Annotated in this window: 104 protein-coding genes and 2 pseudogenes (2 of these 106 running past the window's edge); 43 read left to right on the forward strand and 63 right to left on the reverse strand. The window is 66.1% G+C overall.

Features of this window, described 5'->3' with window-relative positions; all coding sequences use genetic code 11:
* Positions 1-801 carry the beginning of a helix-turn-helix domain-containing protein gene (locus FQV39_RS06505; protein ID WP_149129549.1) on the reverse strand. 1011 nt of this gene lie to the left of the window's left edge, so only the first 801 of its 1812 coding nucleotides appear in the window; the start codon lies at positions 799-801; its stop codon lies beyond the left edge, outside the window.
* A 146-nt stretch (positions 802-947) separates the two neighbouring features.
* On the opposite strand from FQV39_RS06505, the gene FQV39_RS06510 reads away from it, so the two are divergent.
* Complete coding sequence (locus FQV39_RS06510) at positions 948-1538, forward strand: amino acid synthesis family protein (protein ID WP_149129550.1); 591 nt, start codon at positions 948-950, stop codon at positions 1536-1538.
* Positions 1539-1632: 94 nt separating this feature from the next.
* On the opposite strand, the gene FQV39_RS06515 is transcribed toward FQV39_RS06510, so the two are convergent.
* On the reverse strand, positions 1633-3036 hold the full coding sequence (locus FQV39_RS06515) for an aminotransferase (RefSeq protein ID WP_472840627.1): 1404 nt from the start codon (positions 3034-3036) through the stop codon (positions 1633-1635).
* An 18-nt stretch (positions 3037-3054) separates the two neighbouring features.
* Positions 3055-4533 carry an NAD-dependent succinate-semialdehyde dehydrogenase gene (locus FQV39_RS06520; RefSeq protein WP_149129552.1) on the reverse strand — a complete coding sequence of 493 codons (1479 nt, stop codon included), beginning with the start codon at positions 4531-4533 and terminating at the stop codon, positions 3055-3057.
* Between the two features lie 126 nt (positions 4534-4659).
* Here FQV39_RS06520 and FQV39_RS06525 point away from each other — a divergent pair, with 126 nt between their 5' ends.
* From FQV39_RS06525 to FQV39_RS06535, 3 genes are all read left to right on the forward strand, one after another.
* Entirely contained in the window at positions 4660-5127 is a 468-nt protein-coding gene (locus FQV39_RS06525) for an Lrp/AsnC family transcriptional regulator (RefSeq protein ID WP_149129553.1), read from the forward strand.
* A 138-nt stretch (positions 5128-5265) separates the two neighbouring features.
* On the forward strand, positions 5266-6297 hold the full coding sequence (gene proX, locus FQV39_RS06530) for a glycine betaine/L-proline ABC transporter substrate-binding protein ProX (RefSeq protein WP_210251179.1): 1032 nt from the start codon (positions 5266-5268) through the stop codon (positions 6295-6297).
* 78 nt (positions 6298-6375) lie between these two features.
* The gene (locus FQV39_RS06535) at positions 6376-7596 is read left to right on the forward strand and encodes a M20 metallopeptidase family protein (protein WP_149129555.1); all 1221 of its coding nucleotides are present in this window, start codon (positions 6376-6378) and stop codon (positions 7594-7596) included.
* A 60-nt stretch (positions 7597-7656) separates the two neighbouring features.
* Here the strand turns inward: FQV39_RS06535 and FQV39_RS06540 are convergent, their stop codons facing one another.
* The 7 genes from FQV39_RS06540 to FQV39_RS06570 form a co-directional block, all read right to left on the reverse strand.
* Positions 7657-8982, reverse strand: a complete 1326-nt coding sequence (locus FQV39_RS06540; RefSeq protein ID WP_149129556.1) for an NAD(P)/FAD-dependent oxidoreductase — start codon at positions 8980-8982, stop codon at positions 7657-7659.
* A complete protein-coding gene (locus FQV39_RS06545; protein ID WP_149129557.1) occupies positions 8975-9739 on the reverse strand; it encodes an amino acid ABC transporter ATP-binding protein in 765 nt (254 codons plus the stop codon). The genes FQV39_RS06540 and FQV39_RS06545 overlap by 8 nt, the downstream gene beginning before the upstream one ends.
* The gene (gene argH / locus FQV39_RS06550; RefSeq protein ID WP_149129558.1) at positions 9736-11235 is read right to left on the reverse strand and encodes an argininosuccinate lyase; all 1500 of its coding nucleotides are present in this window, start codon (positions 11233-11235) and stop codon (positions 9736-9738) included. Before argH (FQV39_RS06550) ends, FQV39_RS06545 begins: the two co-directional genes overlap by 4 nt.
* A gap of 27 nt (positions 11236-11262) precedes the next feature.
* Positions 11263-11979 (reverse strand): amino acid ABC transporter permease, encoded by a 717-nt coding sequence (locus FQV39_RS06555; protein WP_149129559.1) that lies wholly within the window; start codon positions 11977-11979, stop codon positions 11263-11265.
* A gap of 10 nt (positions 11980-11989) precedes the next feature.
* Complete coding sequence (locus FQV39_RS06560; protein ID WP_149129560.1) at positions 11990-12652, reverse strand: amino acid ABC transporter permease; 663 nt, start codon at positions 12650-12652, stop codon at positions 11990-11992.
* Positions 12653-12721: 69 nt separating this feature from the next.
* Positions 12722-13558 (reverse strand): transporter substrate-binding domain-containing protein, encoded by an 837-nt coding sequence (locus FQV39_RS06565; RefSeq protein WP_210251180.1) that lies wholly within the window; start codon positions 13556-13558, stop codon positions 12722-12724.
* Positions 13555-14766 (reverse strand): pyridoxal-phosphate dependent enzyme, encoded by a 1212-nt coding sequence (locus FQV39_RS06570; protein ID WP_210251181.1) that lies wholly within the window; start codon positions 14764-14766, stop codon positions 13555-13557. The genes FQV39_RS06565 and FQV39_RS06570 overlap by 4 nt, the downstream gene beginning before the upstream one ends.
* Between FQV39_RS06570 and FQV39_RS06575 the strand changes: the two genes are divergently transcribed.
* Both FQV39_RS06575 and FQV39_RS06580 read left to right on the forward strand, forming a co-directional pair.
* Positions 14726-15784, forward strand: coding sequence for a LysR substrate-binding domain-containing protein (locus FQV39_RS06575; RefSeq protein ID WP_210251182.1), 1059 nt, complete (start codon positions 14726-14728; stop codon positions 15782-15784). The two genes, FQV39_RS06570 and FQV39_RS06575, sit on opposite strands and share 41 nt — an antisense overlap.
* A 300-nt stretch (positions 15785-16084) precedes the next feature.
* The gene (locus tag FQV39_RS06580; RefSeq protein WP_149129562.1) at positions 16085-16882 is read left to right on the forward strand and encodes an SDR family NAD(P)-dependent oxidoreductase; all 798 of its coding nucleotides are present in this window, start codon (positions 16085-16087) and stop codon (positions 16880-16882) included.
* Positions 16883-17096: 214 nt separating this feature from the next.
* On the opposite strand, the gene FQV39_RS06585 is transcribed toward FQV39_RS06580, so the two are convergent.
* Entirely contained in the window at positions 17097-18440 is a 1344-nt protein-coding gene (locus FQV39_RS06585) for an aminotransferase-like domain-containing protein (RefSeq protein ID WP_149129563.1), read from the reverse strand.
* A 175-nt stretch (positions 18441-18615) separates the two neighbouring features.
* Between FQV39_RS06585 and FQV39_RS06590 the strand changes: the two genes are divergently transcribed.
* The 3 genes from FQV39_RS06590 to FQV39_RS06600 all read left to right on the forward strand — a co-directional run bounded on the left by FQV39_RS06590 (position 18616) and on the right by FQV39_RS06600 (position 20282).
* Positions 18616-18855, forward strand: a complete 240-nt coding sequence (locus FQV39_RS06590; protein ID WP_149129564.1) for a DUF1127 domain-containing protein — start codon at positions 18616-18618, stop codon at positions 18853-18855.
* A 72-nt stretch (positions 18856-18927) separates the two neighbouring features.
* Positions 18928-19686, forward strand: coding sequence for a sulfite exporter TauE/SafE family protein (locus tag FQV39_RS06595; RefSeq protein WP_149129565.1), 759 nt, complete (start codon positions 18928-18930; stop codon positions 19684-19686).
* A gap of 146 nt (positions 19687-19832) precedes the next feature.
* Positions 19833-20282, forward strand: a complete 450-nt coding sequence (locus tag FQV39_RS06600) for a MaoC family dehydratase (RefSeq protein ID WP_149133701.1) — start codon at positions 19833-19835, stop codon at positions 20280-20282.
* A 44-nt stretch (positions 20283-20326) separates the two neighbouring features.
* On the opposite strand, the gene FQV39_RS06605 is transcribed toward FQV39_RS06600, so the two are convergent.
* The 5 genes from FQV39_RS06605 to FQV39_RS06625 form a co-directional block, all read right to left on the reverse strand.
* Positions 20327-21943, reverse strand: coding sequence for a DHA2 family efflux MFS transporter permease subunit (locus tag FQV39_RS06605; protein WP_149129566.1), 1617 nt, complete (start codon positions 21941-21943; stop codon positions 20327-20329).
* Positions 21944-21990: 47 nt separating this feature from the next.
* Positions 21991-23196: an HlyD family secretion protein gene (locus FQV39_RS06610; protein WP_149129567.1), complete on the reverse strand. Its 1206-nt coding sequence runs from the start codon at positions 23194-23196 to the stop codon at positions 21991-21993.
* Positions 23197-23319: 123 nt separating this feature from the next.
* The gene (locus FQV39_RS06615; RefSeq protein WP_149129568.1) at positions 23320-23742 is read right to left on the reverse strand and encodes an organic hydroperoxide resistance protein; all 423 of its coding nucleotides are present in this window, start codon (positions 23740-23742) and stop codon (positions 23320-23322) included.
* A 151-nt stretch (positions 23743-23893) separates the two neighbouring features.
* Positions 23894-24826: a LysR family transcriptional regulator gene (locus tag FQV39_RS06620; protein WP_149129569.1), complete on the reverse strand. Its 933-nt coding sequence runs from the start codon at positions 24824-24826 to the stop codon at positions 23894-23896.
* A gap of 104 nt (positions 24827-24930) precedes the next feature.
* Positions 24931-25197: a hypothetical protein gene (locus FQV39_RS06625; RefSeq protein ID WP_149129570.1), complete on the reverse strand. Its 267-nt coding sequence runs from the start codon at positions 25195-25197 to the stop codon at positions 24931-24933.
* Between FQV39_RS06625 and FQV39_RS06630 the strand changes: the two genes are divergently transcribed.
* The gene (locus tag FQV39_RS06630) at positions 25196-25576 is read left to right on the forward strand and encodes a methylglyoxal synthase (RefSeq protein ID WP_149129571.1); all 381 of its coding nucleotides are present in this window, start codon (positions 25196-25198) and stop codon (positions 25574-25576) included. The genes FQV39_RS06625 and FQV39_RS06630 overlap by 2 nt on opposite strands.
* A 95-nt stretch (positions 25577-25671) precedes the next feature.
* On the opposite strand, the gene sorB is transcribed toward FQV39_RS06630, so the two are convergent.
* The 6 genes and pseudogenes from sorB to FQV39_RS06660 all read right to left on the reverse strand — a co-directional run bounded on the left by sorB (position 25672) and on the right by FQV39_RS06660 (position 30981).
* Positions 25672-25998, reverse strand: a complete 327-nt coding sequence (sorB, locus tag FQV39_RS06635; protein ID WP_149129572.1) for a SorB family sulfite dehydrogenase c-type cytochrome subunit — start codon at positions 25996-25998, stop codon at positions 25672-25674.
* Between the two features lie 11 nt (positions 25999-26009).
* A pseudogene (gene sorA, locus FQV39_RS06640) lies at positions 26010-27226 on the reverse strand (SorA family sulfite dehydrogenase catalytic subunit).
* An 83-nt stretch (positions 27227-27309) separates the two neighbouring features.
* Entirely contained in the window at positions 27310-28110 is an 801-nt protein-coding gene (locus tag FQV39_RS06645) for an anti-sigma factor (RefSeq protein ID WP_149129573.1), read from the reverse strand.
* Positions 28100-28618: an RNA polymerase sigma factor gene (locus FQV39_RS06650; protein WP_149129574.1), complete on the reverse strand. Its 519-nt coding sequence runs from the start codon at positions 28616-28618 to the stop codon at positions 28100-28102. Before FQV39_RS06650 ends, FQV39_RS06645 begins: the two co-directional genes overlap by 11 nt.
* Positions 28619-28738: 120 nt before the next feature.
* Positions 28739-29809: a YeiH family protein gene (locus tag FQV39_RS06655; RefSeq protein WP_149129575.1), complete on the reverse strand. Its 1071-nt coding sequence runs from the start codon at positions 29807-29809 to the stop codon at positions 28739-28741.
* Between the two features lie 269 nt (positions 29810-30078).
* Entirely contained in the window at positions 30079-30981 is a 903-nt protein-coding gene (locus tag FQV39_RS06660; RefSeq protein ID WP_149129576.1) for a GNAT family N-acetyltransferase, read from the reverse strand.
* A 455-nt stretch (positions 30982-31436) separates the two neighbouring features.
* Between FQV39_RS06660 and FQV39_RS06665 the strand changes: the two genes are divergently transcribed.
* The 5 genes from FQV39_RS06665 to FQV39_RS06685 all read left to right on the forward strand — a co-directional run bounded on the left by FQV39_RS06665 (position 31437) and on the right by FQV39_RS06685 (position 37340).
* Positions 31437-33386: a PrkA family serine protein kinase gene (locus FQV39_RS06665; RefSeq protein WP_149129577.1), complete on the forward strand. Its 1950-nt coding sequence runs from the start codon at positions 31437-31439 to the stop codon at positions 33384-33386.
* Positions 33387-33405: 19 nt separating this feature from the next.
* Entirely contained in the window at positions 33406-34713 is a 1308-nt protein-coding gene (locus tag FQV39_RS06670; protein ID WP_149129578.1) for a YeaH/YhbH family protein, read from the forward strand.
* A gap of 11 nt (positions 34714-34724) precedes the next feature.
* Entirely contained in the window at positions 34725-36275 is a 1551-nt protein-coding gene (locus tag FQV39_RS06675) for a SpoVR family protein (protein WP_149133702.1), read from the forward strand.
* Between the two features lie 478 nt (positions 36276-36753).
* On the forward strand, positions 36754-37140 hold the full coding sequence (locus tag FQV39_RS06680; protein WP_149129579.1) for a hypothetical protein: 387 nt from the start codon (positions 36754-36756) through the stop codon (positions 37138-37140).
* A gap of 11 nt (positions 37141-37151) precedes the next feature.
* Positions 37152-37340, forward strand: a complete 189-nt coding sequence (locus tag FQV39_RS06685; protein WP_149133703.1) for a DUF3008 family protein — start codon at positions 37152-37154, stop codon at positions 37338-37340.
* Positions 37341-37564: 224 nt separating this feature from the next.
* Here the strand turns inward: FQV39_RS06685 and FQV39_RS06690 are convergent, their stop codons facing one another.
* The 11 genes from FQV39_RS06690 to FQV39_RS06740 form a co-directional block, all read right to left on the reverse strand.
* Positions 37565-37888 carry a hypothetical protein gene (locus tag FQV39_RS06690; protein WP_149129580.1) on the reverse strand — a complete coding sequence of 108 codons (324 nt, stop codon included), beginning with the start codon at positions 37886-37888 and terminating at the stop codon, positions 37565-37567.
* Positions 37889-38001: 113 nt separating this feature from the next.
* Positions 38002-38484, reverse strand: coding sequence for an HD domain-containing protein (locus FQV39_RS06695; protein ID WP_248313270.1), 483 nt, complete (start codon positions 38482-38484; stop codon positions 38002-38004).
* A gap of 122 nt (positions 38485-38606) precedes the next feature.
* A complete protein-coding gene (locus FQV39_RS06700) occupies positions 38607-39647 on the reverse strand; it encodes an ABC transporter ATP-binding protein (RefSeq protein WP_149129581.1) in 1041 nt (346 codons plus the stop codon).
* On the reverse strand, positions 39644-41224 hold the full coding sequence (locus FQV39_RS06705; RefSeq protein WP_149129582.1) for an ABC transporter permease: 1581 nt from the start codon (positions 41222-41224) through the stop codon (positions 39644-39646). Before FQV39_RS06705 ends, FQV39_RS06700 begins: the two co-directional genes overlap by 4 nt.
* Before the next feature lie 55 nt (positions 41225-41279).
* Positions 41280-42287 (reverse strand): iron ABC transporter substrate-binding protein, encoded by a 1008-nt coding sequence (locus FQV39_RS06710; RefSeq protein ID WP_149129583.1) that lies wholly within the window; start codon positions 42285-42287, stop codon positions 41280-41282.
* A gap of 279 nt (positions 42288-42566) precedes the next feature.
* Complete coding sequence (locus tag FQV39_RS06715; protein WP_149129584.1) at positions 42567-43595, reverse strand: SIS domain-containing protein; 1029 nt, start codon at positions 43593-43595, stop codon at positions 42567-42569.
* Positions 43588-44544, reverse strand: a complete 957-nt coding sequence (locus FQV39_RS06720) for a carbohydrate kinase family protein (RefSeq protein ID WP_149129585.1) — start codon at positions 44542-44544, stop codon at positions 43588-43590. Before FQV39_RS06720 ends, FQV39_RS06715 begins: the two co-directional genes overlap by 8 nt.
* Positions 44544-45611, reverse strand: coding sequence for an ABC transporter ATP-binding protein (locus FQV39_RS06725; protein WP_149129586.1), 1068 nt, complete (start codon positions 45609-45611; stop codon positions 44544-44546). Before FQV39_RS06725 ends, FQV39_RS06720 begins: the two co-directional genes overlap by 1 nt.
* Entirely contained in the window at positions 45611-47128 is a 1518-nt protein-coding gene (gene argH / locus FQV39_RS06730) for an argininosuccinate lyase (protein WP_149129587.1), read from the reverse strand. The genes FQV39_RS06725 and argH (FQV39_RS06730) overlap by 1 nt, the downstream gene beginning before the upstream one ends.
* 6 nt (positions 47129-47134) lie before the next feature.
* Entirely contained in the window at positions 47135-47977 is an 843-nt protein-coding gene (locus FQV39_RS06735) for a carbohydrate ABC transporter permease (protein WP_149129588.1), read from the reverse strand.
* Complete coding sequence (locus tag FQV39_RS06740) at positions 47977-48909, reverse strand: carbohydrate ABC transporter permease (RefSeq protein WP_149129589.1); 933 nt, start codon at positions 48907-48909, stop codon at positions 47977-47979. Before FQV39_RS06740 ends, FQV39_RS06735 begins: the two co-directional genes overlap by 1 nt.
* Positions 48910-48939: 30 nt before the next feature.
* Between FQV39_RS06740 and FQV39_RS34095 the strand changes: the two genes are divergently transcribed.
* Positions 48940-49065: a hypothetical protein gene (locus FQV39_RS34095; protein ID WP_282570258.1), complete on the forward strand. Its 126-nt coding sequence runs from the start codon at positions 48940-48942 to the stop codon at positions 49063-49065.
* Positions 49066-49177: 112 nt separating this feature from the next.
* On the opposite strand, the gene FQV39_RS06745 is transcribed toward FQV39_RS34095, so the two are convergent.
* Positions 49178-50407, reverse strand: a complete 1230-nt coding sequence (locus FQV39_RS06745; protein WP_248313271.1) for an extracellular solute-binding protein — start codon at positions 50405-50407, stop codon at positions 49178-49180.
* Between the two features lie 193 nt (positions 50408-50600).
* On the opposite strand from FQV39_RS06745, the gene FQV39_RS06750 reads away from it, so the two are divergent.
* From FQV39_RS06750 to FQV39_RS06760, 3 genes are all read left to right on the forward strand, one after another.
* A complete protein-coding gene (locus tag FQV39_RS06750) occupies positions 50601-51860 on the forward strand; it encodes an ROK family transcriptional regulator (RefSeq protein WP_149129591.1) in 1260 nt (419 codons plus the stop codon).
* A 221-nt stretch (positions 51861-52081) separates the two neighbouring features.
* Positions 52082-54511 (forward strand): fimbria/pilus outer membrane usher protein, encoded by a 2430-nt coding sequence (locus FQV39_RS06755; RefSeq protein WP_187640188.1) that lies wholly within the window; start codon positions 52082-52084, stop codon positions 54509-54511.
* Between the two features lie 44 nt (positions 54512-54555).
* Positions 54556-55479, forward strand: coding sequence for a Csu type fimbrial protein (locus FQV39_RS06760; protein ID WP_187640189.1), 924 nt, complete (start codon positions 54556-54558; stop codon positions 55477-55479).
* A gap of 18 nt (positions 55480-55497) precedes the next feature.
* Here FQV39_RS06760 and FQV39_RS06765 read toward each other — a convergent pair whose 3' ends face one another.
* Positions 55498-56184: a DUF2161 domain-containing phosphodiesterase gene (locus tag FQV39_RS06765; protein WP_149133705.1), complete on the reverse strand. Its 687-nt coding sequence runs from the start codon at positions 56182-56184 to the stop codon at positions 55498-55500.
* A 253-nt stretch (positions 56185-56437) separates the two neighbouring features.
* Here FQV39_RS06765 and FQV39_RS06770 point away from each other — a divergent pair, with 253 nt between their 5' ends.
* From FQV39_RS06770 to FQV39_RS06785, 4 genes are all read left to right on the forward strand, one after another.
* Positions 56438-57379 (forward strand): ABC transporter permease, encoded by a 942-nt coding sequence (locus FQV39_RS06770; RefSeq protein ID WP_149129594.1) that lies wholly within the window; start codon positions 56438-56440, stop codon positions 57377-57379.
* Positions 57379-58260, forward strand: coding sequence for an ABC transporter permease (locus FQV39_RS06775; RefSeq protein ID WP_149129595.1), 882 nt, complete (start codon positions 57379-57381; stop codon positions 58258-58260). The genes FQV39_RS06770 and FQV39_RS06775 overlap by 1 nt, the downstream gene beginning before the upstream one ends.
* Before the next feature lie 2 nt (positions 58261-58262).
* The gene (locus FQV39_RS06780; protein ID WP_149129596.1) at positions 58263-59027 is read left to right on the forward strand and encodes a glycerophosphodiester phosphodiesterase; all 765 of its coding nucleotides are present in this window, start codon (positions 58263-58265) and stop codon (positions 59025-59027) included.
* A 68-nt stretch (positions 59028-59095) separates the two neighbouring features.
* A complete protein-coding gene (locus tag FQV39_RS06785) occupies positions 59096-60658 on the forward strand; it encodes an ABC transporter substrate-binding protein (protein ID WP_149129597.1) in 1563 nt (520 codons plus the stop codon).
* A 72-nt stretch (positions 60659-60730) separates the two neighbouring features.
* Here FQV39_RS06785 and FQV39_RS06790 read toward each other — a convergent pair whose 3' ends face one another.
* From FQV39_RS06790 to FQV39_RS06840, 11 genes are all read right to left on the reverse strand, one after another.
* Complete coding sequence (locus FQV39_RS06790; RefSeq protein WP_149129598.1) at positions 60731-62197, reverse strand: alkaline phosphatase family protein; 1467 nt, start codon at positions 62195-62197, stop codon at positions 60731-60733.
* Positions 62198-62227: 30 nt separating this feature from the next.
* Positions 62228-63211 (reverse strand): ABC transporter ATP-binding protein, encoded by a 984-nt coding sequence (locus tag FQV39_RS06795; RefSeq protein WP_149129599.1) that lies wholly within the window; start codon positions 63209-63211, stop codon positions 62228-62230.
* A complete protein-coding gene (locus FQV39_RS06800) occupies positions 63208-64176 on the reverse strand; it encodes an ABC transporter ATP-binding protein (RefSeq protein WP_248313509.1) in 969 nt (322 codons plus the stop codon). Before FQV39_RS06800 ends, FQV39_RS06795 begins: the two co-directional genes overlap by 4 nt.
* Before the next feature lie 228 nt (positions 64177-64404).
* The gene (locus FQV39_RS06805; RefSeq protein WP_149129601.1) at positions 64405-64950 is read right to left on the reverse strand and encodes a carboxymuconolactone decarboxylase family protein; all 546 of its coding nucleotides are present in this window, start codon (positions 64948-64950) and stop codon (positions 64405-64407) included.
* 17 nt (positions 64951-64967) lie between these two features.
* A complete protein-coding gene (locus tag FQV39_RS06810; RefSeq protein ID WP_149129602.1) occupies positions 64968-65831 on the reverse strand; it encodes a carbon-nitrogen hydrolase family protein in 864 nt (287 codons plus the stop codon).
* Positions 65828-67495 (reverse strand): ABC transporter ATP-binding protein, encoded by a 1668-nt coding sequence (locus tag FQV39_RS06815; protein WP_149133706.1) that lies wholly within the window; start codon positions 67493-67495, stop codon positions 65828-65830. The genes FQV39_RS06810 and FQV39_RS06815 overlap by 4 nt, the downstream gene beginning before the upstream one ends.
* 5 nt (positions 67496-67500) lie before the next feature.
* Complete coding sequence (locus tag FQV39_RS06820) at positions 67501-68373, reverse strand: ABC transporter permease (protein ID WP_149129603.1); 873 nt, start codon at positions 68371-68373, stop codon at positions 67501-67503.
* On the reverse strand, positions 68370-69314 hold the full coding sequence (locus tag FQV39_RS06825; protein WP_149129604.1) for an ABC transporter permease: 945 nt from the start codon (positions 69312-69314) through the stop codon (positions 68370-68372). The genes FQV39_RS06820 and FQV39_RS06825 overlap by 4 nt, the downstream gene beginning before the upstream one ends.
* 98 nt (positions 69315-69412) lie before the next feature.
* Positions 69413-70993 carry an ABC transporter substrate-binding protein gene (locus FQV39_RS06830; RefSeq protein WP_149129605.1) on the reverse strand — a complete coding sequence of 527 codons (1581 nt, stop codon included), beginning with the start codon at positions 70991-70993 and terminating at the stop codon, positions 69413-69415.
* A 39-nt stretch (positions 70994-71032) separates the two neighbouring features.
* Positions 71033-72502, reverse strand: a complete 1470-nt coding sequence (locus FQV39_RS06835) for a M81 family metallopeptidase (protein ID WP_149129606.1) — start codon at positions 72500-72502, stop codon at positions 71033-71035.
* Between the two features lie 8 nt (positions 72503-72510).
* Positions 72511-73836: an aspartate aminotransferase family protein gene (locus FQV39_RS06840; protein ID WP_149129607.1), complete on the reverse strand. Its 1326-nt coding sequence runs from the start codon at positions 73834-73836 to the stop codon at positions 72511-72513.
* A 240-nt stretch (positions 73837-74076) separates the two neighbouring features.
* On the opposite strand from FQV39_RS06840, the gene FQV39_RS06845 reads away from it, so the two are divergent.
* Positions 74077-74967, forward strand: a complete 891-nt coding sequence (locus FQV39_RS06845) for a MurR/RpiR family transcriptional regulator (protein ID WP_149129608.1) — start codon at positions 74077-74079, stop codon at positions 74965-74967.
* A gap of 92 nt (positions 74968-75059) precedes the next feature.
* Here FQV39_RS06845 and FQV39_RS06850 read toward each other — a convergent pair.
* The 5 genes and pseudogenes from FQV39_RS06850 to FQV39_RS06870 all read right to left on the reverse strand — a co-directional run bounded on the left by FQV39_RS06850 (position 75060) and on the right by FQV39_RS06870 (position 78571).
* Positions 75060-75435 (reverse strand): annotated as a pseudogene (locus tag FQV39_RS06850) (YkvA family protein).
* A gap of 86 nt (positions 75436-75521) precedes the next feature.
* Positions 75522-77093 (reverse strand): hypothetical protein, encoded by a 1572-nt coding sequence (locus FQV39_RS06855; RefSeq protein ID WP_149129609.1) that lies wholly within the window; start codon positions 77091-77093, stop codon positions 75522-75524.
* A 191-nt stretch (positions 77094-77284) separates the two neighbouring features.
* Positions 77285-77701 (reverse strand): GFA family protein, encoded by a 417-nt coding sequence (locus FQV39_RS06860; protein WP_149129610.1) that lies wholly within the window; start codon positions 77699-77701, stop codon positions 77285-77287.
* Between the two features lie 85 nt (positions 77702-77786).
* A complete protein-coding gene (locus tag FQV39_RS06865) occupies positions 77787-78245 on the reverse strand; it encodes an SRPBCC family protein (RefSeq protein ID WP_149129611.1) in 459 nt (152 codons plus the stop codon).
* Positions 78242-78571, reverse strand: a complete 330-nt coding sequence (locus FQV39_RS06870; protein WP_149129612.1) for an ArsR/SmtB family transcription factor — start codon at positions 78569-78571, stop codon at positions 78242-78244. The genes FQV39_RS06865 and FQV39_RS06870 overlap by 4 nt, the downstream gene beginning before the upstream one ends.
* 331 nt (positions 78572-78902) lie before the next feature.
* Between FQV39_RS06870 and FQV39_RS06875 the strand changes: the two genes are divergently transcribed.
* The 14 genes from FQV39_RS06875 to FQV39_RS06935 all read left to right on the forward strand — a co-directional run bounded on the left by FQV39_RS06875 (position 78903) and on the right by FQV39_RS06935 (position 90571).
* Entirely contained in the window at positions 78903-79355 is a 453-nt protein-coding gene (locus tag FQV39_RS06875) for a c-type cytochrome (protein ID WP_149129613.1), read from the forward strand.
* Positions 79356-79377: 22 nt separating this feature from the next.
* Positions 79378-80742 (forward strand): cbb3-type cytochrome c oxidase subunit I, encoded by a 1365-nt coding sequence (locus FQV39_RS06880; protein ID WP_149129614.1) that lies wholly within the window; start codon positions 79378-79380, stop codon positions 80740-80742.
* Positions 80743-80806: 64 nt separating this feature from the next.
* A complete protein-coding gene (locus tag FQV39_RS06885; protein WP_149129615.1) occupies positions 80807-81631 on the forward strand; it encodes a CbbQ/NirQ/NorQ/GpvN family protein in 825 nt (274 codons plus the stop codon).
* 10 nt (positions 81632-81641) lie between these two features.
* The gene (locus FQV39_RS06890; protein ID WP_149129616.1) at positions 81642-83534 is read left to right on the forward strand and encodes a nitric oxide reductase activation protein NorD; all 1893 of its coding nucleotides are present in this window, start codon (positions 81642-81644) and stop codon (positions 83532-83534) included.
* A 361-nt stretch (positions 83535-83895) separates the two neighbouring features.
* The gene (locus FQV39_RS33055; protein ID WP_187640190.1) at positions 83896-84051 is read left to right on the forward strand and encodes a hypothetical protein; all 156 of its coding nucleotides are present in this window, start codon (positions 83896-83898) and stop codon (positions 84049-84051) included.
* Positions 84052-84156: 105 nt separating this feature from the next.
* Positions 84157-84474 carry a DUF2249 domain-containing protein gene (locus FQV39_RS06895; RefSeq protein WP_149129617.1) on the forward strand — a complete coding sequence of 106 codons (318 nt, stop codon included), beginning with the start codon at positions 84157-84159 and terminating at the stop codon, positions 84472-84474.
* Between the two features lie 26 nt (positions 84475-84500).
* Positions 84501-85898, forward strand: a complete 1398-nt coding sequence (locus FQV39_RS06900; RefSeq protein WP_149129618.1) for a hypothetical protein — start codon at positions 84501-84503, stop codon at positions 85896-85898.
* Positions 85861-86400: a DUF2249 domain-containing protein gene (locus FQV39_RS06905; RefSeq protein WP_149129619.1), complete on the forward strand. Its 540-nt coding sequence runs from the start codon at positions 85861-85863 to the stop codon at positions 86398-86400. Before FQV39_RS06900 ends, FQV39_RS06905 begins: the two co-directional genes overlap by 38 nt.
* Positions 86400-86684 (forward strand): metal-sulfur cluster assembly factor, encoded by a 285-nt coding sequence (locus FQV39_RS06910; RefSeq protein WP_149129620.1) that lies wholly within the window; start codon positions 86400-86402, stop codon positions 86682-86684. The genes FQV39_RS06905 and FQV39_RS06910 overlap by 1 nt, the downstream gene beginning before the upstream one ends.
* Before the next feature lie 113 nt (positions 86685-86797).
* Positions 86798-87925 (forward strand): copper-containing nitrite reductase, encoded by a 1128-nt coding sequence (gene nirK, locus FQV39_RS06915; RefSeq protein WP_149129621.1) that lies wholly within the window; start codon positions 86798-86800, stop codon positions 87923-87925.
* 139 nt (positions 87926-88064) lie between these two features.
* Positions 88065-88961 carry an SUMF1/EgtB/PvdO family nonheme iron enzyme gene (locus FQV39_RS06920; protein WP_149129622.1) on the forward strand — a complete coding sequence of 299 codons (897 nt, stop codon included), beginning with the start codon at positions 88065-88067 and terminating at the stop codon, positions 88959-88961.
* Positions 88958-89506, forward strand: coding sequence for a cytochrome c oxidase subunit 3 family protein (locus FQV39_RS06925; protein WP_248313273.1), 549 nt, complete (start codon positions 88958-88960; stop codon positions 89504-89506). Before FQV39_RS06920 ends, FQV39_RS06925 begins: the two co-directional genes overlap by 4 nt.
* A gap of 1 nt (position 89507) precedes the next feature.
* On the forward strand, positions 89508-89777 hold the full coding sequence (locus FQV39_RS06930; RefSeq protein ID WP_149129623.1) for a cytochrome C oxidase subunit IV family protein: 270 nt from the start codon (positions 89508-89510) through the stop codon (positions 89775-89777).
* A 101-nt stretch (positions 89778-89878) separates the two neighbouring features.
* Complete coding sequence (locus tag FQV39_RS06935) at positions 89879-90571, forward strand: Crp/Fnr family transcriptional regulator (protein ID WP_248313274.1); 693 nt, start codon at positions 89879-89881, stop codon at positions 90569-90571.
* A 41-nt stretch (positions 90572-90612) separates the two neighbouring features.
* On the opposite strand, the gene FQV39_RS06940 is transcribed toward FQV39_RS06935, so the two are convergent.
* The 6 genes from FQV39_RS06940 to ubiT form a co-directional block, all read right to left on the reverse strand.
* The gene (locus FQV39_RS06940; RefSeq protein ID WP_149129624.1) at positions 90613-91818 is read right to left on the reverse strand and encodes an NnrS family protein; all 1206 of its coding nucleotides are present in this window, start codon (positions 91816-91818) and stop codon (positions 90613-90615) included.
* Positions 91819-92090: 272 nt separating this feature from the next.
* Positions 92091-92543 carry a pseudoazurin gene (locus FQV39_RS06945; RefSeq protein ID WP_149129625.1) on the reverse strand — a complete coding sequence of 151 codons (453 nt, stop codon included), beginning with the start codon at positions 92541-92543 and terminating at the stop codon, positions 92091-92093.
* 130 nt (positions 92544-92673) lie between these two features.
* Positions 92674-93045, reverse strand: a complete 372-nt coding sequence (locus FQV39_RS06950; RefSeq protein ID WP_248313275.1) for a hypothetical protein — start codon at positions 93043-93045, stop codon at positions 92674-92676.
* Between the two features lie 43 nt (positions 93046-93088).
* Positions 93089-93985 (reverse strand): ubiquinone anaerobic biosynthesis protein UbiV, encoded by an 897-nt coding sequence (gene ubiV, locus FQV39_RS06955; protein WP_149129626.1) that lies wholly within the window; start codon positions 93983-93985, stop codon positions 93089-93091.
* A 24-nt stretch (positions 93986-94009) separates the two neighbouring features.
* A complete protein-coding gene (gene ubiU, locus FQV39_RS06960) occupies positions 94010-94987 on the reverse strand; it encodes a ubiquinone anaerobic biosynthesis protein UbiU (RefSeq protein WP_149129627.1) in 978 nt (325 codons plus the stop codon).
* The gene (gene ubiT, locus FQV39_RS06965) at positions 94978-95514 is read right to left on the reverse strand and encodes a ubiquinone anaerobic biosynthesis accessory factor UbiT (protein ID WP_149129628.1); all 537 of its coding nucleotides are present in this window, start codon (positions 95512-95514) and stop codon (positions 94978-94980) included. Before ubiT ends, ubiU begins: the two co-directional genes overlap by 10 nt.
* Before the next feature lie 124 nt (positions 95515-95638).
* Between ubiT and FQV39_RS06970 the strand changes: the two genes are divergently transcribed.
* Together FQV39_RS06970 and FQV39_RS06975 are read left to right on the forward strand one after the other, a co-directional pair.
* A complete protein-coding gene (locus tag FQV39_RS06970) occupies positions 95639-97159 on the forward strand; it encodes a UbiD family decarboxylase (RefSeq protein ID WP_149129629.1) in 1521 nt (506 codons plus the stop codon).
* Complete coding sequence (locus tag FQV39_RS06975; protein ID WP_149129630.1) at positions 97156-97743, forward strand: UbiX family flavin prenyltransferase; 588 nt, start codon at positions 97156-97158, stop codon at positions 97741-97743. The genes FQV39_RS06970 and FQV39_RS06975 overlap by 4 nt, the downstream gene beginning before the upstream one ends.
* Before the next feature lie 161 nt (positions 97744-97904).
* Here the strand turns inward: FQV39_RS06975 and hemN are convergent, their stop codons facing one another.
* Both hemN and FQV39_RS06985 read right to left on the reverse strand, forming a co-directional pair.
* Positions 97905-99248: an oxygen-independent coproporphyrinogen III oxidase gene (hemN, locus tag FQV39_RS06980; RefSeq protein ID WP_149129631.1), complete on the reverse strand. Its 1344-nt coding sequence runs from the start codon at positions 99246-99248 to the stop codon at positions 97905-97907.
* A 145-nt stretch (positions 99249-99393) separates the two neighbouring features.
* The gene (locus tag FQV39_RS06985) at positions 99394-100323 is read right to left on the reverse strand and encodes a LysR family transcriptional regulator ArgP (RefSeq protein ID WP_149129632.1); all 930 of its coding nucleotides are present in this window, start codon (positions 100321-100323) and stop codon (positions 99394-99396) included.
* Positions 100324-100391: 68 nt separating this feature from the next.
* Between FQV39_RS06985 and FQV39_RS06990 the strand changes: the two genes are divergently transcribed.
* On the forward strand, positions 100392-101018 hold the full coding sequence (locus tag FQV39_RS06990) for a LysE/ArgO family amino acid transporter (protein WP_149129633.1): 627 nt from the start codon (positions 100392-100394) through the stop codon (positions 101016-101018).
* A 107-nt stretch (positions 101019-101125) separates the two neighbouring features.
* Positions 101126-102043 carry a dihydrodipicolinate synthase family protein gene (locus FQV39_RS06995; RefSeq protein ID WP_149129634.1) on the forward strand — a complete coding sequence of 306 codons (918 nt, stop codon included), beginning with the start codon at positions 101126-101128 and terminating at the stop codon, positions 102041-102043.
* Positions 102044-102168: 125 nt separating this feature from the next.
* Here the strand turns inward: FQV39_RS06995 and FQV39_RS07000 are convergent, their stop codons facing one another.
* Positions 102169-107409, reverse strand: coding sequence for an autotransporter domain-containing protein (locus FQV39_RS07000; protein ID WP_187640191.1), 5241 nt, complete (start codon positions 107407-107409; stop codon positions 102169-102171).
* Between the two features lie 329 nt (positions 107410-107738).
* On the opposite strand from FQV39_RS07000, the gene FQV39_RS07005 reads away from it, so the two are divergent.
* Positions 107739-108548: a helix-turn-helix transcriptional regulator gene (locus FQV39_RS07005; protein WP_149129636.1), complete on the forward strand. Its 810-nt coding sequence runs from the start codon at positions 107739-107741 to the stop codon at positions 108546-108548.
* A 90-nt stretch (positions 108549-108638) separates the two neighbouring features.
* Here the strand turns inward: FQV39_RS07005 and FQV39_RS07010 are convergent, their stop codons facing one another.
* The 3 genes in view from FQV39_RS07010 to FQV39_RS07020 are tightly spaced (at most 10 nt apart) and all read right to left on the reverse strand, a layout consistent with a single transcriptional unit that may run on beyond the window.
* Positions 108639-109721: a hypothetical protein gene (locus FQV39_RS07010; RefSeq protein ID WP_149129637.1), complete on the reverse strand. Its 1083-nt coding sequence runs from the start codon at positions 109719-109721 to the stop codon at positions 108639-108641.
* A gap of 1 nt (position 109722) precedes the next feature.
* Positions 109723-111258 carry a class I adenylate-forming enzyme family protein gene (locus FQV39_RS07015; protein ID WP_149129638.1) on the reverse strand — a complete coding sequence of 512 codons (1536 nt, stop codon included), beginning with the start codon at positions 111256-111258 and terminating at the stop codon, positions 109723-109725.
* Positions 111259-111268: 10 nt separating this feature from the next.
* On the reverse strand, positions 111269-112507 hold the 3' portion of the coding sequence (locus tag FQV39_RS07020) for an ABC transporter permease subunit (protein ID WP_149129639.1). The gene runs 525 nt beyond the window's last position; 1239 of the gene's 1764 nt are visible here — the last part of the coding sequence; the start codon falls outside the window, past its right edge; the stop codon is at positions 111269-111271.

Below are 112507 nucleotides of genomic sequence, written 5' to 3' on the forward strand. Positions count from 1 at the left end.
CTCGACCCGACCGATCGCCACGGCATCCCGTGCGGCGGCGGTGATCTGGGCGCCGATCGCGCCGTCGAGCGCCCGCTGCCAGGCCGCATCGTCGAAGCGTAGCGGTGCCGGCGAGCGGCTGGCCGCGAGTGCATTGCCGGCGAAATCCACGACAAGGATCGCATCCGGCAGCAGCCCGGCGAGCATCGTGGAGAGCGCCGCGGTCGAACCGCCCGACAGGACCTGCTGCAGCAGCATGGTCTGGGTCTGCAATGCGCTCTGCAGCTGCTCCGCAGCCTGGCGCTGCGCACGCAGACGATGTTCGCGCTCGACGGCGATGCCGCCGAGATGGACGATCATGCCCATGAAGGCGAGATCGTCGGCCGATACGTCCTGAATGTCGCGGGAGACAACGTTCAGCACCATTGCCCGCCCCTGCTCATCGGAGCAGCTCATCGGCAGCACCAATACCGTGCGGTAGTCGCGTTCGAACGCTTCCCGGCGATAACCAGGAAATTCCTCCGAGACGCGCGCGTCCCGGATGTAGACGGGTTCATTGCGCTGGAGAGCGATCAGGGCCGGGCTGGTGGCCAGCTCCCAGCGGTTTTCCAGGCGCCGGCGCAGCAGGGTCGGATCGTGCCGGACGACGACGTGAGCCTCGCCATGGGGCGCATCGATCGCCATGATCGAGCCCAGCGTCCAGCCGCCATGTTCGCAGGCCGCGCGGATGAGATCGCGGAGCACCGTGTCGAGGTCGCCGCCGGAGTTGATCCGGCTTGCAACGTCGCGCAACGAACGCATCTGCGAAGCTTGGTCCGCCATGGGTTCCTCCCCGTCGACCGCGCCCGATCTTACGCCGCACCGCAGGTCAATCCATGAATTTCTTCCCGCGATCCGATGGAAGACGATGCACGAACGGCGTCGCTACGCTTGTTCGCCCAATCACGATCGCAACAGGTGGACACGCCATGGATTACGGCCTTCGCAAGATCTCGACCTTCGTCGAGGAAACCTTCATCGAGGGCGGCAAGGCCGCCGACAAGCCGGTGCGCTTCGTCGTGGTAGCCGCCGTGCTGCGCAATCCCTGGGCGGGCCAGGGCTTCGTCGAGAACCTGCGCCCGGAGATCCTGCGCATCGCGCCCGAGCTCGGGAAGGAGCTGACGAAGCGCCTCGTCGCCGTGATGCCGGCCGAGCAGGTCGAGGCCTATGGAAAGGCAGCCGCCGTCGGCAGCAATGGCGAGATCGAGCACGCCTCCGCACTGATCCACACACTGCGCTTCGGCAACATGTTCCGTGATGCGGTGAAGGGCACGGCCTATCTCAGCTTCACCAACACCCGCAACGCGCCAGGCGCCCTGCTCTCGCTGCCGATGATCCACAAAACCGAGACCGGCAAGCGTTCCCACTTCCTCACCGCCCAGTTCCTGATCCCGGATGCGCCGGCGGCCGACGAGGTGCTGGTCGCGATCGGCGCCGCCGATAACAGCCGCGCCCATCCCCGGCTCGCCGACCGCTTCCAGGACATGGAAGAGATGAAGCGGGAGCTGGCGGACGCCTGAACCAATAGGCCAAGGCAATCTGTCAGCCTTACGGGGCCCGCCTATCCGACGGGCCCTCTTCTTTTGCCTGCCCTGTGAGGACCGAGTCGTCATCTCAGGAGAGCGCGACCTTCTCGCGAGCAAGCTCGTCCATGACCTGCCGCACGGCCTTCTCGGCGATGGCGACGATCTCGTCGATCTCGTCGCGGCTTGTCACCAGCGGCGGTGCGAAGCCGAGGATCTCGCCATGCGGCATGGCGCGCGCGATCAAGCCGCGGTCGCGCGCCGCCTTGGAGATGCGGGCGCCGACCTTGAGAGCGGGATCGAAGCGGGTCTTGGCGTCGCGATTGGCAACGAATTCGAGCGCGCCCAGCATGCCGACGCCACGCACTTCGCCGACGATCGGGAGCTGAGCGAAGGTTGTTTTCAGTCGCTCCTGGAAATAGCCGCCGACATCGCGCGCCCTGCCCGCCAGATCTTCCTTCTCGACGATGTCGAGCACGGCATTCGCCGCGGCGGCGCCGATCGGGTGGCCGGAGTAGGTGTAACCGTGCGAGAAGGCTCCGACGCGATCCGCGCCCTCCTCCATCACCTTGTAGACCTTCTCGCCGACGATCGCGGCCGAAAGCGGAAAATAGGCGGAAGTCAGGCCCTTGGCGACGGTGATCAAATCGGGCTCGATGCCGTAGAGGTGAGAGCCGAAGGGCGTGCCGACGCGTCCGAATCCGGTCACGACCTCGTCGGCGATCAACAGCACGTCGTATTTGCGTAAGATCGCCTGGATCGCCGGCCAGTAGCCCTGCGGCGGCGGGGTGATGCCGCCTGTGCCAAGCACCGGCTCGCCGATGAAGGCGCCGACCGTTTCCGGGCCCTCGCGCAGGATCAACTCCTCCAGCTCGGAGGCGAGGCGCCGCGAGAATTCGGCCTCGGTCTCGCCGGCCTGCGCACCCCAGTAATGATGCGGCGCACCGGTATGGAGGATGCCGGAGAACGGCAGGTCCATATGGTCGTGATAGAAGCTCATCCCGGTCATCGAGCCCGAGACGACGCTGCAGCCATGGTAGCCGCGCAGGCGCGAGATGATCTTCTTCTTCCGCGGCTGGCCGCGCAGGTTGTTGTAATACCAGACGAGCTTGGCCTGGGTCTCGTTCGCGTCCGAGCCGGACATGCCGTAGAAGACCTTGCTCATCTTGCCCGGCGCCATCCTCACAAGGCGGTCGGAGAGGATGGCCAGCTCGTCGGTCGTATGGGCGGCATAGGAGTGGTAATAGGCCAGCCGATAGGCCTGCCGCGAGATCGCCTCGGCGACCTCGGTGCGGCCATAGCCGATATTGACGCAATAGAGGCCGGCGAAGCCGTCGATATAGCTGCGGCCGGTCGCGTCCTGAATGCGGATGCCCTTGCCGGTCTCGACGATGGTGGGCTCGCCGAGCTTGCCGGTGGCGAAGTCCTTGAGCTGGGTGAAGGGATGCAGGGTGCTGGCGCGATCCAGCGCGCCGATCATCTCAAGATTGAGCATAATTCATTATCTCCTTGATTATACAGCAAGATTTCCGAAGCAGACATATTTCGCTTCGAGATATTCGCTGAGGCCGTGGCGCGAGCCTTCCCGGCCGAGGCCGGACTGCTTCCAGCCGCCGAAGGGAATGGGCGCGCCGGTGAATTTCGGCGTGTTGACCGCGACCATGCCGTATTCGAGCGCATCGGTGAGGCGCATCGCCCGGCGCAGATCCTCGGTGTACAGGTAGGCGGCGAGCCCCATCTCGGTCGCGTTGGCGCGGGCGACGACCTCCTCCTCCATGTCGAAGGGCAGGATCGCGGCGACAGGACCGAAGGTCTCCTCGCGGGCGATCAACATGTCGTCGGTGACATCGGCCAGCACGGCCGGCTGGACGAAATTGCCGCCGAGCGGGCTGTCCTGCCCGCCAGCGACCAGCCGGGCGCCGGCCGCCACCGCCTGGGCGATCTGCTGGCGGCACTTCACGGCGACGGAGGGGCGCGTCATCGGGCCGATATCGACGCCCTCCTCCAGCCCATGGCCGACCTTGAGGCGCGCTGTCGCTTCGGCATAAGCCGCGACGAAGCGCTCATAGACGCCGCGCTGGACATAGATGCGGTTGGCGGCGAGGCAGTCCTGCCCCGAGGTCGCGAATTTGGCTGCGATGCCGCCGATGACGGCCTGTTCCAGCGGCGCATCGTCGAAAACGATGAAGGGCGCATGGCCGCCGAGTTCGAGCGAAGCACGCTTCACCGTCTGGGCCGCCTGGCCGAGCAGGAGGCGGCCGATCTCGGTCGAGCCGGTGAAGGAGAAGGCGCGGATCTCCGTATGCGTCAACAGGCGATGCGCCGTCGGCGCGGCCGCGCCGGTCAGTACCTGGAAGACACCCTTCGGAAAACCGACTTCCTCCGCGAGCTTCGCCAGAGCGAGCGCCGAGAGCGGCGTTTCCGGGGCAGGCTTCACCACCATGGCGCAGCCGGCAGCGAGCGCCGCCCCGGCCTTGCGGGTGATCATCGCGCTCGGGAAGTTCCACGGCGTCACAGCGGCTGCAACGCCGATCGGCTGCATCTGCACCGAGAGTCGGCTGCCGGGCAGATGGCTGGGAATGGTCTCGCCATAGCTGCGCTCGCCCTCGGCCGCGAACCAGTCGAGGAAGGCGGCGGCATAGGCGATCTCGCCCTTCGCTTCAGCAAGCGGCTTGCCCTGCTCGGCGGTCATGATGACGGCGAGGTCGTCGGCATTGCGCCGCATCGCCGTCGCCCAGCCGCGCAGCAGGCAGCCGCGCTCGGCCGGCAGCGTCTGGCGCCACAGCTTCTGCGCGACGACCGCGGCCGCGACGGCCTCGTCAACGGCCTCCAGCGGCAGCGAGGCCACGCTCGCGATGGTTTCCTGCGTCGCGGGATCGACCACCGCGATCCGCTCGGCGACATCGCGCCAGCCTCCATTCACGAAAGCCCTGGTCTCCAGCAGATCGCCACGCTTCAGCTCTTTCAGCGCTTTCGCGGATAAACCCCGCATCCCATCCTCCGCCTCGATGATTGAGTGGCGGAGAGGCTAGTGCAGAGAATGCGGCCTATGCCGATGAAGCACGCGTGTTCGCGATGATTTTCGGCTTGGATGGGGCCAGGAACGCAGGTTTTCAGCATGATTGAACTCGACAGCCTGGATCGCAGACTTCTGGACGCGGTGCAGCAGAACAACCGCTTGACCACGGCCGAGCTCGGCGAGCGCGTCGGCCTTTCTGCCACAGCCTGCCAGCGCCGCCTCAAGCGCCTGCGTGACGCCGGCGTGATCGAGGCCGATGTCGCCATCGTCTCGCCGCGCGCCGTCGGTCGTCCGCTCTCGATGCTGGTGCTGGTGACGCTGGAGCGCGAACGGGCCGACATCGTCGATCGCTTCAAGGCCTCCATCCGGGCGACGAGGGAGGTCATGATCGGCTTCTACGTCACCGGCGATGCCGATTTCGTGCTCCACGTCACCGCTCGGGACATGGAGGATTATGAGCGCTTTACCCGCCGGTTCTTCTACGAAAATCCCGACATCAAGGGCTTCAAGACCCTGGTGGTGATGGACCGCGTGAAGGCGAGCTTCGCCCTCCCGATCGATCCGTGACGCGACGGGGCCTCCATCGCCGGCCGAGCATGCGCCGTTTCGATGGAAAGCACATCCCCGCTCTCCAACCCACGGCAGGAAGTGGCGATGGCGTCGGCCCGCTAGCCTTCCTTGGGGAATCGAAATTCGAGGAGATTGATGATGGCTGCCTTCTGGACGCGTAGAGCCGGGCTGATCCTGGCACTGGCTGGGCTGTGGGCGGGCTGCGCGTCCGCCGAGGCCCTTCCCGGAGCGGGCAAGACCGTGCGTATCGCCATCGGCGACACGTTGGGCGCCGGACGGATGCAGGACCACATCATCGAGACCGCATTCCAGAAGCTGGGCTACAAGCCGGTCGAGACACAGATCAACCCGACCCTGTTCTTCCAGGCCTCGGCACTCGGCGATCTCGATATGATCTCGGGCGTCAACTTTCCGCAGCGCGAGCCGCAATTCAAGGCCGTCGAAAAGCAGCTGGCCACGATCGGCGACGGGACAATCGTCGAAGGCGGCGTCAACGGCTACCTGATCGACAAGAAGACGGCGGATGCCCTCGGCATCACCCAGCTCGACCAGCTCAAGGACGCCCAGATCGCCGCCAAGCTCTCGGCCGAGGGCAAGGTCAACCTGATCAACTGCGATCCCGGCTGGTCCTGCGGCGACGTCGTCGAATACCAGCTCGACAAGTTCGGCCTGAAGAGCACCATCAAGTCGGTGCGCGGCAAATACGAGGCCCTGATGGCCGAGGCGATCGCGCGGGTCATGCGTGGCGAGCCGACGCTCTACTATGCCTGGAGCCCGTCCTGGGTGATGGACAAGCTCGTGCCGGGCAAGGATGTCGTCTGGCTGCCAACGCCTTTCGACGCCGTGCCGCCGAACATCAAGGTTTCGGCGAGCGCCCTGGTGCCGGGCGTCAAGGGCTGTGCCGGCGGGCAGGATCCGTGTCGGATGGCGCTCGGCCAATGGAACTACATGCCGATCGCGAACCGCGACTTCCTGGCCAAGAACCCGGCGATCCAGCGCTTCCTCGCGCTTTCGCGCTACCCGCGCGACACCTGGGCGAAATGGGAAGGCGCCATTGCCCTCGACAGCTCTCCGCGCGCCATCAAGGCCGCGGCCGAAGCCTGGATCAAGGAGAACCAGTCGACCTTCGACGGCTGGATCAACGAGTCGCTGGCAGCCGCACGCTGACCAGCCGCGCGATCACGACAGCCGGCTGACCGGCCCCTTCGCGCCTTCCGCACAGCTTCACTCCGATCGGATTCCATCATGGACATTGCCCACGACCGCAACGATATCGGCCCCGTCATCGATGCCATCGTGCGCGAGATCGCGCCGAGCCTCGTCGAAATCCGCCGTGACATCCATGCCCATCCGGAAATCGGCTTCGAGGTCGAGCGCACCGCCGGCGTAGTCGCCGCCGAGCTGACGCGGCTGGGCATCGCCTGCAAGACCGGCGTCGGACGCACCGGCGTCGTCGCCGATATCCAGGGCAGCGCCCCCGGGCCACGGCTCGTGATCCGCGCCGATATGGACGCGCTGCCGATGCAGGAGACCACCGGCCTGCCCTATGCCAGCACCATCCCGGGCCGGATGCACGCCTGCGGCCACGACCTGCACACCGCGACCCTGATCGGCGTCGGAGCCGTGCTCAGTCAGCTCTCCGGCAAGCTGAGCGGTTCGATCCGGCTCGTTTTCCAGCCCGCCGAGGAGACGATCGACAGCGGCGCCGCCGCCATGATCGCCGACGGCGCGCTGGAGGGTGTCGACATGGCGCTCGGCTTCCATAACGAGCCGAGCGTCCCGGCCGGCAAGATCGCCTATATCCGCGGCGCGAGCTTCGCCTCGGCCGACAGCTTCCAGATCGTGGTCGAAGGTCGCTCCGGCCATGCCGCCCAGCCGCATGAGGCGGTCGATCCGATCGTGGCGGCCGGCCATCTCCTGACCCAGTTACAGACGATCGTCTCGCGCGAACTCAATCCGATCCGTAGCGCCGTCGTGACTGTGGGACGCATCGAAGGCGGGGACGCCTACAACATCATCCCGAACCGCTGCACCATGGCAGGTACGGTTCGCACACGCTCCCCAGAGGCGCGCGATGCCATCGAGGCGGCCATGAAGCGCATCTGCGCCGGCGTCTCACTCGTCCACCGCGTCGATTGCAAGGTCGACTACCGCCGTAACCTGCCACCCGTGATGAGCGCGGACGGCCTGCTCGATCTCACCGTCGAGGCCGTCAGGCAGCAGGGCGGCGACGTCATCGAGGTCGAGGGCGGTTTTGGCGCGGAGGATTTCGCCTTCTTCTCCGAGCGTGTGCCCTCTTCCCATATCCGCATCGGCTCCGGCCAGCCAGGCCGAGAGGACCGCGTTCACAACTCGAACTATCAGCCCGACGAGGGCAGCATCGCCGCTGGCGTTCGAGCCCTGAGCCGCACCGCTTTTGAACTGCTCGGAAATCCACGAGCATCCGAACGCCATCGGCCGCAATAGCGCGGCCGATCCCGCAGCTGGCCCGGAGTCCATCGCGACCTTGGTCGTCATCTCTGTCCTTCACAAGCGTGCCAGACGACGGTCGATCGCGTCCTGGAGATGATACCAGCCGCTCACGATCGGCAGGAACCAGGGGCGTCCGTCGTAAAGCGGGACCGGGATCTCGGGAAATGCCGGATCGTCGAAGGCGCTCCTGCGATTCTGCTGACCGAGCAGCTTCAGCGCGGATTGGTGGCCGAGATAGGTCATCAGCGCCACGCCGTTGCCGTTGCAGCCCACAGCGAAGTCGATGCCGTCGCGCTTGCCCATATGCGCGATCTTGTCGGCCGTCATCCCGACCTTGCCACTCCAGCAATGCGTGACCTTGTAACCGGCGAGTTGCGGCCAGACCTTCAGCATCATCGCGTGGAGCTTCGGAGCTGCCTCGCGCTCCGGGATGGAGAACATGCCGGGCCGGCTGCCGAAGAGGATGCGCGTGCCATCCGGCGACGGGCGCGAATAGATCAGCTCGCGCTTGGAATCCGTGATCATGCGGCGGCCGGGATTGATCTCGGCCATCAGCTCCGGCGGGAGCGGTTCGGTCGCGATCTGATAGCTCAGGACGCCGACGATACGGTTGTGCAGGAAGCCGCTTGCCTTGTCGCTGTAGCCGTTGGTGCCGAAGAAGACATGCCGCGCGCGGATGACGCCGCGGCCGGTTTCGACGTCGTGGAAGCCGTCCGGGCGATTCTTCACCTTCAGGACGGGCGCGTGCGAGCGCAGCGTCGCACCATTCGCGGCGGCGAGGCGACGCAGCGCCCGATGATATTTGCCAGGGTGAAGGCCGCCATAGTCGTCGATGACGATGCCGCCGTGATAGAAATCGGTCTTGGTGACCTCGTGCTGGCGCGATTTCGGGATCTCGTGAACGGTTACGCCGGTGTGCTTCGCCAGCAGCTCGCCCTGGCGGCATAGCCGGTCGTAGTGACGCGGCACATGCGCCCCGAAATAGCGGCCGAAGATGCCGAGATCGGCATCAAGGCCGTGCTGACGGATCAATGCCTTGAGGTGGTCGTAAGAAGACAGTGAGTCTTCCAGCAGGCGTTCCATCCGCGCGGCGTCGACGCCCTTGATCGCGCCGCCGATCACCAGCTTCTGACCGCTCGACACCATGCCACCCGAGCGCGTCGAGGCGCCGGCGCCCAATTCCGCGGCGTCGACGACGGTGACGTCGACGCCATTGCGAGCGAGCTCGGCCGCCGCTGAAAGCCCGCAATAACCGGAGCCGACGACGAGCACGTCGGTGGTTTCCGGCAGAGGCTCACGCGCAGTCTCAGGAGGGGCGGCGTCCCACCAATAGGGGTTCGTCGTGAAATCGGGCGCCAGAACGCCGGCCGGCTCAACCATGTGCGGCCTCTCCGAAAGATCTGATGGAGGACAGGAAGCCGCGGGTCCGCTCGTGCTGCGGGGCCCCGAACAGCCTTTCCGGCGCGCCCTCCTCCACGATGCGGCCCTCGGCCATGAAAACGATGCGATCGGCAACCTCGCGGGCGAAGCCCATTTCGTGCGTGACGACGACCATGGTCGTCCCCTCGCGCGCCAAATCCTTCATCACGTCGAGGACACTGCCAATGGTCTCGGGATCGAGAGCCGAGGTCGGCTCGTCGAAGAGAATCGCCTTCGGCCGCATGGCAAGCGCGCGCACGATGGCGACCCGCTGCTGCTGGCCGCCGGACAGTGCGGCAGGATAATCGTCGGCCTTGTGCGCGAGGCCGACACGCGCCAACAGGGCGCGTGCTTCCTCCTCCGCCTTGGCTCGCGGCACACCGCGGCGGCGCTCGGGCGTCAACGTCATGTTGCGCAGCACCGTCAGGTGCGGGAATAGCGAATAGTCTTGGAAGACCATGCCCACCTCGGTCCGCATGCGCTGCCAGGCGGCCTCGTGGTGGATGTCGACGGGCCGCCCGGCAACCTTGAGGGTGCCTTCGTCCGGGCGGACGAGACCGTTGATGCAGCGGATCAGCGTGCTCTTGCCCGAGCCGCTCGGGCCGATCAGCACCACCACGGAGCCGACCTCCACATCGAGATCGACGCCATGCAGGGCACGGTGTGCGCCGAAGCTCTTGCCGATCCCGCGCAGGCTGATCAGTGGCGAAGCGCTCATGCTGCGAGCTCCCGCATGTCGCGCTTCAGGACCTCGCGCGCGGCCTGCAGGCGACCGCGCTTCGCTGCCAGCGTTGCCCGGCGGGTTTCGAGACGGGCCTGCGCACTCTCGACGGCGCGCGCCACCGCCTCCGGGGCCGGCCCGCCCGGCAGATTGCGGCCGGCGGCACCGACCGCCGGGTTCAGGCAGCGGCGAACCGCTTCGGCCGACAGCTTCAACGGACGACCGAGCTGTTCGAGGGCCGCCGCATCGACCATCTCCGTCGTGATGCCGTCGGCCGCAAGCCCGGTATCCATCGCCGCGCGCACGACGCCGCCCACGACGTGGTGGGCCTCGCGGAAGGATAGGTCGGCCTCCCGCACCATCAGATCGGCCAGATCGGTGGCAGAGGCGAAATCCTCAGTGACGCGACGCTTCATGAGCGGGGCGTTCGGCCGGGCGGTCGCGATGACGAGGTCGAAGAGCGCCAGGCAGCGCAAGACCTCTTCGCCGGCCTCCCAGACGCCGCGCATGGCCTCGCGATTGCCGTCGATGGTGTTGGTGAAATGGGTGCCCTTCACCGCCGTGGCGGAAGCGACGTAGAGGCCGACAAGATGGCCGGCCTTGCCCTTGAGGTGCTCGAGCACCACCGGGTTCTTCTTCTGCGGCATGATGCTGGAGGTCCCGGTGACACGGTCAGGGAATTCGATCGTCTGGAATTCGTGCGAGACCATGACGTGATAGTCCTGCGCGACGCGGCTCCAGCCGAGGGCGATCTGCGAGAGGCCCGAGAGTATCTCCAGGCCGAAATCGCGCGTCGCCACCGCGTCGAGCGTGTTCTCCACCAGTCCCTCGAAGCCGAGCGAACGGGCGACCGCGTCGCGGTCGATGGCGAAGGTCGTACCGGCAAGCGCACCCGCACCGAGCGGGCTGATATTGGTGCGCGACCAGGCATCGGCCAGGCGACCGTGGTCGCGCTCCAGCGACTGGGCGACACCGGCGAGATAGAAGCCGTATGTGACCGGTTGGGCCGGCTGCAGATGCGTGTAGCCCGGCATCACCACGTCGCGGAAGCGGAAGGCCCCATCGAGAGCATGTTCCTCGACCGACAGCAGCGCCTGGCTGGCGTCGAGCAGCAGGTCGCGGGCGCGTAGCCGATCGAGCGCCGCGGTGAGATCGTTGCGGCTGCGGGCGATGTGCATGCGCCCGCCCGCCTCGGTGCCGATCAGCTTGATGAGGTGGGCCTCGTAGTTGAAGTACGAATCCTCGCGCTCGGGATCGAGCTCGACGACCTCCGGCCCCTCCTGCTCCATCTGCAGCAGGCCGGCTGCGAGTGCCTTGGCGGCCTGGGGCGAGATGAGACCGCGGCGCGCCAGCATCAGCACATGCGCCTGGTTGAGATCGCTCATATGGCTGAAGACGGTGCGGAAATCCCGCGCGAGGCGCGGCGCGTAGATGTGCTCGCAGACCTCCTCGGCGACCTTTTCGGTCAGGCGGCGGCTGACTTTCGATTCCATGGCGATGTCCTTCGCGACGATGCGAGATCAGGGAAGCTGAGGGGCGGGCTCGGGCGCGGGAGCGGCTCCGGGCGCAGGCTGGCGGTGGTCGCGCTTCAGGCGCTTTTCGAGCCAGCGGCCGAACCAGGTCAGGGCCGAGCAGATAACGAAATAGGTGAGAAGCACCGCGGCGTAGACGATGAAGGCGGGGTTCCAGCCTTCCATCATCGTGGTGCGTTCGACGATGATCTGTCCGACCTTGAAGAACTCGTTGACGCCGACCAGCGCGCCCAGCGACGTCGCCTGCACGAGGAGCGTCAGCAGGCCGACGAAGGGCGGCAGGATGGCGCGCAGGGCCTGCGGCCCGGTGATGAAGACGTAGACCTCCCAGGTCTTCAGCCCGAGCGCGGCCGCGCTCTGCCACTGGTGCCTGGGCACCGCGTTGAAGCCGCCGCGGACGATCTCGACGCCGTTGGCGCTGCCCCAGAGCGAGAGGCCGACCGTCACGGCCGCAAACGGCGAGAGTTCGAGCCCGAAAAGCGGAGCGACGAAAAAGACGAAGAAGATGTTCACGACGAGCGGGATGTCGCGGAAGAGTTCGACATAGACCTTCACCGCGACGCGCAGCCAGTCGAAGCGCAAGGTGGCCAGCGTGCCAAGCACGAAGGAGATGATCGTCGCGAAGAACAGTGTCGCCAGCGCCAGCCCCAGCGTCATCGCCAGGCCCTGCATGATGAAGGGAAGATTGCGGACCAGGAGTTCCATCGCGCCCTCCTCAGTGACGGAACGGCGCGTTGAGCCGGTATTCGAGGCGGCTCGCGAGGAAGGACAGAACAAGGACCAGCGCGAGATAGATCACGCAGATCGCGGCGAACATTTCGATGGTGCGGAAATCCATCGAGATCCGGTCGATGGCGACATAGGTGAGCTCCGCGAGGCCGATCGCCTGCAGATAAGAGGAGTTTTTCAGGAGCGAGATCGAGGTATTGAGCATCGATGGCAAGCCGACGCGGATCGCCATCGGGGCGGCCACCAGTCGAAAGAAGCGCCAGGGCGACAGACCGAGCGAAAAGGCGGCCTCCCGCAGCCCCTTGCCGACGGTCTCAAGCCCGCCTCGAATGTTCTCGATCTGATAGGCACCGGCCCATATCGTCAGGCACAGCACGCCGGACCAGAACAGAGAGAGCCGCAAACCCAACCCCGGCAGCCCATAGAAGATGAAGAAGAGCTGGGCGAGCAGCGGCGTGTTGCGGATGAACTCGACATAGCCCGCGACGAGCTTGCCGAGCACGGGGATCTGCAGCACACGCGCCGCGGCGCCGAGCAGGCCGAGGACGATGGAAAGCACGATCGACAGTGCGCTGACCTGCACGGTCATCCAGAGGCCGCGCATCAGCGCAGGCCACTGCCCCTCGATATAGGCCACGTCGAACTCCATGGCGCGCTCCTCCCGCTAACAGGCTGTCGGGCTGCCGGGAGCGCGACGACTCCCGGCGCTTGCGTTCGCTCAACGCGCGTTAGGCTTCGGCTTGGTGAAGGCGTCGACGTAGAAGGGGCGGATCTCGGCCGGGATCCACTTGTCGACCCACTTGTCGTAGAGGCCTTCGGCCTTCATGCGGTCGAGCGCGGCATCGACATAGGCGAGCCATCCGGCCTCGTTCTTGCGCACGCCGACGGCGGCGTCGGAGACCGCGAAGGGCTCGCCGACGAGGCGCAGGCTCGGATCCTTCGCGGCAATGACGACGAGCGTGGCGGCATCGTGGGTATAAGCGTCGCCCCGGCCCTGCTTCAGCGCCTGCAGAGCGTCGGAGGCGGTGTTGAGCCGCAGGTTGTCGACCTTCGCCATGTTGTCCTCGAACCACTTCGCCTGGGTCGAGCCCTTGAGCATGATCACGGTCTTGCCGGCGACGTCGTCGAGCTTCTTGATCGGGCTGTCCTTGGCGACGAGCATGTCCGAGCCGCCCCAGCGATAGGGCTTTGAGAAATCGATCACCCGCGCGCGCTCGGGAGTGATCCCGAGTGTCGCAATCAGGATGTCGACCTTCTTGCCCGTCAATTGAGGAATGCGGTTTTCGGCGGTGACGCAGGTCAGCTCGATCTTGTCGGGCGAACCGAAGGCCCAGGCGGCGATCTGGATCGCCATGTCGGTTTCGACGCCGGCGAACTTGCCGGTCTCGTCCTTGTATCCGTAGGGCGGCTGATCGCAGCGGACGCCGGCCTTCAGCACGCCGGCGGATTTGATGGCCTCCGGCAGCGGTGGCAGGCTCTGAGCGTGCGCTGCGATACCGTAAAAGGTGGCTACAACAGCCGAGAGCGCCGCAAGACGCGAAGCGAGCATGGTCATCCGTTTTCCCTCTGTTGGACCGATGGATCGGTTCTCGATGGCAAGCTGTCGGTCTGCGCCGACCTTGTGCGTACCGCTTGTGCGGCATCCTTGTTCCCGGGCGCTGCGGCCAGGTCCGTTTCTCCGGGGTTGCGCATCCCCGAGCCGGTAAGCACGAGCACCGCGTGGCGCTCGGCGAGGTTGCGCTGGCGAGCCAGATCGGCGAGCGCCGCCAAGGCAGAGGCCGCCGACAATTCGGCATGCAGCCCGCAGGCCGCCAGTCGCCGTTGCGCGGCGCGGGCCGCTTCGTCGCAGACGGGAACGGCCCGTCCGGCGCTGGCGCGCAGAGCTTCGACGGCCTGCCATGTCACCGTGCTGCCAGCGATCGAGGCCTGAACGGTCTGGCCTTCGAAGGTCTCACGGTAGTCGGCGCCGGCGAGCACCCGTGCGAGGCGCGGGAACGGCTCGGCCGCGACCAGCACCGGCAGGCCGTTGCCAAGTTCCTCGAACCCGAGCCGCATGCCGGAAAGCAGATCCCCACGCGAGCATGGCACGACCACGAGGTCGGGCGGGTCCGGCTCCGCCAGCTCGGCAGCCAGCGTCTTGTAGCCCTCGATACCGAACGGATTGGTGCCGATGGCGGGGACCCGGTAGTTCGTCGCGGCGAAGGCGCCTTCGCCGACGCGCTGCGACAGGTATGTCCACCGCCCCATGCTGTCGGAGAAGCTTTTAAGCGTCGCGCCATGCGACGCGATCGCCTTGCGGTAGGACTGCGGCAACGCATCGGTGACCGCGATCTCTGCCGCAAGGCCGGCCCGCCGCGCATAAGCGGCAATGGAGAGACCGCCATTGCCGCTCGATGCGGCCACGACGGTCTCGACTCCGCGCTCCAGCGCTCGCGCCAGCAGCTGCGCGCTCATCCGGTCCTTGTGCGAGCCCGTCGGATTGCACCATTCGAGCTTGGCCGACAGGCGGCCAAGCCCCAGTTCGGCAGCAAGGCCCGGCAATTCGATCAGCTGCGTTCCGCCCTCTCCCAGCGACAGGGCGCCGGGATAAGGCAGCGCGATACCGCTCCCGCCCGCCGCATAGGTCAGCCGCAGATTGGCAGCGTGCCCGCCGGCAGCGCAGCGTGGGCAGCCCGCTTCATATTCGCAGACGGGCCAAACCGCGTCGCAGCGCAGGCAGCTCATGCCGGAGAGCCGGGTCGTCGCTGCGATGATGGGGCGCACTGACATAGCCAAAAGTATTGTCAGCGCTGCCCATCTGGTCAAATCTCAGTTTTTCGATCTGCTATTCACCAGTGATATGAGGCGCCGGATGAATCTGAGACAGGTGGATGCCTTCCGGACGATCATGCTGCGCGGTTCGATGACGGCCGCCGCGCAGGAGCTTCACACGTCGCAGCCCAGCATCAGCCGGCTGATCGCGGAGCTCGAAGCCGAGATCGATTTGAAGCTGTTCGATCGCAAAGCCGGACGATTGCGTCCGACGCAGGAAGGGCTGGCCTTCTATCGAGAGGTCGAGCGCAGCTTCACCGGGCTCGAAAATCTCTCTTATGCGGCACGTGACATCCGCGCTTTCGGCACCGGGCGGCTTCGCATCGCGGCGATGCCAGTGATGGCGCTCGGCTTCATTCCGCGCTGCATTCGCCGGTTCAAGGAGCAATTTCCCAAGGCGATCGTCTCGCTGCAGATGGGCAATGACGGCACTGTGACGCGCTGGATGTCGTCATCCTATTGCGACATCGGCTTCATCGCGAACGTGATCGACATTCCGCTTGTCGAACATCGGCCGCTCTATGCGATCCCGGGCGTCTGTGCTCTTCCGCCCGGCCATCGGCTCGCCGAGCAAGATGTCGTCACGGCAAAAGACCTGGACGGCGAGCCCTTCATCTCGCTGTCGCTGGAGGACGGCGCACGCATCCGCGTCGATCGGGTCTTCGAAGATGCTGGCGTACGCCGCCAACTCACGGTGGAAACCCCGTTCAGTGCGGCGATCTGCGCGCTCGTCGAGCAGGGCATCGGTGTCGGCATCGTGAATCCGATCGCCGCCGACGACTACCGTCGCAGTGGCATTTCGTTCCGGCCGTTCGAACCGCAAGTCATGTTCCACGGCCACGCGATGTTCCCAAGTCACCACCGGGAAGATCCGCTCGTCGATGGTTTCCTTGCCATCGTTCGCGACGACCTCGCCGTATACAATGCGAAGGCATTGCACGGCTCGATCCCGGCATCGAAATCAAGCTGATTGCGCTGCCGGCCCTGCGCCATTTGCGGACATTGGGCAATGACCCGACAGCCGACATTCGCCACGGGTGATCTCCAGCCGGGCGCATCCTGGGATGTTACGCCGCATCGCGGTCGACCTCCCTTATGGAGAGCCGGCTCCGTGACACAGGACTGTTCGCCTCGTCGCCTGCCTCTGCTTTTGAGAGGCAGGCTTTCATTCTCGATGGCTGCCGCGCGAAAGCCAGCACCACTAGCTTCCTCGCCGTCGCCAGGTGTCGCAGCAGCGTGACGTCTCGCAGACCGATGAGGAGTTACGAGGATGTCTGACATCATGGGAACGGCCGTCGTTACCGGTGCATCGGGCGGCATCGGAGCGGTCTATGCCGACCGTCTCGCCAAGCGGGGATATGACCTCGTCCTGGTCGCGCGCAGCTCTGACAAGCTTGCCTCCGTCGCCGAACGGATCAGCGCGAGGACCGGTCGGCAGGTCGACGTCATGCCCGCCGATCTCGCAGATCCGTCAGACCTCGCGCGTGTCGAGGCCTTCCTGAGGGAAACCCCGGACGTCACCTTGCTCGTCAACAATGCGGGCCTCGGCGGCGTGTTGACGCTGCTCGACTCCGACGTCGACGAGATGACCTCGCTGATCTCGCTCAACGTCACCGCGCTGACCCGCCTGACCTATGCCATCGTCCCCCAATTCGTCGCCCGTGGCGCCGGGACGATCATCAACATCGCCTCGATCGTTGCCATCAACCCGGAAACCCTGAATGGCGTCTACGGTGGCAGCAAGGCCTTCGTCCTCGCCTTCAGCCAGAGCCTGCGGCATGAACTCGCGGGCACCGGCGTCACCGTACAAGTCGTGCTTCCGGGCGCGACCGCGACCGACTTCTGGGCGATCGCCGGCCGCCCGGTCGAGCATTTGCCTGGCGCGATCGTCATGAGCAGCGAGGATCTCGTCGATGCCGCGCTCGTCGGGCTCGACCAGGGCGAATTCGCCACCATCCCTCCCCTCCAGGACGGCGGGCTCTTCGACGCCTACGAATCCGCCAGGCAGGCGATGATCGGCAAGCTCTCGACGGCCAATCCGGCGCCTCGCTACCGGGTTGCGGCCTGAACCTTCCGGTCGAATGAGCAGCAACCGAACCCGTTGCAGCGGCCCGGACCGCCGCGTGACAAGCCGGAGCTCGACGATGGCATTATTGGACGAGGTGATCGAAGCGCATGGCAGCCTCGCCGCGCGCAGGGCGTGCGAGCGGGGCGAGGCGACGGTCGTCGGCCCGGCACGGGTTCCGGTACGAGGCGCGTGACGTGACGGCACGACACTGAATTCATTCCGTCCCGTAGAAATCATCCTCCCCGGCGTTCAGCATCGCCGCCAGGGTCTGCAGAGCACCATCGAGCTGATCCATGGCGGGGGCCGCCAGCGCCAGCCTGACGGCGTTCGGCGCATGGCCGGGGGTCACGGCGAAAGTGGTCGAGGGCGTCAACGCGATGTCGCGCCTGGCTGCTGCGACGACGAAGCTCTGCGAGCGCCAGTGCGGCGGCAGCGTCAGCCACAGATGGTAGCATTTTTCGTTGGCCTGGATCTCGAAACCCGAGAGGCGATCGGCGGCCAGTTTCTGACGCGCGCGGGCGTCGAGGCGCTTCAGCCTCGTCAGTTCGGCAACGGTACCATCGCTCATCATCCGTTGCGCGGCAGCGAACGCAAAGCCCGACGCGGTCCAGCCTCCCGAGCGCACCGCGGCCATCACGCTTTCGCGCAAACGCAGAGGCGGGATGACAAAGCCCAGCGTCAGGCCGGGCGCGGCCTTCTTCGACAGGCTGTCGAGAACGATGCAGGAGTCCGGCGCGAGCGCCGCAAGCGGCGGCTCGTCATCGAGAAAGCCGTAGACATGGTCCTCGATGACCGTGAGGTCGAGCTTTTCGACGACGCGCAGCAGATCGGCCCGGCGCGCCGCGGTCATCGTCATGCCCAGCGGATTCTGGACCGCGGGCTGGATGTAGATGGCTGAGAGATGGGCCTCGCGATGCGCCTTCTCCACAGCGTCTGGCCGGACGCCGCCATCGTCCATCGCCAGCGGCACCAGCGAAATGCCGAGCCGGGCAGCGGCGCCTTTGATGAAGGGGTAGGTCAAGGCCTCGACGCCGCAGCGCCCTCCCGTCGGCACGGTCGCGGCGAGCGCAGCGGCAATGGCCTGGCGTCCGTTGCCGGTGAAGACGAGATGCCCGGGTACAGGGGACCATGCACCCTGCGACAGGTAGGTGGCTGCAATGCTCCGCGCAGCAGAGGTTCCGCCGCTGGTCCCCTGCTTCAGCGCGGCAGCCAGCTCAGCCGGTTGGTCGAGGCCAGCCAGGCTTTTCGCGATGAGCGCGGTCTGCTCGGAAAGGAGCGGGTAATTGAACTCGAGGTCGATCCGGATGCCGCGCGGCTCGCCCGGCGCCGCCATGCCGCGTCGGGCCTCGCCCGAGATGAAGGTTCCCCTGCCGACCTCGCCGACGACCAGCCCGCGGCGCAGCAGCTCGGCGTAAACGCGGCTTGCCGTCGAGACGGCGATGTTGCGCTCATAGGCAAAGCTGCGCTGCGGAGGCAGGCGATCCCCCGGCTTGAGCGTGCCGCCTGCGATCTCCGCGGCGATCGCGTCGGCGAGCCTCAGGTAGTCGGACTTCGACATTATTGCACCGAGTACAATGTTTCGATTGCTCTGATCATAGCATCGGATCATTCTGCCCGCATCAACCGATTGCACCGGAAGCGGCGTGAATTTCGTCGGTCAATGCGCAGGGCAGCCCGGTCTGGGCGCCCGCGCTCGCGGCGTCGCTTTGCCCGGAGGAACCAGGAGATCGGACATGACTGCGCTCCTTTCAACGATCGCCCGCCCCGTGCTCAGCAAGACACCCGGCGCCTCCTTTCGGCTGCTCGGCGCCTGCCGTGACGGGGTTGCGCGCTATTTCGTCCGCCGCGACGCCATCGCGAGACTTCGCGAGTTCGACGACTCCGAGCTGCGGGATATCGGCCTCACACGAAGCCAGATCGAGCCGGCGGTCCGCGGCCTCGGCACCCCCCTCCCGGACTGGCCGAGGCGGTGACGATGATCTCTTCCTCGACCCGGGGAACGGCTGCGCAGTCTCGCCAATGCTCGCCTGATGCGGAGGGCTAGCATGGAACTGACGGTTGCCACGATCCTGGTCGCCTTTGCGGGCGTGTTCCTGATCAGCTTCATGAGGGGTGCGTTTGGCGGCGGCTTCGCCATCGTCGGCATTCCGCTGCTATCGACCGTGATGGATCCGGTCGCTGCCGGCGGATTGCTCGCGCCGCTCTTCATTGCAATGGACCTCTACGCCTTGCGCTACTGGAAGCCTTCGACCTGGTCGAGGCCGGATCTCAGGCTGCTCGTTCCCGGGCTCGTGATCGGCATCGGGTTCGGCTACATGCTGTTCCGCGTCCTCGACCACCGGGCCATTGCGATCATGATGGCCGCAATCACGCTGGTCTTCGTCGGCCTTTGGCTCGTGCGGGGCGCAGAGGTGACGGTTCGCCCGCGCTCCGCGCCGAAGGCGATCGCGGCCGGCCTCACTTCCGGAGTCACCACCATGGTGGCGCATTCGGGCGGGCCGCCGCTTGCGATGTATCTGCTGCCACTCGGCCTCAGCAAGGAGATCTATGCGGGAACGACAAGCCTGTTCTTCACCGTCGGCAACGCGACCAAGCTGGTACCGTGGCTGCTTCTGGTGCAGCCGGCGGCGGACACCTGGGCCTTGATGGCGATCTGCCTGCTCGCCATTCCGGCTGGCATCTGGCTGGGCTGGCGGCTACACGGCGCATTGGACCAGCGCCAGGTCTATCGCGCCTGCTACGGCTTGCTGGTCGTCACAGCGCTGAAGCTGCTGTGGGACGGTATTTCCGGATTTTTGGGGTGAGCGCGGGCGATGCTCGCTGCCAGGGTGTTGGCTCGTGAGGCATGCCGTGCAGGAGATTGCCGAGTATATTGGCGCAAGCCGCCTGCAACCCGGCAAGGCTTCGAGCGAGGCGGCCTGAACACGACACCGAAAGCGCGGGGCGGGACATGACGCAGTTGTATCTGGACGATCTCCAGCCCGGGCAAACCTTCGTCAGCGGTTCGCACGCACTCGACGAGGAGCAGATCAAAGCATTCGCGAGAGCATTCGACCCCCAGGTTTTCCATCTCGACGGAGAGGCGGCGGAAAGGACGCTGTTCGGCGGCCTCGCTGCCAGCGGCTGGCATACCGCTGCGATCACCATGCGGTTGAACGTGGAGTCGGGCCTGCCGCTCGCGAATGGCATCATCGGGGCCGGAGGCGAGATCAGCTGGCCGGCTCCAACGCGGCCGGGCGACATTCTCCACGTCGAAAGCGAGGTGATGGATGTCGCCCCATCGCGCTCGCGCCCTGAGCGCGGCATCGCCACCATCGTCAGCAAGACGCTCAACCAGCGTGGCGAGGTTCTTCAGATCCTGACCGCCAAGCTGGTCGTCTATCGCCGGCCTGCGGCCTGAACAGCCGAACGCGCCGGTCAGCCATAGCGGTTGCGAGCCCATCCTCAATGGGCTCCCCCACCCCCACCGCCGAGATCGACCTTCCGTGTGAAGAGCAGCGCGACGGCAGCGAGCGCCAGCACCGTGCCAATCACGGCAAAGGTGTCGCTGAAGCCCAGAATGAGCGCCTGGCGATGGACGGTCGCTCCGATCGCGGCGATCGCCTTCTGCTTGGCGACCGCAATGTCGCTCACGCCATGGGCCATGAAGTACTGCGTCAGATGGTCGATCCGGTCGCGCACTTCCTCCCGGTAGACCGTCACCGACTGGCCGATGATGTTCGAGTGGAACTGCTCGCGCTTCGTCAGCACCGTTCCGAGCACGGCCGTGCCGACCGCGCCGCCGAGATTACGCAGCATGTTCGAAAGGCCAGACGCCGCGGCCGCCTCGCTCGGTGCGATGCCGGCGGTGGTGATGACGGTGATCGGCGTCAGCACGAGCGCCTGGCCGATTGCGCGCACGATGTTGGGGACGAAGAACTGATCGCCGGCGCTGTCGAGCGACAGGGTGATGTTCAGGAAACAGCTCGCGGCAAAGATGCTGATGCCGACGAAGCCGACATAGCGCGCATCGAACCGCTTCATCAGCAGCGGGACCAGCGGAATGATGAGCAATTGCGGCAGGCCGGTCCAGGCGAGCACGAGTCCGATCTGCTCGGCGTTGTAGCGCTGCACCTGGCCGAGATACTGCGGCAGGATGTAGACGGTGCCGAAGAGCGCGACGCCGACCAGCACATTGACCAGAACACCGACGCCGAAGTTGCGCTGCTTGAGAAGGCGCAGCTGGACCAGCGGCTTCGCCACGGTGAGTTCGATGGCGACGAAGGCGGTCAGGAACAACGCTGCCGTGATCGCGAGCTTGACGATGAAAGGCGACTGGAACCAGTCGTCCTTGTTGCCTTCCTCGAGCACGGTCTGCAGCGCCGAGAGGCCGATCGCCATGGTCACGATCCCGGCCCAGTCGCCCTCCCGGAGCAGCGAAAGCTGCATGGGCTTCTTCTCGAGCGTGAAGTAGAGCGCGATGGCCATGACGATGCTGGGCGGCGTGTTGACGAAGAAGATCGTCTGCCAGCCGTAATTCTCGGTCAGGTAGCCACCGATGGTCGGGCCGATCGCCGGCGCGAAAGTGACCGACAGCGCGAACAGCGCCAGTCCGAAAGGCTGCTGAGCCTTGGGCAGCTTGGTCAGCACCATGGTGAACGCCATCGGGATCAGGACGCCGCCGGCAAAGCCCTGCAGGCCGCGCAGTGCGATCATCGAGCCCAGATCATGGGCGAAGGCGCACAGGGTGGAGAAGAGTGGGAACAGGATGGCGTTCGCCAGCATGTAGCGCCGGAACGAGAAGACGCGGCTCAGATAGTCGGTGAGCGGGATCACCACGATCTCGCCAATGAGATAGGAGGTCGAGATCCAGGCGCCGTTGTCGACACCGGTTCCGATACCGCCCTCGATGTCGAGCAGCGAGGCGTTGGTGATCTGGATGTTGAGGATCGCCATGAAGGCGCCGACCATGCCGGCGCTCACCGCGATCCAGGCAGTCGTGCTTGCCTTCTGGGACAAAGGCGCCGCTGGCGCGATGGCGCCGGGAAAGTCGGGCGAAATCGTTGACGCCGTGTTGGACATTGTTCCCTCCTGCCATGCCTTGGCCGGTCAGGCGGGCCTTGCGGCCCTCAGTTGATGCGTCCGGATAGCTGCGCGACCGCGGTCACCGCGGGCTTGGTATCGATGGTCGGGTAAACCGACATGCCGGGACGAAGCACGACCGAAAGCGGGCTGCCGTGGTCGAGCACGATCTTCACGGGAATGCGCTGCACCACCTTCGTGAAATTGCCGGTGGCGTTGTCGGGCGGCAGCAGCGCGAACTCCTGGCCGCTGGCCGGCGAGAGGCTGTCGACATGGCCCTGGAAGACCCGGCCGGGGAAGGTGTCCACTTCGATCGTCACCTTCTGCCCGGCATGGACTCCGGTGAGCTGCGTCTCCTTGTAGTTGGCGACGATATAGGCGGCCTCCGTCGGCACGACGGCCATCAGCTGCGTACCCGCCTGGACGTACTGACCGACGCGCAATGTGCGGTTGCCGACCACGCCGCCGACCGGCGCGACGAGCGCGGTGTAGGAGAGATTCAGCTCGGCCTGATCCTGTACGGCCTTGGCGCTGTCCAGCGCCGCCTGCGCCTGGGCGAGCTCGGCCTTGATCACGTCGAGCTGCCTGACCGCACTGGCGAGCGCTGCCGTGTCGCGCGTCACCGCAGCGCGGGCGACGCCGATGCGGGAGGCGGCGAGCTGCGCGTTCTGAACGCTGCCGTATCCGGTCTTCGCCAATCGGGCATAGCGGTCGTTGTTCTGCTCGGCGAAGGTCTCGTCGGCCTTGTCGGCTTCAAGGGTCGCCTTCGCCGCATCGATCGCCGAGAGCTGGGCGGCGAGTGAGGCCTGCTTGTTCGCGATATTGGCCTTGGCGGCCTCGACCTGGGCCTTGGCCTGCTCGAGGCTGACCTTGAAGTCGCGGTCGTCGATGCGGGCCAGGACCTGCCCTGCCCTCACCGCCTCGTTGTCACGCACGAGCACGGTGGCGATATAGCCGGAGATCTTCGGAGCGATCGTCGTGCTGTCAGCCTTCACATAGGCGTTGTCCGTCGAAACCTCGAAGCGTCCCGTCGTCCAATAGCGCCAGCCGAAATCAGCTGCCCCCGCCAGGGCGGCGATGGCGACGGTAGCGAAGAGCAGCGGCCGCAGCCGGCGCTTGCGAACAGGCTCGGATGTGCCGATCGGAGCGGACGGGACCGGCAGAACCGGCTCCTGCGGCATTTTCATGCCGGGCACAGCTTCCGCGGCCGGAAGCGCCTTCTCCATCGTGAAGACTGTCTGGTGCTGGCTCATTTGTCCGTCTCTTTCAGATTGCCGCAGGGATTTGAACGGAGACGCGGGCTGTGCTGACGAACCCGTCCGCGTCCCCGGCTCGGCGTGCGCGGGGGCGATCCACGCCGAGGCGTCCGGATTGGATTAGGCGGGAACAGCGAGCGCGACGCTGGCGGCGATCCCGTTGCGGGTCATCTTCGAATAGGGACAGGTCGCATGCGCGCGATCGACCAGCTGCTGCGCGAGATCGTCGGCGACGCCCGGGATGCTGACGTTGAGGCGGGCGGTCAGGAAATAGCCTTCCGCGTCGTCGAGCGAGAGGTTGACCTCGGCATCGACCGCGGTCTCAGGCGGAAGCCTGATGCCCAATTCCCTGGCTGCGTGCCCAAGCGCGCCCTCAAAGCAGGCGGACCAGCCTGCCGCGAAGAGCTGCTCGGGATTGGTGCCCGGGCGGTTCGAGCCGGGCACCGACAGCTTGACGTCGAGCTGGCCGTCCGAGCTCTTCGCCCAGCCCTCGCGGCCTCCAACGGTATGGACATTGGCGGTGAAGAGCGTCTTGGCAGTCATGTGAAGTCTCCTGTTTCCGTATTCGGGATGCCCGATACCTAGGGGAGACTTCAGCCGGTCAGCAGACAGCGAAAGCGATAAGCAGCCTCTCAAGTGCTGAGATGGAACACCACAAGCGCCGCTTCTAGCGGCGGGCCCGCTGAGCGGACTTCTATTCGCCGGGCTGATCTCCCGCCGGCCTGGATGCGGCGAAATCCTTCAAGGCGCGCTTCAGCCGTGGCGCCATCCAATCGATGAACACGCGCACTTTCAGCGGCAACAGCCCCTGACGCGCATAGATCAGGTGGACTGGGAACGACTGGCTCTCATATGCGTCGAGCATCGCGACCAGGGCGCCCGATTGCAGTTCTCTCGCGACTTGGTAACGGGGAGCGCGGATGATCCCAACCCCACGTAAGGCCGCGGTGACGGTCGCCGTGGCTGTGTTCGCACGGATCCGGATGTTCGGCTTTCCTTCCAGCCTGCGGCCTTCGTGCTGGTAGATCCAGCCTGGCTCGGTGATCTGGCCGAAAACCACGCCATCGTGGCTGACGAGGTCGTCCGGGCTCGACGGGTATCCCTTGCGCGCCAGATATTCCGGGCTGGCGCAGGTCACGAAGCCGAATTCGCCGACCTTGACCGCATGAAGCGAACTGTCGGCAAGCTCGCCCAGCCGGATGCCGACGTCCACATGCTCATCGACGAGGCTCATGATGCGGTCAAGGCAAAACACGTTCAGCGTGATCTCGGGATGTTCGCACAGGAAGTCGCATGCGAGCGGCAGCACATGGTCGTGACCGAACGCAATCGGCATGGTGATCGTCAGCACGCCTCTCGGCGTTTCGTATTCACCGGATGCCCGCAGCTCGGCATCCTCGATTTGCGCCATGATCTGGCGGGCCGCGTCGACATAATCGCGGCCTGCATCGGTGAGCTGGATGTTGCGGCTCGTCCGGACGAGAAGACGAGTGCCGAGATGGCGCTCCAGCTCCGCGACTTTCCGGCTGACGCTCGGCAGTGGCGCGTTCAGCTTGCGGCTGCCCGCCGACAAGCTGCCGGCATCGACGACCGCCAACAAAACCTGCATCGCATCGAACCGGTCCATGCGGTCCTGCCCCCCTTGCGTCAGCGGTCGTCGCTCTGCTCTGCGATGCCGGCCGGCGGAGCATTTGGACGTGGCCTGGCCCGATTGAACGGTCCGGTTTCAGCCTAACGCATGGTCGGCTTCGGAGCCATGTTCGACGGGCGCAGATCAACGCCGGCAACTGAAACGATGCCGAAGGCGGGCGGCTGGCGCTCGCGCTCAAATCGGGCAACTCGGCTCATCACTCTCGCGTACCAAACGCTGTTTACGCGGCCGAAGAGCTCGAAGAGACTGCAAAGCTCCTGATCCTCCTCTCCGGTCGCTGCGACAAGCTTCTTGGTGAGACCGAAGTCGAGGAACTCAAGCGCGCTTTTTCGGGGGCTGAGCGTCATGTCTCTCACGATCGGTATGGTGGCCCATGACAGCAAGAAGCCGGATCTCGCTGCCTGGGCGGTGCAGCACGCCGACTTGATCGCGCGCCATACCATCGTCGCTACAGCGACGACGGGAGGCGTGCTGAAATCCTCGCTTCCTGATCTCAATATCCGCCTGGTCAAAAGCGGTCCGCTCGGCGGCGATCAGCAAGTCGGCGCGATGATTGCGCAAGGCGAGCTGGACGTCCTCCTGTTCTTTCCCGATCCCCTCGCCGCCCAACCTCACGACGTCGACGTCAAGGCACTGCTGAGGCTCGTCCTAGTGTACGATATCCCAGCTGCGTTCAGCCCCAGCACTGCGAGCGCCCTCGCACGATCTGGCCTTTTCGATCGGTAAACACGCCGCAATGCGGCGCCGAGCACACCGCATCTCAGAAGAGAATGCGTGATCGGAAACTGGCGCCCGACAACAAGGCGCCAGTTCCAGGCCTGTCAGTAGGTCTGACCAAGGTACTCCGCGATGGCCTTGGCGTCCTTCTCGTCGATCGGGGCCTTGTAGACCTTGATCATCTTCTGGACCTCGGCCTCCCAGAAGGCATGCCCCTTCTTGCTCGGCTGGTAGTTGATGTAGTCGATCGAGTGGCAGGCCGTGCAATTGATCTTGGCGGCCTCGAAGCCCGGCTCGGAGCCCGGCTTGAGCGTGGCCGTCTCGTCCGGCAGCTTGTAGGTCTTCGGCGCGGCGAGCGCGGTTCCGCCGAGGGCGAACGCCAGGGCGAATGCGGCACTGAGCGCGCCGGGGCGGCGAGTGGTGATCGTCATGATGTTCTGCCTCACGCTGCCGTGACGCGCGTCATCTCGACGACGTTGCGCAGGTAGCCGGACGGATTCCAGAGCGGCTGCATCGGCTGGGTCTGGCCCTTGCCATTGGTGGCCTTGACCATAGCTTCTGCTCGCCGGCGGCGACGGGAACGTTCGCCTTCCATTCGCGGAAGGAGTACTTGCCGAGATCCTGGCCGAGGTTGGCCTTGACCCAGGACTGGCCGCCATCGCCGGAAACCTGGACTTCGGCAATGCCGGAGCCCCCGTCGAAGGCGATGCCGCGCAGCGCCAGTTGGCCCGCCTTGACCTTCGCCCCGTCCAGCACATTGGTGATGAACGAGCGAACGGTGAAGCGGTTGATCGGGATCGTCGCCACCGGCACCTTTCCGGGCTCGACGCAGGCGCAGTCATTGTCGGGGATCCGGTAGGCCGTCTTCATCCAGAAGCTGTCGAGCTCCTTGTCGAGCACGGTGATCTCGTTGAGGTGCTTGACCCAATAGGTGCCGTAGTAGCCCGGCACGACCAGGCGCAGCGGATAGCCGTTGAGCCAAGGCAGATCCGTCCCGTTCATGGCATAGGCGAGCATGACTTCGCCATCGCGGGCATGGTCGAGTGCGAGCGCCTTGGTGAAGTCGGGCGTATCGGGCGCAACCGGGCCGTCGAGGCCCCCGAAGGCCACCTGCACGGCTCCCGGCTGGACACCCGCCCGCTCAAGCACGGCCTTGAGCGAGACACCGCGCCAGCGCGCATTGCCCATGGCGCCGTTGCCGAGCTGTCCGCCAGCGACCCGCGGCTCGACGAAGCCGCGGCTATTGCCGGAGCATTGGTTGACGGCCACGACTTCGACCGCGGGGAAGCTGCTCTTCAGCTCGCGCAGCGACAGCGAGAGCGGCTTCGATACCTTGCCCTTCACCTCGAGCCGGAAGGTTTCCGGGTCGATCTCCAGAGGAATGTCGGCGAGATGATAGCGCACGAAGAAGGCGTCGTTCGGCGTGATGATGCCCTCGTTGAACACTGAGAACGGCGTCTCGAGCTGCGGTGGGCGGGCTGTCTGCTGGATCAGCGGGCGCTTGCCCGGCACTTTGACGAGTTCGCGCTCGCCGTTCTCGAAGGGCAATTTGACGGTTTCGGCGGCCAGGGCGGAAAGTCGCGCCCCCCCGATCGCGACGGCTCCCAGCCCCAATGCGGCACTGCCGGCAGATGTGAGCATCTGTCGTCTGTTCAACATGGCGTTTCTCCCGAGGACACATTCCTCAGGAGATTGAGACGCATGAGAGCGTCGATTTATTCCATGTCGAGGAAAGACGATGGTCAGGCGCCGCAGGGCTGCCCGATATTCGGCACGTCCCTGAGAGCTGCGACCTGCTCGTCGGTCGGCGCCTGCTTTTGATGGGTCAGCTTGGCGATGACATCAGCGAGACGGTCGAGCCGCTCCGGATCCATGCCTCTGCTCAGCAGCGCATAGTCGGCTTCTGTCGTGCTCCAGGCGCGTATGCGCAACCCGTCGCGATCGCTTTTTGCCGGCGGCTCGCCCGAGCCTCTTGAGCGCGGAGCCATCCAGAGCCCGAGCCGGCAGCCATGTGGACCGCGATAGCCGGCAAGCATGCCTCCCTCGCGCGACGTCGGATCGAGCGACAGGTAAGTGAGCTCCAGCGCGGAGGCGCGCAGATCGGGAAGACGCCCGCTTCGTGCGGCGGCGAGATCGACCTGGATGCGCTGCTCCGGCACCTCCGCCTGGCGTCCGTCGATCCAGTGGCGATGAGCCGCGACCGCCGCGGCGAGCCCTCCGTCGGGCGCCGTCGCCGGGCCCGAGAGGCGCAGGGCGAGGAAACCGATGCAGGCGGCGAGCGACAAAGCGGCGGCGATAGGCAGAGCCACCCTCCTGCGACGCCGGCGTGGCAGTACGAATGCCGGGATCTCCGTCTCGGAAGGCAGGCGGCGCGTGACGGCGCGCAGCCGCGACAGCGTCGCGACGCGTTCGGCCAGCCGGGGATCACGAGCGACCGCTGCCGCGACATCGGCCGCTTCGCCTGGCGAAAGTTCGTCGTCGATATATGCGCTCAGCTTGTCCCAGGAGACGTCGCCTTCCCGGTCGGGATTATCATCGTGCATGTCGGCGCCTCGCCTGAAGCGGGCGCAGGTTCTCGCGCTCGATGACTGCCAGCAATGCCTGCCTCGCCCGGCTCAACCGGCTCATGATCGTCCCTTGCGGCACGCCTAGGATAGACGCGACCTCGCCATAGCTGAAGCCCGCCAGATCGACCAGTTCGATGATCTCGCGGTGGTCTGGCGGGATCTGCCTCAATGCCTGCCGAACGGTGATTTCCGCAATGATGCTGTCATCGTAGCGATGGTCGAAGCCAGGGCCCTCCTCCACAACTCGGTTTTCAGGCTCGTCATGGATGTGGCGGTTGCGGCGATAATTGTCGATCCAGGCGTTGCGCACGATCTTGAACAACCACGCGCGAACGGCTTCAGGGCGAGGCCGAGCACCCGCGCTCCCGAGGGCCTTGAGAGCGCAGGACTGGACCAGGTCCGCAGCGGCGTCGGGATTGTCGGTCAAGCGGAGCGCATAGGAAAAAAGGCTCTTCCAATTGCTGCGCAACGCATCTTCGATCATCGCTCGCAGGGCAACACCTCTCGAACCGAAGGCAAATCGCTCGGTTAGCAACGTCTCTCTTCAGAGTCCGATACGTCCGGTTTCCGAGCGCAGCGGCCTCTGAATTGGGGTCGAACAGATTCAGGCGATGCCCAACAGACGTATAAGGCTGACGCTGACTGCGGCAAGCGCGAGCAGAGAAAGGGAAACTGCCGCTGTTACGCTCCGACCAGCCTTGGCAACCGCGCGGATGTCGACGCCAAGACCCAGCGCGGCCATCGAGATGATCGTCAGGATGGTCGCGGCTCGGGCGATAGGCGCAAGCGCGCCCTCCGGGATACCACCGTGCGAACGCAGCGCCGCCATCGCAAGAAAGCCGATGATGAACCACGGAACAAGCTTGTGCACGGCCAATCGACCACGGGGCCGATGCTCTTCAGCGAGATTGTCCGCTTTCGCCCGCGCCCGGCTGCTGAGAATCGAAAGGATGAGAACGACGGGCCCGAGCATCAGCACACGTACGAGCTTGACGAGCGTGCCGATCTGGACGCTGGCGGCGGCCACCGGCGCCGTTGCCGCCAGAACCTGCGGGACCGCATAAACGGTGAGGCCCGCCAGCACGCCGTATTGGATATCCGACAGCTGCAGCAGCGGAACCAGCAGTGGAAGACCCAGCACCACCAGGACGCCCAGCACGGCGGTGAACGCGATGGACGCCGCCACGTCGTGGCCGCTGGCGCCTATGACGGGCGCCACTGCTGCAATGGCCGAGTTGCCACAGATCGAATTGCCGCAAGCGACCAAGACGGCCATGCGCTTGGGCAAGCCCAGCAAGCGTCCGATCAGAAAGCTGACGGCAAGCGCTACTGCAACGACTGCCGCGATACCGACGATCAAGCTTGGTCCAGCGGCGATGAGCGTGGCGGCGTTCAGCGATGCTCCGAGGAGTACGATCGCTATTTCCAGAACCGTCTTGGCCGAGAACGCGATGCCCGGTAGCCAGAACCGCGATGGCGTCCAGAAGGTTCGTACCGCAGTTCCAAGCAAGATTGCCAAGACAAGGGCTTCCAGCCAGGCACGGCCGGCAAAATGCGCCTCCAGCGCCTCAAGGCCGTAGGCTGCACCACTGACAAGCGCGCAAAGCCCAAGGCCAGGCAGGAGTTGCCCGGCTCGCTGAACAGGCGAACGGAAGAGTGCAGAAACGTCATTCATGGATGGGGCGCCGGGGGTCGGAAAACTCTTTCTTCTTCGCACCATCTTTGAGAAAAATCATCCAATCCAACGCATTGAATCGAACGTTCTCATCTATTTTGTCGAACGCTGGCCTCGGCCTCGGGGAGCGGCCCTGAACAATCACCGGTCTTCCTCGTTTCAGCCCGGTCTCCGGCAGGCTACCCGCGATGAAGCAATGGCATCGTCCGAGGCGGGCGCAAAAGGCAGCGAGATCGCTGCTTCGGGTCTGACCACCGGCAGATGACCGATCACATGAAGCCTGGATTTCGCGGCAGATACTGCGTCCAGTCGCCATAGCCGGGCGATGCCATCAAGAGCATTGGAAAGCTGATCCGCATGCCTTGATTGACCGCAAGGCTCAAGGCGCTGTCGCATGTGCCCGGCAGAAACGCCGAAACCTTCTCAACGGAGCGATCTGCCGCCAACCTCAACGCAGTCGCAAAGGCATCGCGAAGACTGTCAGGTCGCCTGACTGCGAGGGGGCCGATGTGCCCGTTGGAGCTGATGTAGCTGTAGCCGATGCTGCCGCTGCCGGCGTAGAGCAGAACCCCTGTAATCGCCGGGTCGCTGAGCAAGTAGCGGTGATGCTTTTCCCGCGAGACGCCTATGGCGCAGGTATCGATCTCGGCAAGTTTTTCCATGGTCGTCGTGCTGCCGTCGATCGCGATAGCTCGCAATGGCGGCTCCGGCAGCGCCTGCGTCACCCGTTCGCGTGCGGCGTTGAACAAGTAGATCGGCATCTTGGGAAAGAGGCCGTGCCGCATGTAAAGGCCCTGCGAGACACGGTTGAAGGTGAACGTAATCAGCGCCTTGTGAATTGCTCCTGATTTCCGGGCGTGCTCCATGGTTCGTTCCATTAGTTCGTTTCCGATACCCTGGCCCTGTCGGGCGGTATCGACGAACAGCTGGGCGAGGAACCAGACATCCCCGCAAACCCAACTCCAGGCAAAGCCGAGTATCTCCCCTCTGTCCTCAGCGACCCATAGGCCGTCAGGGTCGTCCTGGAGCGAGAACAGCTGAAAGCTGGGAGGGCTTGCCATCGCCATCGGGCCGAAGCCATGCCGAACGGTGAGATCGTTGATGCTAGCAACCACCAAAGCGTCGGCCGCGGCCAGATCATCCGCCCGAGCTGGTCTACAAACAAGCGACATTGTGTCACTCCGGCACAGGTTTCGGGACGGGGTGCGGGCAGCCGTCCCAATCATACCGGTTCTCACGATCGCAGTCTCGGACACTGCGGATTCCGCTTTCGGCTCCCCGGGGCGGTCAATTGAGGGCCCGATTTGAGTTGAATACATGGTCGTTTACGCCCATGCTTATTGTTGGCTCTGCGGCGGCAGGATAGCGGCCGGTGTCCAATCGCCGTCGCAAGGGCAATGACCGCGCTCACCGCCAAGATGGCACGCGTGATGCATGTATCGTCAAGGCGCGGGACAGCTGCTTGTAAACAGTGAGAGGTCGGCCGCGTGAACGCATGACTGCCACGACGGCGTCTGTGTCGTCGTCTTAGAGGGCGGCCATGCATTGGACAGGAACTTGCGAGACCATCATCGGTTGAACGTTGAGGGTCGTCGTCGAGGAGACCACCAATCGGTGGAAGGCTGCCATGATCGAGCGAGACAGCGATGTTTTCCGCTTATTCTCTGAGGACTACCGAAGCTATTCGCAGGAGGAGATGAGCCTGCAGGAATACCTGCTGGCTTGTCGCGAGGATAAGTCGATGTATGCCTCCGCGGCCGAGCGGATGGTCGATGCGATCGGGAAGCCGACATTGCTCGACACCAGCAAGGACGAGCGGCTCGGCCGGATTTTCGCCAACAGGACCATCAAGATCTACCCCTCCTTCGCCGATTTCTACGGCATGGAAGATACGATCGAGCGGATCGCCGGCTATTTTCGCTATGCTTCACAAGGGTTGGAGGAGCGCAAGCAGATCCTCTACCTGCTCGGGCCGGTCGGCGGCGGCAAGTCCTCGCTGGCGGAGCAGCTCAAGAAGCTCATGGAGGAGCGACCGTTCTACACGCTCAAGGTGGGCGGCAAGATCAGCCCTGTCTTTGAATCGCCGCTGGGGCTGTTCCATCCGGAGCGCATGGGCGGTCTCTTCGAGGACAAGTACGGCATCGCGCGGCGGCGGTTGAACGGCCTGATCTCGCCCTGGGCGGCAAAGCGGCTGGACGAATTGTCCGGCGACATTTCCAAGTTCAGCGTCGTCAAGCTGATGCCGTCGCGGCTGCGCCAGATCGCTATCGCCAAGACCGAGCCGGGCGACGAGAACAACCAGGATGTTTCGACGCTCGTCGGCAAGGTCGACATCCGCCAGCTCGAGAATTTCAGCCAGTCGGACCCGGACGCCTATTCCTACAGCGGCGGGCTGAACCGGACGACGCAAGGCCTGCTCGAATTCGTCGAGATGTTCAAGGCGCCGATCAAGGTGCTGCATCCCCTGCTGACCGCGACCCAGGAGGGCAGCTACAACGGCACCGAGAACTTCGGTGCCTTCCCCTATCAGGGCATCGTGCTGGCCCACTCCAACGAGTCCGAATGGCTGCAATTCAAGAACAACAAGAACAACGAGGCGTTCCTTGACCGCATTCTGGTGGTCAAGGTGCCCTATTGCCTGCGCGTCACCGAAGAACGGGAAATCTACGAAAAGCTGCTGCGCGAGAGCGAGCTGGCCGGCAGTCCCTGCGCACCCGAAGTGCTCGACATCCTCAGCCGCTTCACGGTCTCGACCCGGCTGGCCGAGTTCGAGAACTCGCCGCTTTACACCAAGATGCGCGTCTATGACGGCGAGAACCTCAAGGAGCTGGAGCCGAGGGCCAAGGCCATCCAGGAGTATCGCGACGCTGCCGGCGTCGATGAGGGCATGACCGGCGTCAGCACGCGCTTTGCCTTCAAGATCCTCTCACAGACCTTCAACTACGACACCGAGGAACTCGCCGCCGACCCCGTGCACCTGATGTATATCCTGGAAGGGGCGATCAAGCGCGAGCAGTTCCCCAAGGAGACGGAAGCGGCCTATCTCGACTTCATCAAGTCGGAGCTTGCCGCGCGCTATGCCGAATTCATCGGACACGAGATCCAGAAGGCCTATCTGGAGTCCTATGGCGAATACGGTCAGAACCTGTTCGACCGCTATATCGCCTACGCCGATGCGTGGGTGGAGGATCAGGACTACAAGGATCCCGATACCGGCCAGATCCTCAACCGGCAGGTTCTGGACAACGAGCTGTCCCAGATCGAGAAGCCGGCGGGCATCGCCAACCCCAAGGACTTCCGTAACGAGGTCGTGAAGTTCACGCTGCGCGCACGCGCCCGGAACAGCGGCCGCAACCCGTCCTGGACCAGCTATGAAAAGCTCCGCGAGGTCATCGAGAAGCGGATGTTCGGGCAGGTCGAGGATCTGCTTCCCGTCATCAGTTTCGGCTCGAAGCAGGACAGCGTGACCGAGAAGCGGCATCATGGATTCGTCGAGCGTATGGTCGAGCGTGGTTATACCGAGCGCCAGGTCCGGCGCCTGGTGGATTGGTACATGCGCGTGAACAAGGCGGGTTGACGTCGGCCCGAGGGTGCCCATGCCCATCTTCATCGACCGTCGATTGAACCCGAAGGACAAAAGCCTGGGCAATCGCCAGCGCTTCCTGCGCCGCGTGCGCAAGGAGCTGAAGCGAAATATCCAGGACCAGATCCGAGCCGGCAAGATCGCCGATGTGGACGGCGAACATGTCGTCTCGATGCCGGCGAGCGAGACGAGCGAGCCGAGCTTCCGCGATGCGAAGGATAGCGGTCGTCGCCAATATGTCCTGCCCGGGAACAAGCATTTTTCTCCGGGTGACCGGATGCCGAAGCCGGGTCAGGGTGGCGGGGCGGGATCGTCGCCGGGCTCGCAGCCATCCGAGGATGATTTTCGCTTCGAGCTGTCGCGCGAAGAGGTGCTCGACCTGTTCTTCGAGGACCTCGAACTTCCCGACATGGTCAAGCTCAACCTCAAGGAAATTCTCGCCTTCAAGCCGCGGCGGGCCGGCTTTTCGGTAAGCGGGTCGCCCACCAACATCAGCGTCGCGCGCACCATGCGGAACAGCCACGGCCGCCGCATCGCGCTCCGGCGGCCCAAGCGCGAGGAGCTCGAGGTCATCCTCCGGGAGCTGGCCAGCCTCGAAGCCAACCGAGCTGATCCAGAGATCTGTCGGCGCATCGCCGCCCTGCGCGCGGAACTCGACCGGCTGGAACGCCGGCGCAAGGTCATCGCCTTCGTCGACCCGGTCGATATCCGCTTCAACCGCTTCGACCCCCAGCCTCAGCCTAACGCGAACGCGGTCATGTTCTGCCTTATGGACGTCTCGGGCTCCATGGGCGAACGCGAGAAAGACCTCGCCAAACGCTTCTTCGTCCTGCTGCATCTTTTCCTGAAGCGGCGCTACGACCGCACCGACATCGTCTTCATCCGCCATACCCACGAGGCTCAGGAGGTGGACGAGGAAACCTTCTTCTACAGCACGCAGAGCGGCGGCACTGTCGTCTCGACTGCGCTGAAGGAAATGCAACGCATCATCAAAAAGCGCTATCCCAGCCGGGAATGGAACATCTACGCCGCCCAGGCTTCGGACGGCGACAATCTCGCCACCGACTCCGAGCATTGCCTGTCGCTGATGGATGCCGAGATCATGCGCCTGTGCCAGTATTTCGCCTATGTCGAGATTATCGACGAGCGCGAAAGCGAGATCTTCGGCTCCACTGACAACGGGACATCGCTCTGGCGCGCCTATCAGGCCGTCAAGGACAGGTGGTCGAACTTCGACATGAGCCGCATCGCCAAGGCGGCCGACATCTATCCGGTCTTCCGTCAGCTCTTCACCAAACAATCGGCACTGCAGCGCGACTGAAAGGAGCGCCGATGCCCAGGCACGCGCCCAGACCCGACTTGCTGTTTTCCGGTTCGGACTGGAACTTCCGGACGCTGTCGCGTGCTTACGACGTTATCGAGAGGGTTGCGAAGGATGAGCTCCATCTCGATGTCTATCCGGTCCAGATGGAAGTCATCTCCTCCGAGCAGATGCTCGACGCCTATTCGTCCATCGGCATGCCGCTGATGTATCGCCACTGGTCCTTCGGCAAGCATTTCATTCATCAGGAGCTGCTCTATCGCAAGGGCGGGCGCGGGCTCGCCTATGAACTCGTGATCAATTCCAACCCTTGCATCGTCTACCTCATGGAAGAGAACACCATGGCCCTGCAGGCCCTGGTGACGGCGCATGCGGCGCTGGGCCACAATCACTTTTTCAAGAACAACTACCTGTTCCAGCAATGGACGGATGCCGGCGCCATCCTGGGCTATATGGATTTCGCCAAGGGCTTCATCGCCCGCTGCGAGGAAAGGCACGGCTTGGCGGCGGTGGAAGCCGTTCTCGATGCCGCCCATGCCCTGATGGACCAAGGCGTGTTCCGATATCGCCGCCCTCCGAAGCTCTCTTCGGCCAAGCAGCGCGAAGGACTTCGCGAGCGGCTGGAGTACGAAGAGCGCTCCTACAACGATCTGTGGCGCACCATCCCGCGCTCGACGGATGGCAGCAAGCCCGACGAGACGGAGGATACGGTCGCAGAGCGGAAGAAGGCGCTCAATCTCCCTGAGGAGAACCTGCTCTATTTCCTTGAAAAAAATAGCTTAATCCTTGAGCCCTGGCAGCGCGAGATCCTCAGAATCGTCCGGGTCATCGCGCAGTATTTCTATCCCCAGCGGCAGACGCAGGTGATGAACGAAGGCTGCGCGACCTTCGTGCACTACACGGTCATGAACGCACTGTTCGACCAAGGCCGGATCAGCGAAGGCGCCATGCTGGAAATCCTGCGCAACCACTCGAATGTCGTCTTCCAGCCGGCCTTCGACGATCCCCGCTTTTCCGGCATCAATCCTTATGCGTTGGGCCTGGACATGATGCAGGATATCCAGCGTATCGCGACCGAGCCCACGGCGGAGGATCGTGACTGGTTTCCCGAGATCGCGGGAAAGGGCGACTGGCGCACGATTCTGCTCGACGCCTGGGCCAATCACCGCGACGAGTCCTTCATCCGCCAGTATCTCAGTCCGGCTCTGATCCGAAAATGGCGGATGTTCGTGCTGTCCGACACGGCGGACGATCGCTTCTACACTGTGGCCTCAATCCATAACGAACGCGGCTACGAGCACATCCGCGCCGCGTTGGCCCAGAGATACGATATCGGCGCAAGCTATTCGGACATCCAGGTCGTGGATGTGGACCTGCTCGGCCAGAGGCATCTGCGTCTGCAGCACAGGGTCAACAACGGCATCGTGCTGGAAAACACCAGCTGCGATGCGACCCTGCGCCGTATCCATGAGCTTTGGGGTTACGAGGTCAGCCTGGAAGGCGTCGACGCGCAGACGGGAGCCACGCTCTACGAACGGTCCAGCAGTCAGCTTACTAAATAGCTGATCTGTCCAGGTCTAGAGTCTGCCGATTTTACACGGAACCGCGAGTCATCCCGGCCGGAGCGAAGCGGAGAGCCGGGATCCATGCCTGAACCTTGATCGGAAACGCTTCGGCATGGATCCCGGGTCAAGCCCGGGATGACGTCGTGGTTCCATGTAAACCCAGCACGCTCTAGGACGCCGAAGAAGCGCGACAAGCCCAAAGAGACGCGGCTCGATGCATCTTCGCGGAGACTCTTCACCAAAACCGCGGGAACGAGCCGTACCGCGCAGCCGGATCAGCGGGACAGGTCTGATATCGTCGTTCATTGATCAGAATGAGCGCGAGGGCGCCGCAATACCCCCAGGTCGCAACGAAAGCACCGCACCGGCCGCAGACGACTTCGACCTCCGGCTTGAGAATGCTCGGAAGCGAGACATGAGGAGAGCCACATGTCTCGCAGCGAAACGCGTTCTGATCCATGCCGAACCTCCCGGCTTGCTGGATATTCGTCGCGGCAAGCCGCGTTCCAGTTCATCGTCGCCGCGTGATGCTCCGAAGCGCGGCTTGCCGGGCAACCGCCTTCGAACGAGGCCGATATCATCGCCCCTCACCGGGCGGCACCGGCTTCAGGTTGCCGGAACCGACGTCAGCAAGGCTGGTCTGCGCGATCAGGTCAGACAAGCGATGGTCCTGTTCCGGGACGGGCAGAACAATGTCGCCAGCATCAATGAACGGATCGACCGGATCGAGGCGGCTTCAATGCCGCCTGACGGAATGAAGCGCCGCCGCAGGGTGGTCCGTGTGACGGCCTGCTTGGTCGAAACATCGCTGCGGACAGGGAACCTGGGTCCGTCGCCGGGGTTCACTCGTTCATCCAAGTGAAGGAGGACGACATGCCTGCAAAATCAGCCTCTCAGCAGAAAGCCGCCGGCGCTGCGCTGGCCGCCAAGCGCGGCGATATGAAGAAGAGCGAACTCAAGGGCGCTTCGAAATCGATGGAAAAGTCGATGAGCGAAAGTGAGCTCGAAAAGATGGCTTCCACCAAGCGCAAGGGGAAGCCCGAGCACAAGGCGAAGCACTGAGAGCCTCTCTCGAAACGCTACTCCAGCGGCCATCTGGCTCGCCGAAGCGGCTTTCGAGACAGACTCTGAGAGCGGATGATTATCCGCTCCTTCAGCCGAGATCGCGGCTCAGCCGCTCTTCAGCTTGCCAAGATTATCCGGCAGTCCCGCGATTGGGAGGGCATCCGGTCTGGGCAAGCTATCGGCTTGTTCAGGTCCGGGACAGTTCTCGCCCTTATGCGCCATCACCAGCGATCGTAGTAGTCGCGGCGATAGCCATGGGCTGGCGCCCAGGGCGGCGGGCCACCGTAGCGGCGTCCGTAGCCGTACCCCTCGCCGTACCCGTACCCACCACGATAGCCATGACGGCGCTCAGAGTAGCGCTGGCGCTCCATGTTCTCCTGAATGATCATCAGGCGTTCACGCTTGGCCTCGCTCATCGTGAATTCGACCGCCTGCTTGTCGAGGCGCTGAGCAACGTCTCGGGGCAGCGCCTCGCCGGCGTGAACTGACGTCAACGAAGCGGCGACACCGAAGCCGACGAGGGCTGTGATTGCAAACCGACGCATGGGAATCTCCCTTTTTTGCTCTAGCCAGTAGAGCAGTCAGTTATGGAACGCGGCCTGAACAGGATTGTTCGCGAGCGTTCATCTTCCCGCTTCGGCTCTATCCGTTGGGCGGATCATCTGGCATCCAGGATATCCAACGCGCCTTCGTACTTGGCCAGGAGTTTCTTTCGCTCATCATCCGGCAGCTTCGCCAAACGGGTCCTGTCGAGATTGTCCTTCAGATCGGCGATTTTGACCGGCCGTGCCATCTCGTTCGCCCCCGCCCGTTTCACAAAGGCCCGATAGTCCTCGTCATCGGGCCTTGTCAGCGCCAGCACCGCTTCCACGATCGGATCGGAGAAGCCTTCCCGCCGCAGATCATCCGCAGTGATGTCGCTGTCCTCAAGAACATCGTGAAGGACCGCCACGATCGCGCGCTTCTCATCGCCTGAGCGGATGAAACCCAAGGCGACTCTCAGCGGATGCGTAATGTAAGGCGCCCCTGCCTTGTCCCGCTGACCGGAATGAGCCTCCGCAGCAATCTCGATAGCGCGTTCAAGGCTGCTCATCGCTCTTTGCTCCCTGACGCCGGGCTGATGCGTGGCCTCAGCCTTCATGCTTGCCCCCCCAAGAGGGAGAACACGATCGGCCGGCCTGCGTTCCCGCGGGAAAGGATGGCTGATGGCGGCAAGCGTTCAGGGGCGCGATATACTATGGCCTAGGTTCGCGCTCGGCCCCATCAGGAGCCGGGCAGCAGGAACGGCGCACCCTTCACCGAAACGAAAACGGTCTGTCCGATCTGCGGCCGCTCCATGCTCGAAACCTGTGCGGTGAAACGGATTTCCCCGCCGCCCTGGTTCGTCCGCAATGTCACACTGCATTGTGCGCCCCGGAAAGCGACGTTCTCGATGAAGGCTTCAAGGCCCGGACCCGCCGGCGATAGCTGGAACTGCTCCGGCCTGAGCATGATGGTGCCCGCCCCGTGGCGGCCGCCCGTCTCGGCTTCGAACGCGCCGAGCCCGCAGGAGACGCCCCCCTTTTCGATCTTGGCCTCGAACAGGACGGCGCTCCCGAGGAACAGGGCTGTTTCGACATCCGCCGGCTGCCAGTAAAGCTCGGCCGGTCGCCCTGATTGCGCCAGCCGGCCTTCACGCATCACCGCGAGCTGATCGGCGAAGGACAGCGCCTCGCCCTGATCATGGGTGACCAGGATGGTCGTGATGCCGGCTCGGGCGAGCACACGCGCCACAGCCTGCCGGACAGTCTCCCGCAGCCCCGTATCGAGCGCGGAAAACGGCTCGTCGAGCAGCATCAGGGCCGGCTTCCGGGCGAGCGCGCGGGCAAGCGCGACACGCTGCTGCTGCCCTCCGGAGAGTTCGTGCGGCCTGCGGGTCAGCATCGCGGCATCGAGCTCGACGAGCTCCGTCAGCTCGCGCAATCGGGCCGCTCGATCCGGCTCGCTTCGCGGGATGCCGAAACCGAGATTGCCGGCGACGTCGAGATGCGGGAACAGCGCTCCGTCCTGGGCGACATAGCCGATCCGGCGCCGATGCGCTGGGGCGATCGCCGGCCCGTCGGCGAGCACCTGCCCGTCGAGCGTCACCGTTCCCGCATCGGGGGCTTCGAAGCCGGCGATGACACGCAGCAGCGTCGTCTTTCCCGAGCCGGACGGCCCGACAATGGCGACGCGGCTACCTGTCTCAACGGAAAGGGATACGCGATCCAGCGCTGCCGTCGCGCCATAGCGCTTCGAGACATTCGAGATGACGAGCTTGGTCATGCGCCGAGGGATTTGCGTGCCTGAGCGTGCAGCAGCGCGGTCATCGGCAGCGAGAGAAGAATCATCAGCACCGCATAGGGTGCGGCTTTCGCATAGTCGAGCTCGCTGGTAAGAGTCCAGAACTCCGTGGCCAGCGTTCGGGTGCCGTTGGGAGCGAGCAGCAGGGTCGCCGTCAGCTCGGTTGCCACGCCCATCGCGACCAGCGCCATCGCGGCGGCGACGCCGGGCGCGGCGAGCGGCAGCGTCACCGAAAGAAGTGCCCGAGCCGGGTTGCGGCCGAGCGCCGCCGCGGCCCGCTCCAGCTCGACCGGGACCTGCGCGATGCCAGCACGCAGCCCGACCAGCGCGCGCGGCAGGAACATCAGGACATAGGCGAAGACCACGGTCGCGACCGTCTGGTAGAGCGGCAAGGCGATGCGCACTGTCACGGTGACGAGGGCCAGCGCCACCACCACACCCGGCAGCGCGCCGAGATAACTGTGGCAGCTTTCCAGGAAGCGGGTCACCCGGCCGGGCGCACGCACCGACAACCAGGCCATCGGCAACGCGGCCGCCGCTGCAGCAAAGGCACCGGCAGCGGCATAGCCCAGTGTCTCGGCCAGGGACGCGGCCAGCGCGCCCTGCCGCCAGACCTCCTCTCCCGCGGCCATGAGCCAGTGGGTGAGTGTCAGCGCGGGTACGCCGAGGCTCAGAGCGGCGAAGGCGAGTGGCAATGCCAGAGCCGGCAGTCGCCAGGCACCGAGCCGCTGGCGCGGCGCCGGGCGCGGCGCGCCGGAGCCGAGCCGGGCATAGCGCGCGCCGCCGCGCAGCAGCCATTCGAGCCCGATGAGCCCGCAGCAGCTCAGCACCAGCACGCCTGCGAGCATGTTCGCCGCCGGACCGTTATAGCTCGACTGGAACTGGTCGATGATCGCGGTGGTGAAGGTGTCGAAGCGGATCATGGCATAGAGCCCGTATTCGGCGAGCAGATGCAGCCCGACGAGAAGGCTGCCGCCACAGATCGCAAGCCGCAGCTGCGGCAGAACCACCCGCAGAAGCACGCGTGGCGGAGACTGCCCGAGCGAGGCGGCGACATGTTCCAGCTCAGGGTCGAGCCGGCGTATCTGCGCGGCGACGGGCAGATAGAGGAATGGGAGATAGGCGAGGACCGAAACCAGCACCGCCGCCGGCAGCCCGTGGAAGCGCGGCAGGAGGCTGACCCAGGCATAGGACTGGACGAAGGCCGGCACTGCGAGCGGCGCAACCGCAAGCCAGGACAAGAACTTGGCGCCGGGCATGTCGCTGCGCTCGGTGAGCCAGGCCAGCGCAACCGCCAGCAGGATCGCGGGCGGCAGCGTGCAGAGTTCGAGCAGTAGCGTGTTGACGAGCAATTCGCCGACGCGCGGCCGCCAGATCAGCGAGAAGGCCGTCTGCCAACCGGTCTCGATCGCAATCCAGACAATGAATCCCAGTGGCAGCAGGGCGCAGAGGGAGACGCCTCCGGCGAGCAGCAGCATTGCCCGTCCGGTAAGATTGCGTTGCCGCCTGAGCGGCAAGACCGGCAAAGCCGGCGTATCGAGGGAAAGAGAAACGGTCATGGAAGAATGCGCGTGCGGCGGCATCTCGCACGCGCAGTCAATCGACGCAACCGGCTCAGAGCAGGCCCGCGGCGGTCATCAGCTCGGTGACCTTCTTGCTGTCGAGTTGGGAGGGCTCGACCTTCGGTGCATCAAGCTTGGCGATCGGCTCCAGCCTGGGGTTCGAAGCCTCTCCGTTGCCGATGGCGTATTCGAAGGAGTCGCCCTCGCGCAGGACGGCCTGCCCCTGCTTGCCGCTCATCCATTTCACGAAGGCTTCCGCCTCCTTCTTATGCTTGCTGGATTCGAGCACGCCCGCACCGGAGGTGCTGAGGAAGGCGCCGGGATCCTGGCCGCGGAAATAGTGCATCCCGACATTGCTGCTGTTCTCAGCCGTCTTCGCCTGATCGCCGAAGTAGTAATAGTGGTAGATCACCGCGCCCTCGACCTCGCCGGCATTGACCGCCTTCATGGCGACGCTGTTGCCGCGGTAGGCGCTGGAGTTCTCCTTCATTGCCTTGAGCCAGTCGCCCGTGACCTTCTCGCCCTTGAGGACGAGGAGCGCGCCGACGATCGCCTGGAAATCGGCGCCCGATGGCGAGGCCGCCCAACGCCCCTTCCACTTGGCGTCGGCGAGGTCGAGCATCGACTTCGGCAGATCGGCCTCCTTCAGCTTGCGCTTGTCGTAGGCGAAGACAGTGCTGCGCGCGGCGACGCCCGTCCAGCGCCCGCTCGCGGGGCGAAACTGGGCCGGCACCTGTTCGAGGACATCCTTGGGCAGCGTCTCGAACAGCCCGGCCTTCTCGACCAGCACCATGGCCGGCGAGTTCTCGGTGACGAAGACGTCGGCTGGCGAGGAGGCGCCTTCCTGGACGATCTGGTTGGCGAGTTCGGTATCCGAGCCCTTGCGGATCGTCACCTTGATGCCGGTCTCCTTGGTGAAGCCGTCGGCCCAGGCCTGGGTCAGGCTGGCGTGCTGGGCGTTGTAGACCGTGATCCCGTCCTGAGCCCGAACCGCGTTCGCCGCGGCGAGTGTGACGGCGAGAACGCCGATCCGAAGAGCACGGGACGGATATGACGCCATGGTGACCTTCTCCTGCCAACGCAGTTCGTGAGCTGGGCCGGCGTTAGATTCCCAAGCGTCAAAGCTGTCAATTATTATCGTCTAGTTTATAATCTTTCGAAACAATACAACCTACCGACAGGCACTACTTCCGGGCCTTGCTTCACCGCCCTGCCCCTCGACGTGATCTTCAACGAGCTGGCTGAGCCTGGCGGAGTGCCTTGATCCCGGCACATTCAGCATTGTGATTGTCGCGGACACCCTGCTTGGCCGAGCCGGATGCGCGACGATAACGCCTGCTCACACGGTCCGCGTCACCTTGGCCAGATGGGGCGGCCGATCGGGATCGAGGCCTCGGCTTTCCGCCAGAGCAGCGACCGCGCCGTAAAACGCACGGGCTTGCGCCAACGGTAGCAGCGGGGCTGGCAGCGCAGGCGGCAGAGGCAGGTTCCTGCCGTCGACCTCCCCGCTCGCGCCGGCATAGCGCAGATCGGCGCCGAGCTGCGTCAGGGCGGATGCGGCAGCAGCGACGCTCGTGCTGCCCTCGTCGCCGGGGTCCAGCGCCAGCGCCGGGAAGCCCGGCTCAACCAGAGCCAGCGGACCGTGCCGCACCTCGGCGGCACTGAAGGCCTCAGCGTGGATCCGGCAGGTTTCCTTGAACTTGAGCGCGATCTCCTGTGCGATGCCGAAGCTCAGGCCACGGCCGATCACATAGAGACTGCGCGCCTCGCGCCAGGCCGAGAGAGCCGGCCGCCAGTCGCAGCGGCCGGCGGCGTCGAGCGCCTCTGGCGCCTGCGTCAACGCGGTCGACAGGGCATCGTCCTGAGTCCATTCGGCGGCGAGATGCAGGAAAGCGAGACAGGTGGCGAGAAAACTCTTGGTCGCGGCGACGCTGTGCTCCGGCCCGGCCCGCAGCGGCACGAGCACGTCGACCATCTCGGCGAGCGGCGAAGCCTCGTCATTGACGAAGCCGACCACGAGCGCGTCGGCGCGCTTGGCCGCCTCGGTCAGGCGCAGAGCATCGGGGCTGCGACCCGATTGCGAGACGGCGATGAACAGGGCACGGGAGAGATCGAGCTCTCCGCCATAGACCGAGGCGAGGCTCGGCCCGAGCGAGGCGACCGGCAAACCGAGCGCAAGCTCGATCAGATATTTGCCATAGGTTGCGGCATGGTCCGAGGAGCCGCGCGCGCAGGTTGCGACGAAGGCCGGCCGCTTGATGCGCAGGCGCTCGGCCAGATCGGTCATGATGGCCGCGTTCTCCGTCCGCTGGCGGAGCGCGACCGCAGCGGCCTCCGCCGCCTCCCGGGTGAGCAGAGCTTCAACCATGGCGGCGCACCGGCGTTTCGAGCAGCTGGTCCGCGAGGTGGGCGACCTGCCGAGGGTCGAGCTTGCTTCCTGTACCACCGACGCTCTGGACCGAAAGCGTGCCGCAGGCGATGCCCTCGGCGAGCGTGCGCTCGGGCGTGTGCCCAGCGAGCCAAGCCGCCAGGAAGCCAGCATTGAAGGCGTCCCCTGCGCCGGTGGTGTCGATCACCTTCCGGCAAGGCGCAGCCGGCAGCGTGATCTGGTCGCCGCCGCAATAGAGCCGCGCGCCAGCGCCGCCATCCTTGATCGCCACCACCGCGAAATGCTCGGCGAGGCGCCGCCCCGCGAGGTCGAGATCGTCGCAGCCGGCGATCACGCAGGCTTCGGCGGCGTTCGGCAGGAAGATATCGACGCCGCTGCAGCGCGCGATGAGATCATGCGAGCGGATCAGCGCGTCATCCCAGCTCGGGTCGAGCGAGACCGTGAGGCCGCGGCGGCGGGCCTCACTCACCAGATCAGGAATCTCGGCCAGCGTCGCGAACTCAGCGATGTGGAGATGGCAGGCGCGGGCATCGCCGAGCGCAGCCGCCAATGTCGCCGGGCGGGCCGGACCGGCGCGACGCGAGAGAAAGGCGCGCTCCCCGTCCTGAACCATCGCGACGGTGAGCTGCGGACCGGCATCGGCAGCGCTTTCGAGAAAGGCGAGGTCGATGCCGCTGCCTTCGAGCGCAGGCCGCAGCGCTTGCGAGATCGGGTCCTCGCCCAGGCGCGCGAGCAGGCCAGAGGGCCGGCCCAGCCCGATCAGATGCGCAGCGGTAATGAAGCCGCCGCCACCGGGAACGACCGCGACCTCCTCGGCGAAACGCTCCTCGCCGAGCCGTGGCATGGCCGCCAGTCCCCGAAAGACGAGATCGCAATAAAGCCGGCCGATGCTCAGCACCAGACCGCCCGGTTGTGGGCGTTCGACCATCACAGGGCCCGCTCGCTCTTGGCATCGAACAGGCGCAGCGCCGATGCCGGAGCGACGAGCTTGACCGCTGCACCGATGGCAGGCGGCTTCTTGGCCGGCGCCGAGGCAAGCAGCAGCCCGCCTTCGGCCTCGACATGCACGAAGGTTTCCGGTCCGAGCGGCTCGACCACGGCAACCGTGCCGGCGAGGACGAGGTCTGCGCCCTCGCCCGGCTCCAGCACCCGCAATTCCTGCGGGCGGACGCCGACGAGGAGCTCGGCCGGAAGCGGACCGGACCAGGCAACCGGCACCTCGCCGAGCTGGAGGGTGCTCCGACCAGCTTCGGAGGTCGCTTTCGCGGGCACGATGTTCATCGTCGGCGAGCCGATAAAGCGGGCGGTGAAGACATCCGCCGGCTTCTCATAGAGCTCCATTGGCGCGCCGACCTGCAGGATGCGCCCGTCGCGCATCACCACGATCCGGTCGGCCAGCGTCATCGCCTCGACCTGATCGTGAGTGACGAAGACGATAGTGGTGCCGAGCCGCTGGTGCAGCCGCTTGATCTCGAGCCGCATCTGCCCGCGCAGCTGCGCATCGAGGTTGGAGAGCGGCTCATCGAACAGGAAGACGGCCGGATCGCGCACCATGGCACGCCCGATGGCAACGCGCTGGCGCTGGCCGCCGGATAGCGCCGAGGGCCGGCGCTCCAACAACGCCGTCAGGCCGAGCACCTCGGCGACCTCCTCGACGCGCTTGCGCTTCTGCGCCTTGTCGAGCCCGGAGGTGTAGAGGCCGAAGGCAATGTTCTCGGCCACGCTCATATGCGGGTAGATCGCGTAGTTCTGGAACACCATGGCGATGTTCCGCTGCTTGGGCTCCAGCTGGTTGACGACGCGCCCGCCGATCGAAATCGAGCCGCCGTCGATCTCCTCAAGGCCCGCGATCATACGCAGCGTCGTGGACTTGCCGCAGCCGGAGGGGCCGACGAAGACGACAAACTCACCATCCTGGATATCGAGGTCGATGCCGTGCACGACCTGCGTCGGGCCATAGCGCTTGACCAGTTTCTCGATCGCAATCCCGGCCATCAGACGGCTCCTGCCAAGGCGGCGAATGCGCCGTTCAACTCTTGCCGCGCAGACTCCTCGCGCTGCGCCGTCGCGGCAGCCGCGTCGTCGGCTGCAGCAAGCTCGGTGCGATAGCCCGCAAGCGCCGCGCCCAGCGCCTTCGGACCCGGCCCGCCGAAGCGCTCGCGCAGGGCGACGAAATTCTCCGGCGAGACGGCGACTACGAAATCCTCCTGGCTCAGGGCGGGCTCGCGGCCGGCGGCATGGCGGAAGGCAGCGACGAAAGCCTCGTAGCCATCACGCTGCAGGTCACCATCTCTGGCGACGACGGCGCGCGCGACCGCCGAGGCGATCTCGTGCGCGACGCGGAACGGCAGGCCCTCGCGGCGCACCAGCGTGTCGGCAAGCTCGGTGATGGTGATGCAGGACCGGCGGATGGTCTCGGCGACACGGCGGCTGTCCACTGCAAGCGTCGGCAGCAGCGCGGCGAGCAGGTCGAGCACGCGCCCACCCGTCTCAAAGGCCTGATAGCCCGCTTCCTGGGTCTCGCCCTCGCTGTCGTTCATGTCAGTGAAAGGCGTGTTGTGGACGATGTCGCGCGCCATGCGGGCGCGGCTCATCGTCTGCGAGGAGAGATGGCGCAGATGTTCGATCGGCACCGGATTGCGCTTCTGCGGCATGATCGAAGAGATCTGCACGAAGGCATTGGGAACATAGATCTGTCCGACCTCGAAGGCGGTCCAGAACTGCAGGTCCTGGATCACGCGGCCGAGATGGAGGAAGACGAGCTCGATCGCGCTGAAGACGCTGGTGACGTAGTCGACCGCAGCGATGCAGCCATAGGAGTTCTGCAGCGGCGCCTTGAAGCCGAGCAGATGCGCGACGCGGTGACGGTCGAGCGGGAAGCCGGATGTGGTGATCGCGGCGGCACCCATCGGGCAGAGATCGAGGAGCTCGCGCGCCTGCATCAGACGCTGGTGATCGCGCAGCATCACCTCGATGGCGGCGGCGAGATAATGGCCTAGCGTCGAGGGCTGGGCTGGCTGGCCGTGGGTATAGGCGACGATCAGCGTCGCCCGCTCGCGCTCGGCCAGCGTCAGCGCGGCCGCAATGACGGCGCGCAGGCGCGCGGCGAGCCGGTCGAGCCGCGGCTTCAGCGCCAGCTTGAACAAGGTGTGGTCGATGTCGTTGCGGGACCGACCGGTGTGCAGCCGGCCGTCATCCTCCGGTTTCAGGCGCTTGCGCAGCTCGGCTTCGACCAGGAAGAAATAATCCTCGACCTCGCCGGTGTAGCTCAGGGTCGCGGGAGCGATTTCCTGCTCGATCGCGGCGAGCGCGCGGGCGATCTCCGCAGCCGTAATATGCGGCAGGATGCCGGTCTCGGCCAGCATCACGAGATGGGCCCGGTCGATGGCGCGGAAGCCCTCGACGTGATGGGTCTTCGCTCCGTCGAAGAGCGGGCGCAGCACCGTCTCCTTGTAGACCGGATCGGGAAAGACGGATGTGTCGCGCAGGCGCGGGTCGGTGTTGTCAGTCATCGGACCTTATCCCTTCAGCCCGGCGAGCACGACACCACGGACGATGTAGCGCTGCAGCACCAGGAAGACGGTGAGCGTCGGCAGGGTGGCGAGCGCCGCCCCCGTCATGATCAGCTCCCATTGCACCTGCGCCTCCACGGCGAAGCTCGTGAGGCCGACAGGGAGCGTGTAGAGTTCCTTGCTCGTCGTCACGATCAGCGGCCAGATGAAGGCCGTCCAGTTGCCCAGGAAGGTGAAGATCGCGAGGGCCGAGAGCGCCGGCGTCACCAGCGGCATGGCGATGCGCCAGAAGATCGCGAATTCGTTGAGGCCGTCGACGCGCGCCGCCTCGAGGAAATCGTTCGGCACCGTCTCGAAGAACTGCTTCATCAGGAAGGTACCGAAGGCGGTCATGAGCCCTGGGAACATGATGCCCCAATAGCTGTCGAGCCAACCGAAGTTCTTGGCCATGACGTACCAGGGGATGACCAGCATCTCGGTCGGGATCATCAGCGTCGAGAGGATGGCGATGAAAACGAGATAGCGGCCGCGGAACTGGAATTTCGCCAGCGTGTAGCCGACCAGGCTGTCGAAAAAGACGTTGGAGAGCGTCACGACGGCCGCGATGCCGAAGGAATTCGCGAACCAGCGCAGGAAGCGGCCGTCCGACAGCACCGTGACATAGTTTTCCAACGTCGGATGCGCCGGGAAGAAGGCGAGATCGTAGATCTCGGAGGAATCCTTCAGCGAGGTCGCGAACATGAAGGCGAGCGGCGTCACCATCAGGAGGCCGCCGCCGAAGAGCAGCAGCCAGGCAAGGATGCGGCCGGGTCCGGTGCGACCGGAGAGCGGCGAGGCGATGGCGCTCATCAGCGATCCCTCAGCAAGCGTAGCTGCAGCAGCGAGACGCAGAGCAGGACGAGAAAGAGCACGACGGTCTGGGCCGCGGCATAGCCCATTTCGAAGGAGGAGAAGGCGGTCTGGTAGATCATCAGTACGAGCGGCTTGGTCGCGTTCAGCGGCCCGCCGGGATCGCTGCTCGTCTGGCTCGTCATGTTGTAGACCTGATCGAAGATCCGCAGGAACCCGATCGAAGAGAAGACGACGAGGAAGATGATCGTCGGCTTGAGAAGCGGCAGGGTGATCCGCCTGAGGATGGCGAGATCAGGGAGCCCGTCGATGCGTGCCGCCTCGTAATAGGTGGTCGGGATGGCGCGTAAGCCCGCGAGGAAGATCACGACCTGGAAGCCCAGCCCCGCCCAGATCGCCGGCGCGAGCACGGCCGGCAGCGCCTGCGTCGTCGAGCGCAGGAAGGGCTGCTGGGGGATGCCGAGCCCGGCGAGCAGGTTGTTGAACAGGCCGATCGGCACCGGCTGGTAGAACCAGCGCCAGACCCAGGCCATCGCCGCCGCCGTGGTGAGGAAGGGCAGGAAGTAGAGCGCCCGGATGAAGCCGTGCATGAAGCGGACGCGGTCGAGATGATAGGCGATCACGAAGGACAGGATCAGGCTCAGCGGCGTACCGATGACGAGGTAGAGGAAGGTGTTGGCGAACACCTTCCAGAATACTGGATCGGTCAGCAGGCGCTCGAAATTGGCGAGACCGACGAAGGCCGGCGGCGTCATCAGGTTCCACCTCGTGGTCGAGATCACGAAGGCCTCGACCGTCGGATAGAAGCGGATCAGCCCGTAGAACAGGATCGGCACGGCGAGGAAGGCCCAGGCCCAGACGACCTGCTTCTGCCGCAGGCTGAGGCCCTGCCAGAGGCGGCCCTGCGCATCGTTATGTCGCGTGAGACTCATTGCAGCTCGAAATGGCTTTGCGCTTACGACTTGTTCGTCACTCCGGGGCGCCGCGAAGCGGCGAGCCTGGAACCCATGAACACGACGCTGTTCCAGCTCGTCATGCTCGCCCTTGCGGCGAGCATCCACGTCTTGAACGCCACCCTGCCCGAATGAAGACGTGGATGGTCGGGACAAGCCCGACCATGACGGAAAGGGCGGTGTTCATGGGTTCCGGGCTCGCGCCTGCGGCGCGCCCCGGAATGACGCTGCGGCTCCAGCGGAACGCTCACTTCTTGTAGAAGCGGTCGAGGATCGCCTGCTCGGCCTTGGCCGCCTCGGCGAGCGCCGCCTTGGGCTCCTGGTTCTGGAGCAGCACGCGGTTGGCCATGTCGAGGATGACCTGGCGCTGCGGCATCTCGTCGACGAACACCGTCGCCTGCGAATAGTTCAGCGCCTTCAGGAACGGGCCGTAAACCGGATGGCCGAGATTCTTCTCGGTCTCGGCCGCGGCCTTGCGCGCCGGCAGCTCGCCGACCGTCTCCAGCCAAAGCTGCATCGATTCCGGCGAGGTGACGAAGGCCATGAACTTTTTCGCCGCCTCGAGCTTCTCGCCCGTCGGCTTGGTGGTGATGGCGTTAACCCAGTAGCTGGCGAAGTTCGACTTCGTCCCGTCCGGTCCGGCCGGCAGCTCGGCGACGCCCCACTCGAAGTTCTTGATGCCGCCGAACGCGCCCAGGCGGAACGAGCCGTCGATCGTCATCGCCGCACGACCGGCGCGGAAGGCGGCTTGGCCCTCGTCCATGAAGCCGGCGAGCCCAACCTTGTGGACGCGCTGGAGATCGGCATACCAGGCCAGCGACTTGGCGCCCGCCTCGCTGTCATAGGTCACCTTGCGGCTGTCGGCGCTGTAGGGCGCACCGCCCATCTGGCGCAGCAGCACCTCGCGCCACCAGTGATAGTCCTGGCCGGGCATGTCGAGCGTGATGCCCGCCTGCAGCATGTTGCCGGCACCGTCGCGCTTCGTGGTCTTCTTGGCGACGTCGAGGAACTCGTCGAGCGTCTTCGGCGGCTTGGCCGGATCGAGCCCCGCCTCCTGGAAAATCTTCTTGTTGTAGAACAGCGCCAGCGAGCGCACCGCCGTCGGCAGGCCGTAATATTCGCCGTCGCGCTTCATCGCCGAGACGATCGGGTAGAATTCCTTCTCGATCATCTCCGGCGGGAAGGCATCGCGCGGCAGCGGCCGGATGACCTTGCCGGCGATGAAGTTGTCGACCCAGCCATAGAAGAGCTGGACCACGTCCGGCCCCTGCCCGGCGGGCGCCGCCGCGACGATCTTGGTCTGGTAGTCGGCATAGGGGAAGGTCGTGTGCTTGACCTTGATATTCGGGTTTGCGGCCTCGAAGCGCTTGATCAGCTCGTTCATCGCCTTGACGCGAGCGTCGAACACATACTGCCAGTATTCGATCTCGACCGCCTGGGCGCGGGCGCCGGCAATGGCGCCGACAGATATCAACATGCCCAGGAACAATCCGCGAAAGCCGCGCATGACCTCTCCCCTCTGGTTGCGACGCCCGTTTCATCCGCTCCCGGCAGGCTGGGCTGTCTGGCGCCATGCTTTTCCCGGCACAGGATCGCTGTCAACAAATTAATTCACTTGAATTGAATTAATAGCCGTCGCAGCTTGTCCCAACGAAGAAGCCCGGTTTCCGATGCCGCACCGCAAGCCTCCCGCAGCGCACAGCGCCGCCCTCGGCGCCAACCCCGAAAGGGCGCGCCACCACAACCGCCGCGTTGTGCTCGAGACCTTCCGTCAGCATGGCCGGCTCGGCCGCTCGGACATCGCCCACCTGACCCGGCTGACCGCCCAGACCGTCTCGAACATCGTCGCCGAATTGCTGGACGAGGGATATCTGATCGAGCTCGGCCGCCGGCGCACGGCGCGTGGCCAGCCGCCGGTCGAGTTCGCCCTCAACGCCGATGGCGGCCTGACAGCGGGCATGGAGATCGCAGCGGACCACATCACCACGGTGCTGGTCGACCTGACCGGGGAAGTGAGGGCACAGCGTGTCGCCCCCCTCCCCGACCTCGCCGTGGAAGCGGTTCAGGCGCTGGCTGCGGGGGAGCTGGCGCGGGCACGAGCGGCGCAAGGGCTTCCGGAGCGCCTGCTCGGCTGCGGCGTGGTGATGCCGGGTCCGTTCGATTTCGAGGGCACGCTTACTGTCGGCTCGACGGCGCTGCCGGGCTGGACCGGCCATGATGTCACCGCGCTGATGAGCGCCGCGCTCGGCACCTCTGTGACGATCGAAAACGACGCCACGGCCGCCGCGGTCGGAGAGCATCTCTACGGGATCGGCCGCAATCTGCGGCATTTCTGCCTGGTCTATTTCGGCCTCGGCCTCGGGCTCGGGCTGATGTTCGATGGCGCGCCCTATCGCGGCGCCTTCGGCAACGCCGGCGAGATCGGCCATATTCCAGTGGTGCCGCACGGCGAGACCTGCATCTGCGGCCGCCAGGGCTGCCTCGAACGCTATGTCTCGCCGTCGGCGCTGCGGGACGTACTGCGCCGCGCCGGCATCGACCAGATCGATGCCGACGGCATCGCACGCCTCCACGCCGAGGGACATCCGGTCGTGACGGGCTGGATCACCCAGGCAGGGGCATTGCTCGCCCCCGTGCTCGGCTTGCTGGAGAACCTGTTCGACCCGGAGACCATCGTGCTCGGCGGCGCACTACCGGACAGCATCATCGACGCGCTGATCGCAGCTGCTGGGCCGTTGCCGCTCTCGGTAGCGCGGCGCGGTGATCGCTCGGTTCCGCGTGTCCAGCGCGGCGCCACGGGCCAATTCACCGCGGCGCTCGGCGCAGCAGCGCTGCCGCTCCTGGACGCGACAGCGCCGCGGCTGGTGCGCAATCCCACAACGGCCGACGAAAACCAGCCCTCGGCGGCCGACGGCGCCGCCCCTTTTTGAGCCCTCCCCCCGGCAACGGGTGTTCTCCACGGGCAGACCGCTCCGGTCCAAGTCCTGCCTTCCGCGGGGCATACGAAGCTTTCGCGCGCGCTCGATGCAGTGGGTGCTGCCTTCGCAGCTTTCGTCGAAATCGGAGGCTCGCCTCACCATCTCGGGGATGACAGAAGCTGGGCCGTTCAATGCGACGCTCCCGGTGGCCTCCGGGCGGTAGGGTCACCATCGTGGCTGCGCTGGTTCTGGGATCGGCGTGCTGGATCTCGTCCCTCGCCAGAGGAGAGGATGTCTCGAGCCGCGATCTGCGTCTGGATGTTCTTCTCGATGGGCAATCCATTGGCCTGATCGGGGCCTTCCGCCAGAACACGAGGGGGGAGATCTCGGCTCGCCGCGACGAGTTGGAGGAGCTGGGTATCAAGGTTCCGGAAGCCGTCACCAGGGACAGGGACGTCGCCCTGCTTGCCATCCCCGGCGTGACATTCCGATATGACGAGGCGGCACAGCGGATCGATATCAGGCTGCCGCCGGACGGCCGCCTTCCGAAAATCTACGACGCGCAACCTGCAAGCGGCACGCCGCTGCCGAAGCCGGATCGCAGCGCGACCGGCGCGGTGCTCAATTACACGCTGTTCGGAAACTCGGAAGACAGGCAGTTCCGCAGCTTCTGGCGCTATCCGACGCTCTCCGCGACTCTCGACGGCCGCGTCTTCAGCCCGATCGGCGTCTTCTCGCAAACCGGGATCCTGAGCGACCAGACCCTCGTCGGCGGGTCGACGGAAGCGCTTCGCCTTGAGACGAGCTGGACCTATTCCGATCCCGACACGCTGCTGACCTATCGCGCGGGCGACATGATTTCGAGCGGATTGGCCTGGACACGCCCCATTCGACTGGGAGGGGCTCAGTTCCAGCGCAATTTCGGCCTGCGGCCAGACCTGATCACCCTGCCGCTGCCCAGCGTGACGGGCTCCGCGGCCGTCCCCTCGACCGTCGATGTCTTCGTCAATGGCACGAAGGCCATCTCGCAGGACGTCGGCAGCGGACCCTTCCGCATCACCAACATTCCCATCCTCACCGGAAACGGCAACGCCAGCGTTGTGGTGCGCGATGCGTCGGGCCGGCAGAGCGAGTCGAGCTTGCCCTTCGTGGTTTCGAGCAATCTCCTCAGGCCCGGGCTGTTCGACTTCTCGGCGGAGGTCGGCGTGCCGCGGCTGCAGTATGGCCTGCGTTCCAGCATCTATGGCGACGAGATCGCCGGATCGACGAGCGCGCGCTACGGCATCACGGACAGCTTTACAGCCATTGCGCATGCGGAAGCTACGCACGGGCTCGGCATGGGCAGCCTCGGCGGCGTTTTCGGGCTCGGGCAATACGGCGTGCTCACGGCCGCCGGTTCCGGGAGCTGGAATGACGGCCGGACTGGCGGCCAATCCTACCTTTCCTTCGAGACCCAGCTCTGGGGCCTGTCCTTCTTGGCCGCATCGCAGCGAAGCTTCGGAGCCTACAGGGATCTGGCTTCGGCAACCGGCGTTCCGCTTGCGAACCTGAGCAGTGGCATCTCGGCCTATGTCGCCACGCCCGGGTCATCAGCGCTATACGGCGACAAATGGGATCGACTGCTGCTGCCGCCGCGCGCGCTCGACAGGGTTTCGATCGCCATGCCGGTGCCCGCGCTCGGGGGAGCGATCAGTGTCGGCTTCGCGCATGTGAAGCCGGTTGTCGGACCAGCCAATCGCATCATCAACGCGAGCTATACCCGGCCTCTGTTCGGAGGCGGCTCCTTCTACGCGACATTCTTCACCGATCTGGCTGATCAGAAATCAGCCGGGGTTTTCGCAGGCCTGTCCTTTCCGTTCGGGACTGCCATCACGACCTCGACCGGCGCCAGCCGCTCGGGCTCGGCCTGGTCGCTGGCGGCGGACATCAACAAGCCGCTGCAACAGGAAGCCGGAAGCTTTGGCTGGCGGATACGCGACGTTGAAGGGCCTGCCGATCAGAAGCGGCGCTCGGCATCGTTCGCCTACCGCGGAAGCAGCGGCCAGATCGAGGCCGGCGTCGCGCAAAGCGATAGCGCCGCCGCCGCCACGGTCCAGCTGGATGGATCGGTCGCGATCGCAGGAGGTGGCATCTTCATCGGCAACCGGATCGACGACGCATTCGCCGTGGCAAAGGTGGGGGTGCCCGACGTGGACGTGCTCTTCGAAAATCGTGTCGTCGCCCGCACCGATGCTTCCGGCAGCGCGCTCATTCCGACGCTCCGCTCCTATCAGGCCAACAAGATCTCGATCGATGCCCGAGGCCTCCCTGTCGATGCATTGGCGGAAACAACCGTGGAAGTGCGTGCTCCTGCGGATCGGGCCGGCGTGGTCGTCGATTTTGGCGTGAGGTCAGCCAGCAGCGCTGCCATCGTCATTCTCCAGGATGCAGCCGGGCGACCGCTCAAGGTCGGTTCGACGGGCGCGCTCCAGCCAGGTCTGAGGGGCACGGGCGCCGCCGCTCCCGAATTCACGATCGGATATGACGGCCGAGCCTTCATCGAGAATTTGGCCGCGGACAACGAGATTGTCGTGCAGTCCGAGACGGGTGGATGCCGCGCCCGGTTTCCCTTCACTCCGCGTGAAAACACGCAGGTCACGATTGGGCCGGTGCGATGCCAATAGCTTCCCGGATTCGCTCACTCTGCATTGCGGCTGCGATTATCGCATTGGCGGGGCTGCTTCTGGCCAAACCTGCCGCGGCGCAGTCCTGCTCCTTGAGCATGACCCCCCTGGCCTTCGGCAACATCGATGTCACCGCCAATGCCGTGGTGAACGGAACCGGGACCGCGACGGTTTCATGCACAGGGCTGGCGCTCTCGACGGTTGGCGTCTGCATCGATCTCGGAGCCGGGAGCGGCGGCGGCACGAACGCGGCCAACCGCATCATGGCGAACGGCAGCAACCAGCTGCGCTATGGCCTCTTTTCCGATGCGGCAGCCAGCGTCCCTTGGGGATCCGGGACCTGGCCCGGAGGGTCTGCCTCGCCGGTGGGCTTCAACATCGTCCTTTCACTCGGCGGCACCGGCAGCCACAGCCAGACGATCTATGGGCGCGTCTACAACGGCCAGGCCACCGCGGCGCCGGTGGCCTATAGCAGCAGCTTTTCCGGAGCAGATGCACGGATCCGCTACGGCCTCCTCTCTTACCTGCTCGGGTGCGATTTGCTCACGATCTCCCAGACAACAAGCTTCACGGTCACGGCAAACGTCCCCGCAACGTGCAGGATCACGACGAGTGATCTCAATTTCGGATCGATTGGTCTGCTTGCTGCGCCGCATGATGCGCTTACCACGCTCGCGCCCACCTGTACGAACGGCACCGCTTATCAGATCGGTCTGGATGGCGGGCTTTCGGGCGCCAGCGACCCGACACTGCGCCGCATGACGAAGGGAAGCGAGACCGTCACTTATGGGCTCTATCGAAATACGACGCGCACACAGCCTTTCGGGAACACCTTGGGCAGCGACACGCTCGCGGATGTGGGCAACGGCTTGCCTCAGACGACCTATGTCTATGGGCGGGTGCCGGCCCAGGCGACACCGTCGCCCGGTCTCTACAGCGATACCATCCTGGCGACGCTGACCTACTGAGCAGCCACTTCGTGGTCCCTATGCGGACGCCACACCGCCATCCGAGCGCGTCGGAGGCTCGGGTCGCCATGCGGCCAGCGCGCTGTGACCTGTTTCGGTCAGCGCATAGACGCCGCGCTCGGAGCGTTCAAACCAGCCATAGACATTCCGGCGCAGGATCTTCTGGGCATCGGGAAAGGACGGCTTGAGATCGCGCGGCCGCTGCGGCGCTGATGCCATCGCAGCAGCGCAGGCAAGCGCCTGCTGGCGATAGGCCGTCATGATGGGCTTGCGCGTGCCGCCGCCGGGAACGGGGTCGCCCTGACGCCGCTTGTGCTCCTCCACCAGTCTCGAGCGGCGGCGCGGATCCTTCCGCGGCACCGGCGCAGTCGGCGACACGAGGATATCGACGCGCCCCGATTTGGAAACGCCCAGCAATCCAAAACCGAGGCGTCGGCAGAGATTGCGATATCGCGGATCGCTTTCGCGGCCCTTGCCCTTGGCGGAGAGCTGAGCCGCCAACCAGATCTCATCACCGAGGCTCATCCGATCCACGCCCTGCAGGATGAGCTCGAGATTGAATGTCAGCTTCAGTTCGCCGATCACCACCACGGCCGGATCATCGTCGCGCAGTCCGACGAGATCACAGTGCCCGATTTCTCCTTTTACGGCGTAGCCCAAGCCCTCGAGGAAGCGCTTGACGGGTTCATAAAGAGACGTTTCCACACAGACCTCCGGGCAGCCGACAACCAAGCATGCCTGACAGTCGTTTCGGAGAGGCAAACGCCGCCGAGAGTACGATAGTCGCGCCAATCGTTGCCCCCAACATGCTCTGGAAACGGACATGCGAGGCCTTTGCGTGAGCCAGCTTTCGGTCAACGTATCCTTCTCCGGACAGCGGCCTGGATCGAGCTTCGTCATCAACCTGTCGTGAAGCCGTTTGCAGAAGCACGGTTCTCCAACCCTGCTTCCGGATCAGATGCTCCGCTTTCTCCTTCTCCGCCTGTTACGCACCCTCCTGACCGTGACGATCTGCGTGTCGGCCGTGTTCGTCGCGCTGCGTCTGGCGGGCGATCCCGCCGACATCATGCTGTCGATCGATACGCCCCCGGACGTCCGCGCGTACTATCGCGAGCTGTGGGGCCTCGACCGGCCACTACTCGAGCAGTATCTGCGCTATATCGCCAGCGCCGTCCGGGGCGATTTCGGCTTGTCCTTCGCCGATGACCGGCCGGCCTTCGCGGCCGTGATGGAAGCCCTGCCGAAGACCTTCCTCCTCGGCTCCTCGGCCCTGATGCTGGCGCTCGTCATTGGCCTGCCGCTGGGCGTGCTCGCCGCGCTCCGGCACAACCGCGCCGCCGACCGGCTGGCCATGGCGGTTGCGGTGTTCGGCTATGCGATCCCCGTCTTCTTCCTCGGCATTCTCCTGATCCTGCTCTTCGCGCTGAAGCTGCGCGTGCTGCCCTCGGCCGGCTCGGAAAGCCTCTGGCATCTCATCCTGCCGGTCGTGACGCTCGGCCTGCCTCTCGCCGGCCGTCTAGCCCGCTTCGCCCGCACCGCGACGCTGGAGGTGCTGGGCAAGCCCTATATCCGGGCCGCGCGCGGACGGGGCGTGATGCCGCTTGCCGTGATCATCCGGCATGCCCTGCCCAATGCGGCCGTGCCGCTCCTGATGTTCATCGGCATCGAGATCGGTCACATCCTCGCCGGCAGCGCCGTCGTCGAGACCATCTTCGCCTGGCCCGGCGTCGGCCGGCTGCTGGTCGACTCTGTCTCGATGCGGGATCTCGCCGTCGTCCAGGCCGTGATCTTCACGGTGACGGTGATCATGGTCGGCGCCAACCTTCTCGTCGACATCGTGCACATCCTGATCGATCCACGGCTCGGCGGCTTCTCTCGCGCCATGGGCAAGCCGGCCTGATGACAGCTCTCGATATTCCCGCCGCTCCGGCCCCTGCCATCCGCGCCCGCAAGAATGCGATGTCGCCGGTGGTGAAACTCTCCGCCGGTTTCCTGCTGGCCATCGTGCTCGTGGCGCTGCTGGCCGACTGGTTGGCGCCCCTGCCCTATACAGCCCAGAACCTCGCCGCGCGGCTGAAGCCGCCCATGACCGAAGCCGACGGCACGATGTACTGGCTCGGCACCGATCAGCTCGGCCGCGACATCCTGAGCCGCATGGTCTTCGCCGTCCGCAGTTCGATCCTGATCGCGGTGATGGGCACGCTGATCGGCGCGGTCGTCGGCACCTTTCTCGGTTTCGTGGCGGCGCGCCTGCGCGGCTTCGTCGACCAGGCCATCATGATGCTGGTCGATGCGCAGGCAGCGATCCCGGCGCTGTTTCTCGCGCTGACGATGCTCGCCTTCTTCGGCAACAACATCGTCCTCTTCATCATCCTCGTCAGCATCGACGGCTGGGACCGCTATACGCGGCTGGCGCGCGGGCTCGTCGTTTCCGAGCAGGAGAGCGACTACATCAACGCCATCGAGGCCCTGGGCGCAGGGCCTTCGCGGGTCATCCTGCGCCATCTCCTGCCCAACATCGCCGCGGCGCTGGTGGTCCAGGCGACACTGAACTTCCCCGGCACGATCCTGCTCGAAACCTCCCTCTCCTTCCTCGGGCTCGGCGTGCAGCCGCCCGGCACCTCACTCGGGCTGATGCTGGGCGAAGGGCGCCGCTATCTGCTGAACGCCTGGTGGATCGCGGTCTTTCCGGGGCTCGCGATTTTCCTGACGACGCTCTCGATGAGCCTGTTCGGCGACTGGCTGCGCGACCGCTTCGACCCGACGAGCGAACGGCACTAACCATGGCGATCGCAAATCTTGGCACGCCCCGTCCGCTCGCGATCGCGCATCGCGGCGGCGCCCTGCTCGCGCCGGAGAACACGGCTGAAGCCTTCCGCGCTGCAGCGGCGGCGGGTGCGGAGATGGTCGAGACCGATCTGCGCCTGACCGCCGACGGCCACCTCGTCTGCCTGCACGATGCCGATCTGACGCGGATCGCGGGAGATAGCCGCCGGGTCGCGGACACCGACCTGGCTACCCTGCGCGCGATCCTGCCGGGCTTGCTGACGCTCGATGAGGCGATCACGGCATCGGCTCCGCTCGGCCTGCTGCTCGACGTCAAGCTGCTGGATCCGGCGATCCTGCTGCCTATCCTGGCCGTCCTCACCGGGAATGAGGTACTCCAGCGCTGTGTGCTGGGGTTGCGCGACATCGCTCTGCTGTCTGTGGCACGCGCGCTGTCGCCGGATGTCGCGCTCCTCGCCCTTGCCACCGATCCCGATACGATATCGGAAGCCAGGGATGCCGGAGCCGCCTGGTTCCGGCTTTGGCAGGCCGATGCGACCGAGGAGCGGATGGCGGCAATCCGCAAAACCGGCATGCGATCGGTGATCATGGTGGGTCAGCCGCGTTCGGTCGCCCTGCCGGGCTACCCGCCCTTCCCTGTCGGACGCATCGATGCCGACGGCATCCGCCGGGTCATGGTGCTGCGTCCCGACGCGGTCATGCTCGACGATCCGCGCCCGCTCATCGCCATGCGCGCTGTCACGGGCCTGTCGCCAAGCTGAGTCAAGGCAGCCGGACCGCCGCGCCGCTCCGCTCCAGTGCGCCGCAACAGCTCGACACGAGAAGGCTCATGATGACGATCTCCCGCCGCCGTTTCCTTGAAGGTGCGGCCGCCGCCCCGGTACTGCTCAGCGCGCCGCTGGCATTGGCGGCCGGTGATACCCGGCCGAACTTCACCGTCGCCGTCGCCGACCTGCCGGCGACGCTCGAACCGGCGCGCGAGCTCTCCAATGTTGGCACCCGCGTTACCTATTCGATCTTCGACACGCTGATCCGACGCGACTTTCTCGGCGCGGCCGATGGTGGCGGCTCGGAGCTGAAACCGCATCTCGCGACGAAGTGGGAGCGCGTTTCTCCGCAGGAGCTCATCGTCACGCTGCGCCAGGGCGTGAAGTTCCACAACGGCGACGAGCTGACTTCCGAAGACGTGGCCTATACCTTCCGCGAAGGCCGCCTCTGGGGCGACAAGGCGCAGATCCCCGGCGGCAAGCCCTATTTCGGCATCCTCGCCAGCGTCGAGCCGATCGACCGCTACAGTGTCCGCTTCAAGACCAGGGTCGCGGATGTGCTGCTGGAGCAGCGCCTCGCCTCCTGGTGCGCCTGGATCGTCAACAAGCGCGCCTATGAGGCCATGGGCTTCGAGGCCTATTCGCGCAAGCCTGTCGCGACCGGGCCCTATCGCGTCGTTTCGCATTCCGCAGCGGATGCGACCGTTCTCGAAGCCTTCGACGATTACTTCATGGGTAAGCCCACGGCGAAGCGCGTCAGCTTCAAGCGCGTGCCGGAGCTCGCGGCGCGCGTCGCCGGCCTCGTCGCGGGCGACTACGACCTCATCACCAATGTCCCGCCCGATCAGATGAGCGTCGTCGGTGGCTACAAGGACATCGACGTGCGCTCGGTCGTGCTGGCCAACGTCCATGTCCTCGCCTTCAACGATCAGGACAAGGTCCTCGCCGACAAGCGCGTCCGGCAGGCGCTCTGCTACGCCATCGACCGCCAGAAGCTGGTCGACTCGCTCTGGCAGGGCACGGCCCAGGTTCCGGCAAGCCACAACTTCCCGGAATACGGCCAGATGTTCGTCGAAGGCCGCAAGCTGCCTTACGATCCGACGAAGGCGAAGGCTCTGCTGAAGGAAGCCGGCTACAAGGGCGAGCCGGTCGTCTACCGCACGCAAGCCAACTACTACACCAATGCGCTGGAGGCGGCGCAGATCCTGATCGAGCAGTGGAAGGCCGTCGGCATCAACGCCTCGCTGCAGGTCGTCGAGAACTCCGCGCAGCTGCGCGCCCCCGGCGTGCAGATCTTCAACTGGTCGAACTCGACCCGCCTGCCCGATCCGCTCGGCTCGATCTGGGTGGCTTGGGGACCGGCCGGCGAGGTCCAGATCTCGAAGTTCTGGACCTCGGCGCAGACCTTCAACAAGGCCGGCACGGCGCTGGAGGCGGAGGTCGATCCGGCCAAGCGCAAGGCGCTGTTCACCGAGATGCTCGACGTCTGGGAGGACGAGGCCCCGGCCACGATCCTGTACCAGCCGAGCGAGGCCTACGCGATCAAGAAGTCGATCGGCTGGCGGCCGACGACCTTCTATTTCATGGATCTGCGCCCGGACAATCTCAGCTTCGCCAAGGCCTGACAGGCCAGCTCAAGCCGGAAATGCAAAGGGCGACCAACCGGCCGCCCTTTCTTGTTCGACGGGGGCTGGATGTTACTGCCCGCCGCCGAGGATGAAACGGCGGCCGTCCTGCTCGACGACATCGACATGCTGGGCGAAGGCGCCTGCTCCCGCCGAATGCCGCACGACACGCGCCTCCTCCCGCGCCGGCTGCGCAAGGTTGCGGCCGACCATACTGGTAGCCGGTGCGAGCCCAAGCAGCCCGAGCACCGTCGGGCCGATGTCGATGATGCCGGCTGGCTCTTGCGACACCGCGCCGGCTTCGCTGCCGCCGAGGATCAGCACGGTGTTCAGCTCATGCGGGTTGATGCCGCCATGCATGCCGCCGCCGAGCGGCACATCGCCGGGCGTCATCGCCCCAAGACCCGGCAGCCCATACTGATCCTGGTCGAGGCTCGATTTCAGGATGAACATCAGCTCGGGCTGGCGCTCGGCATGGCCTGTGCCCATCAGGGCAAGCGAGAGCGTACCGGCCACCTCGCCTTCGACGCCATTGCGGTCACGCGAGAAGACGTGGCCGATCGCGGGCTGCTGCATCAGCCAGTCCGCGATGCGCGCGACCTCGGCGGGGTCGCCCTCGCGCAGGCGGATCTCGCCGCTCATGCCGCCGGTCGCGACCAGCGTCGCACCGTCGATCACCTTCGCGGCGCTGAGGTCAAAGCCCGCCTTCTGCGCCGTCTCGAAGAGCGGCTCCACCGAGCCCGTCGAGATCTGGCCGTGGTCGGACGCAGCGATCACCGTGATGCGTTCCGAATCCAGCTGCGCCTCGACCCAGTCGAGAATGGTCCCGAAGGCCTTGTCCGCCTCGCGCAGGCCGGCCATCGCGTCCGGCGATCCCAGCCCCCGATAGTGGAAGGTGGTGTCAGGTTCGTTGAACCAGATCAGCGCGACATCCGGCTGGAGCTCCGGCAGCACGAGATCGGTCATCACGCGGCCGCCATAGGCGACCTCCTGCAGCCGCGGCAGCTCGCGCTCCGGCAGCGGGCCGAGCCGCTCGATCGCCTGCTCGACCGCCTCCGGCGTCTGCGTCGCGCCGGCGCCGTGCATGGAGAAGGTCCAGTGCCCGTTGGCACGGGCGCGCGGATTGATGAAATGCGCCGAGCCGGCCGAGCCGGTATGGACGACCGCAAGCCGCTTGCCCGCACGGGCCAGTACGTCGCCGAAGGTATCGGCGGCGAGCAGGCGCCCGTCGTGATGCGCCTCCGCACGGCGGATCAGCGCGGCGTCGCTGGTGTCGAACATGCGGTCGGCGATGGCCGCGCGATGATAGAAGGCGTTGCCGACGATGCCGTGCACGATCGGCGGCGCGCCCGCTGCGATCGAACTGGTCGCGACGCGGGTGACCGATGGGAAGACGCTGCGCGCCTGGCGGAACCATGTCCCGCGCGCGGCCAGCCGCATGATGTTGGGCGTCAGCTCGGGCGTGACGAGGTCCGGCCGCAGGCCGTCAAAGACGGCGATGACGACGCGGTCGGCGGTCGGCTGGTCGGGGCGGCTCATCTCGTCTCCGGCTTAGGCAAAGGCAATCGATCAGGCAGCGGCCGCCGCCGGCGCGGCGGAGACCAGATGGCAGGCGGCCAGGCGGCCATCGGCCACGGCCTTGAGCGCCGGCACCTCCTCCCGGCAGCGGGCCACCGCGCGTGGGCAGCGCGGATGGAAGGCGCAGCCCTGGGGCCGGTCGACGGGATTCGGCGGGTCGCCCTTCAGGATGATGCGCCCCTGCGTGCCACGCAACGGTGTCGGTACGGCCGAGACCAGCGCCTCGGTGTAGGGGTGAGCCGGCGCATGGAACAGCGCGTCCGGCGGCCCCTGCTCGACAATGCGGCCGAGATACATCACCGCGACCTCGTCGGCGATCTGCCTGACCACCTTGAGATCATGGCTGATGAAGAGATAGGCCATGCCAAAGCGGGCCTGCAGGTCCTGCATCAAATTGATCACCTGCGCCGCGACGGAGACGTCGAGCGCCGAGATCGGCTCGTCGCAGACCAGCAGCACCGGATCGAGCACGAGCGCACGGGCGAGCACGACGCGCTGGCGTTGCCCGCCGGAGAGTTCGTGCGGATAGCGTTCGAACAGGTCCGGCCTGAGGCCGACCGCCTCGAACAACGCAAGCGCCTTCTGCCGGCGCGCCTTCTCGTTGTCTTCCAGCCGGTGAATGGTCAGGGGCTCGACGACTTGCTGCCCCACCGGCAGGCGGCGGTCGAGCGCGGCAAGCGGGTCCTGATGCACCATCTGCATCCGCCGGCGCATGGCGCGCCAGTGCCGATCGCGCAGCGCCGTCACCGGAGCGCCCTCGAAGGTGATCTGCCCGCGCGTCGCCGGCAGCAGGCCGAGCGTCAGCTTCGCGGTGGTGGACTTGCCGCAACCGGATTCACCGACGATGCCGAGCGTCCTGCCGCGTTCGAGCGAAAAGCTCACGCCATCGACGGCATGCAGGATCCCGCGCGTGCCACCCGCCATCGAGACGGGATATTCACGCGCAAGGTCGCGGACGTCGAGAAGCGGCGTCATGCCGGCACCTCAGTTTGCTGGGGCAGCGTCGCGGCCGGAAGCGAGCCGTCTCCGGGCACCGGCAGCTCATCGAGCCGCAGGCACGCCGCCCGCTGGTCTTGCCCGGCAAAGGCGAGCTCCGGCAGCTCATGGCAACAGCGCTCGACAGCAACCGGGCAACGCGGCGCGAAGGCGCAGCCCGCCGGGATGGCCGCTGGCGCGGGAACAGTGCCGGGGATCGGTGTCAGCCGCCGTCGCGGGCCGTCGAGCGTCGGCAGGGCCGCGAGCAGGCCCTGCGTATAGGGATGGCGCGGGCGCGTGAGCAGGTCGCGCGTCGCCGCCGTCTCGACGATCCGCCCGGCATACATCACCGCGATCCGATCGCAGAGATCGCCGACCACGCCGATATCGTGCGAGATCAGGATGAGCGCCATGCCGGTCTCGCGGCGGATGTCGCGGATCAGATCGAGCACCTGCGCCTGGATCGTGGCGTCGAGCGCAGTCGTCGGTTCGTCGGCGACGAGGACGTCGGGTTCACCCGCCAGGGCGAGCGCGATCATGACGCGCTGGTTCATGCCGCCTGAAAACTCATGCGGATACTGTCGCAAGCGCCGCGCACCATCGGCGATGCCGACGCGGTCGAGCAGGCGCAAGGCTTCCCGGCGTGCAGCCTCGCCGGTCAGGCCTCGATGCAGGCGCAGCACCTCGGCCAGTTGCGTGCCGATGCGTTGCACCGGGTTCAGAGCACTGGAAGGATCCTGGAAGATCAGCGCGATGCGGCCGCCGCGGACCCGCCCGAGCTCACGTTCGGAAAGCTGCGCGATGTCACGCCCCTCGAGCAGAACCTCCCCGCCCGTTGTCACCCCTTGGCCGAGAAGGCGCAGCGCCGCGAGCCAGGTGATGCTCTTGCCGCAGCCCGACTCGCCGACGATGCCCAACGCCTCGCCGCGGGCGACCGACAACTCGACACCGCGGACGATCGGCATCGCGCCCGGGACAGTAACGGTGAAATCCTGCAGGCGCAGGAGCGCCGGGCGGCCCGCCGTAGCGAGATGGCCGGGCACCAGCTCCTGCGGCCGGTCCGGCGTCTGACCTGATGATCGAAACATGCCGAGCGGAGTACCGCCCAGCCCATGACCGCCTTGTGACAGTCTGCGCCGCCCTCGGTCGCCCGTCCACGACTGCACCCCGGCAGATCGCGCTCGCTGGTGCCGCTATTCCCCTGCCAGCGGGCGCTCGGTCATCTCCGCGGCAACGGCCGCGTCGATCGGCGTATCGTAGGTCATCAGGATGTAGCCGAGGATCGAGTAGAAGCCGACGGTCGCGATCAGGTCGAAGACAGCCTCGCGCCCCAGCGCGGCAGCGAGTTCGGTCTCCAGCGCGGGCGAGAGACGCCGGTCGTCGAAGAGCGCGTCCACCGCCCGCGCGATCAGCCCATCCTCGCCCTCTGGCATGCCACGCAGCGCGGCGATACGCGCGTCGCTCATGCCCAGAACCCGCGCCCGGCTGACATGGTGCGCCCACTCATAGGGCGAGCCCATGCGATGGGCCGCGCGTAGGATCACCACCTCCGAGCGTACCGGCCCGAGCGCGCTGTCCTTGACGACATGCTGGCGCAGCGGCGCCCAGGCCTTCAGCAGCGCCGGATGATGCGCCATCGTCCGGTACACATTGAGCGCGCCAGCGAAGCTGGTCTTCATCTCGGCGATGGCTTCGGGCCAGTCGGCATCGCTGATCGGCGGGCAAGGAGAGGTCGTCATCGGATGTCTCGCGGAACTCAGGGCGTGAGATACTTGGCGTAGAGCGCAGGGGCCCGATCAGCCCAGATGCCGGTGAAGCTGCGATAGCGCGCGACCTCGGCAAGGTCGATCTCGACCCGCAGCACGTCCTCGCGATCATGGTCGAGCGCGCCGAGCACGCGGCCATCCGGCGCCACCGCGCAGGAGCGGCCGAAGAAGCGCTGCCCGCCGCGGCTGCCGCTGCGGTTGCAGCTCAGGAAGAAGACGCCGTTCTCGGTCGCCCGCGTATAGGCGCGGTGGATGAACAGCGCCTCATCCTTCACCGGCGCGGTCTCGGCGCCAAAGGAGGCCCAGACCGAGGTGACGATGCTCGCGCCCTGCAAGGCAAGGATGCGGGTGATCTCCGGAAAGCGGATGTCGTAGCAGACCTGCATGCCGAGCCGCGTACCGAAGGCGGGATAAGTGTCGATGCTGTCACCGCCGGTGAAGAACAGCTTCTCGTTCTGCCACTGATGGACCTTGGTGTAGTCGCCCAGCAGGCCCTCGGGTCCGATCAGCAGCGAGGCGTTGCGCATGACGCCGGCGCGCAAGCGATCGCGCAGGCCGAGCCCGATCACCAGATGCACACGGTGCCGCGCCGCCAGCGCGACGAGCGCCCTGATCTCCTCGCCATCCGGCGCAGCACAGGCCTCATACAGCGCCGCGCCGAAATGCGGCACGTCGCTGACCATCGGCCCGCCCGGCACCAGCGGCTCGACATAGCCGGTGTTCGCCAGCTCCGGGAACAGGATGAGCTGTGCGCCCTGCGCCGCCTCGGCGGCGACGAACTCATGGATGCGCCGAAAATTCTCAGCCGGCGCCAGGGACTGGACGTCGAGCTGGACGAGGCTGGCGGAAATCATGCGTCGGCTCCGGCGATGCGGCGGCCAGCGGCGAAATCCCAATCCCGCCCCGGCGCTGCGTTGATCAAGGCGCGTGTATAGTCGTGACGCGGGCTGGCCAACACCTCGGCCGCCGGCCCGTCCTCGACGACGCGGCCGCGCTGCATCACCATCACCTCGTCGCAGATCTGGGCGGCGACGCGCAGGTCGTGGGTGATGAACAGCACCGCGAGATTGCGCCGCTCCTGGATCTCGGCCAGCAGCGCGAGCACCTGCGCCTGCACCGAGACGTCGAGCGCCGAGACGGCCTCGTCCGCGACGATGACCTCGGGCTCCATCATCAAAGCGCGCGCAATCGCGATGCGCTGACGCTGGCCGCCGGAGAACTGGTGCGGGAAACGCTCGAGACTGGTGCGCGGCAGGCCGACCACCTCGATCAGCTCGCCCGCGCGCTTCAACGCCGAGGAGCGATCCTCGCCGAGATTGAGCGGCCCCTCGATCAGGCTCTCGCCGATGCGCAGGCGCGGATTGAGCGAGCGGTTCGGGTCCTGGAAGACCATCTGCACGCGCCGCCGCGCCGGCGCCAGCGCCGCCTGGCCCTGGAGCGGGGCGATGTCCTGGCCGTTGACCCGGATTTCGCCGCCGGTCGGATGCTCCAGCCGGAGCAGACAGCGCGCCACCGTCGATTTGCCCGAGCCGCTCTCACCGACGATGCCGAGCGTGCGCCCGCGTTCCAGCTTGAAGCTGACATCGTTCACGGCGCGCACGGTGCGGATGTCCCGTCCCATCAGCTTCCCGAGCAGCGAGCCCAAGCTGAAGGTCTTTTCGAGATTGCGGATCTCGACGACGGCTTCCGGCTCCTTCGCCGGGGTGCGCGGTGCCCGCGGCACCAGCGACGGCACGGCCTGCAGCAGGCTGCGCGTGTACTCTTCGCGCGGCTGGCTCAGCACCTGCTCGACCGGGCCGGTCTCGACGATCTCGCCCCGACGCATCACGCAGACGCGGTCAGCGATGTCGACGACCACGCCCATATCATGGGTGATGAACAGGACAGCGGTGTTCTGCTTCTCCTGCAATTCGCGGATCAGGCTGAGGATCTGCTTCTGCGTGGTGACGTCGAGCGCGGTGGTCGGCTCGTCGGCGATCAGGAGCTTCGGCTTGAGGGCCAGCGCCATCGCGATCATCACGCGCTGGCGCTGGCCGCCGGAGAGCTGGTGCGGGTAGCTGTCGTAGATCCGCGCCGGATCAGGCAGATGCACCGCGGCGAAGGCGGCGAGCGCGGCTTCGCGACGCTCCTTCGGCCGCATCTGGGTGTGCGCCCAATAGACCTCGTCCATCTGCAGCCCGATGGTCAGCACCGGGTTCAGCGCCGTCATCGGCTCCTGGAAGATCATCGCCATCTCGGCGCCGCGCAGCGCCTTGGTGCGAGAGGGCGTCGCAGTGAGGATATCCTCGCCGTTGAGCAGCACCGTGCCGCCCGTGGCCCGCAACTCGTCGCGCGGCAAGAGGTCCATCGCGACCAGCGACGTCACCGACTTGCCGGAACCGGATTCGCCGACGAGGCAGAGCGTCTCGCCCGGCTGGATGTCGAAACTGATGCCCTTCAGGATTTCGGAAGGCTCACGCCCGCGCGTCGCGACCTTGAGGTCGCGGATCGAGAGCACCGGCCGGGTCGGAGAGGTCATCTGCGTCACGGGCTCCTCCCCTGCATCTTCGGATCGAGCCGGTCGCGCAGCGCGTCGCCGAGCAGGTTGATCGACAGGATGCACAGCGACAGCACGATCGCCGGCCAGAACACCAGCCAGTGATTGATCGCGAAATAGAGCCGGCCCTCGGCCATGATGTTGCCCCAGCTCGGGATTTCCGTGCCGATGCCGACGCCCAGAAAGGACAGCGCAGCCTCGGTCAGGATGGCGGAGGCGTACATGTAAGTGCCCTGCACGATCAGCGGCGCGATCGTCGTCGGCAGCAGGTGCTTCCAGATCAGCTTGGCCGGGGGCGTGCCGAGCAGCATCGCGGCGTCGACATAGGTCTCCTCGCGGGCCGCGATCACGCGCGCCCGGACGAGGCGCACCACCTGCGGGATCGCCGGGATCATGATGGCGAAGATGACGGTGACGAGCCCGCCACGGGTCAGTGCGACGATGGCGATGGCGAGCAGGATGCCGGGGATCGCCATCAGCCCGTCCATCATCCGCATCAGCACGGCATCGATGCCGCGATACCAGCCGGCGAGCAGGCCAAGCGGCAGCCCGATCAGGATCGCGCCAGTGGCGACGCCGGCGCCCACCAGCAGCGAGACCCGCGCGCCATAGACCACGCGCGAATAGAGGTCGCGGCCGAAACTGTCTGTGCCCAGCCAATAGGTGTTGGAAGCGGGCTTCAGCCGCATGGCCGCGTTGAGCTTGGTCGGCTCGAAATTGGCGAGCAGCGGCGCGAAGACCGCCATCGCGACGATGGCGATGAGGACGACGACGGCGAGCACCGTCGTCCAGTGCGGCGGGTTTCGCAGCAGGCGGCGCCGGGGCAGCGCGCCCTGCACGGGGTTCGATGAAGCGCTCATTGGTAGCGGATCCTCGGGTCGGTCAGGGCATAGGAGAGGTCGATCAGCAGGTTGATCAGCACATAGGTGCCGGCCGTCAGCAGGATGATCGCCTGGATCAGCGGGTAGTCGCGCGCCAGCACGCCATCGACGACCAGCCGGCCGAGACCAGGAATATTGAAGACCGTCTCGGTGACGACGACGCCGGAAATCATCATCGCGAAGCCCGTGCCGACCACCGTGAGGATCGGGATCGCGGCGTTGCGCAGCGCGTGGCGGAACAGGACGATGCGCTCGCCCAGCCCCTTGGCGCGTGCCGTGCGGACATAATCCTCGCGCAGCACCTCCAGCATCGAGGCGCGCGTCATGCGCGAGACCAGCGCGATGTAGAAGGAGGAGAGCGCCAGCCCCGGCAGCAGGATGCGGTGGAGGAACGGCCCGAAACCCTCGGCGAGCGGCTTGTAGCCCTGCACCGGGAACCATTTCAGATCGACGGCGAAGACCGCGATCAGCACATAGCCGATCACGAAGATCGGCACCGAGAAGCCGACGACCGACAGCGCCATGACGAAGCGGTCGACCAGTCCGCCATGGCGCCAGGCCGCGAGCACGCCGAGCGGCAGCGAAATGACGATGGTGAAGATCATCGCCATGACCGCGAGCGCCAGCGTCGGCCCGATGCGCTGGCCGATCATCTCCAGCACCGACCGCTGCGAGATCAGAGAGTGACCGAAATCGCCGCCCGCCATGCCGCCGATCCAGGCGATGAACTGGCTGGCGAGCGGCTTGTCGAGGCCGAGATTCTCGCGGATGGCGGCGAGCTGGGCCGGTGTCGCCTGGTCGCCGGCGATGGCCTGAGCCGGGTCGCCCGGGGTCAGGCGCAGCAGCAGGAAGACGAACAGCGCCACGAAGAACATGACGGGGATCGCCATCGCCAGCCTGCGCAGGAAATAGGAAGCCATGGAGTGCTCCGCGCGCATGGCACCGGCCAGGATGCCGGTGCCGAAAACAAGGCCTGCGGGGAAACGGGCGACGGCGGGGCCGCCGCCCGAGACGCGAGTTATTTGCTCACGCCCCAGAACAGGGTGAGGGGGCCGGGCTGGAGGTTCTTCAGATTGGCCCGCCACGCGGCGACGGACTGGAACTCACCGGCATTGAAGTAGAAGCCTTCGTCATAGGCGATCTGCTGGATCTCCTTGGCGATCTTCTTCTGCTCGTCGAGCGTCGGCGCGGTGAGATAGGCGGTGCGCAATTCCTCGACGCGGGCGCTACGCGGCCAGCCCGACCAGGCGGTGTCCGAGCCCGAGGCGTCGAGCAGCGCGTGGACGGTCGGGTTCCAGATGCCTGACACACCCCAATAGGTGAAGAAGAAGTTCCAGCCGCCCTGCGCCACCGGCTGCCAGCCGTTCTTGCGCGATTGCAGCGTGGCCCAGTCCATCGCGGCGACATCGACCTTGAAGCCGGCTTCGCGCAGGCGTTCGGCGGCGACGATCGGCTGGGTCGAGAGGATCGTCAGATCCGTCGGCTGCATCATCAGCACCGGCGTGCCGTCATAACCCGAGGCCTTAAGCAGTTCCTTGGCCTTGGCCATGCGCTCCTTGGCGCTGCCCTTCAGGTATTCCGCGCCGGCATCGGAGGCGAGCGGCACGTCGCAGCCATAGACCGAGGCGCAGAGCTTGTAATACTGGCCGTCGCCGATCGCGGTCTGCATCAGCTCACCCTGATCCAGCGCATACATCGCCGCCTGGCGGATTTTCGGATTATCGAAGGGCGGCAGGCGATGGTTGACGCGGCCGGTGACCTGGCTGCCGAGCGCATTGATGGCGCCGGTCTTGATCTCGTCATTGGCCTTGAGCAGCGGCAGCAGGTCGATCGTCACCTGCTCGATCAGGTCGACATCGCCGGACTGCAGCGCGTTGATCGAGGTCTGCATGTCCGGCATCGCCTTCCAGACGACCTTGTCGACATTCACGACCTTGCCGCCGGCGGTCCAGCTCATCGGCTCGGAACGCGGCTTGTAGTCCTTGTTCTTGACGTAGACGGCCTGGTCGCCGGGCCGGTACTGCTCGGCCACGAAGCGGAACGGGCCGGAGCCGACCATCTCGGTGACCTGCTTGCCGGCGGGCGTCTCGGCGAGGCGCTTCGGCATCATGAAGGGCGGCACCGGCGAGGGTTTCGCCAGCAATTCAAGCACCTGGCCGAAGGGCTTCGAGAGACGGATGACGAGCACCTTGTCGGAGGTCGCCTCGATCGAGGCGACATGGGCCATCATGGTGCGGGCCGCGCCGTCGTTCTCGCCCCAGCGCTTGATCGAGGCGACGCAATCCGCGGCCGTAACCGGCGTGCCGTCATGCCACTTCAGCCCGTCGCGCAGGGTGAAGGTGTAGGTCATCTTGTCGGCCGAGACGCTGTAGTCGGCCATTTGCGGCTGCGGGTTGTACTTGGCGTCCATGCCGAGCAGCGTGTCGAACACCATGAAGCCATGGGTGCGCACGATCTGGGCGGTGCTCAGGATCGGATCGAGCGTCCTGAGCGGCGCCTGCATGACGACATTGAGCGTCGTCTCGGCAAAAGCCGGCATCGCGTGAAGGGAGCCCGCGACCAGCGCGGCAGCCCCGAATGTCTTGAACCGAAACGTCATTTTCCCCTCGCTTCTGGTTGGTTTGATTGGCTTTTCGTATCAGGCCGGAGCATCGCTCCACGGATAGGCATTGGCCGTGTCGAGCTGCCGGTACGGGATCAGCCGCACGTCCGCAGGGCCGAGATCGGGCGTGTCGACCACGAGGATGCGGTCGGCCAAGGGCTCGTAGAAATCGCGGAAATGGGTCTTCGAGCGCAGCAGGATGACGTCGTAATCCTCCGGCCGCTCGCCGAAGATGTAGAAGGGGTCGCCATCGACCGCGAAGGCGAAATGCGAGACGACGGAGACGCGGATCGCGCCGATCTGGATGAGCGCCGTCAGCCCGAGATCGACGAAGGAACCGCGTTGGTAGCGTCCCGAAACGGTGAAGGATTTCGGCCCCGACCAGAGAACCTGCGCCACGACCTCGACAGGGCCGCCGGTCTCCGGAGCCGTCTTGCCGGCGAGCGCGACCTTGATTTCGGCCCCCTCTCCCGCAGCGTGCGCCTGCGCGGCGGTCTCGGGATCGAGCAGGAAGGGTACGTTCACTCGCCCGACATCGCGCGTGAGCAGCGCCCGCAGCAGATGGGTCGAGTCGTTCATCCGGTCGGCATGCTCGAGCAGCACGATCGGGCGGCCGTTGGCGGGCTTGCGCTCGATGTCGGCAAGCGCCGCCTCGGCGCTCAGGATCGGAATGGCGCTCGCGATGGCTTGACGCGACCCGCGCAGCCAGGCCGAGAAAGCTTGGACGTTGGCCTCGGCGGCGCCCTGCCCGTTCCAATCGAGGCAGATCACCGACATGCCGGTATTGGCGCTGTCGGCATAGGAGAAACCGGCCATGATCGAGATGTCGCAATCGCCTGCTGCCTCGGCGGCGCGTGCCTCGGCGATGATCGAGGCGAGCGGCTCCAGCGCCGTGGCCGACATGATCGAGGGAATGACGACATTCGGGCGCGCCACCGCGAGGCCTGGGCGGCGCCCTTCACGCAGGAGCCTGAGCAGCGCCCGCGCCGCCCGCTCGCCGGTCTCGCCCATGTCGATATGCGGCGAATGACGATAGGCGACGGCGATATCCGCGCTGCGAAGGGTCTCGCTGTCGATGTTGCCGTGATAGTCGAGCGCGACGGCGATCGGCAGCGACGGCGCGGCAGCGCGTACCGCATCGATGACGTGCCGCTCGACATCCGCGAAGCCCGGCGCCCAGCAGGCACCGTGGAGGAACAGGATCACGCCGTCGAGCGGGCCACTCTTGTCGAGGCCCTCGACGATCTCGCGCGTGTAATGCGCAACCGCCTCGTCCGAAGCCGGGCCGAGCGCGCCGAGCAGCGTGTGGAACAGCGGCACGAACTCCGCGCCTTCCGCCTCGCAGATCTTCAGGCAGCCACCCGGAACCGTGTTGGTGCCGCGAAACCGTTCGACCAGCTCCGCCCCGCGCACGCAGACGCGCTCGAATTCCGCCAGCTCCACGATCTGCGGAACGGCCGTGACCGATTCGAGATTGAAGCCGGCGAAGGCGATGCGGGGCATCATGGCGGTCGTCAGCCCTTGACCGCCGCGTCGATCGCGCCGCCGATCCGCTCGACGATCTGGTCGATCTCCTCGGGACCGATGATGTAGGGCGGCGCCAGCAGCACATGGTCGCCCAGCCGGCCGTCGATGGTGCCGCCCATCGGGTAGCTCATCAGGCCGCGGGCCATCGCCTCCTTCTTGATCCGGGCATGCATCTTCAGCGCTGGATCGAAGGGCGCCTTGCTCTCCTTGTCAGCAACGATCTCGATGCCGCGGAACAGCCCTCGTCCGCGGATGTCGCCGACATGCGGCGACTGGCCGAGGCGCGCATCGAGCCCGGCCTGCAGGCGCTCGCCCATCAGCCGGACATTCGCCAGCATCTCAGGCTGGGAAATGAGCTCGACGACCTTGTTCGCCGCAGCCGCCGCCATCGGGTGGCAGATATAGGTGTGACCGTGCTGGAAGAGCCCCGAGCCTTCGGCGAAGGCGCGGTAGATCTTGTCCGAGAGCAGCACCGCGCCGATCGGCTGGTACCCGCCGCCAAGCCCCTTGGCGATGGTGACGAGGTCGGGCGCGATGCCCTCCTGCTCGCAGGCGAACATCGTGCCGGTGCGACCCATGCCGCACATCACCTCGTCGAGGATCAGCAGCACGCCATATTTGTCGCAGATGCGGCGGATGCGGGCGAAATAGTCCGCGACTGGGCCCACGGCGCCCAGCGTCGCGCCCACCACCGGCTCGGCGACGAAGGCGATGACCTCCTCAGCTCCGAGCTCGAGAATCTTTGCCTCGAGCTCGTCGGCGAGGCGGGCGGCGTAGGCTTCCGACGTCTCACCCAGCTTCTGGTCGCGATAGGCGTAGCAGGGCGAGACATGGTGGGTCTGCGGCAGGATCGGCTGGAACTGCGCCCGCCGCCAGGCATTGCCGCCGGCGGCCAGCGCGCCCAGCGTGTTGCCGTGATAGCTCTGCCGGCGCGCAATGAAATGGCGGCGCTGCGGCTGGCCGATCTCGACGAAATACTGCCGCGCCATCTTCATGGCCGCCTCGACAGCCTCCGAACCGCCGGAGACGAGATAGACGTAATCGAGGCCCTCGGGCGCCAGCCCGACCAGGCGCTCGGCCAGTTCTTCGGCGACATCGGTGGTGAAGAAGGAGGTGTGCGCGTAGGCGATGCGGTCCATCTGCGCGCGCATCGCGGCCAGCACCTCGGGGTGGCCATGGCCGAGGCAGGAGACGGCGGCGCCGCCCGAACCATCGATATAGCTGCGCCCGTCCTTGTCGGTAATAAAGACACCCTGCCCTGCGACCGCCTCGGGCAGCCGGCCTCCGATGGAGCGGTGGAGAATTCTGGTCATCTCAGCTTCCCGGACTGGCGCGGACAGGCCGCCGCGGCGCGCCGCTCATCGCACAGCTTTATCCGCATTGCAACATTTGTTTTAAATGATACAAATAGGAAACGATTGAGTCCGATACTGTTGCAACGAAACAAAACAATCGAAAGCGGCTTGAAGGCTGAGGGAAACCGCAGAATCCGTTTGAAATCCGCCGGGCGCGCGGGAATGGTCGGCAGGAAAGAGAGGCAGGGCGCGATTCAAATGTTGCAGAACGACCCTTTGCGCGACCGCATCATCAGCCGTTTCGACGGCATGTCGCCGCAATTGCAGCAGGCCGCGCGTTACATCCTCGAACACCCGCAGGAGGTGGCGCTGGTCTCGATGCGGGAATTGTCGCGCAATGCCGGCGTGCAGCCCTCGACCATGACGCGGCTCGCCAAGTTCCTCGACCTATCGGGCTATGACGACATCCGCGCCCATCACGCCGAGGCGCTGCGCTTCCGCGCCGACGGTTTTGCGGCGCGTGCCATGCAGCACGGCGAGAGCGAGCAGGACATGGCGGCAGCGCAGCTCTCGCGCCGGATGCTGCAGGGCCTGGCCGCGCAGATCGCGCGGCTGTCGGAACCGGCCTCGCTGGAGCGCCTCTCCGCTGCTGCGGACCGGCTGGCACAGGCGCGCCGGATCTATGTGCTGGGCTTACGCTCCTGCCACTCGGTCGCCTGGCATTTCCACTATGTGATGGCGCTGCTCGGCGAGAAGACGATCCATCTCGACGGGCCGGCCGATACGGTCGGCGACGGGCTGATCCGGGCGGGCGCTGAGGATGTGCTGCTCGCCATCTCGATCAATCCTTATGCTCGCCACAGCCTCGAGCTCGCACAACTCGCCCGCGAGAAGGGGCTCGGCATCGTGGCGATCACGGACAGCGAGGTCTCGCCGCTCGTCGGCATCGCCGATCATGCGATCCTCTGCTCAACCGAGAGCCAGAGCTTCTTCCACACGCTGACCCCCGCCTTGGCCGTATCCGAAGTGCTGTGCGGCTTGCTGGCGAACAAGGACCGTGCGACGGCGCTGGAATCGCTGCAGCGCGCCGATCGGCACCTGCTCTCGCTCAACACCTATGCGAGCGCGATCCCCCGCCGCAGGATCTGAGCCGACCGGCGCGCGGGAGCGCGAGCCGAACCGGAAACCGATCGCGCCGAGAACGGCCTGGGCCGGGCATTCATGGCGTCCGGCATGGGAGGCTAGCGGAAATGCCGGAGAGCCCAAAAACCCAAGGCAGCCAGGCTCAACAACCAGATGAGGACGATGACCGTAGCCACAACTGCGCTACGCGGTCGCCCGGCGCGCTCGTCAGCCTTCCTCCGAAAATCGCCCATGAGGCCAGCCGGTATGAGGCGGACAGCCAGAGCGATGCCGGCGGGCACGATGAGCAGATCATCCAGATGACCCAGTACCGGGATGAAATCCGGAATGAGGTCGATTGGACTGAGAGCGTAGGCAGCGACTGCGGCGGCAACGACTTTCGCGATCGACGGCGTCCGCGGATCGGGCTGCAATCCAAAGAGCGACGGCGTCACGCTTGACCCATCGAGCCCATTGCTTGGCTCGCTCCAAGATTGGCGCGGCTTCGCATGAACCAGAAGCGTCCGCAACGGGCCGGCCGCGCTCCGCTGCATAGGCAACCGGCCAAGCTGCTTCCGCTTTCAGACGAAGAAAAAATCATTCGCTGTCAGCGGGTTCGTGAAATTGTGGAGAGTAACCTGATCCGCTCCTGCGGTAATGACGGTGTCGGCGCCACTTTGCGCGATGGTCAGATCGGCGAAGGATTGCACGCCCGCCACGCCGCTGAACTCGATTTTGTCCTGCTGGTCCTGGCTGAAGTCTTCGATGGTGTTATTCGTCCCCACCGTCGTCGAGCCAGCATCCTTGAACACGAACAGATCGGCCCCGCCCTGAGCGTGGTCGCTCAGTTGTCCGTCACCCCAGATGTCGTTGCTGACCGCGGATCCGGGTGCAGCGGTCCCGGCGATCAGGGTGTCATCGCCGCCCTTGGCGAAGCCCGACAGCTCTGCTGCGTCACCGAAGAGAGTGTTGGTCACCGTGCCGCCGCCGGTGTTGCTGCCGCCGGTCAGCGTATCGTTGCCGGCTTTCGCCGCTCCGGACATGGATTGCGCGTCGCCGTAGAACTGGTCGAGAACATCCCCGGCACCGGTGTCGCCCGACAGGCGATCATTGCCGCCTATAGCATCGCCGGACATCGTCAGCGCGTCGCCATAGGCCAGATTCACGAACTGCGCGGCGAATCCCCCATTGCCGGGAAGGAGCGCGACGTCATCGCCACCCTGAGCATGGCCGGACATGTTGCCGCCCGCATCACCGAAGAAAGTATTGAGGGAGTTGAAACTGCCCGTGAACGTATCGTTGCCGCCCTTGGCAAAGTCGGAGATGTCGCCGCCCGCGTCACCGTAGAAAGTGTAGGAGGACAAGGCTCTCGTGCCTGTGAAGCTGTCATCGCCGCCCTGAGCATGACCGGACATGTTGCGCCCGGCGTCACCGTAGAAAGTGTTGTCGCTGGAGAGGGCGCCGCCGGTGAAATCGTCGTTGCCGCCCTGGGTAAAATCGGACATGTCGACGCGCGCATCACCGTAGAAAGTGTTGGAAATGTCCCGGAGGGTCTCGCTGGTGAAGCTGTCATTGCCGCCTTGAGCATGGTCGAACATGCTGCCGCCGCTGTCTCCGTAGAAAACGTTGTGCGACGCGAAGCCGCCGCCGAAGTAGCTGTCGTTGCCGCCCCGAGCATGGCCGGACATATCGCCGCCCGCATCACCGGTGAAAGTGTTTTCGGATAGGGCGGAGCCCAGGAAACGATCATCGCCGCCCTGAGCCTGGTCGGACATCCGGCCGCCCGCATCACCGATAAAAGTGTTGATGGAGATGCCCCCGCCCCGGAAAACGTCGTTGCCGCCGGTGCTGTGGTCGAGCATGTCGCCACCCACGTCACCGTAACCAGTGTTGGTGGAGCTGAGCGCCCCCCTGAAAGAGTCGTCGCCGCCCTGAGCATGATCGAACATGCTGCCAACCGCGTCACCATAGAAGGTGTAGTTGGAGGGGGCGCCCCCGGTAAACGTGTCGTTGCCGCCCCTGGAGAAATCGAGCAGGCTGCCGCCGGCATCGCCGATCAAGACATTGTTGCTCGGATCGCCGGCGAGGATGTCATCGGTGCCCAATTGATGATCGGTCAGATCACCCGGGGTAAATGGGACGCGGTGAGACATGGTATGCTCCCACTGAGTTACCCCAGCGCCCATCACAATTTTAGGCTGGTACGCCCGGGCCCACAATGAACACAAATGGGCTAATCCCTTTGGATCGATGGCAGCGCCGGGGCGCGACGGCCATACTTGTTGCGATGTGGTCTAGTCGTAGGCCCGCCTTTCCTTGTCAGTGGCCAGCGTGATCCGCCCCCTCACCCCGGCGGCATTGTCTCGAACGTCGGCAGGTCCGGATCGACGTAGTCCCAGCCGTGACCGCGCACGCCGTAGGTCACCACTCGCGGCGCGTACCGGCTCGGATCGTCGAGGCTCGCGGCGTGCACGGTGAACAGATCGGGCATAGCCGCGAATGTCAGGTAGACCGGCGATCCGCAGGCGGGGCAGAAGCCGCGCGTCTTCACCTTGCCGCTGTCGGCAACCATGTCCCAATGCGTCGCCTCACCCGCTAGCTTCACCTGCGTGCGTGACGGGAAGGTCAGATAGGAGCCATGCCCGGTGCCGCTCGTCTGCTGGCAGTCGCGGCACTGGCAGTCGTTCATGAAGATCGGCTCGCAAGAGATCTCGTAGCGGACCGCACCGCAGGCGCAGCCGCCGGTATAAGCGTCGCTCATTCTTCTCTCCTGTCATGAAGCATCGATGGATCGCGCAGGTCGCGGCGATCGGGGATTCGCTCCGGAGGCCCGGCTTCGCGCCCGGTCAGCCCTGCTCGCCGGCGATGCTGCCGATGCTCGGGACGACCTTCTTCCAGCCATTGCCCATGGTCTCGAAAGCGGACTGGTTCCTCGGCACGACGAAGCCGGCATGGACGAGGCGCAGGCGCGTTCCGTTCGCCGTTCTGGAGAGCGTCCAGGTGACGACGGTTTCCAGCAGCGAGCCGTAGCCGGCGTTCCCTTCGTGCCCGCCTTTCCAGCTGTAGACGAGGCTCTCGTTCGGGATAACCTCCAGCACCTGGCAATGAATGGTGCCGTCCCACGCGCCGGCGGGCTTGGTCTGGAAGGTGAAGTGCTTGCCCTTCACCGGCTCGAATCCCGTCGGCGCCATCAGCCAGCGGCCAATCAGCTCTCCGGTGGTCAAAGTCTTCCAGAGCGTCTCCGGCGCGTGCGGAAAGAGCTCCTCGACCACGATGTCCCTGATGTCGGATGCAATGTCGTTCATGGATCGATCTCCTTGAGAAGGGCACGGAGGTCGGCGAACCGGTCGCGCCAGAAGGCGCCATAATGGCTCATCCAGTCGGCCAGCGGCTCGAGGCCTTCGGGCCGGGCGCGGTAATAGACGTTCCGGCCCTCGGGGCGTTCGGCGACCAGGCCCGCCTGCTTCAACGACTTCAGATGCTGGGAGATGGCGCCCTGGGTCACGCCGCTCCCCCGCGTCAGTTCGACCACGGTGATCTCGCCGGACCGGATAATCCGCTCGAACACCGCCCGCCGGGTCGGAACGGCGAGCGCCTGCATGACGGCGTCGATGGAGGCAGTTGCTATCATGGCCAATCAAATAGTCTCAGCTAATTAATTAGTCAATGCTATTTTATTAGCGATGCGGAACCTCGATGGCCGGTCGCCGCCGAGCCGTGTCCAACCCCGGTAGGAGTGCCCGCTCACCAATGGGTTCGGATGCGCTGGCGGGGAATGACCGGCTCCAGGATGCCGGCCGAAGAGCTCCCCTGAAGCTCTTCATCGCTGTTTGCCCAAACGCAAAGAAGCCCGCGGATCGCCTCGCTATCACCGCTTGGCCCCCTGCCGTCCGCATGCGGGGTTTCACGAGCCGGCCTTGCCGGCGCCACCCCGCAAACCCTCGCAACGGAAGGGTGAACGCATGGCCGAACGTCTGACAAAGGCGGGAGCCCGAAATGTCTTCTACGGCGGATCGATCTTCTTCTTCGCCATCTTCGTCGGGCTCACCGCGCACAGCCACTGGTTCATGCGGACGAAGTCCACCGATGAGTCGACCCTGACCCCCGCGGTCGCCCGCGGCAAGCATGTCTGGGAGCGCAACTCCTGCATCAACTGCCACACGCTTCTCGGCGAAGGCGCTTATTTCGCGCCCGAGCTCGGCAATGTCTGGAAGCGCTATGGCGGCGACAAGGACCCGGCAGGCGCGCGGGAGAGTCTCAAGGCCTGGATGCAGGCCCAGCCGAGCGGAATCGAGGGACGGCGCCAGATGCCGCAATTCAATCTGACCGAGCAGGAACTCAAGGATCTGGCCGATTTCCTTGAATGGACGAGCCGGATCAAGACCCAGAACTGGCCGCCCAACGATGCCGGCTGAGACGTCGCGACAGGAGAGAGCCATGCCAGGCTACAACACGACGAGATACAAGACCCAGAACGTCGCGATGCTCTATTTCTATGGAGCGCTCGCCCTGTTCATCGCGCAGGTCGCCTTCGGGGTCGTGGCGGGACTGATCTATGTCCTGCCCAATACGCTTTCGGTCATCCTGCCCTTCAACATCGTGCGGATGATCCACACCAACGCGCTGGTGGTCTGGCTGCTGCTCGGCTTCATGGGCGCGACCTACTACCTGCTGCCGGAAGAGGCGCAGACCGAACTCTACAGCCCGAAACTGGCCGTGGCGCAGTTCTGGATCTTCTTCATCGCCGCCGGCGTCACGGTGGTTGGCTATCTCTTCCGCATCCATGAGGGGCGCGAATTCCTCGAACAGCCTTTCGCGATCAAGGTCGGCATCGTCATCGTCGTGCTGATGTTCCTGTTCAACGTCACCATGACCTCGCTGAAGGGCCGCAAGACCACCGTCACCAACATCCTGCTGATGGGCCTGTGGCTCCTGGCGGTGTTCTTCCTCTTCGCCTTCTACAACCCGGCCAACCTGGCGCTGGACAAGATGTACTGGTGGTACGTCATCCATCTCTGGGTGGAGGGCGTCTGGGAGCTGATCATGGCCTCGGTTCTGGCCTTCCTGATGATCAAGCTCAACGGCGTCGACCGCGAGGTGGTCGAGAAGTGGCTCTACGTCATCGTCGGCCTCGCCCTCTTCTCCGGCATCCTCGGCACCGGCCACCATTATTACTGGATCGGCGCGCCCGGATACTGGCAGTGGATCGGCTCGCTGTTCTCGACGCTGGAGGTCGCGCCCTTCTTCTCCATGGTGCTCTTCACCTTCCACATGACCTGGAAGGCGGGCCGCAACCATCCCAACAAGGCGGCGCTGCTCTGGTCGATCGGCTGCTCGGTGATGGCCTTCTTCGGTGCCGGCGTCTGGGGCTTCCTGCACACGCTGTCCTCGGTGAACTACTACACCCATGGCACGCAGGTCACCGCCGCCCATGGCCACCTCGCCTTCTTCGGGGCCTATGTGATGCTGAATCTGGCGGTGATGGCCTATGCCATCCCCGAGCTGAAGGGACGTGCGCCCTACAACCAGTGGCTCTCGATCACGAGCTTCTGGATGATGGTCACGGCGATGTCGGTGATGACCTTCGCGCTGACCTTCGCCGGCGTGGTTCAGGTCCATCTCCAGCGCGTCCTCGGCCAGTCCTTCATGGAGGTCCAGGACCAGATCGCCCTGTTCTACTGGGTCCGGCTCGGCTCCGGCACGGTGGTGGTGATCTCGGCGCTGATGTTCGCCTGGGCCGTGCTGGTGCCCCGCCGCGAGCGCAGCCTTGAGCCGACCGCGCTCGCCCAGCCGGCGGAATGATGCCTGAGCCCGCCGGCCTTGCGGGCCGGCGGGCGGCCGTCTCCCTGTCCCGAGGATTTCCATCATGAACATGATCCCGCGCCCGCCTATCCCGGCTCCCGCCAATGACGCGCTCGACATCCCCGCCTATACCGCCTCCGGCCATGAACGCTTCCTGTTCGAGAAGGCCTGGGAGCGGCGCCTGCCGCTGCTGCTCAAGGGGCCGACCGGCTCGGGCAAGACGCGCTTCGTCGCCCATATGGCGGCAAAGCTCGGGCTGCCGCTGTTCACAGTCGCCTGCCACGACGATCTTTCCGCCGCCGACCTGACCGGTCGTCATCTGCTCAAGGGCGGCGAGACGGTGTGGACCGACGGGCCCCTGACGCGGGCCGTGCGCGAAGGCGGGCTGTGCTACCTCGACGAGATCGTCGAAGCCCGCAAGGACGTCGCGGTGGTGCTGCACCCGCTCACTGACGACCGGCGCATCCTGCCGCTGGAGCGCACCGGCGAGCTGCTGGCCGCCCCCGCCTCCTTCATGATCGCGGTCTCCTACAACCCCGGCTATCAGAACCTGCTCAAGAACCTGAAGCCCTCGACCCGTCAGCGCTTCGTCTCGATCAGCTTCGACTTCCTGCCGCGCGAGCAGGAGATCGCCGTGGTGGCGCGGGAAAGCGGGCTCGACGAGGCCGCGGTCGCGCCGCTGGTCGATCTCGCCCGGCGCCTGCGCACGCTGAAGGGGCAGGACATCGAGGAAGGCGTCTCGACCCGTCTCGTCGTCTATGCTGCGAGCTTGATCGCGGCGGGCCTGCCGCGCTCCGAGGCCGTGATGGCCGCCATCATCGAGCCGCTGACCGACGAGCCGGAGGTGCGGGCTGGGCTCGTCGAGGTCGCCCGCGCGGTCCTGGGATAGGCGGTGCGCGATGCTGGACTTCCTCGAACTGGAAGAGACGGTAGGACGTTTCTGGCACAAGCTGGTCGGCGGGACCGCGAGCCTGCCGCATCATCCGCAGGCGGCGGTAACGCTCGCGAGCATGGCGCCGACACTCGCCGTCTGCTTTCGCGGCTTCGGCGGCGAGCCCGGTGTCCGGATCGTGCCGGCCCGCGAGCGCGTTGCCGGTCATCGGCTCAATCTGCGCCAGCGCGTCGGCCTCGGCGAGGAGCGGCTGGCGCAGGCGCGGCGCACCCCGGACAGCCTGCAGCTTCCGGCCGAGATCGCGCTGTTTCCCCAGCCCAGGCTGAACCGCGACCTCTATATCTGGCTCGCGGCCTGCATGGCCGTGATGGCGCCCTCCCCGGTGCCCGAACACGATCCGCTTCACCGTGACATCGCCCTCCTCGCAGCGGCGAGCCGGCTGGTGGAAACGGTCCTGACGGCCTTCCCCGGCCTCGCCCCGAGCTATCGGCGCCTCGCTGCGATGATGCTCGCAACCCGACAGCGGGAAGGTCTGCCGGCGACCGAAGCGAGGATCGAAGCTTTGATCCGTGCGCTATTGCGTGGCGAAGACATCGACCTCGGTCCGGGGAGCTGGCCGGCGAAGGCGCCGGCCGGCTATCTGCCGGCACTTGGGGTGCCTCTCTGGCCGCTGGCGAGCGCGGCCGCGCCCGCCCGTACCCGCCGGCGCGACGAGGACCAGCCACCGCCGGCCTCGACCCGCGCCGAGGAGCAGATGAAGACCTATGCCGCCAGCCGCGACGAGACGGCGCAGGAATGGCGCGAGCGCAGCCCGTTCATCCTCAACCGCTTCGAGAAGATCCTGGCGATGTCGGAGATGGTCGCGGTCGATCGACCGTCCGACGACAGCGAGGAACATGATCCGGAAGCGGCGGACGAGCTCGATGACATGGTGCTGAGCGAGTGCAAGGGCCGGCCGGCCTCGCGCTTCCGCTTCGATCTCGATCTGCCGCCGGAGGCGATCGACGATGCCGCCCTCGCCGGCGCGCTGACCTACCCGGAATGGGATTTCCGCAGCGCCTCCTATCGCGAGGATCACTGCCGGGTGCTCGCCGCGACGGCCCGGCAGGAGCTGGAGCCGCCCGCACAGGACGCTGCGACGCGCGCGCTGGTGCGCCAGGTCCGCCGTCAGTTCGAGGCGCTGCGCCCCCTGCGCGAACCGCAACGTGGCCAGGTGGACGGCCCTGATCTCGATCTCGACGCGGTCGTGCGCCGGCAGGCCGATCTCGCCGCCGGGGGGGCCGGCAGCGACCGCATCCATCTGGCGTCACGGCCGCAGGCGCATGATCTCGCCGTGACGACGCTGATGGACGTCTCGCTCTCGACCGATTCCTGGTTCGACGATCTGCGCGTGCTCGATGTCGAGAAGCAGGCGCTGACCGTCTTCGCCCATGGCCTGGCGGCCTGCGGTGACCGCCACGAGATCCTGACCTTCACCTCGCGCCGCCGCGACTGGGTCCGGATCGAGACGCTGAAGCGCTTCGACGAGGCGATGGGGCCGGCAGTCGAGGCGCGCATCGCCGCGCTCAGGCCCGGCTACTACACCCGCATCGGCACGGCGATCCGCCATGCCGCGGCCGGGCTCAAGGCCCGCCCGGATCGCCGCAAGCTGCTGCTTGTCCTGACCGACGGCAAGCCCAACGACATCGACCATTACGAAGGCCGCTTCGCCATGGAGGACACACGCATGGCGGTGATCGAGGCGCGCCGCGGCGGCATCTGCGTTTTCGCTGTGACGGTCGACCGTGAGTCCCGCGCCTACATCCCGCATCTCTTCGGCCGCAACGGCCACGCCGTGGTCTCGAAGCTCGACCGCCTGCCGGCGGCACTGCCAGCGATCTACCGCGCGCTGGCCGCCTAAAGCGTGCTGATTTTACATGGAACCACGCCGTCATCCTGGGCTTGACCCACGGCTGTCCGGTTTGCGTCGCGCTGGCGGGTGCCGGGGCGGGCTCCTCCCTTCCCCCTTGTGGGGAAGGGTATGGGGATGGGGGTAGTTCCGCTTGGTGAGCGTTGAACCCAGTCGTTCGCCCCCCACCCCTGCCCCTCCCCACAAGGGGGAGGGGTTCCCCGCGCCTGTCATCTCCGTCGCAATTCTATGGAAAGCATTCGATCCATTGTGCTTTCCGAGACGGTCCTCAAAACGAACCGGACAGCCGTAGGGCAAGCCCGGGATGACGGCGTGACTCCATGTAAAATCAGCACGCTCCGAGGAGAACACCATGACCGACGCCCAGATGGGTCTTGCCGTCGCTACGCCGGCCATCATCGCGATGGCCGTGATGCTCTATCGCATGGGCGTGCTGCAGAAGGGCGGCGTCGTGACGGCCGTGCTGATGTCGCTCGCCATTGCCGCCTTCCTCTTCCTCGAACAGTGACGCGGGCCAAGCGCGCACTGTTTGAGCCTCGACAAATTGCCACAGACACGACCCGGCTAGGCTGAATGACACCCCGCATTCGGGGCCGCAACGGAGCCGGAAACCATGACCACCCTGCCCCTCGAACCGCTGGACGTGCGCGCGATTCCGCCCGTCGTCCGCCACGCTACGATCTTCGGCATCCTGGAGCGTCTGGCGCCGGGCGAAGCCTTCAGCATCGTCAACGACCATGATCCCGCGCCGCTGCGGCGGCAGATCGAGGCTCGCTATCCCGGCGCTTACTCCTGGGCCTATATCGTGCCGGGTCCGGATGTCTGGCAGGTCGAGATCGGCCGCAACGAAGCCGGCGCCCAAGAGGCCCAAGAGCATGCCGCCGATTGCGGCGGCCATGACGAAGGCCATTCCTGCACCTGCGGCCACTGAAGCCGCCTGACCGGGAGACCGCAGCCATGCCGATGGCATCGCTGTCCCGCTGGACGATGAGCTATTTCGCGGCCGCGCTCGCCTTCCTGCTCGCAGCCGAGGCCCTCGCCATCGCCGGCCTGGGCTACCCGGCGGCTGGCCTGGGCGACCCTGCGACGCTCATCCTCGTCCATATCGTGGTGATCGGCTGGCTCAGCCTCGCCATGGCGGGGGCACTGCTGCAATTCGTGCCGGTCCTGGTCTCCCGCCCTCTCGCCTTCCCGCAGTTGGCCCTGCCCGCGCTCCTAGCGCTCATCGGCGGTCTCCTCCTGCTTTGCGCCGGCTTCGCGACGCTCGCCGGCTGGATCGACGGGCCGCTGGACTTGCTGCCGCTGGCAGCCGCCGGTCTGCTGACCGGCTTTGCCCTGCTCGGGCTGATGCTGGTGGCGACGCTGCTGAGCGCGCGGCCGGTCACGCTGTTCGCATATTTCGTCCTGGCTGGTCTGGCCTGCCTCGCCGCCACGGCGCTGAGCGGCGCGGTCTTCGCCGCGATCCTGTCCGGCCGCGGGGTCTGGCTCGGCGACCTCGCGGTGCTGCCGGACGGCCTGCCCTTTCATGCCTTGCTCGGCCTCGGTGGCTGGCTGGGCCTCATCGCCTTCGGCGTCAGCTACCGGCTCTTCGTCATGTTCATGATGTCGCCGGAACCGCCCGTCCGCCGCGTGCGGCCAGTGCTGGTATGTGCAGGCCTTGGGCTCGGGATCGCCTTTGCCGGGTTGGTCGCTCCCTGCGCCGGCTTCGAACCGGGAACCGGATGGGTCGCGACGGCGCTCGGCGGGCTCGCCATAGCGAGCGCGTTCTACGGCCGGGACATCCTCGCCCTCTATCGCACGCGTCGGCGCAAGGCGCTCGACATCAACATGCTCGCCAGCGTCCCGGCCTATGCCTCGCTCGGCCTCGGCACCGCGCTCACGCCGATTGCTGTCGCTGCCGGTGCCGAAGAGGGCGTCGTAGCGGCGCTGATCTTCCTTCTCGCCTTCGGCTGGCTCGGTGGGTTGACGCTCGCCCAGCTCGTGAAGATCGTCTCCTTCATGACCTGGCTCGAAACCTATGCGCCCCGGCTCGGGCACGGCCCGGCGCCGCGCGTCGGTGACCTCGTCGCGCTGCCGCGCACCGGCTGGTGGTTCGCGCTCTACTTTGCAGGCGCCACGCTGGGACCCGCCACCCTGGTTGTCGGAGCGGCCTCCGGCTTCCGCTTGGCCATGCTGACCTGCCTGGTGGGGACCGCCGGAGTTGCCGCGGAGCTCGTGCGCGTGCGCCGCTTGTCTGAGATCAAGGCCAACGCCCGGCCGCCAGCGCATGAACGCCCATGGCTGCTGTTTGCACGCATCGGCGAAAGGAGACCACCTCATGTCGACCACCCAAACGCCGCTAGCCCGCGAGCTTGACGTCAGACCGATGCTGCGGGCCGGCGAGGAGCCGTTCCAGGCGATCATGGACGCCGTCAGCGCACTGGTCCCCGGCCAGGCCCTTCGCCTCATCGCGCCGTTCAGGCCGGTGCCGCTGTTCTCCGTCATGGCCAATCGCGGCTTCGCAGCAAGCGAGCAAGCGCTCGGCAACGGCGATTGGGAAGTGACCTTCTCCCCCGTCCAGCCCCCGGACGAGAGTGAAGGCCTCGCCATCGGCAGCGCTCCTTCGGCTCTTTTCTGGGGCGAACCGGCTGCGGAGCTGGACCTCATCGACCTCGAGCCACCCGAGCCGATGGTGCGCATCCTCGAGACGCTCGAGGGCCTGCAGCCGGGCGATGTTCTGTTTGCGCTCCTGGCCCGCGAGCCGGTCTTCCTCTTCCCGGAGCTGGCGAAACGCCAGCACGAATGGGCCGGCAATTTCGACGCATCCGGCACGGCCTATCGCCTGCTTGTGCGTCACGGCGGCGGGAGTGCTCACTAATGAGCGTCAACCTGGAACGCCTCGTCGAGATCGCGCTGCGTGACGTGCTCGATCCCGAAATGGGCCGCAGCGTCGTCGATCTCGGCCTGATCTACGCGATCAGAGCGACGCCGGACGGAGCGATCGCCATCACCATGACCACGACGACCCGCGGCTGTCCGCTGGCCGGCTTCCTGAAGGAAGCTGTCGCCATGGCGGCTGGAGCGGTGGAAGGCGTCACGGATGTCGTGGTGACGCTCACTTACGAGCCGGCCTGGGAACCTGCAATGGTCGCCGCCGAATGATTGCGGATGGCGCTATCGTCAAAGATGTTGTGCTGCAACAAAGAGAGATTTCGCCAGTCTCCTAAAGTCCTCATGACCGGTAGATCTCCGGTCATTGGGCAAGGAGACAAGCCATGGGCGAAGAGCTCAAACTGACCCGCCGCAGCATTCTGGCGGGAGCAGCAGCCACCGGGGCACTCGTCCAGGCTGCTTCTACGCCGGCTCAGGCGCAGGCCGTGATGAGCAAGGCCTCGGCCGCGGATGTGGCGAAGCTGCCGCGCGTCAAGGCGAAGCTGGTCGATCCGCCTTTCGTGCAGGCGCATGAGCAGATCGCGACCGGCGGCCCGAAGGTCGTCGAGTTCGAGATGACGATCCGCGAGAAGAAGATCGTCCTCGACGACGCCGGCACCGAGACCTTCGCCTTTACTTTCAACGGCACGGTCCCCGGCCCACTGATGGTCGTGCACGAGGGCGACTATGTCGAACTCACGCTGATCAACGCCGAAACGAATGAGCTGATGCACAACATCGACTTCCATTCGTCGACAGGCGCGCTCGGCGGCGGTGCGCTGACCGAAGTCAACCCCGGCGAGAAGGTCGTGCTGCGCTGGAAGGCCACCCGGCCGGGCGTGTTCGTCTACCACTGCGCCCCTCCCGGCATGGTGCCCTGGCACGTCACCGCCGGCATGAACGGCGCGATCATGGTGCTGCCGCGCGACGGGCTGAAGGACCATCAGGGCAAGCCGCTGAAATACGACAAGGTCTATTACGTCGGCGAGCAGGACTTCTATGTCCCGCGCGACGAGAACGGCAAATTCAAGCGCTATGCCAGCGTCGGCGAGGCCCATGAGGACGTGCAGAAGGCGATGCGGACGCTGACTCCGACCCATATCGTCTTCAATGGCAGGGTCGGCGGATTGACCGGCAAGAACGCCATGACCGCCAAGGTCGGCGAGACCGTGCTGATCGTCCATTCGCAGGCCAACCGCGACACCCGCCCGCACCTGATCGGCGGCCACGGCGACTATGTCTGGGCCACCGGCAAGTTCCGCAACCCGCCGGAGCGTGATCTGGAAACCTGGTTCATCCCCGGCGGCTGCGCCGGAGCTGCGCTCTACACCTTCCTGCAGCCGGGCATCTACGCCTACGTCAACCACAACCTGATCGAGGCCTTCGAGCTCGGCGCCGCCGGACACTTCAAGGTCGAGGGCGAGTGGAACGACGATCTGATGAAGCAGCTCCTGGCCCCCGCCGGCATCTGACGTCCTCCTGCCTCCCCGCTTCCGCGGGGAGGCAGCCCTTCCCGAGAGCATTTCCGCGTTCCTCTGAATCGCGAAAATGCCCTATGCCTTTGTTTTATCGCATTTTCTTCACGCGAACCGGTGTCCACTTCGCTCGAAAATGCTCTCATGGGCTTCCGCCATGGTTACGACGCTGCATCTCTCGCTGCCGAGGCTGACGACCTCTCTCGGGCTCCTGTTCATGGCAGGTGCCGTGGCCCTTCTGGTGGCCGGCCCCGCGCATCGCACTGCACCGGCTTTCCCCCTACCGCAGACGGCTGTCGTGCCGCCGGCCACGCTCTTGCACCGGATTGACGGCGAATACAGCCGCGCCAGCCGCCCGGTCGACGCCCCGCGCAGCACCGTCCGGATCAGGCAGCCCCTCGAGATCATGCGCTATCAGGTCACGGCCGCCGACTATACGCGCTGCGTCGGGGCCGGCGCCTGCAAGCGCCTCGATCAGCCCGCGTCGCGCGGCGACCTGCCGGTGACCGGCGTCAGCCATGTCGATGCCACCGATTATGCCAATTGGCTGTCGCGCGAGACGGGGACCGTCTGGCGCCTGCCGACCGATCTTGAATGGGCGCATGCCGCCGGCTCGCGCTTCGTCGACGATGCGCGCGGCCTGGACGGTGGCGAGACCAATCCGGCATTGCGCTGGCTCGCCGACTACGAACGCGAGGCCAACCGCAAGGCGGCGAACGATCCGGCGCCTCGCCCGGTCGGCAGCTTCGGCGCCAACGAGCACGGCATCCACGACATCGCCGGCAACATCTGGGAATGGACGCAGACTTGCCAGCGCCGCGTCGCGCTCGACGCGGCCGGCCGCACGCTCGGCGAGACCAGCAATTGCGGCATCTATGTCGTCGAGGGGCAGCACCGCGCGCCGATGAGCTTCTTCATCCGCAACCCCAAGGCCGGCGGCTGCTCCGTGGCGACCCCGCCCGACAATCTCGGCTTCCGCCTGGTCCGGGAACAGGGCTGGCGCGACCGGTTGCGCGGGCTTCTGCCGGCATGAACGTCGCCATACGCAGCGGCTTGGGCGTCGCCCAGCCGGAAACCGGGAATGGCATCGAGCTCCTGCTCTGGATCCTGATCTGGAGCGAGCTCATCGTCTTCGGCGCGCTGCTCGGCGCCTTCCTGCTGTTGGGAATGATCGATCCGCCGGCACTGGCCGCCTTGCGCGGCGAACTCGACCTCACCCTCGCCGGGATTGCCACGGTCGTGCTTGTCTCCAGCGGGTTCTTCGCAGCTCGTGCTGCCTCTGGACATCATCCACGCCGCAATCTCGTTGCCGCGGCTTTAGGAGGCTTCACCTTCTGCGCGCTCAAGATCGCAGCGTTCGCGCGTGAGCTTCCGGTGCTCGCCGCGACGGAAGGACGCCTTCCCGAGCTCTATATGCTCGTTGTCGGCTTCCACTTCGCCCATGTCGCGTTCGTCGCCGGGTTGCTGCTGCTCGTCGCCTGGCGGCCGACGCCGCGCCATGTCGCCGCCGTCGCGACGGTCTGGCACCTGGTCGACCTCGTCTGGCTCCTGATCCTTCCCGTCATCTATCTCGGCTGAGATGCGTTCCCCCCGCACCCTCCCCCTTCCGGCCGTCCTCGCCGGCCTGTTCGTCGCGACGGGCTTGAGCCTGCTCGCAGCGTCCGTTCTGCCGGCGGGGCTTCGTGGCCCTGCGATCGCTGCCCTGAGTCTGACGAAGGCGATGCTCGTGGTGCTGGGGTTCATGCGCCTGCAACGCGAGAGCCCGGCACTGGCCGGCGCACTCATCGGCTATGCCGCCCTCGTCTGCTTGCTGGCAGGCGCCAGGATTGCGCTGACCGGGGTATCGTGACGCACTTGAACGCCCACCGCGATTACGGTCTTATCCTGCATCCCGCCTGCGTAACGGCAGGGCGCGGGCCCTTTTCAAACCGGCCGTAGGAAGACAGCATCGTGGCAATGGATCGCAGCGTGCTGCGCAGCATCCCGCTCTTCGCGGCCATGAGCGACGCGCAGCTCGACCGCATGACCGCGCAGGCCAGTGCGCGGCGAATCCCCCAGGGCGAAGCGGTTTTCGAGCAGGGCGACCCGGCAAAGGCATTCTATCTGCTGCTGCATGGCCGGCTGAAGGTGACGCAGGTGACGCGTGACGGTCAGCAGATCATCGTGCGAGTCGTCCATCCCGGCGACCTGTTCGGCTTTACGCGCGCACTCAGCCGCCCCGACTACCCGGGAACCGCGACAGCGGCCGTCGACAGCCTCGTCGCAGCATGGCCGAGCGAATCCTGGGACAGCTTCGTCGAGGACAATCCGCATCTGGCGATGAACGCCATTCGGACCATCGGCCAGCGCCTCGACGAAGCCCATACCCGCATCCGTGAGATGTCGACGGAGGAAGTCGAGCGCCGGGTCGCTCACGCCGTGCTGAGGCTGGTCGAGCAGGCCGGAAAACGCGACGAAACCGGCGTGCGCGTCGATTTCCCGATTTCCCGGCGCGACATCGCCGAAATGACCGGCACCACCCTGCATACGGTATCGCGCATCCTCAGCGCCTGGGAGACGCAGGGCTTGGTCGAAGGCGGCCGGCAGAAGCTCGTGGTTTGCGATGCTCCCGCCCTGAAGCGCCTCGCGGAAAACGCGAAATAAGCAATTCCTGCGCGTTGCAGTTTTTGTCGAATGCGGCTCGGTCAGGCCCGCTGCGCGGCGGGCGTCGCCTTCGGGGCGAGGCGTGAACCGGTCAACACCTGCCAGTAGTCCGCCGCAAAGATCAGAAACGCCAGCGACCAGCTCAGCCCGGCGACATGCAGCAGCGCGACCGGACCATGGCCGAGCGCCGAGCAGATCCGCGCCACGGTGCCGATGACGACGAGCCCATAGCAGAGCTGGGTCGCGGCTGTGGCGACGAGGGGGCGGCCTGTGTGGCCGAGGCTGGCGCGCGACATTACGGCGAGCGTCATGGTGCCGAAGGCGCCGGCGGTCCAGGCATGGAGGCCGGCGGCAGGCGTCACGAAACCAAGGCTCGCGGCAGCCGTCAGCGCGAAGCCCAGTGGCACGAAGAGGTAGCCGATGTGCAGGATGACGAGCAGGGGGTTGCGCCAGGTGCGCTCGCCCGCCCAACGGGCCAGCCTGAAGAGGTGAAGCCCGGAAGCGACCGCCAATGCCACGCCGGTTGCGTGAGCATCAGGCAGAGCCACCCAAAGACCGAGGGCAGCGGCACTCGCCGCCAGAACAACCTTGTCGTAGCACCCGAAGGGAACCGGCATCCGCCCCTGCTGACGCTGCGCCAGCCAATTGCGCGTGAAGCTCGGCACGATGCGCCCCGCAATCAACGCGACCAGCAAGAGCACGACGGCGATGGCGAAACGACGGGCGAAATCCGCGCTTCCGGCCAGCCCGGCCTCCAGATGGAAGGCCAGGTTGGCCATCAGCAGCAGCCCGATCAGCACCACGACCTTGAGATTGCGCCAGTTGCGCCCCGCCACGATCTCGCGCGCGGCCGCACCGGCGAGCAGGAGGAGAAAGAGAGCGTCGAGAGCCATGGCCAGGCGCCAGCCGATCACGGCCGAAAGCGCGACCGCGACCCGGCCTGCGAGCCAGGCCAGAACAAGTACGAGCAGCGGCGTTCCCTGCACGGGGAGCCGGCCGGTCCAATTCGGGATGGCAGTCAGCAGGAAGCCGGCGACCGCTGCCGCCTGATAGCCGAAGAGCATCTCGTGGACGTGCCAATCCACTGGCGTGAAGGACGTCGGCATGGCGAGATGGCCGGTGACGATCAGCAACCACACCAGCACCGTCAGCCCGGCCTGCAGGGCAGCCAGAAGAAAGAATGGCCGGAAGCCATAGGACAGCAAAGCGGGCCCCTCATAAGCGCGCAACCTCGGTATGGGTGCCATCGGAACCGTCCTCCCGCGGCCGGTTTCGTCCGGCCGCGCCCGATCGTTAGGTATTCCAGAGCTTACTTCTTTTTAACGGAACCACCGCCGTCATTCCGGGGCGGACCGGAGGTCCGAGCCCGGAACCCAGAACCGCTGTGCTGCGACAAGTGGGCTCCCCGCCCTGTTCGCCTTTCGGGTGACCGGCATCGGTTCTGGGTTCCGGGCTCGAGCGCTGCGCGCTCGCCCCGGAATGACGGTGGTGGTTCCGTCAAAACACTGCACGCTCTAGGTTACTGCGCCTTGGCGACCTGACCCGCCTTGGCAATGAGGTCGGCGAAGACCTGCTTCGCCTTGCCGGGAGCCTTGGCAGCGCCGGCACCGGCGGCATCGAGATTGGTCGGCTCCCCGACCACGATCAGCGCCACCATCCCCATGCCGTAGTGTGGCTTGCAGCGAACGCCGTAGACACCGGCCTCCTTGAAGGTCACGTCGACCTGCTCGTTCATCTTGCCTGCAAAAGGCTCTGCACCCGTCGGCAGTATCTCCGGAATGCTCTCCGCATTGTGGCTCTTGTCGGTCGGAACGAACTTCACCGTGTCGCCGGGTGCGATCTTCACCAGCGCCGGCTCGAACACCATGACTCCGGCGGCGCCCTTATTGAGCATCTTGACCTCGACTTCCGCGGCATTCGCCCCGGCGGCCGCCAGCGCCATCAGCGCGCCGGCCAGAATGGTCCTGAACATCTGTCTTCTCCATCACCGCAGCGAGCTCATCAATCTCTCGCTGCACCGCAACACTAGCGGCCTGCGACCGGCGACAATTTGCGAAAACGCAAATCCGGAATGGATTGGGACAGGCTTCCCGAAACCGGGGTCACAATTCGCGCAAGGCGGCCGCACCCGCTTCGGCGCTGCGCCCGATCTCGATGAAGAGGAGCGCCAGTTCCTCGAAGACGCTGCGATCGCTCTCGGCCTCGCTCAGCGCATCGAGTTCCGAGAGGAACACAAGCAGCGCGGAAATCCGCTCCTTGTGATCGCGCGCGGTTGCGAGCTGCCGACGCCATTCGCGCCGGCGTTCGAGCTGGTCGAAGCGATCGAGCGCACCGTCGAGCGTCTCCCGACAGGTGCAATTCAGCTCCTCGGGTCGCAGCACCCTTCGCAGCCGGCCGATCAGCTCGCTCGCCGATGTCGGCGGAGCGCTAGGTTCATGAGCGTTGCTCGCTCCCCTGCCCTGCCCATCAATCACGACCGGCTCCTTTCGTCTTTAGACGGGGTTCAACGCATTGCGCCTAGATTTCCGCTCCCACACGCGTGTGGCCGGGGGCCGCATGCAGGAAGCCATTGGCCAGCGGCACGTCCGGATAGATCTCGCCCAACCGCCTCTCGGCTTCTTCCGGGTCGAGCCGCTCGTCGACGGCGTCGCGGAACAATTGCGCGACCGCGACCATGTCGCAGCCCTGCGGCGAGAGGCGCAGAGAAGCGACACCCGCGCGGCGCAATGAGGGGACGTCGCGCAACAGGCTGGCACAGCTATGCGACAGGGTCTGCACCCCGTTGACCGAGAGAAATCCGGCGCCGTCGAGCGTCTTGACGGGCATGCCGTCGGGATCCTGCTCGCAGACGAAGCGACAATTGTCCTTGGTCAGCTTGTGGGCGCGCGCATGGTAGCAGCGCGCCGAGATCGCCAAAGGCACCTTGCCGAAGGCGAAGACTTCGGTCGCGACCTGCGGCAGAGCGGCAGCGATGGTCGCGACCGCAGGCAACGGGAGTTCCGGCGGCAGGCAGATGCGCGTCGCGCCACGCTCCACCAGAAAGCCGGCCGCCGTCTCGTTATAGACATTGACGAAGGGGCCGACCGAAAACGGCTTCCGCGACAATGCGGCGAGGCAGGTCAGATCATTGATTTCGACCTCGGCTTCATCGGCCTGCATTAGCTCGCGGGTCTGGCGGCGCTCGCGCGGCAGCGAGACCAGGATCAGGCTGGAATGCAGCACCCGCTTGCCCGCCGCCTCCAGCCGCTCGACCACGGCGGGGATGTGGTCCTGCTTGAAGGGCGCCCGCTTCGAACAGACGGCTTCGCCGACCACGACAGTGTCGACAGGCGCCTCATCCGCGATCCGATAGTAGAAATCGCGCCAGCGCTCCGGCGACCAGTGATAGAGGACGGGGCCGAGGGTGAGCTGCATCGCCTGTTCCTTCTTCTTCGCGTGCTAGCGCCAGCCCTTGCGATAGGCGCCGACCGTGCTCGTCTGCCCTTCCGCCATGGCCGCAAGGCCAGCTGCAGGCGGGCTGCGCCCCTCGTCGATCGCGGCAAGAATCTTGCGGAAGGAGCGCACCACCCCCGCGATGTAGGCCCGGCCGCGCTGGCGGCCCTCGATCTTGAATGCGGTCACCCCCGCATCGCGCAGCGCCGGCAGCATCACGGCGGCATCCAGGCTGACGGGCTCCTCGAAGATGTAGCCGGAGCCCTTGGGCGTGGCGAAGCGGCCCTTGCACAGGGTTGGATAACCCGCCGGCTCGTCCTTGCCGAAGCTGTTGATGGTGAAACCGCCCAGGGTGGAGACGATGCGCCCGTCACGCTCGGCATAGGCAACGTGGCTTGCCGGAGAACAGACACCGTTCATGTTCGGCGACTGGCCGGTGGCGTAGGAGGAGAGCGAGCAACGCCCCTCCTCCATCACGCACAGCCCGCCGAAGACGAAGACCTCCGTCTCGCAGGGGCTCTCCCGCACGATCGAGGCGATCTCCATCACGTTGAGCACGCGCGGCAGCACGACGCGGCGCGCGCCGAAGCTCTCGGCATAGAAGCGGATCGCGTCGGGATTGGCCGCGCCGGCCTGCACCGAGACATGGAGCCTCTGGCCGGGATGCCGGCGATGCGCATAGTCGAGCGTCGCAAGATCGGCCAGGATCAAGGCGTCGGCCCCGGCCGCCACGGCGTCGTCGATCGCCGCTTGCCAGAGCCCGAACGCGCCGGCACGCGCGAAAGTGTTGATCGCGACCAGCACCTTGACGCCATGCCGATGGGCGAAAGCGATGCCCTTGCGCAGTTCGTCACGCGAGAAATTGAGGCCGGGGAAATTGCGGGCATTGGTCTCGTCGCGAAAGCCGCAATAGACCGCGTCCGCTCCCGCCTCGACGGCAGCTTCGAGACTAGCCGGCGTCCCGGCCGGGCAGATCAGCTCCACGTCCGGCCTCCTGAGGCGGCGGGTAGCGATTGCAGCTGTCTGCGAACAGTCTCGCTCAGCCGTCGGCCCAGCGGGCCGAGGTGGCCGAAGAGCACGGCTCCGAAATCGATCCGCGCATCGTCGATCGCATTGCGCAGGGCGAGCGCAGCGGCGACATCGCCCTCGACCCAGAGCACGCGCGAGAAGAACAGCGCATCGCCGTCGAGCGTGCCCTCCGCCATGCCGACGAGCCCCGCCAGCGGCCCGCGGATGCTGGCGTCGAGACCGGCCGGAAGAGTCCGCACAGCCCGGACCCGCGGATGGCGCGGCTTCGGCTCGAGGACGAAGGCGAACGGCAGGTCGGTCGGATCGATGCCGAAGCGCTTGTTCGCATGCTCCCCGAGGCGGCCGTAAAGATCGGGGTGCAATCTGCCGATCCGAGCGAGCATCAGCGCCAGCGCCGGCTGCAGCGGCGCAAGCGGCAATGGCGCGACGGCGCGCGCCAGCCATGGCGGCAGCACCGGCGGAATCGCCGGTAGCTCGGTCATCTGTGGATCCGACATCGATCACCTCCAGAACCGAGACTAGGCTGGAAGGAGAAGCGCTCATTGCTCTGGCGCAAAGACGGCCGCGATTGCAACGGCCCATGGTCCGGCAACCGGAGCCCCTGCCTTGCCGATCCGCACCCTGCCCCGCTTTCGCGATCTCAGTGCCTTTCTCACCCATCTTGATGCAGCCGGGCAGCTGAGGCGTATCGCCGAGCCGGTCAGCGTCGTCCACGAGATCACCGAGATCCACCGGCGCGTCATCGCGGACGAGGGGCCGGCACTGCTGTTCGAACGCCCCCTGCAGCCGGACGGCTCGGTTTCGTCCATGCCGCTGCTGACCAATCTCTTCGGCACGGTCGAACGCGTCGCCTGGGGCCTTGGGATCGAGCGCGAAAACCTGTCCGCCTTCGGCCGAACGCTCGCCGAACTGCGCGAACCGCGACCGCCGCGGGGACTCGCGGAGGCGTGGAAGTCGTTGCCGCTGGCCCGCGCCGCCCTGTCGATGCGACCGCGCGAGATCAGACGCGCACCGGTGCAGGAGCGGATCTTCCGAGGCGACGCGATCGACCTGACGGCGCTGCCGGTCCAGCTCTGCTGGCCGGGCGAAGCTGCGCCGCTGATCACCTGGCCGCTGGTGCTGACGGCGCCGCCCGAGCCTTCGCTCCATGATGAAGGCAATCTCGGCGTCTACCGTATGCAGGTGCTCGGCCGCGACCGCGCCATCCTGCGCTGGCTGGCCCATCGCGGCGGCGCCCGCCACCATCAGCAATGGCACCGGCTCGGCCGTGACATGCCGGTCGCGGTCGTGATCGGCGCCGACCCGGCGACGATCCTGTCGGCCGTGCTGCCGCTGCCGGAAACCGTCCCGGAGCTGCGCTTCTCCGGCCTGCTGCGCGGCGAGCGGCCGGCGCTGGTCCCCTGCGTCAGCATCCCGCTCGCCGTCCCCGCCGAAGCCGAGATCGTGATCGAGGGCCTGGTCTCACCTGACGAGACGGCGCCGGAAGGACCGTTCGGCGACCATACCGGCTACTACAATGCGGTCGAGCCCTTCCCGGTGATGCGCGTGACCGCGGTGACGATGCGACGGGCGCCGCTCTATCTCTCGACCTTCACCGGCCGGGCGCCGGACGAGCCCTCACGCATCGGCGAGGCGCTCAATGTCCTGTTCCTGCCGCTGCTGCAGCGGCAGTTTCCCGAGGTGGTCGACGTCTGGCTGCCGCCGGAGGCCTGTTCCTACCGAATCGCCGTCGTAGCCATCGCCAAACGCTATCCGGGACAGGCGCGGCGGCTGATGCTCGGCCTGTGGTCGCTGCTGCCGCAGTTCAGCTACACAAAGCTCGTCATTATCGTCGATGGCGACATCGACCCGCGCGACTGGGCGCAGGTGATGTGGGCGGTCGCGACCCGGTCCGATGCGAGCCGCGATCTCGTCACGCTTTCCGATACCCCGATCGACTATCTCGACTTCGCCTCGCCGAAGCCGGGCCTGGGCGGCAAGCTCGGCATCGACGCCACCAACAAGCTGCCGCCGGAGACCGAGCGGGAATGGGGCCGGCCGATGGCCATGGATCCGCAGGTCATGGCCCGCATCGATACGCTCTGGCCCTCGCTCGGGCTCACGCCGGCTTCCGGAAGCTCTCGATGAACCGGCCGGTGCGCGTCGTCGTCGGGATCAGCGGAGCCTCCGGCGCGGCGATCGGGCTCCGGGTGCTGGAATTGCTGGCCGAAGCCCGCCTGATCGAGACTCATCTGGTGATCTCGCCGGCGGCGGAGCGGACGCTCGCAACCGAGATCGGCCCGGACGCTCCGGCGCGAGCGCGAGCGCTGGCCTCCTGCTGCCATGACCATCGCGACATCGGCGCCAGCATCGCCAGCGGCTCCTTCCGCACTGCCGGAATGATCGTCGCGCCCTGCTCGATGCGCAGCCTCAGCGCCATCGCCTACGGACAGCTCGGCGACCTGCTGGCGCGCGCCGCCGACGTCCAGCTCAAGGAACGGCGCCGGCTGGTGCTGCTGGTGCGCGAAAGCCCGCTGCATCTCGGCCATCTGCGCGCCATGGTGCAGGTCACGGAATATGGCGCCATCATCGCCCCACCCGTCCCGGCCTTCTATCTGCGGCCTCGCAACGTCGCGGAGATCATCGACCAGATCGCTCGGCGCGCCATCGGCCTGCTGGACCTCGGCGTCGAGACGCCAGTGCCGGCCGAATGGCATGGCGACGATGACTGAAACGGCTTTGAGCCGATTTCGATCAGATTGAACCACGCGAGCCGTCATTGCGAGGAGCGGAGCGACGAAGCAATCCAGGGGCACTGGGTGAGACGTTCAACCCAGTCCCCCTGGATTGCTTCGCTGCGCTCGCAATGACGGTGAGGTTGATCGAAAATGCTCTAGACGGCCCGGCTATAGCGGCGCGGCGACTGTTCGACATGGGCATCGAAGACCGACGCCACCTTGCGCACGAACAGGCGCGCATTCTCCGGGAGGAGCACGCGGCTACCGTCGAAGTCGATCACGCCATCCGACGCCAACTGGTCAAGGGCGCGTAACGCGGGAGCGAGGACCTGCGGATCGACCGGATGCCGTGCGCAGACTGCATCGATATCGACCGCGAGATCGCACATCACGCGCTCGATCAGTTCGGCCCGCAGGCGGTCCTCGGCGCTCAGGCGATAACCCCTGGCGGTAGGCAGCACATTGTCGGCGATGCGCTCCGCATAGCGGCCGATGACCACCTCGTTCTGGACATAGCCCTGCGGCAAACGCCCGATCGCCGACGCCCCGAAGCCGATCAGCGCCTCGCAGGGATCGGTGGTGTAGCCCTGGAAATTGCGGTGGAGCCGGCCTTCCGGCAGCGCCCGGGCCATCGCGTCGTCCGGCCGGGCGAAATGATCGAGCCCGATGCGGACATAGCCCGCCGCGGCGAGCCTACGCGCCATCGCCTCCGCCTGCTCGTGCCGCGCTTGCCCGTCGGGCAGGTCCTCAGTGGCGATCCGGCGCTGGTGCTTCTTGAATTCCGGCACATGGGCGTAGCCGAAGATCGAGAAGCGGTCGGGCCGCATCGCCAGACATTGCTCGACGGTGTCGAGGCAGGATTGCAGCGTCTGCTTCGGCAGGCCGTAGATCAGGTCAAAGCTGACGGCGCGGACTCCCGCCTCGCGCAAGCCCGTGACAACGGCGGCGGTCTGCTCGACGCTCTGGATGCGGTTGATCGCCTTCTGCACGGCGGGGTCGAAGCTCTGCACCCCGAGGCTCGCGCGGTTGACGCCGGCCGCCGCCAGGGCGGTCGTCATCGCAGGCTCAAGGCGGCGTGGATCGATTTCGACCGCAATCTCGGCGTCGGGATGAACAGCGAAATGCTGGCGCAGCAGCCCGACAAGCGCGACGAAATCCGCCGGCTCGAGGATCGTCGGCGTGCCGCCGCCAAAATGGACGTGACGCACATCGACCGGTGCGGACAAATGCTCGGCGACCAGAGCGATTTCCCCGCGCAGCGCAGCGAGATAGTCGATGATCGGGCCGTTTCGCAGCGCCACCGTGGTGTGACAACCGCAATACCAGCACATCGAGCGGCAGAACGGCACATGCAGATAGAGAGACGTCGTCGTTCCCGCCGCAAGCGCCTTCAGCCACTTCGCATAGGACGGCCCGTCCACTTCTGCGTGAAAGTGCGGAGCTGTCGGATAGCTGGTGTAGCGCGGAAGCCGCTCGTCTCGATATGGTGTGGCCTGCATGGTGCGGCTCCGATGGACCGTTCAATCGAGCCCTTGTTTTAGCCGCCAGCGCGATCCTCTTCTTTGACATGCTGCAAACACGCGCCGTGCCGGCCGCCTTCCAAGCGCAGGTCGAGCCAACGCCTGCCCCGCATGGCCGCCGCCATCAGTCGAATCTCCCTGAATGTCCGGCCTTGTCGGCGGGTCCCAGCTCCTGCGCTGCAACCGTCCGTACCGCCTGTGTGAGTTGGTCGAGCAGCCGCGCCGCCAATCGTGTGCGCTGCCAGTACAGCGCAACCCCGATCCGCTTTTGCGGTGGCAGCTCGATCAGGCGACCAGCGGCAACCAGCGGGCTCGCGAGAGGCACAGGGGCCATTGACCATCCCAGCCCGGCAAGCGTCATATCCAGCATGCCCTGGGTCGATGGCGTCCAATGAATGGGCGGCGAGATCGTCGCTCCCCATGCCTCCCGCGCCCATCGCGACTGCAATTCATCGCGACGATCGAAGCGCATCATCGGAGCACGCTGCAGGCTCCCTGCATCGACGCCCGCCGAGAAATGGCTGCTCACAAATGCCGGACTGGCCACCGCCAGGTATTCGACGATGCCGAGCGGATGAATCTTGCAGCCGACGACGGGAGCCGGGTCGGCCGTCACCGCCGCCAGAACATCGCCGGTGCGAAGCCGCTCGGCGGTATGGGCCTCGTCCTCCAGGACAAGATCGAGCAAGCCGCCGGTTTCAGTCGCGAATTGAGCTGCTGCCCTGGGGAACCATGTGCTGACGCTATCCGCATTGACCGCGACCCGCACCGCATAGGGGCCGGTTTCCGGGCCAGCCGTCAGGCCGGGCAGAGCGCCGACGACCTCGGTTTCGAGGAGCCGGACCTGCTCGACATGGGCACAGAGCTTGGCGCCGATCTCCGTGGGGCGGCAGGGCGTGCCTCTCGTCAGCAGGATCGCTCCGAGCCGTTCCTCTAGGCCTTTCACACGTTGCGAGACAGCCGACGGCGTAACGCCCAGCGCTGCCGCCGCCTTCTCGAAACTGCCTTCGCGTGCGACGGCGGCGACTGCCGCCAGCGCTTGATAGTCGAGCATTAGTTTTCCTAAATCATCATAAGAGAATTTAGTTAGACTACATCGATATCCAAGCGCATCAAGCCCGCATGACCAGCGCTCTTCTGCCTGCCTTCGCCAAGGGCTTTGCCCTCTCCGCCGGCCTCATCGTCGCCATCGGCGCCCAGAACATGTTCGTCCTCCGCCAGGGGCTGAAGCGGGAGCATGTTTGGCCCATCGTCCTCTTCTGCGCGGCGGCCGATGCCTGCCTGATCGTCGCGGGGGTGAGCGGCCTGGGCAGCGTGCTTGCGGTTGTTCCGGGATTGTCGCTGGCTCTCGGCCTTGGCGGAGCCGCCTTCCTGACCTGGTACGGCGTCTCGGCCCTGCGTCGGGCAGCCGGCCCAACCGCGCTCATCGTCGATCAGCAGGCGGCGGTCAGTCTCAGTGCCGCGCTTGCAGGCAGCGCGGCCTTCACCTTCCTCAACCCGCACGTCTACATCGACACCGTCATGCTGATGGGCGCCGTTGGGACGAGCCTGCCTCCAAGCGAGCGCACGCCATTCATGGTCGGAGCGGCGAGCGCGAGCTTCGCCTGGTTCGCATCGCTGGGGTTCGGCGCTCGCTTCCTGGCGCCGCTCTTCGCCAGGCCGGCAGCCTGGCGCATCCTGGATATCGCGATCGGCGTCTTGATGCTGGCGCTCGCCGCGAGCCTGGTTCGCGGCGCACTGGCGAGTTGACGAGCAAGATAGATCCAGCTCAGTCACCGGATCAGGATGATGCTGGCCGCCCTCGCCACGCGTCCCCAATCGATCCGGCACCAAGCCATGAGCGAGCGGAGCAGAACATGGCCGAAACTTCGATCTTTCGTGGACTCTCAGCCTTTCCACTGACACCGGCCGATGCCGACGGCGTGGTTGATACGGAAGCCTTTGCCCGCATGCTCGATCGGCTCGTGGCGGCCGGGGTCGATTCCATTGCCGTGCTGGGCAGCACCGGCACCTACGCCTATCTGGAGCGGAGCGAGCGATCGCGCGCGCTGGCAGCAGCCGTCGAGACCGTCGCGGGCCGCGTCCCGTTAATTGCCGGCATCGGCGCCATGCGAACCTCATGGGTGCGGGAGCTCGCCGGAAATGCCGAGCGCATGGGAGCTGACGGGCTGCTGCTGGCTCCGGTCTCGTACACACCGCTCACGCAGGACGAGGTCTTCGGCCAATTCGAAGCGGTCTCGACCACATCCGGCCTGCCGATCTGCATCTACAACAATCCCAGCACGACCCATTTCACCTTCTCGGCAGAGCTGATCGGGCGCCTCTCCAGATTGGCGAACATCGCCGCGATCAAAATGCCGCTTCCCGCGGACGGAAACTTCGAAGGCGAAATCGGTCTGCTGCGATCGTCCTGCCAGCACGGGATAACCGTCGGATATAGCGGCGATTGGGGCGCGGCCTCGGCGCTTCTCGCCGGCGCGGATGCCTGGTACAGCGTCGTCGCCGGCCTTCTGCCGGCCGCCGCCCTGCGTTTGACGCGCGCCGCGATCGCCGGCGACCATGACGCAACTCACGCTGCCAATGCCGCTTTCGAGCCGCTCTGGTCGCTGTTTCGCGCCCATGGCAGCCTGCGCGTGATGTATCTGATCGCGGATCAGCTCGGACTTCAGCCCGGAGCACCGCCATTGCCCATCCAGCCCCTCGCCGGCTCCGTCGGCAAAGTGGTCGAGGGCGCACTTCAGCTTATCGAGAGATCTGCTGCGATCGGGAACTGACTTCGCGCCCAAAAAAGGACGTTGGCCGGTAGCCGCCGTGCTCCCGGTGCATCGTCCGCCGCAGCGACTGGTCAGCCCGTGGTCCCGAAATTGCGCCTTCGTCTCGCAGCCGCTTCGAGGTTCGTTCAGAATCTCACAGCCAGCGCGCCCTTGAAGCTGTGGTCCTGGGCATCGGTTGCGAGCTGCCCGGCATAGGACAGGCTGAGCGTCGCATTTCGGCTGATGGCGAGGTCGAGCCCTGCTTCCGCCAGCGCTGCATCGCGAGCGATCGGCAGGCCCGCGATGGTGAACGCACTGGATCCTGCGAAAGCGAGTGTCGTCCTCGGATCGACGTCGCCGAAGGCGTGGCGCCAGGCGAGTGCCCCACGCAGGCTCAGCTCCATGCCCTGGACCGCAACGGTGGTCGAGGCGCGGAGTCCCAATGTCGAGTAGCCCAGATTGGTGTCATCGCCGCGGGCAGTCAGCGCCGCGAGCCCGCCAGTCTCGCTGAAACCGGCCGTATGCAGGTTGACGTAGGCCAGGCCGACGAAAGGCTCGAGCTCGACCCGCCCCAAGGTGACGCGGTAGCCAAGCTCTCCGAAGACCTGCGCCGTGCCCGCGTCATAGCCGCCCTTGAGCCTGTCGCCGAAGCCGGCGAAGGCGACGGTGCGGCTGGTCTCGACGTCGTGCCAGGTGTAGCTCGCGCCGACCCTGAGCCCGAGCGCTCCCCACTGGCCACCACCATAGAGGCCAAGATGATAGTTGTCGCTCTCGCCCGAGGAGAGCCTGCCCTTCACGTCGAATTCGCTGTGGCTGTAGCCGGCGATGAGGCCGAAGCGCAGCGTGTCGAACACGGCTGCGTCGGCGCCGAGCAGGAAGCCCCCCGTCGAGCGGGTCAGGCCGGCGGCGTTGCGGTTTCCGTCGGTCCTGCCCCAGGCGCCGTAGCCCTGGCCCCAGACGGCGAAGCGGTCGGACCTCAGCGCCGGCATCGGGCCCGTCACGCCTGGCGCAAGATCAGCGGTGAAGCCGTAGCTCATGGTCGCCATTGGCGCTGCGCCGACCGAGCCGAAGGCCGAGCGCAGCCGGTCGTTCATCGCATTGCGCATGAACCAGCTCTCGTCGATCAACGCCGTTTTCGCCGAGGCATGGATCTCGCCGGAGAGCGTGTCGAAAGCTACCCGTGCCGAGGGCGCATCGAGCATCAGGAGGCTGTTGTAGAGCGCGAGCGTCCCGCCCGCCTGCGGCAGCGTGTTCAGCGCCACAGCAGTCGCGAACTGGTTGCGTGTCTCCGCCACGGTCTGGAAGACGGAAGGCGGCGGAGCGGGTGGCGTCACCGGCGGCGCGGCCGGATCGGAGGGCGTCACCGGCGATGTGCCCTTGACCGCGATGACGAGGTCGACCTGGTTCGGCTGCTGGTCGAGGCTGAGGTCGAGGAAGGCCGAGCGCGAGACCGCGCCGGGCGCGGTGCCCGAGACGCCGCCGGTCGCGGTCAGGACCGTGTAGCGCTGGCCGTTGATGTAGCTGGTCTGCGGATCGAGCGCGGTCACGCCGACCTGGCTGCCGGTGACGATGGCGCTTCCGGTCACGGCGATGCGGTCGGAGGTGCCGTTGCCGGCGATCTCGGCCTCGTAGGTCGAGCCGGGCGCCAGCGTCAGGTTGCCATTGACGTTGAGGGTGCCGATCGAGTTGCCCGGGGCAATGGTCGCCCCCGATTGGATCGTGGTGGAGCCGACCGTGCCGCTGCCGCCGAGCGCTGCGCCCGAGAGCACGGTGACGGCCGAGTTCGCGAACGAGGCATTCACCGAGAGCTTGCCCGCCTCGACGGTGGTGGAGCCGCCCAGATTGCCGTCGCCGGTCAGATTGAGATTGCCCGCCCCGCGCTTGGTGAGGGTGCCGGTGCCGTTGATCGCTCGGGCGAAGGTTCCGTCGCCCGGCTGGTCGAAGACCAGCGCGGCGTTGTTGTGGATCGGACCGAGGCCGAAGCTCGTCGCCGAGCCTATCAGCGTGCCGGCCTGGATCAGCGTGCCGCCATAGCTGTTGGTACCGGTCAGGGTGAGCGACCCGGCCCCCAGCTTCTGCACGTCGCCGCTGCCCGAAATGGTTCCGGTGAAGGTGATGTTGTCCGAGCGGTTGAAGGCGAGCGTGCGATTGTTGACGACGTTGCCGATGATCGAGCCGGTGGTGCCGCCATTGCCGATCTGCAGGACGCCGGCGCTGATCGTCGTGCCGCCTGTGTAGCTGTTGGTGCCGGTCAGGATCTGCGTGCCGGCGCCGCTCTTGACCAGCTTCAGCGGCGCGTCGCCCGGCTCACCATCCAAGATCGTGCCGGCGAAACTCGCCGTTCCGGAGGGCAGCACAACGGTCAGCGAGCCGGCCAGTGTGTCGTGGGCATTGACGACGATGCCCGAGCCTGAGAGCGAGCGCACCATCGTGTTGTGGCCGTTCGTCATCAGCGCGCCGGTGCTGGCAAGCGTCACGTCTGAGTTCGGCGAGAAGGCGGTGTTGGTGAGCGCCGTCAGTGTCACGCCGGCGCCAACCGAAGTCGGGCCGGTATAGCTGTTGTTACCGCGGAGATCGACCGCACCGATATCGGTATCGCTGTTGACAAAGGCGAGCGCTCCGCCGGCGCCGCTGCCATCGGTGATATTGCCCGAGAGCGTCATCACCTGGCCGTTGACGTCGACCCTGCCGCCGGCGGCGTTGACTACGATGGCATTGGCGAAGCTGTTGATGAAGTTCGTTCCCGCCTTGAACGTGCCGCCGTTCAGCGTAAGCGCACCCGGACCGAGCGCATCGGCGCTGCCCGCCTGCAGGGTGCCTGCCGTGATCACCGTGCCGCCGCCATGGCTGTTGAAGCCGGAGAGCAGCAGCGTACCGGCACCGAGCTTGGTCAGGCTGCCAGGCCCGGAGACCGCGCCACCCAGCTCGAACTGCGTACCGGCCGCCACGTCGAAGCCGCCGGGGCCGTCGAGCGTCACCGGGCGGAACGAGGCGAAGCTGGCCGTGGTCGCGAGCGTGCCACCATTGAGGCTCAAGCCGCCGGAGGCCGCCCCGAGATTGGCATCAGCGGAGATCTGCAGTACGCCGCCTTCGATCGCCGTGCCGCCGCTGTAGCTGTTGCTGCCGGAGAGCACGAGCCTGCCGTTGCCGACCTTGGCGATGGCCGTGCCGCCGCCATCGGCGATGGTCGAAGCGATGTTGGCGGTGACGCCGTTATCGACGTTGAAGGTGCCGGCCGTGCCGCTCGCGGGCCGGATCGAAAGCGTGCCGCCGCTCAGCGCGTAGCCATTCGCCGAGAATTGCAGGGTGTCGAAGCTTATCGTGCCGGCAACGCTGACCGCGCCGCCGGCGGTGCCGGCGAAGACGCCGACCGAGCCGCCCCAGCCGGCATTGGCGCTGCCGGTGCTATTGGTCCAATTGGTGCCGAAGGGAGCCCAGGTGCCGGCGCCGCCGTTGACGAGGCCGTTGCCGATTGTGTTCGTGCCGTCCCAGAACTGCATGGTCTGGCCGGTGCCGAACACGGCGAGGTTGACCTGCCCCGCCGTCGCCGTCTCGACCTGCGCGTTGGCGATGGTGAAGCCGCTGCGGGTCGAGGTCACGCCCTGGCTGGCGAAGCTGCCGGCGAGCGTGCCGCCATAGTCGAACAGCCGATAATGGCCGGCGGCCGCCGCGCGCGCATCGAGGGTGCCGCCGAGCGTGAGATTGCCGGTGACCTCGACGAGGTCGTTGCCGGCGACGGGATCGCTGCCGCCGACCACGCCCGGCGAATTCAGCTCGAAGATCGAGGTCGAGCCGCCATTCAGCGTGAGCGCACCGACCGTCAGCGTGCCGGGACTATGGCCCGCCGACAGGGTGCCGTTGACGGTTACGGCCCCGGCGATGCCGCCCGTCCCGGACAACGTCGCGCCGGCGTTCACCGTCATCGCCCCCAGCCCGCTCAGCGTGCCGTCGACACGCAGCTCGCCGGCCGAAACCAGCGTGGCGCCGCCATAGCTGCTGGCCCCGCTCAGGGTCTGCAGGCCCGCTCCCTGCTTGACGAGGCCGCCGGTGCCGTCGATCGAACCGGCGAAAATCTGGTTCGTCGCATTGCCGAAGGTCAACGTGTTGAGGCCGAGCGCGACCGTGCTGCCAGCGACACCGGACAAGGAACCGATGGTCTTGTCGCCGAAGCCGAGGCTCATGTCGAAAGCGGCGCCTGCCCCGGCAAGCGAGACAGCCGAACTCGCCGCAAGGCTGCCGCCAGTGAGCGCCAGCGTGCCGGCATTGATCGTCGTGCCGCCCGTATAGGTGTTCGCACCGTCCAGCGTCAGCGTGCCAGCGCCCTGCTTGACGAGGCCGCCCGAGCCGCCGATGACACCGGCGAAGGTCTGATTGAACGCATCGCCTAAGATCAGCGTGTGGGCACCGAGCGCGACGGTGGTGGCGGCGCTGCCCGCCAACGCTCCGATGGTTCGGTTGCCGTCGGCGGCGCTGATGTCGAAGCCCGCTCCTGCATTGGCAAGGTTCAAGGCGCCGGTCATGGCGAGGCTGCCTGCGCCGCTCAGCGCGAGCGTGCCGGCATTGATCGTGGTGCCGCCGATATAGGCGTTTGCGCCGGTGAATGTCTGCGTGCCGGCGCCGCCCTTCACGAGCGTGCCGGAGCCGGTGATGACGCCGGCGTAACTGGTGCTACTGGCGGAGGAGGTGGTGAGCGTCGCCGTGCCCAGAGCGATGGCGCCGCCCGTTCCGCTCAGGCCGGCGACGCTCTGGTTGAAACCGTTGAGGTCGAGCGTGCCGCCATTGACGGTGAGCGGCCCGGGGCCGAGCGTGTTCACCTCGTTCGTCTGCAGGAGGCCGGCCTCAACGACGGTGCCACCATGGCTGTTCGCGCCGGCCAGAAACATCGTGCCTGCGCCGGTCTTGATGAGGGCGCCAGAGCCCGAGAGGGTGGCTCCCGACTCAATCGAAAAAGAGCCGCCCGCAACGACATTCACCGTTAGGTCGGTCGCCGCGACGACCGCCATCGGCCCATAGCCCAGGAAGAATATCTCGGGGGTGGCCGCCTGCACGTCGATGGTCGCGTTCGTGCCGTCGAATCTCAGCGTGCCATTGCCGATGCCGTAGCGGGTTCCGCTGCTGGGAGCAAAAGTGAGGGTGTTCACCGTGAATGTCCCACCGCTCAGGTTGATCCCGGTATTGACGGGTGGGTCGGGCAGGAGCACCTGCGCCGTCGCGCTGTTCGGGACAACGCCCGTGTCCCAAGAGCCGGGCGTGCTCCAGGAAGCGCCACCCCCGCCAACGAAGGTGAAGGTCTGGGCCATTGCGGCGCCGGCCGGCAGCGTCAATACAGCAATGGTGGCGCCAGCAAGCGCCGTCGAACCTTTCAGCAGGCGGGCACGGCGAGCCATGCCGGGAGCGGGGCCTGTGGCGGGGCGAACATGCGAGAAGGCGTCAGGTCGCCTCGTTGGCCTCGCCCGGATCGAGGCGAAGTCGGGGAAGCCCCGTTCGTCCAAACGCATGCCGCAATGCCCCCGCAGGCAAGCCGCCGCAGCCGCCTGGCACAGGCCATTATCTCAGGCGAATCGCGGCTCGCCCACTACCCGAAAGGGTATGGTCCGCGCCATGCGATGCGGAAGATGCAGGCTCGCGCTTTAACGCATACCCCACCGATCGTCGCTAGATAATGGTGGTCAGGCGCACCGGCTTGGGACACGACGCGCCACGAAACCGAGGAATCATGGACGGCGACCTGAGGAACGAGATCATTGCTCTCTATGAAGCCCAGCCGGACCTGCTCAGCCTGCCCGGTCTTATCTTCGCCGGGGTCAGCCGCCTGATCGGCGCGGAGGTGGTGAGCTTTTCCGAGTTTCATCACCCGAGCCGGGATTTCCGCTCGATGGTTTCGGTGGAGGACGATCCCGAAAGGCGGGGCCGGGCCATGCAGGCCTTCGCCAGCCACATGCACTCGCATCCGTTCTGGCAGTATGACCCTGCCTTCTTCGGCGAGCGGGCGCTGCGTGAATCGGATTTCTTCACGGAGGAGGCGTTCCTGGCGCTGCCGATCGCCAGGGAGGTCTTCCTGCCATCCGGCGCGCGCCACATGATGGCCGTCGTCCTGACACACGAGCACTACGTCGTGACGATCGTCGGCCACCGCGTCCTGGGTCGGCCGCCCTTCAGCGAGGCGGAGCGCGACAGGCTGGAAGCCTTCCGCCCGCATATGATGCGCAGCTACCAGCAGGCGCAGGAGCGCACGCTGGCCAAGCTCACTCCCGGCGAGCGGCTGCGGCTGGCCTTTCCCGATCTCACACCGCGGCAGCTCGAGGTCGCCTCCCTGATCGCCTCGGGCAAGTCGAACGAGGAGATCGCCACGATCCTCGGCACCGGCATCGATGCCGTCAAAGCCCATGTCAAGGCGATCTACGGCAAGATCGATCTCGACAGCCGCCGCGCCATGGCGGCCGTCGCCCACACCGTGCCGCCATTCGCGAAGCTGCCGCCCCTCTGGAAGCTCGATCTGGAAGCCTGGGGCGGCCGAGGCGAATAGCTGGGCTAGGCAGGCCACCGGCGGATCAGGAGCTTGATCTGCCGGCGCGTGCCAAGTCTCTTCGCGGCAGAACTCTATGCTCGGAGCGAGCTAGGCCTTCTGCATCAAGGCCGAGCGCAGCTGAAGCAGCTCCTCACACACCGCTTCGAGCTCCTGCACGACGAAGCCGTTGCGGAGAGCGGGGCAGTGTTCGGCGAGCCTGTCGCCGAGGATGCCGGTGAAGACGACCTTGCCTTCGGGCGAGACGACAAGGCCGTTTTCCTGCTCGAACGACGCATTCCAGGCAATCGCTTCAGCACCGGTGATACCGCCCGGAAGATCGAGTTCGAGCGCCCCGTCCACGAGGCGGACCGGATAGCCGCCCGGCAGGCCGTTCGGCCCGGGGACATGCCCCTTCCATGACCGGTTGGCCGCCATGGCGAGCAGCATGGGAACGCCGCTGGCGCCGGAGATCTCGATGACCGGTTCGGGTGTGAGCTGGATGTCCGCGAAGCGCGCATAGACGTCCGCGACCTCTGTGCCTTCGAGCCAGACGCGCGGAGACCGACCGCCCCGATCCTCCGGCCGGCGACGCCAGGCGGCGAGGTTCTGGTAATGGGCGAGAACCTTGACCTCGCTTCCCGGCGGCGTGGCGACCGAGCCGGCGAAGACGTTGGACAGGATCGCGACATTGCCCATGCCGCAAGCGACGTCATGGCCCATCGCACGGATCATGCCGTTGACCACGTCCGGGAAGCCGCAATTGACCAATGTCACCGGCCTGCCACCGCGCGTGATCGCCGCGGCGACCCGCGATGAGAGCAGCGCCTGGAACACCGCCGTAGCGCTCAGGCCGCCCTCGGCCACGAGCTGCGTCCAGGCGTTGCCGGTCTGGGCGATCACCTGCGATGTCTGAATCGAGGCGGCCTGGACGACGATGCGCGGACCGGTTGCAGCGAGCATCTCGTCTGATGCGTTCGGAGCGAGCAGATCGACTGCGTGGGTGGTAAAGCGGGCCTTCTTGCCGAACAGCGCGGCACGAGCGTTCGCAGCGGTGCGCAGCCAGTTCAACCGCTCGCGATTGCGGCCGGCGATGACGACCTCGACCGGCTCGTCCGCAGTCGCGGCAATGTCGAAGGCGATGCGCGCGGCAAAGCCGCCGGTTCCGGAAACAAGGATATCACAGCCGGCCATCTCAGCGCCCCATCGCCATCGCCGCCCTGTCCCAGCAATCGTCGAGCCGGGGCGAGAGCTTGTGCTTCATGATGCGCTGGCTTGCCGTGCGTTCGAACTCATCGACGACGGCGATATAGCGCGGGTTCTGGTAGGGCGCGAGGCGCTGGCCGAGCCAGCCGGACAGCGCCTGCGGATCGATGACGGCGCCGTCGCGCGGCTTGACGAACAGCTTGATGTCCTGCTCGCCGACATCGGCGGCGACGCCGATCATGGCGCAGTCCTCGACCGCCTCGTGCTCGGCCGCGACATGCTCGACCTCCCAGGCTGAGACATTCTCGCCCCGGCAGCGCACGCTGTCGGTCATCCGGCCGTGGAAATAGAGATTGCCGCCGGCGTCGAAGGAGCCGAGATCGCCGGTATGGAAACCGTCGGCGCGCAAGGCCTTCGCCGTCGCCTCGGGATTGTCGAGATAGCCGGGGAAGATGGCGCCGGGAATGCTGGTCTCGATCACGATCTCGCCGCGCTCGCCGATGGCGACCGCCAGGCCATCCCCATCCAGCAATTTCACCGTGAACCAGGGCATCGGCCTGCCGACCGAGCCGACCACGCCGGTGACGTTGCAGGTCGTGAGGCTGGAGGCCTCCGTCATGCCGTAGCATTCGCGGATATCGATGCCGAAGCGGTCGCGGAACTGCGGCCAGATGTCAGCGGGGCAGCCGCCTCCCCAGGCGATGCGCACGCCGTGCTCACGGTCGCGGGCCGAAGGCGGCTGCTTCAGCAGGATCTGGAGGATGCCGCCGAGATAATGGATATGGCTCGCGCCCTCCGCTCTGACCTGATCCCAGAAGCGGCTGGCGCTGAAGCGCTCGACCATGGCGAGCGTGATGCCTCTGATCATAGGCAAGGGCAGAAGCTGCGCGCCGCCGATATGGTAGAGCGGCTCCCAGACGAAGAAGACATCACCCGGCTTCGCGTCGGAGAGCAGCGCGACGCTCTCGGCCGCCAGCCGCAGCATGCGGTGCGAAACGATCACGCCCTTCGGCCGCCCGGTGGTGCCGGAGGTGTACATGATCGCGAACACCACATCGGCCGGCGGCACGGGCTCCTCGAAGGAGCCCGTGCCGGCCAGAACGGCGTCGAGCTCGCCGCCCGGCGCATGGGCGAGCAGCGGCAGCTCCGCTTCGGACGCCATCGCCTCGGCGATCTGCGGCGCAAGCTCGGCATCGGCAACGATAAGGCGCGGCCGCGAATGCGTCAGCAGATAGCGTAGTCCCTCGCCGCGCTGCTGGGCGTTGACCGGCACCCAGGCGACACCGGCGCGAGCGAGGCCGAAGACCACCGCGATGGTCGCGATCGAATTACGCATCATCACGGCGACCCGGTCGCCGGCCACGATGCCGCGTGTTCTCAGATGCGCGGCGAAGGCGGCCGAGCGCCGCTCGATCTCGGCATAGGTCACAGGCTCGCCGCAGAAGCGCGCATAGACGCGCTCCGGCTCTGCCGCGGCGCGTGTCGTCAGAAGGCTCACGAAGCCAGCGTCGTCGAAGGAGGTCATCGTCGTCGGTTCAGTCGAGTCGGGAAGAGGAGCGGAAGCGTTCCGCGATGAGCAGCATCGCCGTCACCACGACGAAGACGACCACGGAGACCGCCGCCAGCGTGGGGTTGAGCTGCAGGATCATGTCGTCCCACATCTGCTTCGGCAGCGTCGTCTTGATGCCGCCCGAGACGAAGATCGCGATGGTCAGTTCGTCGAAGGAGGTGATGAAGGCGAAGAGGAAGGCGGCGACGAGGCCGCCCTTGACCAGCGGGATGGTGACGCCGGTCAGCGTCCGCACCCGGTTGGCGCCCAGCGTCGCCGCCGCCTGGTCGAGACGCTGGTCGTAGGTCTTCAGCACGGCGGCGATGGTGACCAGCGTGAAGGGGATGGCCAGCACGGTGTGGCCGATGACGAGGCCGAGATCGGTCGCGATCAGCCCCAGCCGCGCGAAGAGGTAGAACAGCCCGACGGCGATGACGATGCGCGGCACGATCATCGGCGCAAGGAAGAAGGCGAAGATCAGCCCGGCCCAGCGGGTGCGGCTGTTCGCCAGCGCCAGCGCCGTGAAGCCGCCGATAGCCGTCGCAGCGAGTGCCGTGACGAAGGCGACCGTGAAGGAGCGGATCGTTGCCTGGATCCAGAGCGGAGAGCTGAAATAGGTCTGGAACCAGCTCAGCCCATAACCCGGCGGCGGGAATTCCAAGAATTGCGAGGAGGTGAAGGCGAGCGGAATGACGAGCAGCGTCGGCAGCACCAGAAAGGCGATGACGAGCCAGCAGAAGCCGGGCAGCAGCATCGCGCAGATACGCTTGCCGAGCAGTGAACGCGTGACCTCTGCGAGCCGCCCCACCAGCGTCGCAACGGTGGAGAGGATGGCGAGGCCGAGATCGCGGATGCGGCCGGTGCCGACCTGAGCCGAACCGCCGGCGATGGTCGAGAGTCCGAATACCCGGTCGTAGACGACGCAGGAAGCCAGCGCCGCCGCCAGCATCATCGCCGAGAGAGCTCCGGCGAAGGGCCAGTTCAGCAGCTCCTGCACCTGCGTGATGATGAGCTGCGCCAGCATGGTTTCCTGTCGCCCGCCGAGGAAGGCCGGCACGATGAAGAAGCCGAGCGAAGAGATGAAGACGAGCAGCCCCGCCGCCGCCACACCCGGCAGAGAGAGTTTGAAGTAGACCAGCCAGAAGGCGCGCACCGGCGCGGCGCCCAGCGTCTGCGCCGCCTGGACGAGCCGCCGGTCGATGCCGGCCATCACCGGCTGCATGGT

The organism is Bosea sp. F3-2 (genome assembly GCF_008253865.1).
Classification (GTDB): Bacteria; Pseudomonadota; Alphaproteobacteria; order Rhizobiales; family Beijerinckiaceae; genus Allobosea.

What these genes read in the sequence shown, in the direction of transcription:
- FQV39_RS06815 (WP_149133706.1), bottom strand. Translation starts at nt 67,495, where the DNA reads ATGACCTCTCCGACCCGGCCGGTGCTCTCGATCCGCGACCTCAAGGTC.
- hemN (WP_149129631.1), bottom strand. Translation starts at nt 99,248, where the DNA reads ATGCAGGCCACACCATATCGAGACGAGCGGCTTCCGCGCTACACCAGC.
- FQV39_RS06860 (WP_149129610.1), bottom strand. Translation starts at nt 77,701, where the DNA reads ATGAGCGACGCTTATACCGGCGGCTGCGCCTGCGGTGCGGTCCGCTAC.
- FQV39_RS06565 (WP_210251180.1), bottom strand. Translation starts at nt 13,558, where the DNA reads ATGACCATGCTCGCTTCGCGTCTTGCGGCGCTCTCGGCTGTTGTAGCC.
- FQV39_RS06715 (WP_149129584.1), bottom strand. Translation starts at nt 43,595, where the DNA reads ATGGTTGAAGCTCTGCTCACCCGGGAGGCGGCGGAGGCCGCTGCGGTC.
- FQV39_RS06825 (WP_149129604.1), bottom strand. Translation starts at nt 69,314, where the DNA reads ATGGCTTCCTATTTCCTGCGCAGGCTGGCGATGGCGATCCCCGTCATG.
- FQV39_RS06625 (WP_149129570.1), bottom strand. Translation starts at nt 25,197, where the DNA reads ATGACGCTCAGCCCCCGAAAAAGCGCGCTTGAGTTCCTCGACTTCGGT.
- FQV39_RS06790 (WP_149129598.1), bottom strand. Translation starts at nt 62,197, where the DNA reads ATGAGCCGCCCCGACCAGCCGACCGCCGACCGCGTCGTCATCGCCGTC.
- FQV39_RS06630 (WP_149129571.1), top strand. Translation starts at nt 25,196, where the DNA reads ATGTCTCTCACGATCGGTATGGTGGCCCATGACAGCAAGAAGCCGGAT.
- FQV39_RS06580 (WP_149129562.1), top strand. Translation starts at nt 16,085, where the DNA reads ATGTCTGACATCATGGGAACGGCCGTCGTTACCGGTGCATCGGGCGGC.
- FQV39_RS06900 (WP_149129618.1), top strand. Translation starts at nt 84,501, where the DNA reads ATGCCGATGGCATCGCTGTCCCGCTGGACGATGAGCTATTTCGCGGCC.
- FQV39_RS06540 (WP_149129556.1), bottom strand. Translation starts at nt 8,982, where the DNA reads ATGGTTGAGCCGGCCGGCGTTCTGGCGCCCGATTTCACGACGAACCCC.
- FQV39_RS06875 (WP_149129613.1), top strand. Translation starts at nt 78,903, where the DNA reads ATGGCCGAACGTCTGACAAAGGCGGGAGCCCGAAATGTCTTCTACGGC.
- FQV39_RS06615 (WP_149129568.1), bottom strand. Translation starts at nt 23,742, where the DNA reads ATGACTGCCAAGACGCTCTTCACCGCCAATGTCCATACCGTTGGAGGC.
- FQV39_RS06795 (WP_149129599.1), bottom strand. Translation starts at nt 63,211, where the DNA reads ATGACGCCGCTTCTCGACGTCCGCGACCTTGCGCGTGAATATCCCGTC.
- FQV39_RS06590 (WP_149129564.1), top strand. Translation starts at nt 18,616, where the DNA reads ATGACTGCGCTCCTTTCAACGATCGCCCGCCCCGTGCTCAGCAAGACA.
- FQV39_RS06665 (WP_149129577.1), top strand. Translation starts at nt 31,437, where the DNA reads ATGATCGAGCGAGACAGCGATGTTTTCCGCTTATTCTCTGAGGACTAC.
- FQV39_RS06830 (WP_149129605.1), bottom strand. Translation starts at nt 70,993, where the DNA reads ATGACGTTTCGGTTCAAGACATTCGGGGCTGCCGCGCTGGTCGCGGGC.
- FQV39_RS06940 (WP_149129624.1), bottom strand. Translation starts at nt 91,818, where the DNA reads ATGGCACCCATACCGAGGTTGCGCGCTTATGAGGGGCCCGCTTTGCTG.
- FQV39_RS07015 (WP_149129638.1), bottom strand. Translation starts at nt 111,258, where the DNA reads ATGACCTCCTTCGACGACGCTGGCTTCGTGAGCCTTCTGACGACACGC.
- FQV39_RS06725 (WP_149129586.1), bottom strand. Translation starts at nt 45,611, where the DNA reads ATGGCCGGGATTGCGATCGAGAAACTGGTCAAGCGCTATGGCCCGACG.
- sorB (WP_149129572.1), bottom strand. Translation starts at nt 25,998, where the DNA reads ATGACGATCACCACTCGCCGCCCCGGCGCGCTCAGTGCCGCATTCGCC.
- FQV39_RS06685 (WP_149133703.1), top strand. Translation starts at nt 37,152, where the DNA reads ATGCCTGCAAAATCAGCCTCTCAGCAGAAAGCCGCCGGCGCTGCGCTG.
- FQV39_RS06745 (WP_248313271.1), bottom strand. Translation starts at nt 50,407, where the DNA reads ATGTTGATATCTGTCGGCGCCATTGCCGGCGCCCGCGCCCAGGCGGTC.
- FQV39_RS06600 (WP_149133701.1), top strand. Translation starts at nt 19,833, where the DNA reads ATGACGCAGTTGTATCTGGACGATCTCCAGCCCGGGCAAACCTTCGTC.
- nirK (WP_149129621.1), top strand. Translation starts at nt 86,798, where the DNA reads ATGGGCGAAGAGCTCAAACTGACCCGCCGCAGCATTCTGGCGGGAGCA.
- FQV39_RS07005 (WP_149129636.1), top strand. Translation starts at nt 107,739, where the DNA reads ATGGACGGCGACCTGAGGAACGAGATCATTGCTCTCTATGAAGCCCAG.
- ubiV (WP_149129626.1), bottom strand. Translation starts at nt 93,985, where the DNA reads ATGCAGCTCACCCTCGGCCCCGTCCTCTATCACTGGTCGCCGGAGCGC.
- FQV39_RS06695 (WP_248313270.1), bottom strand. Translation starts at nt 38,484, where the DNA reads ATGAAGGCTGAGGCCACGCATCAGCCCGGCGTCAGGGAGCAAAGAGCG.
- FQV39_RS06655 (WP_149129575.1), bottom strand. Translation starts at nt 29,809, where the DNA reads ATGAATGACGTTTCTGCACTCTTCCGTTCGCCTGTTCAGCGAGCCGGG.
- FQV39_RS06945 (WP_149129625.1), bottom strand. Translation starts at nt 92,543, where the DNA reads ATGTTCAGGACCATTCTGGCCGGCGCGCTGATGGCGCTGGCGGCCGCC.
- FQV39_RS06705 (WP_149129582.1), bottom strand. Translation starts at nt 41,224, where the DNA reads ATGACCGTTTCTCTTTCCCTCGATACGCCGGCTTTGCCGGTCTTGCCG.
- FQV39_RS06775 (WP_149129595.1), top strand. Translation starts at nt 57,379, where the DNA reads ATGACAGCTCTCGATATTCCCGCCGCTCCGGCCCCTGCCATCCGCGCC.
- FQV39_RS06840 (WP_149129607.1), bottom strand. Translation starts at nt 73,836, where the DNA reads ATGACCAGAATTCTCCACCGCTCCATCGGAGGCCGGCTGCCCGAGGCG.
- argH (WP_149129587.1), bottom strand. Translation starts at nt 47,128, where the DNA reads ATGACTGACAACACCGACCCGCGCCTGCGCGACACATCCGTCTTTCCC.
- FQV39_RS06905 (WP_149129619.1), top strand. Translation starts at nt 85,861, where the DNA reads ATGTCGACCACCCAAACGCCGCTAGCCCGCGAGCTTGACGTCAGACCG.
- FQV39_RS06575 (WP_210251182.1), top strand. Translation starts at nt 14,726, where the DNA reads ATGCCGGAGAGCCGGGTCGTCGCTGCGATGATGGGGCGCACTGACATA.
- FQV39_RS06510 (WP_149129550.1), top strand. Translation starts at nt 948, where the DNA reads ATGGATTACGGCCTTCGCAAGATCTCGACCTTCGTCGAGGAAACCTTC.
- FQV39_RS06890 (WP_149129616.1), top strand. Translation starts at nt 81,642, where the DNA reads ATGCTGGACTTCCTCGAACTGGAAGAGACGGTAGGACGTTTCTGGCAC.
- FQV39_RS06845 (WP_149129608.1), top strand. Translation starts at nt 74,077, where the DNA reads ATGTTGCAGAACGACCCTTTGCGCGACCGCATCATCAGCCGTTTCGAC.
- FQV39_RS06675 (WP_149133702.1), top strand. Translation starts at nt 34,725, where the DNA reads ATGCCCAGGCACGCGCCCAGACCCGACTTGCTGTTTTCCGGTTCGGAC.
- FQV39_RS06865 (WP_149129611.1), bottom strand. Translation starts at nt 78,245, where the DNA reads ATGAACGACATTGCATCCGACATCAGGGACATCGTGGTCGAGGAGCTC.
- FQV39_RS06690 (WP_149129580.1), bottom strand. Translation starts at nt 37,888, where the DNA reads ATGCGTCGGTTTGCAATCACAGCCCTCGTCGGCTTCGGTGTCGCCGCT.
- FQV39_RS06555 (WP_149129559.1), bottom strand. Translation starts at nt 11,979, where the DNA reads ATGGAACTCCTGGTCCGCAATCTTCCCTTCATCATGCAGGGCCTGGCG.
- FQV39_RS06880 (WP_149129614.1), top strand. Translation starts at nt 79,378, where the DNA reads ATGCCAGGCTACAACACGACGAGATACAAGACCCAGAACGTCGCGATG.
- FQV39_RS06975 (WP_149129630.1), top strand. Translation starts at nt 97,156, where the DNA reads ATGAACCGGCCGGTGCGCGTCGTCGTCGGGATCAGCGGAGCCTCCGGC.
- FQV39_RS06870 (WP_149129612.1), bottom strand. Translation starts at nt 78,571, where the DNA reads ATGATAGCAACTGCCTCCATCGACGCCGTCATGCAGGCGCTCGCCGTT.
- FQV39_RS06855 (WP_149129609.1), bottom strand. Translation starts at nt 77,093, where the DNA reads ATGTCTCACCGCGTCCCATTTACCCCGGGTGATCTGACCGATCATCAA.
- FQV39_RS06535 (WP_149129555.1), top strand. Translation starts at nt 6,376, where the DNA reads ATGGACATTGCCCACGACCGCAACGATATCGGCCCCGTCATCGATGCC.
- FQV39_RS06710 (WP_149129583.1), bottom strand. Translation starts at nt 42,287, where the DNA reads ATGGCGTCATATCCGTCCCGTGCTCTTCGGATCGGCGTTCTCGCCGTC.
- FQV39_RS06645 (WP_149129573.1), bottom strand. Translation starts at nt 28,110, where the DNA reads ATGCACGATGATAATCCCGACCGGGAAGGCGACGTCTCCTGGGACAAG.
- FQV39_RS06525 (WP_149129553.1), top strand. Translation starts at nt 4,660, where the DNA reads ATGATTGAACTCGACAGCCTGGATCGCAGACTTCTGGACGCGGTGCAG.
- FQV39_RS06650 (WP_149129574.1), bottom strand. Translation starts at nt 28,618, where the DNA reads ATGATCGAAGATGCGTTGCGCAGCAATTGGAAGAGCCTTTTTTCCTAT.
- FQV39_RS06595 (WP_149129565.1), top strand. Translation starts at nt 18,928, where the DNA reads ATGGAACTGACGGTTGCCACGATCCTGGTCGCCTTTGCGGGCGTGTTC.
- FQV39_RS06985 (WP_149129632.1), bottom strand. Translation starts at nt 100,323, where the DNA reads ATGCTCGACTATCAAGCGCTGGCGGCAGTCGCCGCCGTCGCACGCGAA.
- FQV39_RS06700 (WP_149129581.1), bottom strand. Translation starts at nt 39,647, where the DNA reads ATGACCAAGCTCGTCATCTCGAATGTCTCGAAGCGCTATGGCGCGACG.
- argH (WP_149129558.1), bottom strand. Translation starts at nt 11,235, where the DNA reads ATGGAATCGAAAGTCAGCCGCCGCCTGACCGAAAAGGTCGCCGAGGAG.
- FQV39_RS06735 (WP_149129588.1), bottom strand. Translation starts at nt 47,977, where the DNA reads ATGAGCGCCATCGCCTCGCCGCTCTCCGGTCGCACCGGACCCGGCCGC.
- FQV39_RS06720 (WP_149129585.1), bottom strand. Translation starts at nt 44,544, where the DNA reads ATGGTCGAACGCCCACAACCGGGCGGTCTGGTGCTGAGCATCGGCCGG.
- FQV39_RS06910 (WP_149129620.1), top strand. Translation starts at nt 86,400, where the DNA reads ATGAGCGTCAACCTGGAACGCCTCGTCGAGATCGCGCTGCGTGACGTG.
- FQV39_RS06605 (WP_149129566.1), bottom strand. Translation starts at nt 21,943, where the DNA reads ATGTCCAACACGGCGTCAACGATTTCGCCCGACTTTCCCGGCGCCATC.
- FQV39_RS06805 (WP_149129601.1), bottom strand. Translation starts at nt 64,950, where the DNA reads ATGACGACCTCTCCTTGCCCGCCGATCAGCGATGCCGACTGGCCCGAA.
- FQV39_RS06885 (WP_149129615.1), top strand. Translation starts at nt 80,807, where the DNA reads ATGAACATGATCCCGCGCCCGCCTATCCCGGCTCCCGCCAATGACGCG.
- FQV39_RS06585 (WP_149129563.1), bottom strand. Translation starts at nt 18,440, where the DNA reads ATGTCGAAGTCCGACTACCTGAGGCTCGCCGACGCGATCGCCGCGGAG.
- FQV39_RS06780 (WP_149129596.1), top strand. Translation starts at nt 58,263, where the DNA reads ATGGCGATCGCAAATCTTGGCACGCCCCGTCCGCTCGCGATCGCGCAT.
- FQV39_RS06670 (WP_149129578.1), top strand. Translation starts at nt 33,406, where the DNA reads ATGCCCATCTTCATCGACCGTCGATTGAACCCGAAGGACAAAAGCCTG.
- FQV39_RS06895 (WP_149129617.1), top strand. Translation starts at nt 84,157, where the DNA reads ATGACCACCCTGCCCCTCGAACCGCTGGACGTGCGCGCGATTCCGCCC.
- FQV39_RS06925 (WP_248313273.1), top strand. Translation starts at nt 88,958, where the DNA reads ATGAACGTCGCCATACGCAGCGGCTTGGGCGTCGCCCAGCCGGAAACC.
- FQV39_RS06620 (WP_149129569.1), bottom strand. Translation starts at nt 24,826, where the DNA reads ATGGACCGGTTCGATGCGATGCAGGTTTTGTTGGCGGTCGTCGATGCC.
- FQV39_RS07010 (WP_149129637.1), bottom strand. Translation starts at nt 109,721, where the DNA reads ATGGCCGGCTGTGATATCCTTGTTTCCGGAACCGGCGGCTTTGCCGCG.
- FQV39_RS06835 (WP_149129606.1), bottom strand. Translation starts at nt 72,502, where the DNA reads ATGATGCCCCGCATCGCCTTCGCCGGCTTCAATCTCGAATCGGTCACG.
- FQV39_RS06810 (WP_149129602.1), bottom strand. Translation starts at nt 65,831, where the DNA reads ATGATTTCCGCCAGCCTCGTCCAGCTCGACGTCCAGTCCCTGGCGCCG.
- FQV39_RS33055 (WP_187640190.1), top strand. Translation starts at nt 83,896, where the DNA reads ATGACCGACGCCCAGATGGGTCTTGCCGTCGCTACGCCGGCCATCATC.
- FQV39_RS06785 (WP_149129597.1), top strand. Translation starts at nt 59,096, where the DNA reads ATGATGACGATCTCCCGCCGCCGTTTCCTTGAAGGTGCGGCCGCCGCC.
- FQV39_RS06610 (WP_149129567.1), bottom strand. Translation starts at nt 23,196, where the DNA reads ATGAGCCAGCACCAGACAGTCTTCACGATGGAGAAGGCGCTTCCGGCC.
- FQV39_RS06515 (WP_472840627.1), bottom strand. Translation starts at nt 3,036, where the DNA reads ATGCTCAATCTTGAGATGATCGGCGCGCTGGATCGCGCCAGCACCCTG.
- FQV39_RS06520 (WP_149129552.1), bottom strand. Translation starts at nt 4,533, where the DNA reads ATGCGGGGTTTATCCGCGAAAGCGCTGAAAGAGCTGAAGCGTGGCGAT.
- FQV39_RS06995 (WP_149129634.1), top strand. Translation starts at nt 101,126, where the DNA reads ATGGCCGAAACTTCGATCTTTCGTGGACTCTCAGCCTTTCCACTGACA.
- proX (WP_210251179.1), top strand. Translation starts at nt 5,266, where the DNA reads ATGATGGCTGCCTTCTGGACGCGTAGAGCCGGGCTGATCCTGGCACTG.
- FQV39_RS06545 (WP_149129557.1), bottom strand. Translation starts at nt 9,739, where the DNA reads ATGAGCGCTTCGCCACTGATCAGCCTGCGCGGGATCGGCAAGAGCTTC.
- FQV39_RS06920 (WP_149129622.1), top strand. Translation starts at nt 88,065, where the DNA reads ATGCTCTCATGGGCTTCCGCCATGGTTACGACGCTGCATCTCTCGCTG.
- ubiT (WP_149129628.1), bottom strand. Translation starts at nt 95,514, where the DNA reads ATGACCGAGCTACCGGCGATTCCGCCGGTGCTGCCGCCATGGCTGGCG.
- FQV39_RS06800 (WP_248313509.1), bottom strand. Translation starts at nt 64,176, where the DNA reads ATGCCGATCGTCCGCGGTGTCGAGTTGTCGGTCGCCCGCGGCGAGGCG.
- FQV39_RS06990 (WP_149129633.1), top strand. Translation starts at nt 100,392, where the DNA reads ATGACCAGCGCTCTTCTGCCTGCCTTCGCCAAGGGCTTTGCCCTCTCC.
- FQV39_RS06740 (WP_149129589.1), bottom strand. Translation starts at nt 48,909, where the DNA reads ATGAGTCTCACGCGACATAACGATGCGCAGGGCCGCCTCTGGCAGGGC.
- FQV39_RS06770 (WP_149129594.1), top strand. Translation starts at nt 56,438, where the DNA reads ATGCTCCGCTTTCTCCTTCTCCGCCTGTTACGCACCCTCCTGACCGTG.
- FQV39_RS06560 (WP_149129560.1), bottom strand. Translation starts at nt 12,652, where the DNA reads ATGGAGTTCGACGTGGCCTATATCGAGGGGCAGTGGCCTGCGCTGATG.
- FQV39_RS06660 (WP_149129576.1), bottom strand. Translation starts at nt 30,981, where the DNA reads ATGTCGCTTGTTTGTAGACCAGCTCGGGCGGATGATCTGGCCGCGGCC.
- FQV39_RS07000 (WP_187640191.1), bottom strand. Translation starts at nt 107,409, where the DNA reads ATGGCTCGCCGTGCCCGCCTGCTGAAAGGTTCGACGGCGCTTGCTGGC.
- FQV39_RS06820 (WP_149129603.1), bottom strand. Translation starts at nt 68,373, where the DNA reads ATGAGCGCTTCATCGAACCCCGTGCAGGGCGCGCTGCCCCGGCGCCGC.
- FQV39_RS06750 (WP_149129591.1), top strand. Translation starts at nt 50,601, where the DNA reads ATGCCGCACCGCAAGCCTCCCGCAGCGCACAGCGCCGCCCTCGGCGCC.
- FQV39_RS06930 (WP_149129623.1), top strand. Translation starts at nt 89,508, where the DNA reads ATGCGTTCCCCCCGCACCCTCCCCCTTCCGGCCGTCCTCGCCGGCCTG.